At 46.9% G+C, this 115,343-nt stretch carries 126 protein-coding genes, 2 pseudogenes, 1 riboswitch and 1 other annotated feature (1 of these 130 cut by a window edge); of the genes and pseudogenes, 108 read left to right on the forward strand and 20 right to left on the reverse strand.

The window, feature by feature from the left end:
* Positions 1–149: 149 nt before the first annotated feature.
* The 19 genes from C558_RS0105055 (at position 150) to C558_RS33615 (ending at position 17,716) form a co-directional block, all read left to right on the forward strand.
* Complete coding sequence (locus tag C558_RS0105055) at positions 150–818, forward strand: P-loop NTPase family protein (protein ID WP_245583731.1); 669 nt, start codon at positions 150–152, stop codon at positions 816–818.
* Positions 819–1,094: 276 nt separating this feature from the next.
* Positions 1,095–2,453, forward strand: a complete 1,359-nt coding sequence (locus tag C558_RS0105060) for a DnaB-like helicase C-terminal domain-containing protein (RefSeq protein ID WP_018755153.1) — start codon at positions 1,095–1,097, stop codon at positions 2,451–2,453.
* Between the two features lie 78 nt (positions 2,454–2,531).
* Entirely contained in the window at positions 2,532–3,131 is a 600-nt protein-coding gene (locus C558_RS0105065; RefSeq protein ID WP_018755154.1) for a hypothetical protein, read from the forward strand.
* On the forward strand, positions 3,116–4,141 hold the full coding sequence (locus C558_RS30405) for a toprim domain-containing protein (RefSeq protein ID WP_156825996.1): 1,026 nt from the start codon (positions 3,116–3,118) through the stop codon (positions 4,139–4,141). The genes C558_RS0105065 and C558_RS30405 overlap by 16 nt, the downstream gene beginning before the upstream one ends.
* Positions 4,142–4,232: 91 nt before the next feature.
* A complete protein-coding gene (locus tag C558_RS0105075; RefSeq protein WP_018755156.1) occupies positions 4,233–4,862 on the forward strand; it encodes a hypothetical protein in 630 nt (209 codons plus the stop codon).
* Positions 4,863–5,231: 369 nt separating this feature from the next.
* Positions 5,232–5,798 carry a hypothetical protein gene (locus C558_RS0105085; protein ID WP_018755158.1) on the forward strand — a complete coding sequence of 189 codons (567 nt, stop codon included), beginning with the start codon at positions 5,232–5,234 and terminating at the stop codon, positions 5,796–5,798.
* A gap of 197 nt (positions 5,799–5,995) precedes the next feature.
* The gene (locus C558_RS0105090) at positions 5,996–6,760 is read left to right on the forward strand and encodes a hypothetical protein (protein WP_018755159.1); all 765 of its coding nucleotides are present in this window, start codon (positions 5,996–5,998) and stop codon (positions 6,758–6,760) included.
* 173 nt (positions 6,761–6,933) lie between these two features.
* The gene (locus C558_RS0105095; protein WP_018755160.1) at positions 6,934–7,287 is read left to right on the forward strand and encodes a hypothetical protein; all 354 of its coding nucleotides are present in this window, start codon (positions 6,934–6,936) and stop codon (positions 7,285–7,287) included.
* Positions 7,287–7,508: a hypothetical protein gene (locus tag C558_RS0105100; RefSeq protein ID WP_018755161.1), complete on the forward strand. Its 222-nt coding sequence runs from the start codon at positions 7,287–7,289 to the stop codon at positions 7,506–7,508. The genes C558_RS0105095 and C558_RS0105100 overlap by 1 nt, the downstream gene beginning before the upstream one ends.
* Positions 7,509–7,530: 22 nt before the next feature.
* Positions 7,531–8,487: a hypothetical protein gene (locus C558_RS0105105; protein ID WP_018755162.1), complete on the forward strand. Its 957-nt coding sequence runs from the start codon at positions 7,531–7,533 to the stop codon at positions 8,485–8,487.
* Positions 8,488–8,548: 61 nt separating this feature from the next.
* Positions 8,549–9,967 carry a hypothetical protein gene (locus tag C558_RS0105110; protein WP_018755163.1) on the forward strand — a complete coding sequence of 473 codons (1,419 nt, stop codon included), beginning with the start codon at positions 8,549–8,551 and terminating at the stop codon, positions 9,965–9,967.
* Positions 9,967–12,819: a DNA polymerase gene (locus C558_RS0105115; protein ID WP_018755164.1), complete on the forward strand. Its 2,853-nt coding sequence runs from the start codon at positions 9,967–9,969 to the stop codon at positions 12,817–12,819. The genes C558_RS0105110 and C558_RS0105115 overlap by 1 nt, the downstream gene beginning before the upstream one ends.
* A gap of 80 nt (positions 12,820–12,899) precedes the next feature.
* Complete coding sequence (locus tag C558_RS0105120; protein WP_018755165.1) at positions 12,900–13,241, forward strand: hypothetical protein; 342 nt, start codon at positions 12,900–12,902, stop codon at positions 13,239–13,241.
* Positions 13,238–14,287 carry a hypothetical protein gene (locus tag C558_RS0105125; RefSeq protein ID WP_018755166.1) on the forward strand — a complete coding sequence of 350 codons (1,050 nt, stop codon included), beginning with the start codon at positions 13,238–13,240 and terminating at the stop codon, positions 14,285–14,287. Before C558_RS0105120 ends, C558_RS0105125 begins: the two co-directional genes overlap by 4 nt.
* Positions 14,284–14,616: a hypothetical protein gene (locus C558_RS0105130; RefSeq protein WP_018755167.1), complete on the forward strand. Its 333-nt coding sequence runs from the start codon at positions 14,284–14,286 to the stop codon at positions 14,614–14,616. Before C558_RS0105125 ends, C558_RS0105130 begins: the two co-directional genes overlap by 4 nt.
* Positions 14,606–15,121, forward strand: a complete 516-nt coding sequence (locus C558_RS35170; RefSeq protein WP_083927093.1) for a crossover junction endodeoxyribonuclease RuvC — start codon at positions 14,606–14,608, stop codon at positions 15,119–15,121. Before C558_RS0105130 ends, C558_RS35170 begins: the two co-directional genes overlap by 11 nt.
* Positions 15,118–15,315 (forward strand): hypothetical protein, encoded by a 198-nt coding sequence (locus C558_RS0105140; RefSeq protein WP_018755169.1) that lies wholly within the window; start codon positions 15,118–15,120, stop codon positions 15,313–15,315. Before C558_RS35170 ends, C558_RS0105140 begins: the two co-directional genes overlap by 4 nt.
* Entirely contained in the window at positions 15,311–17,554 is a 2,244-nt protein-coding gene (nrdJ, locus tag C558_RS0105145) for a ribonucleoside-triphosphate reductase, adenosylcobalamin-dependent (RefSeq protein WP_026263731.1), read from the forward strand. The genes C558_RS0105140 and nrdJ overlap by 5 nt, the downstream gene beginning before the upstream one ends.
* 18 nt (positions 17,555–17,572) lie before the next feature.
* A complete protein-coding gene (locus C558_RS33615) occupies positions 17,573–17,716 on the forward strand; it encodes a hypothetical protein (protein WP_018755171.1) in 144 nt (47 codons plus the stop codon).
* Positions 17,717–17,843: 127 nt separating this feature from the next.
* Here the strand turns inward: C558_RS33615 and C558_RS0105155 are convergent, their stop codons facing one another.
* On the reverse strand, positions 17,844–18,074 hold the full coding sequence (locus C558_RS0105155; RefSeq protein WP_018755172.1) for a hypothetical protein: 231 nt from the start codon (positions 18,072–18,074) through the stop codon (positions 17,844–17,846).
* Between the two features lie 51 nt (positions 18,075–18,125).
* Here C558_RS0105155 and thyX point away from each other — a divergent pair, with 51 nt between their 5' ends.
* The 4 genes from thyX to C558_RS0105175 all read left to right on the forward strand — a co-directional run bounded on the left by thyX (position 18,126) and on the right by C558_RS0105175 (position 21,367).
* Positions 18,126–18,863: an FAD-dependent thymidylate synthase gene (gene thyX / locus C558_RS0105160; protein WP_018755173.1), complete on the forward strand. Its 738-nt coding sequence runs from the start codon at positions 18,126–18,128 to the stop codon at positions 18,861–18,863.
* 38 nt (positions 18,864–18,901) lie between these two features.
* Positions 18,902–19,258 carry a 3D domain-containing protein gene (locus C558_RS30415; protein ID WP_018755174.1) on the forward strand — a complete coding sequence of 119 codons (357 nt, stop codon included), beginning with the start codon at positions 18,902–18,904 and terminating at the stop codon, positions 19,256–19,258.
* An 82-nt stretch (positions 19,259–19,340) separates the two neighbouring features.
* Positions 19,341–20,816 carry a hypothetical protein gene (locus C558_RS32385; RefSeq protein ID WP_018755175.1) on the forward strand — a complete coding sequence of 492 codons (1,476 nt, stop codon included), beginning with the start codon at positions 19,341–19,343 and terminating at the stop codon, positions 20,814–20,816.
* Complete coding sequence (locus C558_RS0105175; protein ID WP_018755176.1) at positions 20,816–21,367, forward strand: AAA family ATPase; 552 nt, start codon at positions 20,816–20,818, stop codon at positions 21,365–21,367. The genes C558_RS32385 and C558_RS0105175 overlap by 1 nt, the downstream gene beginning before the upstream one ends.
* Positions 21,368–21,531: 164 nt before the next feature.
* On the opposite strand, the gene C558_RS0105185 is transcribed toward C558_RS0105175, so the two are convergent.
* On the reverse strand, positions 21,532–21,909 hold the full coding sequence (locus C558_RS0105185) for a hypothetical protein (protein WP_018755178.1): 378 nt from the start codon (positions 21,907–21,909) through the stop codon (positions 21,532–21,534).
* Positions 21,910–22,043: 134 nt separating this feature from the next.
* Here C558_RS0105185 and C558_RS0105190 point away from each other — a divergent pair, with 134 nt between their 5' ends.
* From C558_RS0105190 to C558_RS0105200, 3 genes are read left to right on the forward strand one after another with little or no spacing between them, the layout of a single operon-like run.
* Positions 22,044–22,979 carry a DNA cytosine methyltransferase gene (locus C558_RS0105190; RefSeq protein ID WP_169445308.1) on the forward strand — a complete coding sequence of 312 codons (936 nt, stop codon included), beginning with the start codon at positions 22,044–22,046 and terminating at the stop codon, positions 22,977–22,979.
* A 3-nt stretch (positions 22,980–22,982) separates the two neighbouring features.
* Complete coding sequence (locus C558_RS0105195; RefSeq protein WP_018755180.1) at positions 22,983–23,378, forward strand: sigma factor-like helix-turn-helix DNA-binding protein; 396 nt, start codon at positions 22,983–22,985, stop codon at positions 23,376–23,378.
* A gap of 46 nt (positions 23,379–23,424) precedes the next feature.
* Entirely contained in the window at positions 23,425–24,018 is a 594-nt protein-coding gene (locus C558_RS0105200) for a hypothetical protein (protein ID WP_018755181.1), read from the forward strand.
* 12 nt (positions 24,019–24,030) lie between these two features.
* Here C558_RS0105200 and C558_RS0105205 read toward each other — a convergent pair whose 3' ends face one another.
* Positions 24,031–24,429: a YhjD family protein gene (locus C558_RS0105205; RefSeq protein WP_018755182.1), complete on the reverse strand. Its 399-nt coding sequence runs from the start codon at positions 24,427–24,429 to the stop codon at positions 24,031–24,033.
* 140 nt (positions 24,430–24,569) lie between these two features.
* On the opposite strand from C558_RS0105205, the gene C558_RS0105210 reads away from it, so the two are divergent.
* Positions 24,570–25,430 carry an ATP-dependent DNA ligase gene (locus C558_RS0105210; RefSeq protein WP_018755183.1) on the forward strand — a complete coding sequence of 287 codons (861 nt, stop codon included), beginning with the start codon at positions 24,570–24,572 and terminating at the stop codon, positions 25,428–25,430.
* Between the two features lie 16 nt (positions 25,431–25,446).
* Here the strand turns inward: C558_RS0105210 and C558_RS0105215 are convergent, their stop codons facing one another.
* From C558_RS0105215 to C558_RS34600, 3 genes are read right to left on the reverse strand one after another with little or no spacing between them, the layout of a single operon-like run.
* Positions 25,447–26,988 (reverse strand): ATP-dependent nuclease, encoded by a 1,542-nt coding sequence (locus C558_RS0105215; RefSeq protein WP_018755184.1) that lies wholly within the window; start codon positions 26,986–26,988, stop codon positions 25,447–25,449.
* 59 nt (positions 26,989–27,047) lie between these two features.
* On the reverse strand, positions 27,048–27,251 hold the full coding sequence (locus tag C558_RS0105220; protein WP_026263732.1) for a hypothetical protein: 204 nt from the start codon (positions 27,249–27,251) through the stop codon (positions 27,048–27,050).
* 3 nt (positions 27,252–27,254) lie between these two features.
* Positions 27,255–27,701 (reverse strand): hypothetical protein, encoded by a 447-nt coding sequence (locus C558_RS34600; RefSeq protein WP_245583733.1) that lies wholly within the window; start codon positions 27,699–27,701, stop codon positions 27,255–27,257.
* On the opposite strand from C558_RS34600, the gene C558_RS0105230 reads away from it, so the two are divergent.
* From C558_RS0105230 to terL, 3 genes are all read left to right on the forward strand, one after another.
* Positions 27,673–28,527, forward strand: coding sequence for a hypothetical protein (locus C558_RS0105230; RefSeq protein WP_026263733.1), 855 nt, complete (start codon positions 27,673–27,675; stop codon positions 28,525–28,527). The two genes, C558_RS34600 and C558_RS0105230, sit on opposite strands and share 29 nt — an antisense overlap.
* 1,200 nt (positions 28,528–29,727) lie before the next feature.
* Positions 29,728–30,171 carry a phBC6A51 family helix-turn-helix protein gene (locus tag C558_RS0105235; RefSeq protein WP_026263734.1) on the forward strand — a complete coding sequence of 148 codons (444 nt, stop codon included), beginning with the start codon at positions 29,728–29,730 and terminating at the stop codon, positions 30,169–30,171.
* Positions 30,172–30,186: 15 nt separating this feature from the next.
* Positions 30,187–31,941, forward strand: a complete 1,755-nt coding sequence (gene terL / locus C558_RS0105240) for a phage terminase large subunit (RefSeq protein ID WP_018755189.1) — start codon at positions 30,187–30,189, stop codon at positions 31,939–31,941.
* Here the strand turns inward: terL and C558_RS0105245 are convergent.
* Entirely contained in the window at positions 31,938–32,246 is a 309-nt protein-coding gene (locus C558_RS0105245) for a DUF4357 domain-containing protein (protein ID WP_018755190.1), read from the reverse strand. The genes terL and C558_RS0105245 overlap by 4 nt on opposite strands.
* Before the next feature lie 270 nt (positions 32,247–32,516).
* On the opposite strand from C558_RS0105245, the gene C558_RS30425 reads away from it, so the two are divergent.
* From C558_RS30425 to C558_RS0105380, 25 genes are all read left to right on the forward strand, one after another.
* Positions 32,517–33,974, forward strand: a complete 1,458-nt coding sequence (locus C558_RS30425) for a phage portal protein (protein WP_245583734.1) — start codon at positions 32,517–32,519, stop codon at positions 33,972–33,974.
* Positions 33,974–35,242 (forward strand): phage minor capsid protein, encoded by a 1,269-nt coding sequence (locus tag C558_RS35085; protein ID WP_018755192.1) that lies wholly within the window; start codon positions 33,974–33,976, stop codon positions 35,240–35,242. The genes C558_RS30425 and C558_RS35085 overlap by 1 nt, the downstream gene beginning before the upstream one ends.
* A gap of 426 nt (positions 35,243–35,668) precedes the next feature.
* Positions 35,669–36,367: a phage scaffolding protein gene (locus C558_RS30435; protein WP_018755194.1), complete on the forward strand. Its 699-nt coding sequence runs from the start codon at positions 35,669–35,671 to the stop codon at positions 36,365–36,367.
* Between the two features lie 64 nt (positions 36,368–36,431).
* A complete protein-coding gene (locus tag C558_RS0105270) occupies positions 36,432–37,523 on the forward strand; it encodes an SU10 major capsid protein (protein WP_018755195.1) in 1,092 nt (363 codons plus the stop codon).
* A 19-nt stretch (positions 37,524–37,542) separates the two neighbouring features.
* Complete coding sequence (locus tag C558_RS0105275) at positions 37,543–37,752, forward strand: hypothetical protein (protein ID WP_018755196.1); 210 nt, start codon at positions 37,543–37,545, stop codon at positions 37,750–37,752.
* Between the two features lie 13 nt (positions 37,753–37,765).
* Positions 37,766–38,152 carry a hypothetical protein gene (locus C558_RS0105280; RefSeq protein ID WP_018755197.1) on the forward strand — a complete coding sequence of 129 codons (387 nt, stop codon included), beginning with the start codon at positions 37,766–37,768 and terminating at the stop codon, positions 38,150–38,152.
* Positions 38,153–38,473 (forward strand): hypothetical protein, encoded by a 321-nt coding sequence (locus tag C558_RS32390; RefSeq protein WP_018755198.1) that lies wholly within the window; start codon positions 38,153–38,155, stop codon positions 38,471–38,473. It abuts the gene before it with no gap.
* 2 nt (positions 38,474–38,475) lie between these two features.
* Entirely contained in the window at positions 38,476–38,874 is a 399-nt protein-coding gene (locus C558_RS0105290) for a hypothetical protein (protein WP_018755199.1), read from the forward strand.
* The gene (locus C558_RS30445) at positions 38,874–39,242 is read left to right on the forward strand and encodes a minor capsid protein (protein WP_018755200.1); all 369 of its coding nucleotides are present in this window, start codon (positions 38,874–38,876) and stop codon (positions 39,240–39,242) included. Before C558_RS0105290 ends, C558_RS30445 begins: the two co-directional genes overlap by 1 nt.
* A 53-nt stretch (positions 39,243–39,295) precedes the next feature.
* Complete coding sequence (locus tag C558_RS0105300; RefSeq protein ID WP_018755201.1) at positions 39,296–39,829, forward strand: hypothetical protein; 534 nt, start codon at positions 39,296–39,298, stop codon at positions 39,827–39,829.
* Positions 39,830–39,881: 52 nt separating this feature from the next.
* On the forward strand, positions 39,882–40,277 hold the full coding sequence (locus tag C558_RS0105305) for a hypothetical protein (RefSeq protein ID WP_018755202.1): 396 nt from the start codon (positions 39,882–39,884) through the stop codon (positions 40,275–40,277).
* Between the two features lie 77 nt (positions 40,278–40,354).
* On the forward strand, positions 40,355–40,573 hold the full coding sequence (locus tag C558_RS0105310) for a hypothetical protein (RefSeq protein WP_018755203.1): 219 nt from the start codon (positions 40,355–40,357) through the stop codon (positions 40,571–40,573).
* A 3-nt stretch (positions 40,574–40,576) separates the two neighbouring features.
* Positions 40,577–44,821 (forward strand): hypothetical protein, encoded by a 4,245-nt coding sequence (locus C558_RS0105315; protein ID WP_018755204.1) that lies wholly within the window; start codon positions 40,577–40,579, stop codon positions 44,819–44,821.
* Positions 44,818–45,372, forward strand: coding sequence for a phage tail domain-containing protein (locus C558_RS0105320; RefSeq protein WP_018755205.1), 555 nt, complete (start codon positions 44,818–44,820; stop codon positions 45,370–45,372). The genes C558_RS0105315 and C558_RS0105320 overlap by 4 nt, the downstream gene beginning before the upstream one ends.
* 3 nt (positions 45,373–45,375) lie before the next feature.
* The gene (locus tag C558_RS0105325; RefSeq protein ID WP_018755206.1) at positions 45,376–45,774 is read left to right on the forward strand and encodes a phage tail fiber protein; all 399 of its coding nucleotides are present in this window, start codon (positions 45,376–45,378) and stop codon (positions 45,772–45,774) included.
* 20 nt (positions 45,775–45,794) lie between these two features.
* On the forward strand, positions 45,795–49,358 hold the full coding sequence (locus tag C558_RS0105330) for a hypothetical protein (RefSeq protein WP_018755207.1): 3,564 nt from the start codon (positions 45,795–45,797) through the stop codon (positions 49,356–49,358).
* A 13-nt stretch (positions 49,359–49,371) separates the two neighbouring features.
* Positions 49,372–49,671 (forward strand): hypothetical protein, encoded by a 300-nt coding sequence (locus tag C558_RS0105335; RefSeq protein ID WP_018755208.1) that lies wholly within the window; start codon positions 49,372–49,374, stop codon positions 49,669–49,671.
* Positions 49,672–49,684: 13 nt separating this feature from the next.
* Entirely contained in the window at positions 49,685–49,810 is a 126-nt protein-coding gene (locus tag C558_RS34935) for a hypothetical protein (RefSeq protein WP_281167103.1), read from the forward strand.
* Positions 49,811–49,893: 83 nt separating this feature from the next.
* The gene (locus tag C558_RS32395) at positions 49,894–50,418 is read left to right on the forward strand and encodes a phage distal tail protein (RefSeq protein WP_018755210.1); all 525 of its coding nucleotides are present in this window, start codon (positions 49,894–49,896) and stop codon (positions 50,416–50,418) included.
* 13 nt (positions 50,419–50,431) lie between these two features.
* Entirely contained in the window at positions 50,432–52,552 is a 2,121-nt protein-coding gene (locus tag C558_RS0105350; protein WP_018755211.1) for a phage tail spike protein, read from the forward strand.
* A gap of 72 nt (positions 52,553–52,624) precedes the next feature.
* Positions 52,625–53,212, forward strand: coding sequence for a coiled-coil domain-containing protein (locus tag C558_RS32400; protein ID WP_018755212.1), 588 nt, complete (start codon positions 52,625–52,627; stop codon positions 53,210–53,212).
* Between the two features lie 447 nt (positions 53,213–53,659).
* Positions 53,660–53,875, forward strand: coding sequence for a hypothetical protein (locus C558_RS0105365; protein ID WP_018755214.1), 216 nt, complete (start codon positions 53,660–53,662; stop codon positions 53,873–53,875).
* Complete coding sequence (locus C558_RS0105370) at positions 53,853–54,059, forward strand: BhlA/UviB family holin-like peptide (protein WP_018755215.1); 207 nt, start codon at positions 53,853–53,855, stop codon at positions 54,057–54,059. Before C558_RS0105365 ends, C558_RS0105370 begins: the two co-directional genes overlap by 23 nt.
* Positions 54,060–54,066: 7 nt before the next feature.
* On the forward strand, positions 54,067–54,834 hold the full coding sequence (locus tag C558_RS0105375; RefSeq protein WP_018755216.1) for a M15 family metallopeptidase: 768 nt from the start codon (positions 54,067–54,069) through the stop codon (positions 54,832–54,834).
* Complete coding sequence (locus C558_RS0105380) at positions 54,835–55,035, forward strand: hypothetical protein (RefSeq protein WP_018755217.1); 201 nt, start codon at positions 54,835–54,837, stop codon at positions 55,033–55,035.
* Between the two features lie 70 nt (positions 55,036–55,105).
* Here C558_RS0105380 and C558_RS0105385 read toward each other — a convergent pair whose 3' ends face one another.
* The 3 genes from C558_RS0105385 to C558_RS0105395 form a co-directional block, all read right to left on the reverse strand.
* Positions 55,106–55,348, reverse strand: a complete 243-nt coding sequence (locus C558_RS0105385) for a hypothetical protein (protein WP_018755218.1) — start codon at positions 55,346–55,348, stop codon at positions 55,106–55,108.
* A gap of 204 nt (positions 55,349–55,552) precedes the next feature.
* The gene (locus C558_RS0105390) at positions 55,553–55,969 is read right to left on the reverse strand and encodes a YhjD family protein (RefSeq protein WP_018755219.1); all 417 of its coding nucleotides are present in this window, start codon (positions 55,967–55,969) and stop codon (positions 55,553–55,555) included.
* A 120-nt stretch (positions 55,970–56,089) separates the two neighbouring features.
* Positions 56,090–57,133 (reverse strand): tyrosine-type recombinase/integrase, encoded by a 1,044-nt coding sequence (locus tag C558_RS0105395; protein ID WP_018755220.1) that lies wholly within the window; start codon positions 57,131–57,133, stop codon positions 56,090–56,092.
* A 161-nt stretch (positions 57,134–57,294) separates the two neighbouring features.
* On the opposite strand from C558_RS0105395, the pseudogene C558_RS33005 reads away from it, so the two are divergent.
* Positions 57,295–57,432, forward strand: a pseudogene (locus C558_RS33005) (sporulation initiation factor Spo0A C-terminal domain-containing protein); the annotation flags it as partial.
* Between the two features lie 182 nt (positions 57,433–57,614).
* A complete protein-coding gene (locus C558_RS0105400; protein WP_018755221.1) occupies positions 57,615–58,043 on the forward strand; it encodes a hypothetical protein in 429 nt (142 codons plus the stop codon).
* A 61-nt stretch (positions 58,044–58,104) separates the two neighbouring features.
* Here the strand turns inward: C558_RS0105400 and C558_RS34195 are convergent, their stop codons facing one another.
* A complete protein-coding gene (locus tag C558_RS34195; protein ID WP_018755222.1) occupies positions 58,105–58,275 on the reverse strand; it encodes a hypothetical protein in 171 nt (56 codons plus the stop codon).
* A gap of 425 nt (positions 58,276–58,700) precedes the next feature.
* Here C558_RS34195 and C558_RS30460 point away from each other — a divergent pair, with 425 nt between their 5' ends.
* Together C558_RS30460 and C558_RS0105415 are read left to right on the forward strand one after the other, a co-directional pair.
* A complete protein-coding gene (locus C558_RS30460) occupies positions 58,701–59,795 on the forward strand; it encodes a C40 family peptidase (protein WP_018755223.1) in 1,095 nt (364 codons plus the stop codon).
* 125 nt (positions 59,796–59,920) lie between these two features.
* Positions 59,921–60,316, forward strand: a complete 396-nt coding sequence (locus C558_RS0105415) for a hypothetical protein (protein ID WP_018755224.1) — start codon at positions 59,921–59,923, stop codon at positions 60,314–60,316.
* Between the two features lie 73 nt (positions 60,317–60,389).
* Here the strand turns inward: C558_RS0105415 and C558_RS0105420 are convergent, their stop codons facing one another.
* Positions 60,390–60,674, reverse strand: a complete 285-nt coding sequence (locus C558_RS0105420; RefSeq protein WP_018755225.1) for a DUF2627 domain-containing protein — start codon at positions 60,672–60,674, stop codon at positions 60,390–60,392.
* A 164-nt stretch (positions 60,675–60,838) separates the two neighbouring features.
* Between C558_RS0105420 and lpdA the strand changes: the two genes are divergently transcribed.
* The 5 genes from lpdA to lipB all read left to right on the forward strand — a co-directional run bounded on the left by lpdA (position 60,839) and on the right by lipB (position 66,881).
* The gene (gene lpdA / locus C558_RS0105425; protein ID WP_018755226.1) at positions 60,839–62,260 is read left to right on the forward strand and encodes a dihydrolipoyl dehydrogenase; all 1,422 of its coding nucleotides are present in this window, start codon (positions 60,839–60,841) and stop codon (positions 62,258–62,260) included.
* 159 nt (positions 62,261–62,419) lie between these two features.
* Positions 62,420–63,406, forward strand: coding sequence for a thiamine pyrophosphate-dependent dehydrogenase E1 component subunit alpha (locus C558_RS0105430; RefSeq protein ID WP_156826024.1), 987 nt, complete (start codon positions 62,420–62,422; stop codon positions 63,404–63,406).
* On the forward strand, positions 63,406–64,389 hold the full coding sequence (locus tag C558_RS0105435; RefSeq protein ID WP_018755228.1) for an alpha-ketoacid dehydrogenase subunit beta: 984 nt from the start codon (positions 63,406–63,408) through the stop codon (positions 64,387–64,389). Before C558_RS0105430 ends, C558_RS0105435 begins: the two co-directional genes overlap by 1 nt.
* Positions 64,390–64,564: 175 nt before the next feature.
* The gene (locus C558_RS0105440) at positions 64,565–65,875 is read left to right on the forward strand and encodes a dihydrolipoamide acetyltransferase family protein (RefSeq protein ID WP_018755229.1); all 1,311 of its coding nucleotides are present in this window, start codon (positions 64,565–64,567) and stop codon (positions 65,873–65,875) included.
* Between the two features lie 328 nt (positions 65,876–66,203).
* Entirely contained in the window at positions 66,204–66,881 is a 678-nt protein-coding gene (gene lipB, locus C558_RS0105445) for a lipoyl(octanoyl) transferase LipB (RefSeq protein WP_018755230.1), read from the forward strand.
* Here lipB and prli42 read toward each other — a convergent pair whose 3' ends face one another.
* Positions 66,882–66,983, reverse strand: coding sequence for a stressosome-associated protein Prli42 (gene prli42 / locus C558_RS33010; RefSeq protein WP_018755231.1), 102 nt, complete (start codon positions 66,981–66,983; stop codon positions 66,882–66,884).
* A 91-nt stretch (positions 66,984–67,074) separates the two neighbouring features.
* Between prli42 and C558_RS0105455 the strand changes: the two genes are divergently transcribed.
* The gene (locus tag C558_RS0105455) at positions 67,075–68,199 is read left to right on the forward strand and encodes a M20/M25/M40 family metallo-hydrolase (protein WP_018755232.1); all 1,125 of its coding nucleotides are present in this window, start codon (positions 67,075–67,077) and stop codon (positions 68,197–68,199) included.
* Between the two features lie 110 nt (positions 68,200–68,309).
* Here the strand turns inward: C558_RS0105455 and mciZ are convergent.
* A pseudogene (mciZ, locus tag C558_RS34605) lies at positions 68,310–68,393 on the reverse strand (Z-ring formation inhibitor MciZ); the annotation flags it as partial.
* Between the two features lie 121 nt (positions 68,394–68,514).
* On the opposite strand from mciZ, the gene C558_RS0105465 reads away from it, so the two are divergent.
* The 4 genes from C558_RS0105465 to fur all read left to right on the forward strand — a co-directional run bounded on the left by C558_RS0105465 (position 68,515) and on the right by fur (position 71,560).
* Complete coding sequence (locus C558_RS0105465; RefSeq protein WP_018755234.1) at positions 68,515–69,081, forward strand: NUDIX domain-containing protein; 567 nt, start codon at positions 68,515–68,517, stop codon at positions 69,079–69,081.
* Positions 69,078–70,283 (forward strand): endonuclease Q family protein, encoded by a 1,206-nt coding sequence (locus tag C558_RS0105470; protein WP_018755235.1) that lies wholly within the window; start codon positions 69,078–69,080, stop codon positions 70,281–70,283. Before C558_RS0105465 ends, C558_RS0105470 begins: the two co-directional genes overlap by 4 nt.
* A 79-nt stretch (positions 70,284–70,362) precedes the next feature.
* A complete protein-coding gene (gene spoIIM / locus C558_RS0105475) occupies positions 70,363–70,998 on the forward strand; it encodes a stage II sporulation protein M (RefSeq protein WP_018755236.1) in 636 nt (211 codons plus the stop codon).
* 97 nt (positions 70,999–71,095) lie between these two features.
* Complete coding sequence (fur, locus tag C558_RS0105480; RefSeq protein WP_018755237.1) at positions 71,096–71,560, forward strand: ferric iron uptake transcriptional regulator; 465 nt, start codon at positions 71,096–71,098, stop codon at positions 71,558–71,560.
* Between the two features lie 202 nt (positions 71,561–71,762).
* On the opposite strand, the gene C558_RS0105485 is transcribed toward fur, so the two are convergent.
* Entirely contained in the window at positions 71,763–72,914 is a 1,152-nt protein-coding gene (locus C558_RS0105485) for a S8 family peptidase (protein WP_018755238.1), read from the reverse strand.
* Between the two features lie 115 nt (positions 72,915–73,029).
* Between C558_RS0105485 and ald the strand changes: the two genes are divergently transcribed.
* The 4 genes from ald (at position 73,030) to deoB (ending at position 76,677) form a co-directional block, all read left to right on the forward strand.
* Complete coding sequence (ald, locus tag C558_RS0105490) at positions 73,030–74,136, forward strand: alanine dehydrogenase (protein WP_018755239.1); 1,107 nt, start codon at positions 73,030–73,032, stop codon at positions 74,134–74,136.
* Between the two features lie 109 nt (positions 74,137–74,245).
* The gene (locus C558_RS0105495) at positions 74,246–74,479 is read left to right on the forward strand and encodes a DUF4227 family protein (protein ID WP_018755240.1); all 234 of its coding nucleotides are present in this window, start codon (positions 74,246–74,248) and stop codon (positions 74,477–74,479) included.
* Between the two features lie 78 nt (positions 74,480–74,557).
* On the forward strand, positions 74,558–75,460 hold the full coding sequence (gene xerD, locus C558_RS0105500; RefSeq protein ID WP_018755241.1) for a site-specific tyrosine recombinase XerD: 903 nt from the start codon (positions 74,558–74,560) through the stop codon (positions 75,458–75,460).
* Positions 75,460–76,677: a phosphopentomutase gene (gene deoB, locus C558_RS0105505; protein WP_018755242.1), complete on the forward strand. Its 1,218-nt coding sequence runs from the start codon at positions 75,460–75,462 to the stop codon at positions 76,675–76,677. The genes xerD and deoB overlap by 1 nt, the downstream gene beginning before the upstream one ends.
* A 176-nt stretch (positions 76,678–76,853) precedes the next feature.
* Here the strand turns inward: deoB and C558_RS33620 are convergent, their stop codons facing one another.
* Positions 76,854–77,015, reverse strand: a complete 162-nt coding sequence (locus tag C558_RS33620; protein WP_018755243.1) for a hypothetical protein — start codon at positions 77,013–77,015, stop codon at positions 76,854–76,856.
* Between the two features lie 128 nt (positions 77,016–77,143).
* Here C558_RS33620 and C558_RS0105515 point away from each other — a divergent pair, with 128 nt between their 5' ends.
* The 9 genes from C558_RS0105515 (at position 77,144) to C558_RS0105560 (ending at position 86,790) form a co-directional block, all read left to right on the forward strand.
* The gene (locus C558_RS0105515) at positions 77,144–78,475 is read left to right on the forward strand and encodes a pyrimidine-nucleoside phosphorylase (protein ID WP_018755244.1); all 1,332 of its coding nucleotides are present in this window, start codon (positions 77,144–77,146) and stop codon (positions 78,473–78,475) included.
* Positions 78,476–78,561: 86 nt separating this feature from the next.
* A complete protein-coding gene (locus C558_RS0105520; protein ID WP_018755245.1) occupies positions 78,562–80,133 on the forward strand; it encodes an MDR family MFS transporter in 1,572 nt (523 codons plus the stop codon).
* Positions 80,087–80,659: a PadR family transcriptional regulator gene (locus C558_RS0105525; RefSeq protein WP_018755246.1), complete on the forward strand. Its 573-nt coding sequence runs from the start codon at positions 80,087–80,089 to the stop codon at positions 80,657–80,659. Before C558_RS0105520 ends, C558_RS0105525 begins: the two co-directional genes overlap by 47 nt.
* Before the next feature lie 516 nt (positions 80,660–81,175).
* Positions 81,176–82,375, forward strand: coding sequence for a D-alanyl-D-alanine carboxypeptidase family protein (locus C558_RS0105535; RefSeq protein ID WP_026263740.1), 1,200 nt, complete (start codon positions 81,176–81,178; stop codon positions 82,373–82,375).
* A 104-nt stretch (positions 82,376–82,479) separates the two neighbouring features.
* Positions 82,480–82,833 (forward strand): anti-sigma F factor antagonist, encoded by a 354-nt coding sequence (gene spoIIAA / locus C558_RS0105540; RefSeq protein ID WP_018755249.1) that lies wholly within the window; start codon positions 82,480–82,482, stop codon positions 82,831–82,833.
* Positions 82,830–83,303, forward strand: coding sequence for an anti-sigma F factor (gene spoIIAB / locus C558_RS0105545; protein WP_018755250.1), 474 nt, complete (start codon positions 82,830–82,832; stop codon positions 83,301–83,303). The genes spoIIAA and spoIIAB overlap by 4 nt, the downstream gene beginning before the upstream one ends.
* 11 nt (positions 83,304–83,314) lie before the next feature.
* Entirely contained in the window at positions 83,315–84,070 is a 756-nt protein-coding gene (gene sigF, locus C558_RS0105550; RefSeq protein ID WP_018755251.1) for an RNA polymerase sporulation sigma factor SigF, read from the forward strand.
* A gap of 163 nt (positions 84,071–84,233) precedes the next feature.
* Positions 84,234–86,009, forward strand: a complete 1,776-nt coding sequence (locus tag C558_RS0105555; protein ID WP_018755252.1) for a methyl-accepting chemotaxis protein — start codon at positions 84,234–84,236, stop codon at positions 86,007–86,009.
* 52 nt (positions 86,010–86,061) lie between these two features.
* The gene (locus tag C558_RS0105560) at positions 86,062–86,790 is read left to right on the forward strand and encodes an NAD-dependent protein deacylase (protein ID WP_018755253.1); all 729 of its coding nucleotides are present in this window, start codon (positions 86,062–86,064) and stop codon (positions 86,788–86,790) included.
* Between the two features lie 93 nt (positions 86,791–86,883).
* On the opposite strand, the gene C558_RS0105565 is transcribed toward C558_RS0105560, so the two are convergent.
* Positions 86,884–89,085, reverse strand: coding sequence for a heavy metal translocating P-type ATPase (locus tag C558_RS0105565; protein WP_018755254.1), 2,202 nt, complete (start codon positions 89,083–89,085; stop codon positions 86,884–86,886).
* Between the two features lie 34 nt (positions 89,086–89,119).
* Positions 89,120–89,452 (reverse strand): ArsR/SmtB family transcription factor, encoded by a 333-nt coding sequence (locus C558_RS0105570; RefSeq protein WP_018755255.1) that lies wholly within the window; start codon positions 89,450–89,452, stop codon positions 89,120–89,122.
* 161 nt (positions 89,453–89,613) lie between these two features.
* Here C558_RS0105570 and C558_RS0105575 point away from each other — a divergent pair, with 161 nt between their 5' ends.
* The 23 genes from C558_RS0105575 to C558_RS0105685 all read left to right on the forward strand — a co-directional run bounded on the left by C558_RS0105575 (position 89,614) and on the right by C558_RS0105685 (position 110,908).
* Positions 89,614–90,249: a stage V sporulation protein AA gene (locus tag C558_RS0105575; RefSeq protein WP_018755256.1), complete on the forward strand. Its 636-nt coding sequence runs from the start codon at positions 89,614–89,616 to the stop codon at positions 90,247–90,249.
* Entirely contained in the window at positions 90,212–90,673 is a 462-nt protein-coding gene (locus tag C558_RS0105580; RefSeq protein WP_018755257.1) for a stage V sporulation protein AB, read from the forward strand. The genes C558_RS0105575 and C558_RS0105580 overlap by 38 nt, the downstream gene beginning before the upstream one ends.
* A gap of 157 nt (positions 90,674–90,830) precedes the next feature.
* Positions 90,831–92,405 (forward strand): spore germination protein, encoded by a 1,575-nt coding sequence (locus tag C558_RS0105585; protein ID WP_245583757.1) that lies wholly within the window; start codon positions 90,831–90,833, stop codon positions 92,403–92,405.
* A 128-nt stretch (positions 92,406–92,533) separates the two neighbouring features.
* On the forward strand, positions 92,534–93,865 hold the full coding sequence (gene lysA / locus C558_RS0105590) for a diaminopimelate decarboxylase (RefSeq protein ID WP_018755259.1): 1,332 nt from the start codon (positions 92,534–92,536) through the stop codon (positions 93,863–93,865).
* A gap of 154 nt (positions 93,866–94,019) precedes the next feature.
* Complete coding sequence (locus tag C558_RS0105595; protein WP_018755260.1) at positions 94,020–94,451, forward strand: peptidylprolyl isomerase; 432 nt, start codon at positions 94,020–94,022, stop codon at positions 94,449–94,451.
* Positions 94,452–94,613: 162 nt separating this feature from the next.
* Positions 94,614–94,774: riboswitch (FMN riboswitch) on the forward strand.
* 216 nt (positions 94,775–94,990) lie between these two features.
* Positions 94,991–96,091, forward strand: a complete 1,101-nt coding sequence (gene ribD / locus C558_RS0105600; RefSeq protein WP_018755261.1) for a bifunctional diaminohydroxyphosphoribosylaminopyrimidine deaminase/5-amino-6-(5-phosphoribosylamino)uracil reductase RibD — start codon at positions 94,991–94,993, stop codon at positions 96,089–96,091.
* 34 nt (positions 96,092–96,125) lie between these two features.
* Positions 96,126–96,794 carry a riboflavin synthase gene (locus tag C558_RS0105605; protein ID WP_018755262.1) on the forward strand — a complete coding sequence of 223 codons (669 nt, stop codon included), beginning with the start codon at positions 96,126–96,128 and terminating at the stop codon, positions 96,792–96,794.
* A gap of 29 nt (positions 96,795–96,823) precedes the next feature.
* Positions 96,824–98,062 (forward strand): bifunctional 3,4-dihydroxy-2-butanone-4-phosphate synthase/GTP cyclohydrolase II, encoded by a 1,239-nt coding sequence (locus tag C558_RS0105610; RefSeq protein WP_018755263.1) that lies wholly within the window; start codon positions 96,824–96,826, stop codon positions 98,060–98,062.
* Between the two features lie 36 nt (positions 98,063–98,098).
* The gene (gene ribH, locus C558_RS0105615; protein WP_018755264.1) at positions 98,099–98,566 is read left to right on the forward strand and encodes a 6,7-dimethyl-8-ribityllumazine synthase; all 468 of its coding nucleotides are present in this window, start codon (positions 98,099–98,101) and stop codon (positions 98,564–98,566) included.
* A 41-nt stretch (positions 98,567–98,607) separates the two neighbouring features.
* Positions 98,608–99,405 (forward strand): segregation and condensation protein A, encoded by a 798-nt coding sequence (locus tag C558_RS0105620; RefSeq protein ID WP_018755265.1) that lies wholly within the window; start codon positions 98,608–98,610, stop codon positions 99,403–99,405.
* Positions 99,374–99,973 (forward strand): SMC-Scp complex subunit ScpB, encoded by a 600-nt coding sequence (gene scpB / locus C558_RS0105625; RefSeq protein ID WP_018755266.1) that lies wholly within the window; start codon positions 99,374–99,376, stop codon positions 99,971–99,973. The genes C558_RS0105620 and scpB overlap by 32 nt, the downstream gene beginning before the upstream one ends.
* A 116-nt stretch (positions 99,974–100,089) precedes the next feature.
* Positions 100,090–100,767 carry a DUF2953 domain-containing protein gene (locus tag C558_RS0105630; protein WP_018755267.1) on the forward strand — a complete coding sequence of 226 codons (678 nt, stop codon included), beginning with the start codon at positions 100,090–100,092 and terminating at the stop codon, positions 100,765–100,767.
* Positions 100,740–101,228 carry a GerW family sporulation protein gene (gene ytfJ / locus C558_RS0105635; protein WP_018755268.1) on the forward strand — a complete coding sequence of 163 codons (489 nt, stop codon included), beginning with the start codon at positions 100,740–100,742 and terminating at the stop codon, positions 101,226–101,228. Before C558_RS0105630 ends, ytfJ begins: the two co-directional genes overlap by 28 nt.
* A gap of 154 nt (positions 101,229–101,382) precedes the next feature.
* Positions 101,383–102,588, forward strand: a complete 1,206-nt coding sequence (locus tag C558_RS0105640) for a D-alanyl-D-alanine carboxypeptidase family protein (protein WP_018755269.1) — start codon at positions 101,383–101,385, stop codon at positions 102,586–102,588.
* A 21-nt stretch (positions 102,589–102,609) separates the two neighbouring features.
* Positions 102,610–103,260 carry a nucleoside recognition domain-containing protein gene (locus C558_RS0105645; RefSeq protein WP_018755270.1) on the forward strand — a complete coding sequence of 217 codons (651 nt, stop codon included), beginning with the start codon at positions 102,610–102,612 and terminating at the stop codon, positions 103,258–103,260.
* A gap of 14 nt (positions 103,261–103,274) precedes the next feature.
* Positions 103,275–103,808, forward strand: a complete 534-nt coding sequence (locus C558_RS0105650) for a spore maturation protein (RefSeq protein WP_018755271.1) — start codon at positions 103,275–103,277, stop codon at positions 103,806–103,808.
* Positions 103,809–103,897: 89 nt separating this feature from the next.
* Positions 103,898–104,236, forward strand: a complete 339-nt coding sequence (locus tag C558_RS0105655) for an N-acetylmuramoyl-L-alanine amidase (protein ID WP_018755272.1) — start codon at positions 103,898–103,900, stop codon at positions 104,234–104,236.
* 20 nt (positions 104,237–104,256) lie between these two features.
* On the forward strand, positions 104,257–105,003 hold the full coding sequence (locus C558_RS0105660; RefSeq protein WP_018755273.1) for a pseudouridine synthase: 747 nt from the start codon (positions 104,257–104,259) through the stop codon (positions 105,001–105,003).
* A gap of 126 nt (positions 105,004–105,129) precedes the next feature.
* Complete coding sequence (gene resA, locus C558_RS0105665; protein WP_018755274.1) at positions 105,130–105,648, forward strand: thiol-disulfide oxidoreductase ResA; 519 nt, start codon at positions 105,130–105,132, stop codon at positions 105,646–105,648.
* Between the two features lie 105 nt (positions 105,649–105,753).
* Positions 105,754–107,430, forward strand: coding sequence for a cytochrome c biogenesis protein ResB (gene resB, locus C558_RS0105670; RefSeq protein ID WP_018755275.1), 1,677 nt, complete (start codon positions 105,754–105,756; stop codon positions 107,428–107,430).
* Positions 107,427–108,689, forward strand: a complete 1,263-nt coding sequence (ccsA, locus tag C558_RS0105675) for a cytochrome c biogenesis protein CcsA (RefSeq protein WP_018755276.1) — start codon at positions 107,427–107,429, stop codon at positions 108,687–108,689. Before resB ends, ccsA begins: the two co-directional genes overlap by 4 nt.
* Before the next feature lie 70 nt (positions 108,690–108,759).
* Positions 108,760–109,476: a response regulator transcription factor gene (locus C558_RS0105680; protein WP_018755277.1), complete on the forward strand. Its 717-nt coding sequence runs from the start codon at positions 108,760–108,762 to the stop codon at positions 109,474–109,476.
* 1 nt (position 109,477) lies between these two features.
* On the forward strand, positions 109,478–110,908 hold the full coding sequence (locus tag C558_RS0105685) for a HAMP domain-containing sensor histidine kinase (protein ID WP_026263742.1): 1,431 nt from the start codon (positions 109,478–109,480) through the stop codon (positions 110,906–110,908).
* A gap of 159 nt (positions 110,909–111,067) precedes the next feature.
* Here C558_RS0105685 and serA read toward each other — a convergent pair whose 3' ends face one another.
* Positions 111,068–112,654, reverse strand: coding sequence for a phosphoglycerate dehydrogenase (gene serA, locus C558_RS0105690; protein WP_018755279.1), 1,587 nt, complete (start codon positions 112,652–112,654; stop codon positions 111,068–111,070).
* A gap of 64 nt (positions 112,655–112,718) precedes the next feature.
* Positions 112,719–112,947 (reverse strand) — a binding site (T-box leader).
* 180 nt (positions 112,948–113,127) lie between these two features.
* On the reverse strand, positions 113,128–114,042 hold the full coding sequence (locus C558_RS0105695) for a hypothetical protein (protein ID WP_018755280.1): 915 nt from the start codon (positions 114,040–114,042) through the stop codon (positions 113,128–113,130).
* A 66-nt stretch (positions 114,043–114,108) separates the two neighbouring features.
* Between C558_RS0105695 and C558_RS0105700 the strand changes: the two genes are divergently transcribed.
* The 3 genes in view from C558_RS0105700 to C558_RS30475 are tightly spaced (at most 25 nt apart) and all read left to right on the forward strand, a layout consistent with a single transcriptional unit that may run on beyond the window.
* On the forward strand, positions 114,109–114,702 hold the full coding sequence (locus C558_RS0105700; protein WP_018755281.1) for a CPBP family intramembrane glutamic endopeptidase: 594 nt from the start codon (positions 114,109–114,111) through the stop codon (positions 114,700–114,702).
* 3 nt (positions 114,703–114,705) lie between these two features.
* Entirely contained in the window at positions 114,706–114,954 is a 249-nt protein-coding gene (locus C558_RS30470; RefSeq protein WP_018755282.1) for a hypothetical protein, read from the forward strand.
* Between the two features lie 25 nt (positions 114,955–114,979).
* Positions 114,980–115,343, forward strand: the start of a protein-coding gene (locus C558_RS30475) for a metallophosphoesterase (RefSeq protein WP_018755283.1). 485 nt of this gene lie beyond the right edge of the window; 364 of the gene's 849 nt are visible here — the first part of the coding sequence; it begins with the start codon at positions 114,980–114,982; its stop codon lies off the right edge, out of view.

Genomic DNA, 115,343 nt, shown 5'->3' on the forward strand with positions numbered 1-115,343 from the left:
ATGTTCCGACAATTCACCTAGTTTTAGCGTAAACTTATTTTAGGAGGTGCAGGGAAATAGTAGCACATTCTCAGAGTTGTATTTTACAAAGCGTGTGTTCCCTCGTTGATACCGAATCCTGCAACGTAATTTGCCCGTCGTACATCGCCATGCACGGTTACAATGGCGCCGGCGGACGGATCGGAGCTACAAAGATACCTGAAGAATATCGCAATGTTACGCTAAAGACGGTATCACCACGGCAAGATCAGCCGGCCGCTTACGCAATATTCGATCAATACGCCAAAACGTTTACACGCCAATTTGAACCGGAAGGAGAGCGTATTAAGTCGCTGTATCTGTACTCACTCGAACCAGGAACGGGGAAGACAACGTCGGCAATCACGCTGCTCCACGAGTACATCATTGTTAATTACGTAGGCTCATTGAGACGGGATAGGCAGCCGCCTCAGACGCCAGCGTACTTCCTCGACGTAAATGCGTGGCAGGAGCTATATACGGAATTCACACGTCCTAACGTTCCTGAAGACATTGCGGAACCGGCATCGCGAGAATATTATCGGCAAATGACGAGCGCCAAATCGTCGCCGTTCGTAGTCTTGGATGACATCGGCGTACGCACAGCAAGCGAGGGATTCCGCGGTGACTTACATTCAATCGTTAACTACCGTACAACCAACGGACTAACAACCATATATACGTCTAACGTATCTATCGAAGGACTGTCGCAGGGTTTCGATCGGAGACTAGCGGATCGAGTGCGGGATATGTGCGCGGTGGTTCCGTTCGTTGGCGAGAGTAAGCGGGGAATTCGTTGAATTAAATAGTGAGAATAAGCGAGTAATCGCGAGATATAAGAAGATCGTATGTATTTTTATACTGGAAATAAATAGTCGGATGCACTCGACATTATGTAAAGTGAACTCCTCTTCGTGTTCAGAATCATATCGAAAACAAATAACAAACAGGCAATTATCTGTATAAAGATGGGAGTGAAATCCATATTTTACATTTCCCGAATTTCGATAATGACACATGCCCAATTTGAAATGATAAATTTGAATAAAATATAATACAGATAGGCGGTGGAATTAGTGCCAAATTACGGAACTTGTATTCACTCGAAAGCTATCGATATCGGTGACGTTTCTATTTACACTCTTTACGGCGTCGAACGAGATCACTTTGCTACGGAAATCGAACGGAGAACATACGACTATATACGTAGATATGCGGAACAGAATAACGGACAAGCTCCTTCGTATGTGACTGTCGTGGCTGAGATGGACGGATTTGATTACGTACCAGGAGTCACGGATTCGTTCGAGTTCCTCGTAGGTAAGCTGAAAGACGCGGCAGGCAAACGGATGTATGCGGAGTTGTTCAATGGCGGGGAGCTTTCGAAGAAGTTCGCTGAAATGACATCGGAAGAATTCGGAAATTTCTTGCTTAAATCGGTAGAACGGATTACAATAGGTTCAAATATACGAACAAATGTTCCTGTTTATGTGAATATCAAGACCGCTCACGAACGATTTCTCGAAGAATTCCGAGCACGGAAGGAAGGCACCTCCTTCCGAATCTGGCGCAGTAAGTTTCCGCTTATAAACGAACAAATAGGCGGTTACCTTTCATCAAACGTCTATACATGGTATGCACGATCCGGTCGCGGTAAATCCGTTGTTACAATGGAAGAAGGGATAGAGGCGGCGTTCCAAGGTGCGAACGTTTTGGTGTGGGCATTGGAGATGTCCGAATTCGAGTGGTGGGCACGGGCTTACTCGTCAATCTCCGCTAGGCTAGGTACGTTTACCGCAAATATAGAAGGCGTAGATTACTCGGCGGGATTCGAAAACAAATCGTTATTAATGGGGCGCCTCACGGGAGAATACGAACAAAGCCTCGAACAATTTGCGCGTTCTCTCAACGAAATAATTCCCGGAAATATCACTTTACGAGCAGCGGATCATACGGACTTCACCGATCGAAGCATTCGCCAACTTGAAACAGATATTATCGAAACTAAGGCGGACGTCGTCGTTATTGATCCGATTTACTATATGGATTTCGAAGCCAACACATCCAAAACCGCTGGCGGTGATGTTGCAGCCACTTCGAAAAAGCTACGCCACCTAGCCGGTCGTACTAAAACGGTGATTCACGTCATTACACAAGCTGACGAAAATGGCAACGAAAAGGATGACGAAGGCAATCGCGAGCTGAAGCCACCAAAACGCGCGGAGATTAAGAAGACGAAAGCGGTACTCGAAGACGCTGCGTGTGTTTTCGGTATTGATACGTTGGCTCACGAGGGTCGCGGCATTATCGAAATCGGGAAGGGACGTAATGGTGGCGAGGACACGCGCGTTGAGCTTCTGTATCTTCCGAATTATGGGATCGTGCGGGAATTGTCGGAAGAAAGCGATTCTAGTAAATTTGTTGGTAATTTTTGATTGACAATATGGCGGAGATAACTTATCTTTTAGATATAGAAGATATCTTATCTAAAAGATAATAGAGGCGGTGATTCGATGATAGTTCTAACACCAGATGATGTAAGAATGTTCGCTCTCAGTATCTTAGCTAAATATCCTAAAGGCATAAGACAAATAGAGCTTTTTCGACAGACAGAAAGGATGATGTCCTACAGCTATCACATAGAAAGTGAGCATACAATAAAAAATGCTTTGTGGAATTTGGAAGACTTAGAACCAAGGTACGTAAAGAAAGTCAAGAAATCTGCAAGACTTGTGTTGTTTTTTCCGACTGAAGAGTTAATACGTAAAGAAGATAAGACGAAATCTGAAGTATCAGCCACAAGTGATAGTTCACTCCATGATATAGAGATTTCTCCGTCCGATATTATTTTTGAAAACCAACATACGTATAGTGTCGAAGAAACTTATCCAAATAGGGTATCAATCGATTTAATAGGCAATAAAGTATTAGAATTATGGGGCTTTATCGAGAGAAGTGGTTTGGAGCAACAATTGAATCTATCTAAAGAAGATTTGATTACATTATCAATGGGAGAGATAGAAGCAATTATGGGTCTCAAGAGTATTTTAGCTCAGCTGAAAAAACATCGAAACATGCTTGTGCATTCAAATAAACTTTGGGATCAGCACTAGGGGGTGACGAAATTTTTAAGACTTCAACTGTCGCAGCAGAACTAGAACAACATCTCCATCGTTTTTCGAAACCATCCGGACTCGACGGACCACGCTTCACTTCATGCAGTCCGTTCCGCGTAGATCACTCGCCAAGCTTCTTCGTTGATCTTCGTGAGGACTCAGAGTATTACGGATGTTGGTACGATAGCGACGCCGATGATCCGGAATGGCGGTCGGGCAATTTTACGAAGCTGCTCGCATTCTTGATGGCAGTGTCATACGAAGAAGCGGCCGCCTATCTGAAGCAAACGTACGGTGAATATGAGACGGACGATCCCGATGATTATCGGCTTAATCCGATTAGATTGCACACCGACAAAGAACGTAGAATAACGCTCGATGAACGCGTTATAGACGTCAATACACGTGATTATACGTATTTGACTGGTCGCGGTATATCAACGGAAGTCCAGCGTCTGATGGGCGTAGGATACTCCGAAAGATCGAAGGCGATAACGCTGCCCTGGCGCCATCCAGACGGCACGCTTGCCAACGTAAAGTACCGTAAGACTAATTCTAAAACGTTCTGGTACGAAAAAGGCGGCAATCCAGTCGGCGACCTCGTATACGGTATCGACGTAATCCATCGAAAAAGCATCCGAAAGGCTGCGCTGATAGAGGCTGAGATAGACAGCATGTCGATTATGTCGGCGAAGTTTCCAGCGATAGCAACCGGTGGATCGGCGTTCACTGACGAAAAGGCTTCGTTAATCATACGTTCGCCTATCGAGGAAATATTGATCGCGCCCGATCACGACAAAGCTGGACAAGCGTTTCTGGCGAGGGCTATCGAATTACTAGCGCCACACATGACGCTGAAGCTCGTTAAGTATCCGGAATGTTATAAGGACGTAAATGAGCTCGTTGTTGCGGAGGGGACTGCGGCATTAGCGAAGTGTATCGAGAGGGCGCGGGCGATTAGCACGTTAAAAGTGGCGTTATTGGAGCCTATTAAACTATCGGCATAAATATTTCAGAATAATTTTTCTGTGAAGTGTGCGAAATGGAATTTAGCGGCAACGTAATTAGTATAACGACAAAAATAGGAGAGTGAATGGTTTGGATTTAACACAACTTAATAGTTTGGCTGCTCGATATAAAGTATCCGGCGACGAGGCACATCTTAGATTGTTGTACGATGAAGCAGCGCCTATCAAAAGGTCAAATCGACTAAAGGTTACAATGTCGAGTTATGGAGATGCGGCCGACGCAGATGAATTGTTTGACGATGCTATCATGGAGTTATTGCAACGAAACGATATTATCAATTTCGGTAAGATGTTAATCGCAGCGCTGAACTTGAAAAGACTTCATTTATTCAGAACAATCAAGCGTCGCAATAACAATATCAAGATTGAAGGATCACTCGACGATACATACATTGATGAACAAGGGTCGCCAAACCCGAAAATCGTCCTCAAGTCAAGCCATATCGTAGAGGATGAGGTTATAAAAAAAGAAACCGACCAGCGCCAACTGATCGATTTCCTCTTGGATCGCGCTAACGATCCTGTAACGACGCTAATCGTTACGAAGTTTAAAAATGATGATTGTAGTACGAAGTCCATGACGGCGCTCGCTAAAGCGCTAGGACTCCACCACGAGACTGCTATGCGGAAGTTACGTTCGTTAGTCAAACATTACGACGCTAATCGGTTTGGAGACTATTACGAATATCTTGCCGTATAACAGTTATAGGAGACGTAAATCGGCGAATAGGCATTGCGTCGATTTACGAGACCTACTTACATTATATCATATGCCTGCTTTTGAGGTAATGAGTTTCATTTCATGACAGTAATGGTAATACAACCCAATATCAGTATCCCCTTACTCGTGCTAATTATACATGAGTCTATTAAAACATGTCAATAGGAGGTTTACGCATATGACACGTAATAATCTACGTAAATATATACGCAATAATGACGCAATGGTTTCGGCTCCAAATAATAGAGTTCTTCGCAGAATCAACGTTATCGACGCACTATATCACGGTGGATTCTTATCATACGAAGATCCCGCCGATCATGTCTCGTTGAAAGGGGGCCGCATCGCATGAGCATCGCTATCGATCCGAAAGCTGGCACACACTTTGTCGGTAAGATATTCGTAAAGCCACACGCTTGTGACCGCGCCGTTGAGCATTTCGGCATTGACCGTGCCGCTGCGCCAATGTTCGTAATGGATATTCTACGTAAATCATCGCTTGTGTCTGAACACGTAATAGATGAAGACGGTAAGCCTGCGCGCATGTTCGCCTATCAACGTACTGTATTGATCGTACATCCAACGGAATCTACCGTATTTACGTTATACCCGCAACACAAGGCGAACGCAGTTATTCGTAATCCGATTGAGAAGCTGATCCAACGCGTCATCAAGTCAGCGGAACGTAACGAAGTCCGCGAAGTCAAGCGAATCAACGTAAATATGGCGGAACTAGCGGTAGAGCGTGCGAATTTAGGATTGCGCCTGGCTAAAACTGATTCAAATCGAGTGATCGCCGATTTGAACGATAAGATTTCGGAGATTGACGGAAGAATTGCGCAATTAAAGCGTGATCTTATCGATGCCCAGCGTGAGAAAACGAACCTAATGAAGAGCATCGCCGCCTACGTATAGAAAAAAGTTTCCGCCGAGTGTGCGAAATGAAATCGAGCGGCAACGTAATAAGTATAAGCCGATCTTACGTCGGCCGGACGGTATTAGAGATAGTACCGTATTGCGGACGTAGGAAATAAGCCGTCCGAAGCGGTAACGGATACCGTACGTAATTAAACGGTAAAAGCCCGCAAATAAAACGAAGGAGTGTTGTGTAGATGTCGATGTTTACTAAGCGTGGGACCGATGCGGTTACCGCTGCCCAAACGGAAAAGGAAACGAAGGAAAGTGCGATTGTGCCGTTTGGATCGGGCACAACGTTGAAAGTCCGAGTAAAGGGCGTTGCCGATTCCGTGGAGTATTACGCGTACAGCATGTTCGGTAAGGTAAATACGTTTGTTCCGAAAGAACCCGCTGAACGGAATGTGAAAGGTTACATTACCACGAACCCTACCGTATGGGATCAAGCGGCGGACCTACTATATGCCGATGCCAACGCAGCTAAAACGGCGGGCGACGAAACGAAAGCGGAGGATCTTCGCAAGCAAGCGTACCTGTACAAAGGTAAACCGAAGTATCTCGTTGGTTTCGGAAACCTCGAAACTGGCGCGGACATCGTCGTAGATTTGACGCCAAAGCAGGCGAATGTAGTATTCGCGGCCATTAAGAAATACGAGAAAAAGATCAGCACGTTAGCGTTCGAACTAACGAAGTCCGGCTCATCTACGAACACAGTCGTCAGCCTATCGCCGATTCTCGATATGGACGAAGATTTGACGGAAGCTGAACGTGCTAATTTCGCAAAGGCTGGCGAGGCTCCGTTCAATTTCGAAACGTTCGAAAGCTGCCTATATGTAGCGGATGAGGCGGAGCAAGTGAAGAATCTCGTAATTGCCGGCTTCGACATCGGACGCTTGGGGCTGACGTATGGAGGATCGAGCGAACAACAGACGCAAGCCACCGAGCCCGACGTAGGATTTTAACGAAAGAAGGTGACGTAATTGCTACGTAGATATTGGCGTAAATTACGATTCGCACTTTGGTTAAGTTTTAACCGAGCAAGATTCGGAATTTAATTAGATGGGGAGTGGTCACAACGGCCCACATATCGGAAGTAGTCGGCAAGTTTTCGGAAATGGCGGCGCGCCTCGCCTTAATGGCTAACGGATGGACGACGCATCGATCCGACACAGACGAAGCATACGACGTTCTAGCGCAAGAGCCGCTCACTGGCGAGTACGTCCGCATCCAGGTCAAAACGATTAGGCAACGGGTTGACCGCGGCAATGAGCTCGTAGTATGCGCGAAGAAAGGGAATGGCGAGATTTACACGAAGTCCGACGCTGATTGTATCGTTGGCGTCTTGGCAACGGAGGGCGAGCTGCCCCGCGTGTGGATCTTCGAGAATCGAGAGATCGGCGAGTATTGGGCAAGCGAGGCTCGTGCGTCCGAACGGTGGATTGAACTGCCCCTAACGTTGAATCGGTCACTATACGTGGAGGCTGCGTAATGGACCGACGTTATTCAATGGCGAGATTTAACGAAGATATACCGGAGCCTTACGTAGTTGCCGAATGCGCTCAGTGCGGCGGCGATATCTACGAAGGTGACGAAGTGAGCCGCATTGATGACGGTGGGGGATACGTACACGATCGGTGTGCGACCACCTACGCAATGGAGCGTGTGTACGATGCGGCGGGCATTATCGGTAAGGACGGAGAAATCAACTAATTCGAAAAGGGGACGGTATTGAATGGCGAAATTAAACGGGGTATTTGTTAGCGAAGATGGTTCGAAGATTCTCGTAGGTGGCGTGGAATATGCTTTGACGGGTGACGATGCAAAGGCGGGCGATATCGTAAAGGTGACTGATATCGTCGTACCTAGCTACGTGGAGAGTGGTGCGTTCTACTTGGTCGACGAGCTGGACTCGTGTGACGATCCGCAGATTACGGACGAAGACGGAGATGAATATGATCTAAGCGGAGATGAGTACAAAGTCTATACGAAAGTTATCGTCGAGTCTGGCGATATCGTTACGGTCGATGGCATGAAGTATCGGAAGGTTGACCGTCCGCATAAAGTCGGCGACTACGTACTAATGTTGACCGACGATGAAGACTTGGAAAAGGGTCAAGTGTACGAGATAGCACAAATTGACAGCGATGGAGACGGTGTATTCGAAGACGAAGCAGGCGACGACCGTTATTTCACGACTAATAACAGCCAACGTCAACTCGTCGAACTGGTGGCAGAATCAACACCGGCACCGAAAGTTGAACGCTTCAAGGTCGGAGAGTATGCACGTGTGTTAACGGACAATCAAGATCTTGACGTAGGAAGTATCGTTAAAATTACGCGTGACGACGAAGACGGCCGTCCGTTCCGGTGTGAGCTACTTGACGGTAGTAACTTCGACTTCTATCGTCAGGACGAGTTGGAACGTATTCCTTCGGAAGAACTCCAATTTGCGAAGTTCGGCCGTAAGTTGAACGAGTTCAAAGTCGGTGATTTCGTCAAATTCAATGAGCACGATAGTATTAATGGTTTGAACGAATACGACGGTATCTTCACGAAAATTGACAAAATTACCGGAGACCTTGCCCTATTAGTTAAACCGCAGTTTGTAATGTCCGATTATGGCACGTACACGTCGTTCAAACACATCGAGTTAATCGCACCAGTTGAGTCGTTGCAGATCGCTAGCTAACGAAGAATAATCCGTAAATCAACGAAAAAATTACGATAATATACGAGGAGGAATTTTGAATATGGCGAAATTAAACGGTGTTAAAACGGTAAGTGCAGCGGAAACGATCGAGTATAGTGGTGCGCAGTACGGGGCATCGGAAGCAAAGGCGGCGGTCGGTGATATCATCCGCTTTGAGGATCGGAGTTCCTACGTAACCCGCGATGCATTTTACGAAATTGTACGTATTGATTCGTGTGATGATCCGCAAATCATTGACGAAGACGGCGACGAGTTTGATTTGGCCGGAGAGGAGTATACGACGTTTAAACGGAAAACGGACGCGTTGCCTGTTACGGAGTACATCGAGGTTAAGCGTATGGCGAACAAAGGCGAGCGGATTAAAATTACCAACCCAGTGGCGGCGATCGGTTACGGCCTTGGTTCGGTTCTAACAGTTACTCACGAAACGGGGCATTGCGGTCTGAAAGATGACGTTGCCGTTAGAGTGGCGGAAGTTGAGCAGGGGATCTTCCACCGTGAGTACGTTGTCCTCGAACCTGCGAATATTGACGTTCTTATCTCGCAGAAGCAGCTGGAGTTGGCGGAACTTGAACGTAAGAAGGCGGAGAGCGAGCGTTTAAAGGTCGGGGAATACGCGAAGGTGGTCAACCCTAAGCCGATGCGTCAAAGTCGTCTAGGAAAAATCGTAGAGATCATTAAGGATACCCATGACCGCCAACCGTTCAGAGGAAAACTACTAGGCACTGATGAAGGCAACTGGTACTATGAATCCGAGCTAGTCCGCGCAACCGACGAAGAAGTCGCAGCAGCGAAGGTGGCGCTAGATCCACGCAGCAAATTTGCGGTTGGCGATAAGGTGCGGTTGATTAGTGGTGGGGAAACTTCGGGACTACGTGATTACAATGATGGAGGAGTTTACACCGTAAGTAATCCGAAATATCACACGGGAAAAATCGAAATTACTGGAGGAGGACAGCCGACTGCGTACGCTTTGGTGGAGCAACTCGAGAAACTGACGGCTGACGAAATACAGGCGCTAGAGTTTTCGGTAGGAGATCATGTCAAGCTAACGATTGCTAACGGTACTTATCCGAAACACGGTTGGGGTGATGCATCGAACGGAGACGTCGGAGTAATCCGAAAGATCGAAGGATCAAAAATTTACGTCAACTTCCCGAAACATGCACATTGGACAGCTGAAGCTTCAGAGCTAACTAAAATCTCGGTCGAGGAAGCCGCAGAGATAGAAAAGTGGGCGAAGATTGGTCGTAAAGTCGGTGAGTTTAGAGATGGAGATGCAGTGCGCTTCACCGAAAGTACCGGCGCAACAAATTACGGAACTGGATCGATTGCTGTTATCCGTGAAGTAAACGGATGTGATTTTACCTTCGGTGTGGGCCATAATTTTTCGGGAGACACTGCTTGGTGTGAACTTATTGCACCAGTCGAAGCGTTTTTCACGAAGGCGGCCGCCTAATGGACGTCAAGCTATCGTTAAATATCCGTCCACTGACGGTAAAGGACGATTCAGCAACGGAACGAGTTAAAGCGGCGGTCCAGCGGAAAGCTGTGAGCCAACCCGAAACCTCAAAGGAAGCATTCGAACGTATCGGCGGCATGGCGTTAAGCTTAACTGAGCGGACCCAGTTCGAAGCGGCGAAAAGCGCGTTTGAGAGCGGAAAGATAGGCAGTTTCCGCTCCGACGGCGCCAAGTGGACGAAGGGTGACGTACTATCGGCAGGGGCGAAAGTATTACGGGAAAAAGCGGATATGTTGCGCCAACAGCGTATCCGCGAAACGTTAAGTGATAAGCCGGATAATTTCCGAATAATTACGAGTGACGAAGACCTTCCGCGGATGATCGAAAGACTCCGCGAGGAGGTACGTCTTCAGCAAAATGACGACTGGTTCCGCCAAGTCTTCGGACTATTCAATAATACGTTGATACGTCGGAAACTGGCAGAGCGCGGTATTGATATTCCCGCGGCGGTCTCGTTAACCGTGTGGGATACGGAGACTTCCGGCCTGGACAAAATGATCGACCTAAGCGGTGGCTATTCGTTATGGCTTCCGTTGCTCAACGAAGGATATTACGTAGCGTACGGACATTTGACCGACGAGAAGCAATGCACACGGTCGAAAGCGCTCGGTGCCGTTTCACAATTTATGGCGTTACCTGCGCATATAAAATCGTTCCATAACGCGGAATATGACTTGGCGATTATGCTGAACGACGGATTTGAACCGCAAGGTATCCGTTATGACTCCGTTGCCGCACAGCGCACACTTAACGATAACGAAGAGACTTACGCGCTGAAACCGCTGATAGCGAAATATAAGACGGTAATCGGCGTTGATTGTCCGGACTATACTTTCGAGGACTTATTCGCAAATGAGTCTCCGATGCTACATCCGATCGAAGTCGTTGGAATCTATGCGATATGGGACGTGCTCAAAGGTTGGTGGCTGACGCGTTGGCAAATAGATAATCTTGTTAAAACGGATAAGCTTGCGGTAGCTTTCTTTGAGATTAACCAGTATCTATCGGAGGTTAACGTTAATATCGAACGGACGGGCTTCGTAATTGATATCGACGGACTTAAAGCGCTAGGCGATGAACTGCGGCCGCGCCTTGAGCAAGCCCAGGCGGATGTAGCCGAAGCGTACGGCGTTACAGATCCGGAGTTTATTCGCAAGATGGACCGCACTATTAACGCGACGAAGATTACGGCTTGGTGTGATGCGCAGCGTAAGAGGGTTGAGCGGAATCAAGAGGCGCAGAAGAAACAACGCGAGATCATCGCAGAGTGTGAAGCCACCGGCAAAACAACGCTCAAGAGGTATACGAACGCAGTCGCTCGCCTTACGGAGTTGGTCGCGGAAGGTCTAACGCCAGCAACCGAAGAACATGCGCCTTTATTCATAACTGAGTTTTCGTTCACAAATGACAACCATCTGCGTTACCTCATCTATGATCATCTCGGTATCGAGGATCGGACGAAGCAAATCGTTAAAGATAAATCGAAGACACGTGCCGTTTCTAAGGACGTACTCGACCGTTACTTCGGGGAGGAAGAAGCGCTCAAGCCGCTCGCGAATGTGTCAGCGTTTGAGAAGTTACTCGGAACGTATATCGATAAGATACCGAACGCACTCGACGTTGACGGACGCCTTCATACGCAACTCGATACCGTGTCGACCGGACGTTATTCTTCGAAAGGCTATTTGGGAAAGCCGAATGAATTGCGCGCAGATAACATAAGCGATGCAAATTATCTCGCGGTTATGCGACGGCTCGTTGATTGTCCGGAGAAATCTGTCGCGAAGGGAACCAACATTCAAAACATACCGGCGCGAACGAAGGAAGGCGAACGCGTACGTAATATGTTCGTACCGCCCCCAGGTTATATATTCTTAGGTAGCGATTTATCGTCTATTGAACCTAGACTTCAGGCTCATAAGATGGCAATCGAGCACGGTGACGAGATATTCGCAGAAATGTACCGGAAAGGTCTCGATCCTTACGTTGAGTTTGCGGCAATTATGTTTGAAGTTGACCGCGAACTATGCTTCGAGTCTGCGTATAAGGCCGGACTGACTTCGATTCCATTCCGTAAGTTGACAAAAGATATGTTCCTCGCAAAAGGGTACGGACAGGCAGAAGACCAATTCGTTAAGACCGCCGTCAAGCGGGGGATTACGGAAGTGTCCGGTAAGAGAGCATACGCCAAGTTCGACGAAATCCTTCCAGGCTTTAGTACGATGGTTAATGCGTCCTTCGAACATCTGCGTGAACATGGATGGACGGCGACGTTGTGGGGGCAGAAACGTAGGTTTCCTGATTATCGTAAGAACTGGCAGCGTCTTTGTACGTTGATGAAGCGCGCCGGCATTCGAGATAAGAACGATCCGGAACTTGGCAAGAAATCGCGTAGGTTGACGCACGATTTGCGATCGGAATTCTGGCAGCTTATTCGCTTAACGGGACGTGACGAGAGGGCTGCGTTTAACCACGAGATTCAAGGATCGGGCGCGAACGTCCTTAAACTGTGCATGATCCGCAGTTATTATGAGCTAACGTTGGCGCGCGGATGGGAATTTACGTTAACGTTGCATGACGAACAGAAGCATGCGGCGCCCGCGGAACAAGTAACGCAGAAAATGGTCGATTTATATACCGACATCATGACTAATACAGCTACGTTTGCATGTCCGTTGGACTGCGATACTGTTTTAGAAACACACTGGATGCGGGAGTACAAAGCGTCTGAGTGGGATTTCGAAAGCGGCCGACCACTACCGGAATTCGCCGATAAATATTCCTCTTAATGTGCGAAATGCTTCTGATCGGCAACGTAATAAGTGGTCGGGTTAGTTGGCCCGAAAATATCAGCGAAGGAGCTGTGTAAATGGCGAGCAAGAAGATTAACGTTCCTCAATGCCCCGTATGTGGCGATGAAGGCGGCGGACATTATTTCCGGCGATGCACGAAATGCCATCGGTATTATACGATGGTTACCCGAGATAAGAAGCAAGTCAGCGGAGATTTCACCGTCGTAGACTGGTTCTCTTCGCGATCGAGCGCCGGTCTAATCCTTGAGGACTCCGCCGGCAAACGTTATCCGATTTACATGTCCGATGTATTCCGCTTCATTAACGGGTTGAATTTCGGCCAGTTGATGTTGGAGGAAACGAAGAAAGGATCGGCGTATGGTTGGTGCGTTGTGAATAATAAGGAGGCGGTTAATTGAATCGAGGAATAAAACTAGTACACGATTTTCTGACGCAAATGGACGCTTACTATTCATCACCTGATACTTCGTTCTATGACAACGCGATTGAGCGTAAGTTCTTCGAACAAAAGCTGCGCCATATTGGATTTAAGCCGTACCCTAACGACGGACTCGTCACGTTTGGCGCGTCAGGTACGAATTTGTGCGATCGTCAACTCGTATTCAAGAACGATAAAGCCACGCGGCCGGAAAAGTCAGCGGACATTCCGTTCAGAGGACGCCAACGACGACAGGGAACCGCGATAGTTGATTATGTACAGCTTGACTTGCTACACATGCCTAAGCGCTTGAAAGGCGCAGAGTCATTTCGTATGGCTGTGCGTGATAACGGCGAATGGGACTTTGAGGAAGCTGCGCAGGAACGGCGAGTATTTTCGCATCCGCATCCAGAAACCGGAGAACTTGTCTCGTTCGCAATCACGGCCAAGCCTGACGGTAAGTTTCAGTATACGCCGGATGGATCGCGCGTAATCTTCGAGTACAAAACGAAGGCAAGCGGTTTGAGGGCCATGAACGGAAAGCTAGACTATAAGGGCGCTCAGGACGATCACCAGCGGCAGGTTATCGCGGAATCGCTTGTATTCGGAATTAACGAAGCACTCATCGTGTATGAGTCTACGCAGAAGCCGTCGTGGTTTTCAGATGAGGAGAGTTCGAGCGTAACGAAAGGGCAAAAGACCTGGAAAGAGGGCGCTCCACTACCGGACATGCGTGCATTTTACGTCAAGATAACGGAACAAATGCAGCGTGAACTCCTCGATGAACTGGCGCGGCAGTCAACGTTGGTCTATGAATCTCGTGAGACTGGCGAGGTTCCAGACGTTTCCGTTGAGATGACCGGTAAATGCGGTTTCTGCCAATTCCGCGGTCACTGTAAAATTACGATGACTGACGGTAATTTGACGAAACTTCAACGTGCGGAAGTGCAAATGGCGAAAGGAAGTATGGCGGGGAAACAAACGCATAGACAAGTCAAGGCTTTCATTGAGGAGGTGGCTGCGTGAATATCCCACAAACGGTAAAAGTGGGCGGAATGACTTACACCGTCCACCGCGTTAATCATCCGTTAACCGTCGGCGAACATGAATGTTACGGAAGAATTATGTACAGTCAACAATCAATTGAGATTCGCGACGTGCCGTTTCATTCAGAGCAGAACATGCAACGTACGTTCTTTCACGAATTGATTCACGCTTTCACTCATGAGCGAGGAATTGATTGGGGAGAAAAAGACGAGCTATACACGGAGGAATTAGCGAAAGCACTACACGCGTTTTGCGTTGATAACGACTTTGGCTTCCACTCAAGTGAGGTGACGTCTTCTGGCGCCTAAACCCGAAACCAAACGCTACGGCGGTCTCGATCTCTCGTTAACTTCGCCAGGCTTCGCGGTAGTCGACGTTAAAAATCGCCGCCCCTCGTTAGTCGCTCTATCACACGTCAAGACGGATTCCGACGAGGCTCAGCCGTTACGGTACGAATTGATCGAGGCGCACGCGTTGCTTTTCTTCCGCCAATATCGGCCGGACGGCGGCATTGCTCGCGAGATTTGGCCGCCTTCGCGAAATTACGAGTTGAACGATAAGGTGCACGGTGCGTGGTCGGCAGTTGATCGCGCGCTGGCCCGCCTTGACCTCGTAGTGGCTGCGAACCTAACGCCATCCAACGTTAAGAAAAGGGTGACCGGAAATGGGACGGCCAAGAAACCGGAAGTGGCGGCGGCGGTCCGGCGGATCTTACGCTTATCTGACGACTATAAGTTCGCGACCGATGACGAAAGCGACGCAGCGGCCGTTGTGCTGGCTTACCTTATAGCGGAAGGACTGATCGACGTATGATTCGGTCGGATACGAACTTAGAACGACTACGTAAGTCACGCGACGATTATCGTGCTCAAGTTGAGGGCTACCGCCATTCGGTCGAAGTATTCACGGGATTGGCGGCGGATTATGAGGCGAAGTTGGTGCTCGCCGAACGCTCCCTTGCGAGTGTTGAACGTACATTAGACGAGATGGGAGAGATTTGCAATTAACCAGCTATTATCTGACGGATTTATCGCAAAGTATCCGGAATTCCCCGATCATATGAACGCACTCGGCCAGTTTGTATATTACCGTACATATTCTCGTTGGCTGCCGAATGAGGGGCGCCGTGAAACGTGGAAAGAGACGTGCCGGCGTGCGGTCGAGTACAACGTTCAGCTCGGCGTTAGGCATACGGAGAAGATCGGCTTTCCGGTTGATTACGAGTGGCACCGTAACGAGGCGGAGTTGCTATTCGATAATATGTTCAACCTGCGCCAATTCCTATCGGGGCGGACGTTGTGGGTCGGCGGTGCGGAGAACGGTGTTGCCGAGAAATATCCGCTCTCTAACTTCAATTGCTCATTTGTCAATATACGTTCGTGGTCGGACTTAGGCGACTTGTTCTACCTTCTTATGGTCGGAACAGGCGTTGGCTTCAAGGTCACGAAAGCATTCGCAGCCGGTCTGGAACCAATCCGTACAAACACGACGCTATTGCACTCCGAATACGAGCCTGTGCCGGAATCCGCACGTTACGAACACTCGGTACTTCGTGATATGGAGAACGGATACGCGAAGATCTATGTCGGCGATTCGAAGGAAGGCTGGGTCGAGTCGTTACGTATCTACCTCGAAATCTTAACGGAATCGCGTTACGAACATATCCATACCGTTAAGATTTCGTACAACTCCGTACGTCCTAACGGCGCGCGTTTGAATACGTTTGGCGGGACTGCGTCCGGTCCGGAACCGCTTCGTGAGATGTTCGAAGGCATCGACAACGTATTGAAGAATCGGATTGATCCGTCGCTCCGTGATATGGTCCACGTATGGGATGATTACGGTCACCCGACGGAATATGCCTACGCCCGTCCGATTCATATCCTTGATATCGCAAATCTTATCGGAAATAACGTTGTGGTTGGAGGCGTGCGACGTACCGCCGAAATTGCGCTATTCGACGCGGATGATTACGAGTGTATCTTCGCCAAGTACGGAATTAACGGAATTTGGGATGCGGAAAAGCACGCCAAGGTTATCGCTAAGACTCGCGCGCTCGGTCTCGAAAAGGAAGCGCAGTTCCTCGAAAGTCTTCCGTTGAACGATCCGAATGCCAGACCGTTACATCACCGCCGAATGTCAAATAACTCGATCGCGTTTGAGTCGAAGCCATCGCGTGAAATGTTGAACCTTATTTTCGAGATGATGCAGGGAGAAGGCGAGCCAGGCTTCGTAAATCTCGAAGAAGCGCGGAGACGGCGTCCGAACGCCGAAGGACTTAATCCATGCGCCGAGATTTTGCTCGATTCGTATGGTGTATGTAACCTGACGACGGTAAACATGATGGCCTTTGTTGAAGAGGACGAGCCAGGCTACGACGAGTTGTTGGAGGCGCAACGCCTATCTGCACGTGCCGGTCTACGAATGACGCTTGCAGAACTAGAGTTGCCACACTGGAATGCGGTTCAGCAACGTGACAGGCTGTTGGGTACTTCATTGACCGGTGTAAAGGATGCGCTCGCTGCGTGCGGCATAAAAGAGTGGCAGGAAGCGTCTCTACTTGAGGAATTAGGTAAGGCTGCGCGAGAAGAAGCGGACAATTACGCAAAGAAACTCCGTGTATCATCGCCACTACTCGTCACAACGGTCAAGCCCGAAGGGACGCTGTCACAAGTGGCCGGCGGAGTTTCATCTGGTCTTCATTGGTCGCATTCTCCGTACTATATCCGTCGTATTCGCATTAACGCAGCCGATCCGTTGGCACGCGCTGTTATCGATCTTAGATGGACGGTAAACCCCGAAGTTGGCACGCAAGGTGGAACGTACGAAGAACGAATGACCAACGCAAGAACCCACGTCATCGATTTCCCCGTCGCTAGTGGCGCGACTAGAACGAAAGAGGACGTCTCGGCTGCGGAACAACTCGATACGTACTTCGCATTCCAACGTCATTACACCGAACATAATTCGTCGAATACGATCACGGTGCGGCCGCATGAGTGGAGCGAGGTTGAACGTATTGTTTATGAAAAGTGGAACGAGTTTACAGCGGTATCGTTCTTGGCGTTGGATGGCGGTACATATGCATTGGCGCCTTACGAGGCGATTACGAAAGAGAAATACGAAGAGTTGGCGGCAGCACTGAAGCCGTTCGATCCGGCGGTGCTTCATCGTTACGAGACGGACGGGACGAGCGACTTGGATGGTGCAGATAGTTGCGAGGGCGGGGCGTGCCCAATACGGTAATTAACGGAGGGCTTACGTATGGCATCGATAATCATGTACGAGATACTAACGACGATCCGTAAGCATCCGATTCTCCTGACGGCGGCCGAGGTTCAACGGCTGCCTGAAGAGGAGGCACGTGAAGTTGCTGATAGGTTTGCGGAGATGTCGAATAGATATTGATGAACTGCGGCCGCCATCCTAATTCATCGATCTTATTTTTTCACTATACATCACCTCAATAGCAATTATATTAAGGAGGACTTTTATCCATGCAAACTAAGCTCAATTGCATGTCGTCAAGGTGATTTTATTCTTTGCTTCTTTTTGCAGATAAACCTAATCCTATTGCATTATGGATTGCTTCGAGAACTGAAACTAGCACAACTAGTTTACCCAGCAGTCCAGATAAGGCATTTCTTATAAACTCTAATGTAGGTAGGTCGGGTTTGAGACTGAATTGAATGATAGTGTAACCAGCAATGGCAAAATAGACAGGTATCTTCACTCCGTATAAAAATCTATTTACAGAATTCAACATATAATCCCTCTTTCCTTTTTAAGGAATATATCGGTTAAGGAGGATTTAAATTTGAACATTAAATTATTAGGTCACACACAACTATCCGAAGGTTTTTTAGACAGTATTTACACGGAAGACCTATCGGATATTTCCGCTAGTCAAATTGTAGCCCTCACCGCAGTCCGAACATGTTACTCTCCGCTAAAGCCGTCCGAAATCGTCTCGACGGAAGGCGCTAAATACTTCGGCCAATCCGCGTCAGACGGCGAGGGAGGATCGGAAGCCGACCGTTTGATCCGCCACATCATCGCAAGCAAACACACATCAACGTTGGAGCACATCACGTATACGTTCGCCATCGAAGGCGTCAGCCGGTCGTTACTCGCGCAGCTCACGCGCCATCGCGTCGGCTTCTCGTATTCCGTGCAGAGTCAACGATATGTGCGTTTCGGCAGCGGTGACAAGTCGGGTGGCTTCGGGTACGTGACGCCTCCGAGCGTTTCGGAAAAGGCGACAATGTGCGGCGGCAGGACTGGGGACGAAGTATTCTCCGGAATGATGCAAACAATACAGGCGTACTATAACCATCTTCGTGGAATGGGCGTCCCAGCCGAAGACGCACGTATGGTCCTGCCAAACGCCGCTACGTGCAATCTCGTTCTGACGGTCAACCTTCGTGCGCTGCTCGATTTTTACGCAAAGAGACGTCCAGGTAACGGTGCTCAATGGGAAATAGCGGACCTGGCGGAGAAACTGCGCGAAGAAGTCGTCAAAGTCGATCCGTGGACAGCGAAGTTCTTCAAATAATACGAACAGGAGGCGGTCATATTCCCGTTTATATCGCGTTGATACTTATAGCGCTACTCAACGTAAATTCAACGCAAGTAGACGTATCTAATGCGGTATCGATCGAGCCTGCATGGGAAACGTGGGAGTTGACGGCATATACGGACGCGCCCGAAGAAAACGGTGGCTGGACGATTACCGCAAGTGGCGCGCCATTTACGGACGATCAAACGCTGGCTTGCCCGAAGTCTATTCCGTTCGGCACGGAGATTGAAATTGACGGCGTCGGCGTCAGAACTTGCCACGATCGAGGCGGCGCCATCAAAGGCAAGCGCATCGACGTATTTATCCGTGATACTGATGAGGCGCAACGTTTCGGGCGCCAGAAGCGAAAAATACGAATTTTAGGCGAGTGAGTGTGCGAAAGCCATCCGACCGGCAACGTAATAAGTAGATGGGGCGCAAAGCTCCGTAATTATCCGATAAGGGAGCGATTATATGGTTATTGACGGCAGAAAAGCGGAGATTGTTGACAAGGGAAACCAGTATACGACGTACCGAGATTTTGCGCAAAAGTACGGCTATCCCGAGGCCGCGGCAGAGTCGGACTGGAACGATAAGCGGACTTCTTTACGAAACGGCGTCATCGTTACATTGCTGGTAAGCGGACCGCACCAACGATCTTGCGAGGGAACGTTATGGATCATCGAAGCAGCGAATGGTGAACGTCATATTATCGGGGAAAAGGGGCTGAAGATTTTGGCGGACGAGAAGATTACGGTGCTGGCGGATGAAAAGTTGGGTGGTGTTCAACGGGAATATCGCGAAATTAAGCGTGATGCTAAAGTAGGTGAATTCGTGAAGATGTACGATTATATTCACGGTAATGCGGGTGATATTCTAAAGGTGCGAAAAGTAGAATACGGCATCGCTCAGTTTGAAGGGAAACGAGACGGTCACGGTAGCAGACAGTATATGGAGGGCCGAAGAAACGGCGGACATGTTTATCTTGTTCTCGAACCGACCGATATCGTACGAATCAATGGCGAACGTTTCCGGATGGTTGAACGGAAGGCTTCGGTGGGTGAACGGGTTATCGTAACGGAAAACCGTACGTATTTCAGGGCAGGAGAATCTTTTGTAGTCGAAAAAACCGAGTTCGCCAGAGAGGCAGTCGGAATACTGAATGGTGATAATGTACTTCGTAAATATTATCGGGTGCTCGAGTCACTTGAAGCCGTAACGGAACCTGTCGCTCTTACACTATCCGAACTCACACGCAAGTTCAACGAGCAATTTACGCAAATTAATGGACTTACCGAAACAGTCGCTAACCTTGCACGTCGACTTGCCGAAGCTGAAACGCAATTAAAGGTAGCACGCGAAGATATCGTACTAATCGAAGAAGGCGTTAGTGAGGATTTAACTATGGTTTCCGGACCATCTCGCGATGAGATCGTTGAACGTACGAAAGGGGACGTTGCTTCACTACAAGCGCGTATGTCCTCGCATGCGAAAAATGAGGAAGGAAATTATATGTTTAGGCATCGCGTTACTACTGTTAAATTCCACGTGAATCGTAAGAAACGAGTAGTGACAGCGCTTGTTTACGGACACGGTAACGGAACAGTACTCGAAAAGGGTATCGCAAAATGCGCACCTGACGATTGTTTCAACGTTCATATCGGTAAGGCGATCGCACTCCGCCGCGCTCTCGGTTTAGAGATTCCGGAAGAGTACGTAACGGCGCCGCAGCCGACTGAGCCGCACGTTGGTGACATTGTGTGTGGAAGTAGCCCGAATGAACAAGCACCTTATTCACAAGATAAAAGATTCACTTTAATAGGGCGCCGTACCGACGGTTCGTTTAGATACGCAGAGTCTCGTACGGACTGGATTTATATTCGTCAAATCGGACTTATAATCGATGATTCCCGCGATACCGACGTCATCCGATCGGAGGTGGCTGCCTAATGATCGCCCTGTGCGGAACGTTGCGATCCGGCAAGGATACGGTCGCCGAGTACTTATCGTCAAAGTACGAATACACACGGTTCGCGTTCGGTGACGAGTTGAAGCGATATGCACACGAATTGTTTGGCGAAACTGACGGTAAACAACGTGAGCTGTACCAATGGTTCGGTCAGGTGATGCGTGAGCGCGATCCTAACATATGGATACGAAAGTGCTTCGACGCAATGGATTTAGCAGAGATTAATATGCCGAGCAAGTATGATGTAGATTTCCGTGCAGTGGTTTCAGACCTACGTCAACCAAACGAATTTTCAGCACTGAAGGCGGCCGGCTACGTAATCATCCGCGTCACGGCTCCGGAGGGCATCCGCATTAATCGCGCAGTCGAGTCGGGCGACCGTTTCAACTACGCCGACCTTCGCCACGATACGGAATCACACGTCACTGGCTTCGAAGTCGACTATGAAATCGAGAACAACGGCAGTCTAACGGATCTATATACGCAAGTTGACGAGATTATGACGCAAATTCATCGGAAAGGGGCCGCCTAAGTGTGGGAGATACTTCGGGTTATGATATCGGTTATCGCGCAGGGTACTTTTGGGGACGCCATGCCGAACTCCACGACGAACCGTACGACGACCGAACGCAGTTAGAGCAGCGGCGGGCGGAAGAAGGCGAATTTGGCGAAGAAAAAGACGCGTAAAATAGGCAATTACGCGTCCGGTTGGTCTGGTGCTTCGTACCCTTCGAGGCGGAACGTTAGCCAACCGTTTTCTTTTCCGTCATATTCGTATCGATACGCGGTGTCGTGCTGGATCTGGTTCGCTTTTAGGAAGTTGCGCGCCATCGTATAACCACGCGGTCCGTCGAACTTGTACGGGATGACGTCGGTTAGACGCACAACGGTGGGTTTCGCGATGCCGATCCGTTTGTTGACTTTGTCATACGAGACGTATAGGCTGATCGGTTTCCCGTCAGTATCGAGCTCGCGACGTAGTGAAGACGATAGGCACAGGCGGCCCATTTTATCGACGGTAATCGTAAGGGAGCCGTTGCGGTTCGTTTTGTTCGAAAAAGGAACGAGTGACATACGTTAGTACCTCCGTTTAAACGAGTTATGACTTAATTATACGCAAAATGTACGCAAGATCAAACGAATAGTACGAAGATGGAATTGGAGGCTGAATAGTTATCGCAAATTATAACGTAACTCCCCAATTATCAGTGAACGGTCTAACTGCGGTTGAGTTCTACGCTGGTGGCGGACTGCAATCAGTCGGTGTTAAGGCAGCCGGGTTTAAGATTGTTAGAGCCTATGAATGGAATAAAACTGCCAGTAAGGTATATCGACATAATCATGGAGACGGGTACTTGCAGGAATCTGATATATCGAAGTTAAGAGGGGAAGAAATACCCTACGCAGATACCTATATAATGTCACCACCTTGCCAAACCTGGTCTGTGTCCGGTGATCAGGCAGGACTAAGCGACCCGCGAGGTAAACATATGTTGCGCTCAATTGCAATCATTACAGTTAAACAACCGCGTACTTTTTGGATAGAAAATGTGAAAGGCATGCTTAATAAAAAGTTCAGCAAGGTTTTTCGGCGGTTTATCAAAAGATTATCAAGGTATTACAACATCTCGTATCAACTTATAAATGCGTGGGATTACGGCGTGGCCCAAATCAGAGAACGTGTATTTATCGTAGGGGTACGAAAAGATTTAGGGTTTACATTTAAGTTTCCAACACCGCTACCAGACGAGTACCGGAGTAAAACAATAAGAGACGCAATCTCCGATCTTCCTGATCCGCAGAACCAGGTTAACGGGGATTATTATATGCCGAAAAAGAAGTACAACTACGACCAATCTAACAGAGTTATGAGGTGGGGAGGCCCGTCTAATACGATTCCAGCTCACCATAACACGGGACAACCAATTCATCCGGATAGAAATCCTGGTAGATTCACAATAAGGGAGTGTTTGCGACTTCAATCGGTACCAGACTGGTACTCTATGCCCGAAGGAATGGCGTTAGGTCCACAGTACAGAATTGTCGGTAACGGAGTCGCATCCCGCGTCTCTTACATTATCGGAGTCGCGCTAGCGGAGCAGTTACGGAAATATACGCAAGCAACACTAAAGGAGGCAGCATAAACGATGGGCCACGTTAAAAAAATAGATATTCACGCAAAGGAACGGAGTTATACGCAAAAATACGCACTGAATACGGCGGGTGGCGTTAAGGCGCTGCTCCGAGACCGTCACCAGATCGCAAACCGACGTTTCAAAGGGGATACGGCTGCGTCCGATATCCTCATCGATTTACATAGCGCTATTGAATCGGCGGAGCTAACCGAACGCCAAGCGGAGGTCATTGCGTGGGTGTACGGTGTTGACGCCACACAGACGGAGGCTGCCCGAATTATGGGAATAACGCAGCAAACGGTAGGCGAGAGTTTGGCCGCTGCTGAAGAACGGATCGCGGCGGTGTTTTCACGTTGGGATTACGGCGAGATTTCGGTCGAGTTGGAGGCTCCGCAACTATCCGCATAGATGCTCCGACAACTATAGAGTAAGGACAAACGAAGGGGGAAAAGAGATGAATAAAGTAAGATTTGCGGAGAAAGTAGCGGAGTTAGTGGCGGTGAAATCGGTAGGCCAACAGGAACGTACGGCGGCGGTTAACGACTTAATTGAAGCGTACGTATCGGCGACGGGAGAACGACCGGACTCAACGCAACTCGAACGTTTGACAGATTATATTCTACTTGAGGATCTGACTGATCCTAACCCGCACAAAGTCTCACAAACTGAGTACCCAATACTAAGTAATGTTCAAATGGATAGACGTCGTTTCGGTAGTAGGGGGTCCCAGCAAACTAATATGAGCGGAGAAACAGCGTTCGAAACATACGATGAGGGCTCAGATAAGTATCACAGCGGTCAAGGTGCTCAGATAGGCGCTGATGGACGAAGTTATCGGCGTCCAATTCGTAGAACGCGGAGTATACGTGAACTCATCACCTCCGATGAATCTGCAAAAATACGTAATAAGGAGCGCGCCGACCAGTATCGAAAGGATACGTCGCCTGGACGAGTCGTACCGTACAACTTGCGAGAGAATGGTGGCGAGTTGACGGAACCTTTCGTACAATGCCACGGGCTCGGCGAGAGGTGGCGACTCATATCATAGCGAAAGAAGGCGTCACCAGAGGGTGGCGCTTTTTACGTTTACGAGGTCCTCAATATACCTCGCGATCCTTGTGCTAATCTCCGCCTTGGCCTTATCACGTGTTATTTCGAATTCGGCTTCGAAACCGCGGCAGGAGTACCGATACTTGACGATGCCTTCCGATTGAGGACCGGATTGCACAACGATGTCCTGACGTGATAGTATCCGCTTTGCATCGGTTATATCACGAGCGATCTGCGCTAGGAGCAGGTCCGTTGATGTGACGAAGAGCTTCGTTAAGGCGTGTTTATTGCGGGCGATGCTCGTTCTATTGCGTTGGACTATCGGTTGGATCATCGGTAATATGCATGAATCGTAAATGGCGGTAATTTCTTCGGCAGTTGGCGGTTGGTTAACGGCGATTTCGTTCATATATAACACTCCGTTCAAGAACGTTTGTTCTTATTATATACGAATGGGTGTTCGATTATCAAGTGGAGACTTTTTCGTTGCCAACACTTACCGCCCATTTGAGCCGGCCAGCGCGCTATAATCGTATAGAGGTGGTCAACGTGTTTATTTCACCAATGTTACTCGAAACGGCGGAGGCACCGTTCTCTGACGATAACTATATATTCGAACCGAAAATCGACGGTCATCGCGCCGTCTTATCGCATTCAAACGGAACGACGCGCCTATTCACACGCCATAACAACGACTGCACACGTCAGTATCCCGAATTGAGCTCCGGCTCTTTTAATGGCAACGTTATTCTTGACGGCGAGATCGCTTGTACCGATCCGAAGTCTGGCGCCATAGACTTCGAGTCAGTAATGACACGGTTCCAGGCGTCGCGCTCCGATAAGATTCGTCGGCTAGCGGACCAGTTACCTGCCAATTTCGTTGCTTTCGACATTCTCCGATATAATGGTGTGGACTTACGGAGTCGTCCGTTAATGGAACGCAAAGCTGTACTAGACGAACTTGCGCTACCCGGCGCCCATTTCGGTAAGATTCCGTTCGTTGACGGCAAAGGCGAGGCACTATTTTCACAAATCCGCGCTAAAAAATTGGAAGGCACCGTCGCCAAACGTAAGGATAGTATCTACGAAAGCCGGCGCTCCAATTCGTGGTTGAAGCTGATTAATTGGACGTATGTGAACGTTTATATTACGGGATACCGGAAAGGTGATTTCGGATGGCTTGCGGGCGTTGAGACGAAGGCTGGCGGAGTGCGGCCTGCGGGGATTATCGAGTACGGCGTTTCTCCGACGCAGAAGATGGCATTTTACGGAGTGTGTCAGCAGATTGTTATCGGTGAGGATGCGGAGTATGTTTACGTCCAGCCCCGTATTAAGGCGCGTGTGAAAATACGGAACTGGACGAAGGCGGGGATGCTGCGGACGCCGGTGTTCGTAGAATTCTTAGTATAATTTACTAATCGTAAAACTAAAAGAATGTTAGCTGCTCCTCTTTATGCTGCTCCTCTTTATTAGGAATAGTAGTTTGTTCCAATGGTAGTAATCCTTTGATAGGTTCAATGATTTTAGCTACTTCATCTGGAAAAGAGAGACCCCAAATGTGGAAAAATGCACTTCTAACTACGTTCTCAGGGAGGAGCCCTAATCTTCTACCTACTTGTGAGTATAAAAGATGACCGTCTCTAGTTAGGCGACGCACTTCCCTTACAATAAAAGCAATTTTTTCGTGATCTTCATATTTCTTATGTAGTGCAACAGCAAGTATACCGGCAATATCATTGTTATCCAGCGCATCTAATATTTTATCATAAATGTAAGTTTCCGGCTGTTCACCTGGTAGTCTGAATACCTTATCTTGATTATTTTCTAACTGCCTTGAGTCGCCGTCAAGGAAACATACAGAGGGATATTTACAACTTGGGTCAATGTTATGCATTCTATTTACACTAACGGCAGTTCCGTCACCAGCCATAGGGTGAACTTCCACACTATCGACTGCAATATTTCCATAGGCATTGAGAATAGATTTTAACCAGTCAGTCGTAAAGGAATCTTCCGTAAAAATAACTAAACTAGCTTGGATTTGCCCTGTAATCGCCCGAAGAGAATGAACATCTAACTTACCTTGGACAGTCTTGCCATTAAAAGTTGCCCATATTGCTTTTGATGGCAGTGGAGATATTGCGTCATTTGAGTGGGTTGTAAAGATAATTTGAGATTTTTTTCTTTCCGCAACTTCAATTAGATATTCAACCATTCGTCTAGTTGCAACTGGGTGCAGACCATTCTCAATCTCTTCTATTAAGATAAGTGAATTATCATCTAGTGATTCAATTTTCATAACCATTCTTATGATGCTTGATTCTCCTGCTCCAAAATGGAATTCAGAGTATTTAATTCCGAAATCAGTAAGGCCTGTTAAGAATTGCAAAGTACCATCTTTGTTGACGTTAATATAATTATATCCAGACACGTCCTTACCTAATATTTTTTCGATCGCATTGGAGATGTTCTCGTCTAGTTGAACCGCAGCGCCATCAAATACAAAAGATTTTGATGCAATTCTTAATAATTCCAGTCTTTCAAGTGCGGGTACTGTTCTAGAAACACCAAAAGTAGCAACTTGGCGGTCCAATGCATCGCGTGACCATTTTTTTGAGCCGAAAGTTGCGCTCCTTCTTAGAGTTTCGCTTTTGTTTAGAGACTTATCGATTACTTCATATTCTATCTTCCACTGGTTCATATTTTGATCCAATTGACCACTTCTTGCAAAATATTGTCTGGGTTTTATATTCTTATATATTATTCCTGCAGCGCCGAGTATGGTTGTTTTTCCTCCGCCATTAGGGCCGATTAGCGCCGTGACTGGAAAGTCAAATTTTATTATTTGGCCTTCAAATCCTCTTACTTTATGTAATCGTAATCTCTGAAGATACTTACCATAATTTTGATTTGTTACTTTCTCAAGAAGTCTTTGGATTTGCGAATTTCTTATTTCTCCTTGATACACCGATTCCATCTCCTTATCCGTATCTTGTAGTAAATATGTAAAAATTTACACCTTAGTTGTTATGATTCAGGCATAAATTTACTGCCAAAAAACTCACAGCTTTCCCGCAAATACCACGTTCCACCGATCCTCACGTAATCCTGCGTATACTCCTCGACGATCCCACCATAATCTACGATCTTACTGTCAGCGACGATATACACGCGAACTCCCGCAAGCGCCGCCGCAAATAGTTCCATATCGGACTTCAACGTTACACTCATCGATCATTTAGCGTAAGCAAACGTATTATTAGCGCGAAGATACCGCTCACCGTTAATATGGACGGCATTCTCTGTGATTTTTTCGATTTTACCGCTACCTACGAGCTCACCGCCAGCGAATACGAGGATCGGCCGTTCTTCGAGTGCTGCCGTGTGCAAATGGATAGCGGATGTTAACGGCATGAATCCGTCATGTCCGTATTTATAACGCATTCGTATCACCTCAACGGTAAAATTCGACATTAATGGTGAAGTTTCCTTCAAGACACCCTGTAATTCATTCAATTTAACGACTAAGAAGGTATAGAGCGTTACAGCGTCAGTCTCTTTCGGGAGATTGGCGCTTATTTGCGTTGGTGAACGAATGATTCGGGCATACTCCGAACGTCCGACGCTATTAATTAGCGAAGGGAGCAACGCAATGTTAAACGGTAGTACAGCAGAACACATCGCATTTACAGGTACAGGGACGGCTTACGATCCAGAAACGGGTGAGGCGTTAATCTACGCGCCAGCTGCCACACATAGAGTCGTGAGTTTATCGCAATATACCGCGCACCGCGAACGCAAATCTTTCCGAGGCAGGCAGGATAATTTTACTTTCTCCGTATTAGAGACGTTACACGAAGTCACTAGCGTACTAACTCGTGCGCAACGTGGTTTTTTATTTTTGTTACAGTGTTATATCAACTACGACGACGGTCGCCTCATCAGCGCGAACAAGAGTCCGATGACAACTGAAGACATGCGCAAGGCGCTGAAGATGGATGGACGACGTAAGAAGTCGTCGTTTTACGATTTCCTCAACAGATGCGTAGAACATGGCATTATCCTGGCGAACGAGGACGGTTCTTACTCCGTTAACGAACGCTATCACTTCCGAGGAACATCACAGACCGGGTTATCTGTAATCAAATCGTACACAGCAAAAATTAAACGTATGTACGGAACGACTCGCCCAGAAGACCTCGGCCTGATCTATACAATGCTTCAGCTAACGCACTACGGATCGAATACGCTATGTGCGAATCCGAGCGAACAAGTGCCGGAGAAAGTACGCTCGCTTAATCGGAAAGAGTTGGCGTCGGTTCTCGGTATTTCAGTTGGCGAGATTAGCCGGAGATTTCCGACGTTTACGGTAGACGGCGAATATGTCATCGCTAAAGTATCGGTAGGCGGTGTTGATTCGTACATGTTCAATCCGTGGATTTTCTATCGTAAGATGACGCAGCCGGACGAGACACTACGGACAATTTTTCGTGTGAAAGCGAAGTGAGTGTGCGCTGATTCGGACACTTTTGCGAAATGTGTGCGCTCTGTCGGACACCTAAAAACGGCGATTCGCCTTAGTGCCACAACGGATTTCAGCGTTTGAGGTGCGAAATTATTTCTTAGTCTTCTACGTTAGCGGACAATTTACGGAAATAGGTGCAGTTTTTTGCACGTTGAATTATCGCAATCTAGTACGAGAATAACGGACAAGACGAAAAGGATATCGGCTTACGCCGAACACTTCGGGGCGGCTCCGCCTTCCTCGTGTACATATCCTACCTGTAACGTTGGTCTTTATTCTTGTTCAACGTTATCAATATAGTCGCTAGGAACGTAGTGACGAAGCGGACAAGGGGCGAGCGCACCGAAGTCACGCTCTTTAGTTCCCGATGTGTCTTAGACACGCCGTGAACATCCGTTACTCTCCCGTACCTTCCCGTCCATTACAACGTCATGCCTAACCGTTGTAACCGTAATTCGTTAGCGTCCTTATATCGACGCACCTATTGAAGCGATTATCGAGTGGATGGGAACGTAGGGGTTACGAGTAGTGACGAGCATAGCGGATATTAACGATAGTATCTACGGCTGGATGGCTCCGACCGGACGCCCTCCGAAAACTCACGGAGTCGATGGCGCTGACCACAGAAATGCTACGATCCGGCACATTCTGACGTTAATCGAAGACTTTACGTTATGCAACGATTATACGAAGACATATGTACAAAACACCTGCTTTTATGAACATGTCCGTTTTCGGTACTCCGCGTCACTAAGCGGTTTATCGGCGATAAGCAGAGAACGTCAGGATTTCGATTATACATCGTTTATGCAACAAGGGCGGAGAAGGCGCGTGGTTGTGCGGATTAGGACGTTTGACGTTGTCTGACGTTTGGATGGTCGGCAGGGGCGTCTGGCGGCGTTTATACATCGATTATGCAGGTAGATTTTCGATACGGTTAGTACCGTTTCGTGCAGTACTACGGTAAAGAGCGAATCCCCCAAGGGGGTCCGATTTTGGCCCGCAACAAGCGCTCAGAATTTGCGCACAAAATTTTAAACTCGGGGCCTTACGAAATCACACGTAAAATCTCCGTAAATGGCGGCATCATACCAGCGGTAATATAAATCTTCATCAAACGTACGAAAGCCGCTAAATCCACGGTAATCCTACGTCAAAATCAAGCGAAAGGAGGCGGAGATTATTTCAACGCTAAAACAGAAAGCGTTAGAGGCGAAGCTAGACGGACGACAACGGAAGGCTGCGCTGCTATGTGTCGAGCGCGATTTTGCTTCGGAAGAGGAGCGTAGGACATTCGACAGTATTGCGGAGGAAATCGGAGTCTCGCGGAAGACGCTGCACCAATGGCGAACGCAAAATAAGACGTTTATCGAATACGTCAATCTGCTGGCGGACGATTTCCTGGCGTCAGAGCGAGCGTTCGTTTATCGGCAGCTCATGAAGACGATTAGCGGACCACAACCGTCAATCAAAGGGATCGATTTATTCTTCAAACGTCACGGACTTATCACGCAACATACCGTTGTCGAAACAGTGGACGGTGCCGGCGGCCGCAGTACCGAAGACATCACGAAGGATATTGCGGAATTGGACGAGCTATTGGCAGACGTAAAAATCGAAGAATAACGGAGGTGATTTCGCTTGGCATACGTTGATTCGCGTTGGCTTGACCGTAATGAACGGGCCGAGCGCATTGCCGTCGTAACCGAAAGAGCTACGAAGTTGAAGGCGCTAATCGAAACGGGGCGATCTACCGACTACCATGCGGAAGTCCTTCGTGGAGACATCGCGGAACTGAAGCGTCTCCGACGTATTCATCGAGCGGAAGAAGACGTCGCTTACTTTACGTACGAATACCTGTCCGACGCCGGCAATCCGGAAAACGAGGATAACATCGTTCGTAACGCGGAAGATGGTACTCTGCACGATTCGATCGAAGATATCGCGCCGATCCACCGAGAGTTCTTCGACTTATGTGATTACGTCGACCATACGGAGAGGAACGCACGTCTGGCGATCGCGGCGGCGCGGGGACATTCGAAGTCGGGGATGTTCTCGAACTCATTTCCACTGCATCAAACGGTTTTTCGGAAGCGCCGCTATATTCTCGAAATCTCCGAGACGGATACGTTGTCGAAGAAGCTAATAGGATGGATCAATAAGCAGCTCAAATATAACGATAAACTACGAGAGGACTTCGGTCCTCTTTTGTTTGAGCGGAATAACTTGAACGAGAAGGACAATGAAGAGGCGTTCATCACGACAACCGGCACGTTAATCGAAGCGTCGTCGTCCGGCAAGCAACTACGCGGTAAGCGACACGGTTCATATCGTCCGGATCTCGTTATCGTGGACGATCCTTCCTCGACAAATAACGAAGGAACGAAAGAGGCGCGAGAGAAGCTCGTTCACTGGTTCAATTCCGTCGTGGTGCCGATCGGGACGAAGTCGACAGCGATTATCCTCGTTGGTACGATGGTCAGCGCGACTGGCTTGCTAAATCACGTTCTGAAACGTAAGGACTTCCGTTCATCGTTTCATGGCGCGGTTATCCAGGAGCCGAGCAACCCGAAATTGTGGGATCAGTACTGCGAAGTTTACGCGAGGGCCGAGGACATATCCGAAGTGAATGCGTTCTACGACGAGAACCGAGACGCCCTCGAAACAGGTGTCATACTTGCGTGGCCTTGGCGCTGGACGTATCGGGCGTTAATGCACGAAAAGGTCAATATGGGAACGCGGGCGTACAATTCCGAGTACCGCAACCTAGCATTTAGTGAAGATGAGCAGTTCTTCTTCCCAGACAATTACGGTTATTATCGATTCGAGTACGATCATGGACGTAACTACGTTGTCTACGAGGACCTGCGAATCCCCGTAAGTGACCTAACGATAAGTGGTGCATGGGATATCGCGCAAGGCAAGAACTCGCGCTCGTGTTATAACGCAGTGCTTACGGTTGGGCGCTACGAAAAGACCGGTCATATCTTCGTATTGGACGAGTATGCATCGAAAGAGCAACCGCACGTTTACATCGACCTTATCGTCGCGAAGATCAAAGAATGGCGCCACAACGTATTCAGCGTCGAGACAATTAACGCACAGCACGAATTCTACCGTCAGCTTCAGGAAGCATTACGGAAAGCAGGCGTAACAAAAACGCGGCTCAATGATATCAAAGCGCACAAATCCTCGAAGGAGGAGCGAATTGAATCGTTGGAGCCGCTTTTTCATAACAAAACGTTGGTACTAAACCGATCGCATACGATGCTTATCGATCAGATGGCGCAGTACCCATTTGGCGATTACGTTGATTCCGTGGATGCGCTACAACTTGCGGTAGAGAACGTTGCGAAGGGGAAAAAGAAGATAAGACGAAAACCTAGCTGGATTTAACGATATTTGTCTAAGTATTCTCCGAGTGAATTTTTCCATCGAAAATAACCACTGCCAGGGTGCTTACCCATGGCTAGCGCTGCTCCACCACTCGGGCTGCAAGGAATGTCTGAGACCACGAGGTACTTATTATTTTGCAGTATGATATCACCTTTATTTAGCAAGTATGCAAGTGTTCTTGTTATAAAGTTTGATTTCTTTGAATTGCACATTGGTAGATAAGAGCCTTTATGAATCGTAAATCTTTTATGAATGTCTACGCTCTTCCCATGATAATCACCAGTGACTCCGTTCGTTGTATACATGACAAATAACCTCCATTGATTTGATGTCATGATTATAAAACATGTGATGACATCGTGTCAAGAGGTTAGAGATACCCCATTATTATGTTATATCTTTATTATACTCAAGGAAATTAATTTGTAAACTGTTTTTTTAAAAAAGTGAGGTGAATTAATACGAACTCAGCCAAACCCATATCTGTTGGTAAGCAATTCCCACCCACCGGCTCTATCGAACGTCTTGCGAAGTACCAACGCGGCTCAGCGATATTCGACGGTAAGCTATTCGAAGTGTACGAACGAGCCGCGGCATTGCTTCGAGATACGCCGGCGGCCCCTCAACTCAAGAAACTGTATATCGCGTGCAATATTGTCGACGTACTTTTAACGAAGCCGTCCGATCTACTTGTAGGCGAACCGCCAACGTACGAATCCGGTAAGCCCGATGATTCACCCGAACAACAAGCGCTTAATCGGATCGTTGAAGAGAACGATTTGACCGCACGAATTCACGAGACGGTAATCGGGGCAGGCTATCGCGGGGACTCATTCGTCAAGGTGCGCTACGATTACGCGCAGGACTTTTCCGCACTTCCCGAAGGATTCGAATTACCCGCGGATATTAAACCGGAGGCAATTGTCGAACCGGTCGATCCATCAACGGTATTTCCGGAATTGGCACGTGGAAGCAAGAAGCGATTCCGTGCGATTAATATCGCTTGGGTCGAATGGGTAGAGTCGCGGAATGGCGCCATCATCGCAACGTTGACTGGCGAGAAATACGAAGCGGTTCCGTACCTTAACGTTGAGCGTCATTTGCCGGGATATATCTTATATGAACGTTATGAATTGCATGAGCGCGGGGTCGATACGACTTACGGTGTACCGATCCAGACGTTCACTATCGGTAATAAGGTCGTTACCGGTCGAGATTTGGACATTGTCGAAACGGGGGTTGCGCGGCCGCTCGTATTCCACATTCCGTACAAATCGTTAGATGACCGATGGGAAGGCGTTAGCGGTATCGAGAAAATCGAATCGTTGCTTGCCGCGATTAACGATCGGCTCGTGCAGATCGACTATATACTGTGGAAGCACTCGGACCCGACCGCATATGGACCGGATGACATCGAGGAGGCAGATGGTTCTTCCGTTAGGTTCGGCGGTAAGTATATTCCGGTAGGTAAAGACGACGCGACTCCGGGCTATATGGTGTGGAATTCGCAGCTTGAGGGTGCATTTAAGGAACTCGACTATCTCCTCGGCATGGTTTTCCAGATGTCGGAGACGCCGCAATGGCTGTTCGGTACAACGTTGGCTGGCGATTCTGGCGGCGGAACTGGCACGTCGCATACGGATGGTGGTGCAATTAAAGCACGCTTCATGCCGATCTTAGCGAAGGTCAACCGTATTCGTGTTCACGTAGATAGAGCGTTCCGTGACGCGCTATGGACAGCGATGGAACTCGAAAACTTTGCGAATAAAGACGTTGACAGTTTTGAGCCGTACGAAGCGATATATCCGAAGATCGCTTGGCGCGACGGAATTCCGGTCGACGAGAAAGAGCAGGCGGAGATAGCGCAAATCCGCACGGGCGGCAAGTCTACACTTGACGTTCACTCCGCGATTAAACGGTTAGATAGCGTTGATGATTCACACGCATCCGCAATCATGACTCGGATAGCGCAGGACGAAAAGGACGCGATGGGGACTGTTGACTCGTCGGTATTTAATGGCGGTGGCGGTTAATGCCGAATATTCCTAATCCGAAATACGATTACAATACGGAGAAACTCGTCAAGGTGTACAAGAAGGCGATAAACGATATTCTCACAACGTTAGATCGCATCGATATATCGAATATGACGCGAGCAAACACTGCCGCCATTCTTACGGAAGTTGCGAAGATATTAGCGTCAATCAACGAAGAGTCTGCGCAATGGGTGGCGGAGAACATTCCGATCGCGGCGCGTGACGGCGTACTTTCCGCTCTCGTTTCGCTGGACGTTAAGGATGCGGAGAAAGTGGCGTCGTTTAACAAGATGAATCACGGAATGGTGGACGCAGTTATTGCGGATACTCAATCGGATCTCTTGGCGGTCACTCAAAACGTCGAACGGCGTGTCCGATCCGCAGTCCGTACGGTAACGGCCGAATCGATGCGGGCGAACATGGCGCGAGGGGTTAACGGTCGAAAAACAATTAGTCGCGATATCCTCGATGGGCTGCGAAAGAAGCTCGGGGACTCCGTTAATACGGGCATCATTGACGCTGCGGGACGACGTTGGAAGCCAGAAGTATACGTCGATATGATTACGCGAACAAAGACGTTAGCAGCGCATAAGGAAGCGACGATCAACGAAGCGGTAGGCAGAAAAGCATATTATGGCGTTATATCTCGGCATGGGGCGAAAGATGATTGTCGTAAATGGGAAGGTCGAGTCGTGAAGTTAGTTCCGGATGCTTCCGGCGATTATCCGTATATCGGTGATATTCCTAGGAACGAAATATTTCATCCTTGTTGCCGCCATGTTGTTACGCCTATACGTGATCCGAAATCAGTCGAGGATAAAAAATACGAAGCCCAGCCAACCGAAGAGACACTAGAGCATGCGGTCATCGGTAATTTCACACGGAACCCACGGACCGGAGCTTTGCAGAATATGAAAGGTGGAGGCCATGGGCAAGGCAACATCGATTTCCTTGAAGAGCAGGGCTTAGAGTATAACATCGTCAAGACTTACTCTAATGGGGTAAGGATTGGGAACGTTCCAAAGCATAAAGAGAAGCTAAAAAAGACCGGTACAGGACAATCTTGGTTTCCTAAAGATTGGGATTCTGATAGAATTAAGGAAGCAGGAGAGTTTGTTGCTAACCTACCTAATCCTAGACGTGGTCAATATGGTGCGTTGTATGGAACGTACATGAACGTCGACGTTGGTGTTTATGTTGAAGGTAAGGTAGTTACTACGATATTCCCCGACGGTAGGCAATCTCATTTGAAAGGAGAAGATTAAGATAGAGAGAGCTGATAAGATTCGAAATATTATTAAAGAAAGGTCTGAACTTGGAGAAAATGATCCAAGAGTTCAGAAATATTGGGAATCACTGGCCGACGAACTTTCTATCGACGAGCAGTTCACCATTTCCTTTCTAAATGGGTGTAGCGAGGTGGATATTTATTGGATCAGTGAAGTTTTCGAAGACATTTCAGCAAAGTTGAATAGTTCAAAATACATCCACTGTCTATTGCAGCTCGACAAGAAGTTTCCAGAACTAAACCTTGCCGATGATATTCAAGAGGCAATAGATTTTATGGGTTAGCGTCAATCACGCAATAATGGTTGGCGCTATTTTTATGCTCATTTTCGGACTTACGAAATGTCGGTAAACTTTCGGGTAATAATCGATAGTCGACACGGACTTTAAACGGAGGTAAAACGATGAATAACGAAACTAACCGATTTAGACATAAGCTTAATCTCCAATTATTCGCGGAAGATCCGACACCGACCGATGATCCGCAAGATCCACCGGCTGACCCAACCGATCCGCCTAAGACATTTACGCAAGCCGAACTCGATGATGTTGTCACCAAGCGGCTCGAACGTGAACGTAAGAAATACGTTGACTACGACGATCTCAAAACGAAATTGGCGGAACTTGAAGCCGCTGAGGACGAACGCAAGCGCGGTGAGCTTTCAGAGGTCGAACGAGTTAAAGCGGACTTGGAGCGTGAATCTGGTGCTAAACAAACGCTAGAATCCGAATTGACTTCGTTGCGGGAATCCGTAAAACAAGAACGTATTCGGAACGCGTTTACCTCGGCGGCGACTGCCGCAAAGATTGCGTACATTGACGATGCTTGGTCACTTGCGGATAAGACGGGAATCAATGTTGGCGATGACGGAAGTGTTACAGGAGTAGATGACGTAATCAAATCGCTTGTCGAAACAAAACCGTTCCTAGTCGAGCAGAAGCCGACGCAACCGAGGACGATCGGAGGTCCGACGGATAATCCGCCGCCGGCGCAGAAGACAGCGGAACAATTGCTGAAGGAAGCTGCGGATAAGGCACGCGTGAGTGGGAAATTAGAAGATCAGGCGGCATATGCCAAATTGAAAAGAGAACTAGGTTTATAGCCAAGGCGGTCCCCAATGGATCGTCTTTTTTAATACCCAAAAACCAATATACGGAGGAATCTAAATGTCTAAAATTTTGTCAGGTGAACTAATTGGTAAACGCGAGTCTATTACGGATCAAATCTTGCTTTTGAATGCTTATCAAACACCGCTACTATCTATGTTGGGCTTCAGTACGCCAACAACTCAGGTCGAGCATGTGTGGTTTGAGGACTCTATGTTTGCGGAAGAAAGCATCGTAACTACGGCGACTGCGGTCGATGTAACGTCACTAACTGTAGCGGACGTAGAACCATTCCGCGCCAATCAAGTCGTTAAAGTCAGCGAAGAATTAATCCTCGTTACTGGCGTCGATAAGGTTGCGAAGAAACTTGCGGTAATGCGCGGATATGCCGGGACAACTGCGGCGGCTATCACAGCAAACGCAAAGATCGAAGTCCAATTCGTAGAAGGCGCAGAAGGTGCAGACGCTCGCCAAGGACGCTTCAAGCCGCGCGAACGTAAGTCGAACATTACACAGATTTTCGACGAGACCGTAGAAATTTCCGGCACAGCGGCAGCGGTCGCTCAATACGGGATCGACGATCTTTACGAGTACGAGAAAGCGAAGAAGTTGCTTGAATTGGCGTTACAAGCGGAGAAAGCGTTTATTGGTGGCGTTAAGTATGAAAACGGAACTGTTCGCCAAATGAACGGTGTACGCAACATGATTAAGACTAACGTGACGGACTTGAAGGGCTCCGATTTGACGATCGACGTAATTAACGACTCGTTGCAGTCGATCTATACGAAAGGCGGATTCAAGAACGGGGGTATGTACGAGATTACCGTTCCTGCGAAACAAAAGCGCGTCATCGGTAAATTCGATAAGAGCCTCGTATCTATTCCGCAAGCGGATAATACGCGCGGAACAGTCGTTAATCGTCTTGTGACGGATTTCGGTGAGTTCAACGTATCGATCAACGATAACCTTAACGCTGATGAAACGTTGATTGTCGATAAGAACCGTATGTTCATCCGTCCGCTACAAGGTCGCGATTTCGGACACGAGTACCTCGGCAAGAAAGGCGACTACTTCCAAGGTCAAATCGTCGGCGAATTCACGCTAGAGTTCCAGCAAGAAGCGGCTCACGCACGTATCAAAGGCGCGAAGTAATCGGAGGGAGGACGAGTAAATGGCGGTATTTCATTCGAAGTACCGCGAACTCTCTTTCTACGTCGCTGGCGTGAAGCATTCGTTTTCTAGCGGAAGTTTCTCGACCGATGACGATGAGATTATCGCGGTACTGGATACGATGTTAGATGTCAAGCGAATTGACGAAGAGGTTAACGTAGTAGTATCGGAGGAAAAGCCGACCACTAGGCGTAAGGCCTCCGCTAAATAAGGGAGGTGATCGAGTGGCGGTTAATATAACGGACGCAGATACGTACATCGCTGCGAACTGTATCGATATTGAGGACTGGACAGACTGTGATGAGGCGAAAAAACAACGGATAATCAACGTCGCCCACCGCACATTAACGACCAAGTATCCGAAATTAACGATACCGGATGCGGCTGTGTACGAGTTTTCGAACGAGTTGGCTATTGCGTTTAACGACTCGAACCGGTTGCAGATGCAAGGCATTGCGTCATACTCCGTCACAGGGGTCGCGAGCTTTACGTTTAAGGACTGGGCGAAGTCGGGGGTCGAGGCTTGGATACCGCAATCAGCGCTCGACATTATCGGTGGCGAAAACGGAGTAAAGATAGGCGCGCGCCAGGCGAAATGGACGGTGTTGTAGATGGCGATTATTCCATTGAAGCAAGCGGTAGTCGTCGAACCATTCGCCGGCACCGATCCGGACTGGAACGAACTGGTTTACGGTACTCCTTACTACGAGGATTGTCGTTTTCAAGAGGCTGCAAAGCTCGTACGAAATCAGCGGGGGGACGAGGTAGTAAGCGTAGGAACGTTTATCTTCGACAAGTTGCCGATCATCTCCATAAACGACCGACTTACGTACACAAACGAGAACGGTACGGTGAGAACGTATACGCCAATCGCAATAAGCGTTAGAAGGGCGCTCAACGGTAAGCCGCTATTAACGGAGGTGGACGTTTGATAATGGACTTTAATTTTGACGAGTTCTTCAAGTCGCTGGACTGGTCGAAAGATGCGGTAAGGCAGGGCGCGGAGGAAGGTATGCACGACGCTGCGGACGATTTGCTTCGTATCTCTCGCGACCTGGCTCCGTTAAGAGGCGGAACGTTGCGGCAGACGTCGGGCAAGAACGTAGACGTCGACGATTCGAACGTTACCGGCGAAGTCTATTTTAGCGCTACGGAGGAAAGTACGTCTGGTGAGCGCATCAACTACGCGCTAATCACGCATGAACTCGGAGAATCGTTTAAGAACCCATCGACGCCAGGCACGCAGCCGAAGTATCTCGAACTGCCGCTGAAAGAAAATGCCGAACGGTATAAGCAGATGGTTGTGGACGGCATACGAAGGGAGCTGACGTAATGTTATCGATTACGGATATTACGGACTACCTACGTCGATCTGTTCCGTACACATACGTCGCCAACGAGTTTGGCGCTACCGATACGGACGATTGCGCATATGTGCGGTTGACTGGCGGATATGCCCCGTCACAATGGACGTCGAAACGTAAGCCGTCGTTCCAAATCGTACTCCGCGCGAAGTCGGCGAAAACGGCAGATGCGAGGGCTAACGAGATATACGAGGAGCTTAACGGTAAGACGGAGTTTAGCTTCGGGACTAACCGGATTATCAAATGTATGGCGGACCAATCTAGTCCGATTTATCTCGGTAAAGATGCGAATGGGCGACCGCTATATTCGATTAATTTCACAGTAACAACGATTTAAGGCGATTCCTCACAGGGTCGTCTTTTTATTAACTAATACGGGGGAATGCTTAAATGGCAAGTAACGTTAAGAAAATCGAACTTGGGCCAGCTATCGTCGAATACGGAGACGCTGCGGACAAGGTGCTATTTGAAACTACGATCGGCGGCGTCGTACTAACGGTTGAAACGTCTTATCGTGAACAGAAGATCGACCAGAAAGGCGAGACAGTCGTTTCGAAACGTATTACCGGTCGAAATGCGAAAGTTACCGTACCGTTTGCGGAGTACGAGTTGTCGACAATTCCGAAGATTATGGTAGGTGCAGAGTTGGTTAAAGGTGCTGCTGGAGAAAAAGTGTTGATTAAGACGGGAGTAGGTCAGGACTTAATTACGAAAGTGAAGAAAGTCGTAATCAAACCAGTTGCCGCCAAGGACGATCCGTCGAAATGGGCTACACTACCACTCGCATATCCGGAAACCGACTTGCAATACAACTACGACAACGATAAAGAACGTATCACCAACATCACGTTATCTTCCACGCCTGACGATGCAGACATTATTTTGATTTTAGGCGACGAAAAAGTGACTGCAACAACACCATAACTTAAGGGCGGCGGAAACGTCGCCTTATTTCTTTAATTGGGGGCGAAAATAAATGCTTTTTAAGCGTTCAAATAAATCAGAGACGTTATCCATCGGAGGAAGGCCGGTCCACATCCGAAAAGTTACGATTGCGCAATGGCGCGAACTGTTCGACTCGATTCAAGCGATTCCGCAACTGATAATTTCCGTCATGGCGGCGCCAGCGTCCGAACGTGCCGGATTTTTTGTTTTGGCCTTACGTGAATCATTCGATGATATTGTTCGCGTGACGTCGGTTCTTACGGGGCTAGACGAAGAATTTATCGATGAAAATGCGTCGATTGACGAACTGGTGGCGTACTATACCGCTATGGCAAAGGCGAATAATTTCGGCGAACTATTAAAAAACGCGCAGAGCGTCTTGGGAACGTTGATTCCGCAAGTAGTACGGACTCAAGACGCAACTTAACGTTAGATAAATTTTTTATTGAGTGTGCGGCACGGCTCGGCAAAACGCAGATCGAGTTTGAAAACGGATATTACGTTATGGACTTGTTTGACGTACTCGAATCACAACGTAAGATAGACGCGACAAATTGGCTACAGCAAATTAGCGTCAACTCTGCGCCAAATATGCAGGAAGAGGATTTCCGTAAGTTTATCGGGGATCTGCGAAAAGAGGCTGGATTAGGTGTCGTAACTAAATCGAAGTTTGACGAGGCTGGTTTCGAGGCACTCAAGATGCAGTTAAAAATGGGAATCTAGGGGGTGAATATAATTAGCGGCGCAGTTGATGTAGGCGGGATTAGGGCAAGTTTAGAGGTGGATATTTCTGGCTACAACGTGGGGATCGACAAAGCGAAGCAAAAAGTACAAGAGTTGGGCGCGCAAGGTAAGAAGGCCGCTGACGATTTTAAAGAGATAGAGACCGCGCTTAATGATGTTGGATCAGCCAAAGATAAGATTGGAAAACTAACGTCTACTTTAGATAACGTAAACGCAAAGATAGAGTTGCAACGGGCTAAGCTGGCCGCGCTCAAACAATCGTACGATAGTGCGTTTAATGACGATAGGAAAACGAAGCTCCAAGGTCAAATTTTGAGTACGGAGGCCTCCTTAAACCATCTCATTGATACGTCAGATAAAATAGCGAAAAAGATATGGGATATCGATGAGAGCGCGGTTATCACCGGTGGCGATCTAAAAAAGCTTACAACGCAACTTAAAGAGCTAGGTCTTAGTGACGCCGAAGTCGCGAAAGTAGATCATGCGTTAAAAAACGCAAATCCGGAAATACTACGCGGCCAAATAGCCGAAGTAACTGCGGAAATGAAGCGTCTCGGACTATCCTCGCATGAGATCGATAAGGTAACGCAAGAGTTGACGCAAGTTCAGCGCGAAGGCGAGAAGACTAAAACGTCAATCAGCGGTATGGAATCCGCACTCATGGCGTTGGGCGGAACTGCCGCAATTAAATCGTTGATCTCCGAAATGCGCGAACTAGTTGCGGAGTCTGAACGTATGTATAACGCAACAAAGGGCCTCATCGAGGTATCGAAGAATCTCGGCTATAACGTTGGCGAAGCGACATCGGCCGTCCAGGATATGACGAAGAAAGGCTTTATGAACGCGACCGAGGCGGCCCAGGCGTATAAGACGGCGTTGGCGATGGGTCTCGATATCAAGCAGACTACCGAACTCATCAACGCAATGGGTGATGCGGCGGCATATAACCGTCAAGCTCATTACGGGTGGGGCGAGTCGATCGTTGTTGCGATGGAGGGTATCAAGAACGGTAATAGTACCCTAACCGATTCCGTCGGCGTTACGAAAAACCTCTCCGTCATGCAAGAAGAGTACGCGAAGTCAATCGGAACGACATCCGGAAAGCTGACTGACGCACAAAAGGTACAAGCGGCATATAACGGATTCTTGAAAGAGTCGCAAATATTCGCAGGCAACGCGTCGGCGGCAATGGCGGATTACGCCGGAACGGTTGCGAAATATGACGTCGCTATGCAAACGTTAGAGGCTGGCGTAGGCGACGCGATTAAGCCGATATTTGCGGAGTTGCTCGAAACGATAACGCCGATTATCCAAGCTATTGCGGAATGGGTCGTCGAAAATAAAACGTTAGTATCCGGATTAGTTGGCGCGGCCGCTACGGTTGCGGGACTTGTCGGTGCATTTACGGTACTAGTTGGCGTACTCGGAACGATTAACACGATATTGCCGATACTTAAAGTCGGATTTACTGCACTCGGTTTATCGATGGGTCCGGTAGGTATCGCAATAGGCGTACTTGGCGCAATCGTCGGTGGGCTGGCGGCATATACCGCTCACGCACGTAATGCAGTGAAAGCAGCCGAGGAAATGTCGGATGCTCAACGCAAGCTTAACGATCAATTAGATAAATCGCCGACTCTGCGTAATGCTAACGATTTGAAACAGCTACAATCGCAGGAGAAAGAATTAACGGGAATCCTCGAAGAACGTGCCAAAGTGCAGGAACGACTTAACGAGATTGACGCGATGGGTAAGAGCGGTGAGAGTAGTCCGCATTTAATGGTGGAGGCCGTCAAGCTGAACGATCAACTCAAAGAGATTGATAAACAGCTTAAAACGTTAGGACACGGCAGTTCTGACGAAGCGGCCGTTAATTTACGTAAGATGCGTGAGGAGATCGAAAAGTCATCCGTAGCAATGTTCGAGATGAACAAGGAAGAATACGATGCGCTCGCGGCAAAACGAAGTCACTCAGCCGAGATTGATACGTTAATGGATCGTTATAAGAAGCTAAACGCCGAGAGTAAGTTGACGAACGAACAAAACAACCAGCTTAAAGAGACGATCAACGATCTCAAGAAAGAGTATCCAGACTTAACTTGGGAGATCGACGCACAGGGACGTGCTCGGATAACAAACATCGGTGTAATAGATGATCAGATCGGCGCGGAGAAGAAGTTGCTAGATGCTTCGACTAATTCAGCAACCTCGCAAATAAATAACCTCATTGCAGTAACGGCGGCCAATAAGAAGGCAATTGAAGCGCAGATCAACAACTATATGCAATTAATAAAGGTTATGAGCGCTGCAGCATCACAGTCGACCCAATTCGGACCATTAGCAGATCCTGCTGCTCAAGGATTTACGGATAAATTGGCTAATAAAGCGACGGAACGTTTCGAAAAGGAACTCCAAGCAAAGAAAGATGAACAAGCTGTACTCATCGAAAAAGAGAAAGAAATGCAGCGTAGTCTTCAAAACCTCAAGTCCGGTGAGTTTATCAACGTAGATAAAGGCGGCGGAGGTGGTGGTAAATCTAAGGGCGCTAAGAAGTCCGGTAAATCTGCCGCTGAAATCGCGAAAGACCTCCGTAAGAAGGCATATGACGCCGATATCGCAACGATTAACTATCAAGCGGAAATGTACGATTGGTCTGCGGAACAGCAAATCGCCGCTTACGAAAAGGTTCGCGCCAATCATAAGCAACATTTGAAGGAAACGTTGGATGACGAACGGACGTTAAACTTGCAGATTAAACGGTTAAACGAAGATACCGCCAAGTCACGTTATGACTTTTCTTCCGAATGGATTGCGAAAGAACAGCGCCGGCTCGAAGACGCAGGCAAGTCGGAAGAGGACGTTGCCAAGACGAAACTTGACGCATGGACGCGCCTCCGCGACCGCTATGGTAAGGATACGGAGTTTTATAAGAAAGCGGACGAACAAGTGTACCAGGCGCGCAAGCAACTCGTTAAAGCGCAATTCGACGGTTCATCTTCGTGGGTTGATGCGGAATCTCGTCGAATGGAAGAGGCCGGCAAGTCCGAAGCCGAAATCGAGCGGATGAAATTCGAAGCATGGGCGCGCATCCGCAATCGTTACGACAAAGATACGGAATACTACGTTAAAGCCGACGAAAAACTGTATCAGTCGAAGAAGCGCCTAATCGCTTTAGAGACGAAACTAGCCGACGAATTGACGAAGAAGCAAAAGGTTAACGTTGACGAGGCCAAGAAAGCGGAACTGGCCGCGATCGAAGAACGTAAGAAGGCGTACGAAGCCGACTATAAATCGCGTATTGACGCAATCGACCGATTGATGGCGAAAGAAGCGGAATTGAACTCTGATGCCGATTACGAAACGAAGCTTGCCGAAAAACGTGCGCGGCTTGCGTTGCTCCAATCTGCGGTCGGACCTGACGGGATTAAGGAACGCGAAGACATAGAGAAAGAAATCGAACGCATGCAACTCGAACATGACCGAGATATACGCAAGCGCGAATTGGAATCGCAGAAGCAAGCGATCCAAGACGAGAAGTCTCAGCGTGACGACGCATTTGCTCGCGAAAAGTCCGACGTCGAAGCGAAGTATGATGCGTTAAAGTCCGCATTCGATTCGTTCAGTGGCGACGTCAAATCGATCGAATCCGCAATTGCTGACTTCCGCGTTAAGTCTAACGTTGAAACTAACGCGCAAATTCTCTCCGACCTTGATTCATTCGTTGCGCAGTATAACGCTAAAATGTCATCGATCCAATCGGTAGGTGCCGGAGTTAATCCTGACCTCACGGAATACAACGCTAATAAGGACGCTTGGGCATCGGCAAAAGCGCGCGGAGATAAGACGGAAATGGCGAGGCTAAACGCACGAAACGAAGAACTGCGTAAGCTTTATGGGATCTCGTCGGATACTGGCAAACTTCCGTCGTTCGACGTTGGTGGCGTTGTTCCAGGTGCTGTCGGTCAACCGATGCAGGCGATCATCCACGGTGGGGAAGCGATCTTTAATCAGCGGCAATTAGCGAGTCTCTTCGCGTTACTCGACGCACCAATTACAGGTTCGTCGGGTCGGTTCGAGCGATCGGTGCCAGTTACGGAAATTACGAATCATATCGATATGTCCGTTAATGACGTGGTGCTCGAAGATCGTGCGGACATTGAGACGATGTACTCCGAGCGCGAACGAGTGGCGACAAGGCTGCGATCAACGGGGGTGAAGACGGCTTGAAGTATGACGTAAAAATCAACGGAATATGGTTATCAACGTTAGGCGCTGCTCTCTTTGAGCGGCGTCTTCCTATTTTACCGGAAGTTAGCGAATCGACCGTGAAAATTGCGGGACAGGACGGTGAGCTTTCGTTCGGTTCAACGTACGATCCGCGACGAATTGACTTGACGTTGTATATCGAAGCTCCGGCTAATCAATTTCACACAGCGCTCGCGAAGTTGGCGCGCCTATTTAACGGAAATCGGAAAGAGATGACGCTAGAGTTTTCGGACTTACCTAACCGGATATACCGCGTTGTCAATAACGGGACCCTTGCGTTGGACGGACAGGTCGGTAGTCGAATGGTCAACGTATCGCTCAAAGCTAACGATCCGTGGCCGGAGAGTTCCGAGCGAGTATACGAGACAACTATTACGAAATCACCGGAATTCGTGACGATAGAATCCATCGGAGACGTACGTGCTCAACCGATTCTAGTGCTGACTAATACAGGGGCAACTACAATACGCGGCTTCAAGATAAAGAACGAATATACGATTCAGGAGGCGTAATATATGAATATTTCAAATTGGTTATCAGCGGCGATGTTGAATGCAGCTTTACGCAATACGACGTTTACTCCGCCAAGTACGATATATCTAGCGCTTTATACGTCGGACCCTACGCAAGCGGACACAGGGACGGAAGTGTCGGGCGGCTCTTATAAACGATTGCCTATCACGTTTAGTGTGCCTGCGTTGGAGAACGGAAACCAGACGGTGAAAAATATGGCTGACGTTGAGTTTCCGATTGCTACGTCTGATTGGGGACTGATTACTCACGTTGGATTACGGACGGCGTTAACAGGTGGGAATCTTTTGTGGACGAAGGCGATTGATAACGCGCGGACAATTATGAACGGAGACAAAGTGAAATTTTTAAAAGATAGTACAATTGTTCGATTCATCCAATAGAGAGAAGGGAGGTCATACATTTGACGACTAAAGCAATGTATTCAGCTATGATAAATAGTCCAGGAACCGAATTAACGAGCAATATAACGGCGGCTGCTACGAGTATTACGGTTGTAAATGGATCTACATTGCCACCGGCGCCAAACTTGGCAACGATCGGCACAGATGAAACGGCTGAAACGATTCGGTACACTGCGATTAACGGGAACGTTCTGACAGTTGAACGTGGATTCCAAGGTGCGGCGAAGTCATGGAGCGCAGGGGCGAAAGTAGCGCGGTACTATACCGCATACGACCACGATACGTTCAAAGGAAACATCGAAGAGATATCGAAACAATTGGACACGGTGCAGCTCACTAAAACCATCGGCCCCGGTGCTAACCTAATCAATGCAGATCAAGCATCAGCATTAGATATGACGGTATATGGGGCGTCACGGACAAACCTGTTAGGGGACAATGGCACATTAAAAGATAGCAATAGTGACGGGTTAGCAGATGGATTCAATAAAGGCAGCACTCTTATCAATTACAGTTTTGTGAATGGTTATCAGAGACTAACATCGTTGACTACTTCAACAGCAGCAGACAGATATGTCGCGAAATTTGGTATTAGTGTTAAAGCCGGAAAGAAATATGTTTTCATTGCTGATATTGTTACTGATGGCGTAGCTCCAGCCAATTTGCTTGTCTCGATGGGGACAGGAAATATTAATGGTGCGGCGAGTTCACAGTCCACAGAGAATAAGACGCATTTTGTAAAGGTGTATGCAACTGTCGATGCGGATAATGCTAATGTAGCCTGCTACAATCGTATTACTGCTGGGCAAGATGGATGGGTACAATTCAAGGACGTGGATTTCTACGAGGTTGATGATGCAATTTACAACGCCATCGGCACCACAATCACAGAGAGCAACATCCGAGACTATTTCCCGCATGTTGATGGACGTAAGCATGTACAGGGTGTAGTGATCACTAATCGTGGTAAAAACAACTTTGACGGCGAAATAGTTCAAGTCAATAAGGCGTCTTTTTCGAAACTAGGCGTAAATAGCCTTGAAGTCACGTCTGAGACGACAACGTTTTGCCGTGCTGATTCAAGCCGTATACCTGTATTGCCAAACACAAACTATACAATTAGTGCAGTGTTAACGAATGTGAGTGGAGCTGATATTCCACGGCTAAGCATAAGAAAAGGAAGCAATCCGGGTGTCTCTATTTTTAACAACCTGGAGGGTGAAGGTCTAACTTCGTTGACTTTCAACACTGCCAACGAGACTGAGGTAGTTCTCTATTTCTATGGTAATCTCTCAACAGGTACAGTCCAGAAAAAGCGATTTGAAAAAGTGCAATTGGAGCTTGGAAGTGTTGCAACACCATTCGAACCACGTGAAGACCAACGAATCCTATTGCCTGTCACTCTCGGAGAGGTCGGCGGAGTACGTGATTCGGTCGATGTAAGAGGGACAGAAGCGACGTTGACGAAGCGTGTAGAAAAGGATTATTTAGTCGATGGTTCTTTGTCACCATACTTCCAGTCTAATCATACTGGGTATAAACGTGTCAAATTGTCACTTCCAACTAGTTACGCTAACGATAACGGGCGCTTAGTGAAATATAACGGTGTATCAATGAAACAAGATAACGTCAACAATGCCAGCAATGAGCCTGATACATTTCGGGTGAATTCAGCTTATAACGGTCTTGTATTCTCTATAGCTGGTTCGGAATCAGGATGGGTTGACACAATAGAGCCGACTTCCAGTGCGATGAAGGCTCTATTAAATGGATGGAAAGCTAATGCTAATAATGGATCAGCATATACTTCATGGACTTCTATACTTGATGGAAGTGTGCCGACTACGAATACAGTTGCATGGGTCGCTGCAAACAAAGCGCCAAACTGGATTGGATTTGCTGCCCTTGATTATGCACTTGCTACACCAGTAATAAGTAAAGTAACCGATGCAGACGGGGCGATTTCGCTTCATCCGGGTGGTAACATGATCACGGTTGAATCTGGCGTCGTTATCCGGGAGAAGGCAAATCCCGTCGCGGGAACAAATTTCTATAACATTAACTATACAGGAACAACACCACCATCAAATTTAAAGTACAAGAATAGTCGGATTCTAGCCGTGTACAAAGGGGCGTCGCTAGATCCATCCTGGAGTATTATTAACGATACGTTTTATGCTTACGGTAAACAAATCGCCCAAATGCCGAAAGAAAAATATGACTCAACTAAAGAGTATTTTGTGACTTACTTGCTACTGGACAAGTACGCTTTATCCGCAAACGTTACGCAAGTGGACGTACAGTATAAGGCTGGGCTTAACGGTACAGTGTCAGATAACGTCAACAACATTGCACGATTGATCACTGAGAACGACGCGCAGAATTACGCTGAAATGTACATCCAAGCCATGGCAGAGAATAATGCAAAGGACCTCAAGGATCACAAAGCGAGTTTAAGCGCGCATGATACGACTGCCATCACAAACAGCGACACGGCTAACTTTCCTGCCATGCCAAAGCTTTCGGATGTTCTCGCCTATTTAAAGTCGCTTGCCAATAACCTTAAATCCAAGGTTGCAGGGGCTATTGGCGCACCATTAACTGCAACCGATACAGCGGATCAGATGGAGACGAAGATTAATACGATCAAGACGACCGCAGCGACAAACTTGACCGCGAAAGGCGTGACTGCATCTGCGTCAGAGACTATGACATCATTGGTAAATAAGATTGCACAGATTATACGCGGTCAAGGTAACGCAACGGCTGCGGATGTATTGAGTCCTAAGTCATTTACCGGTGATAGCGGAGTTGTTCAGACTGGCACAATGCCTAACTTGACAGGCATACGAATCGCTACTGGAGCCAGTAGGTGGCCCGATGGGGCATTGGCAGTTTACCCAGAGCAGGGGTATCAAAAAGGCGGACCTGGTGATGGGGAAATAAAGGTTAACACTGCACAGCTACAACAGGCCGAAGGAACATTTGCGGCGAGGAATATCGTAGTAGGGACGACTATTTTTGGCTTGGCTGGAACCGCAAAACAGGGTCCAGAATATAGTACACTGCTTGAGTCAAGTCAGAGCCAAACAAGTAATAAAAATATTAACCCAATACCCTTCACGATAGTCCGTCAAGTAGCACCTATCGGTAACGTATCCATTAACGGCTATGGCGAGGTTGAGATTATTGCAACCGTCAATAGTACAACGACGCCGAGTCAACTTGACGTTACTCTTACTAGGGCTATAGACTTCACTAACGTAAGATATATTGTGTTCAGTTTTTCAACGGGGTACAGCGGGGTTTCAGATGGCAATGCAACCTTTCAATTTGGATTGAAGAGTAGCATGACTGCGGGTCATGGTAATATGGTTAAAAAATACTCTAGCTATTTGAACAGCTCCAAAACGAATGACTATGCGAACTTTGTATACTTCAATGTCAGTGATATTATTGGGATGCACTATGTGGCTTGTGATAATGATTTGGTTATAAATGTAGCAGGCTATACAAATCAAATGACAACTAAGCTTAAAACTATTTACCTAATATGTGAATAAGGGAGAGTGTGCTATGTACGTGTACGCATTAATTAATGAACGTAATGAAGTGCTGGAGATCAAAGAGACTGAGATTCAAAACAGCAATGAGAGCATGAGGGTTGTCCAAGTGACTGGGTTCAAAGAGGGTGATGAAATTAACTTCTATCTTATCATCAACGATATCAACGAAGACGGCATCGTAACCTCATACTCTGGAGTTAAACAGAACCCATACGTAAAAGAGCTGCTTACAAAGAATGCGGAGTTAAGAGCTAAGCAGGACCTTATGCAGACAGCTATGGATGATCTAATTCTTGGGGGTGTTCTATAATATGGCGGCATACATGGCACAGCGTATCATTGATAAGGCTCAGGATTACGATTATGTAATCAGCAAGCGTCCTGACCTAAAGGTAGGAATTGATGCGTATTTAACGAGTAAGGATAGACAAGATTTAATCACAGCTTAAGCGCCGCCAATATGGTAGGCGCTATTTTTATGCCGATAAACGGAGGTAAAGATTAATGAATAAACTCAAAACGGTAATACCGCATGTTTAATCTAAGTCCGTTCAATCTCTCGCCATACAATCGTCCGTCCTACGTTCAGATTTACTTTAACGTCACAGTAGGTTCCGCAACGGACGCCTCCTCACGGTTAAGCATCGATATGCCGGCATATGTCACGATCGACTCGAAATCGGACTTTTTCGCGAATTATACTCGCGAGATATCGCTAGCGCCCGGTGTATTCGGTACTGCGACCCAGTTGCTGACCGCGTTTGTACTCGAACGGTTAGCCGGAGTAAGCGTAGATTCATCAACGGAATTTGACGTAAAAATAACGCACTCCCACGTCGATACGATTTCGTTTACTGGCGACTTTAAGCCCGGCGATCGACTCGTTATTGATACGAAGAAAATGACGGTGACGCTCAACGGACAAAACGCGATGCACCTCGTTGATGGCGACTTTTTCTCACTCGTCCTCGGTACGAACTTAATTACGTATTCTGACGGCGAGATGGCCCGCGACATTCTAACGCGCATCACGCATCGCGACAAATTCTTATACTAACGGAGGTGGTTCGTTGTATCTCGAATCATACGATAAAAATAGACGGCGTACCGGCGTGCTTGTTGACGCAACGGATATCCAACGAAAGAGACGGCTCAATTCCGATTATGAGCTGTCTTTTTTAGTTCCGATGACGTCCGCCGACTTCCGCGATAAGCTTCAACTCAAGGGCCACGTTAAGGACGAGCGCGGTCAGTATTACGTTATTAATTCGCGCCAGCGGGTGCGAGATGGGCGAAAGTTAACCGCATCCGTATCGTGTTCGCACGTTATGTTTAAGCTGACGGATTATAAGATTCCGTATGCATCATATATATCCGAAGCGTACGGCGTCCATATCACAACGTTGCTTAACGTGATTTCGGCGGCGACCGGCGGCAAGTTTACGTTCAGTGTCGACGATACTTTCACGCTACATGACGTCAAAGATTGGGGGCGTGGCAATGCACTCCAAGCGCTCAACGACGTAATCAAGATGTATGAGTGCGAAGTCGAGCCGGACAATTTTACGATCCATATTCGTAAGAAGATCGGCACGGATAACGGTTTACAATATCGGCTCGGCAAGAACGTCGTGTCGACGAATTTTAAGGACGATGCCGGTTCGCTAGTCACGCGCATGTTTGCGCAGATGAAGGACGGCCGAACGTGGATCGGACAGCCTGCGTCGATATTGACGGACGAAGAACGCGGTCTATTATCGCAAGTGCCTGGCGCCGTAGTCGACGGCAAGTTAGCGGTAAACTACTTGATATCACCATATCAGTCGACGTGGGCCAACGATACCAATCCGTTTTTCGACGGTGAGATTATCGAGCAGGATATCGAGAACCCCGTCCAATTGCTTGATGCGGCGCGTACGGCTTTGCGTAAGAACGAAATTCCTGCGTTAGAAGTTTCCGTATCGGCGGCGGATCTATTTAAACTCGATAAGACGGAACCGCGACCGAGCCTCGGCGATATTGTTACGTTGATAGACCCGGAGTTGGGCGTCGTCGACGTTAGCGCTCGTATAACTGAGATAACGGAATACCCGTACACAACAGAGAAGCACGCACAGGTGACGGTATCCAATGCTATGATACGGGACTTTACGGATATCATCGCTGACCTTGAAAAGTCGAAGAATATCGTCGATAACCTGTTCAGCGGCGGCAAGATACGGACGGAGGCATTCGAGGCGTTCGCGAATCAAGCGATCAAGGACATTAACGCATCCAAGACGGAAATCAAATACGATGAGCGCGGAATTATATTGATAAGCAAATTAGACAATCGGAATCAAGTTGCGCTTACCTCCAACGGTATAGTTGTATCGACTGACGGCATGAAGACCGCTAGAGCAGCTATTACTGACGGGAAGATTGTCGCGGAACTTATCGTCGGTCAAATCGGTAACTTTGCGTCATTGCTCATAGGTTCTGGAAACAACGTCACGCAGATTAATACGAAAGGCATCGCGGCGGGCCACACAGATTTCAACTCGGCTCCTGCCCGTATTGACATGCAAGGTAACGCTGTATTCAATAAGTTGACGGCCAACTCTGCACAAATCAATACGTCGAACGTGAACGGGTCAACCTGGAAAGATGGATACTTCACGGGTAATGTTACGGCGCAGGGAGAGATAACAGGTGGTACGATTACCGGCGCATTAATCCGTACGGCGGCGAGTGGGCAGCGTATTGAATTGGATGCAAGCGGACTTTACGCGAAAGACAGTTCCAATAGAATACGCGTATCTATCGCACAATCCGGTAAATATGGCGTGGCTGGCGTTGAGTTGAGCGATGAGAGCGGTTCGTTTAGGGGCGGTGTCTACGGCGTATATGAAGGCCTTTACCTTGAGGCGCCTAAGATGATGAATCTATATAGTCCGCGAATTGCAATGAACGGCTTTGTAGATTTTGGAAACGCAAGTGTAAGTGGTATTTCTAAAAGCTCAATAACTGGATTAGACACGGAGCTTACCTCGATACGCCTTCAGATTGACGGAAAAGCATCAAAAGGGTCGCAGACAGATTCGGCTGGTCCTTATAATTGTGGAATTCCAATAGGAACTCAGTTCAAATCTACCGATGGCGCAGTATATACTTGGGCTGGCGTTCCCTCTCACTCACATAATCAGAGGTAATATATTTCATCCCGTTGGTTGGGTTATGTTGTATAATGAGAGAAATACTTCAATCAAGGGGATGGTACTTTTATGAAGAAATTTTTAGCAGGATTGATTGTCGGACTATGTATATTTGCTAGTACAACTGTTTTTGCTGATTCTATTAAAAGTTTGGTAGGGAGTAAGGTAGACGGTACTTTTGAGGTATATTACCAAGGAAAGAAAATAGGTGATGCACCTTCTATCGATAGCGCTACGTACCTTCCTGTACGTAAAATGAGTAATATTGCAGGGATGAATGTTAACGTCGAAGGGAAGCGGATATATTTGACTGACACAACAACTCAAGGATTAACAGACGCTGAAGTTGACGCTATTAACCAAAAAAGAGGAAAGATACAAGGACAGATCGACATCCTATCGGCAAACATAAAAACGTATGAACAAAATATTGAAGCTAAAAAGGGTGAGATTTCTGATTATGAGAAAAGGATTCCCGAAGCTAAAGCTATGATACCAAAAGGTCGCGAAGATGATCCTATCTATCAACTTGGAGTAAACGCGCTTAACGAAAAAATAGCAAAAGCTAACGAGGATATCAAAACAAACGAAGCAAAAATCACCGCCGCTCAAGCAGAAATCGAAACGTTGAACAGCGAGTTAAGTAAGTTGAAATAATAGCATATAAATAAAATAATTGCTTGAGTAGGTGGTTTTAGTGGAATCTCAAGAAAATTACGGTAGGATTGTTGAGTTAGAAGGTAAAGAAAAACGTAGAGACGAATCTAATAGTAAGTACGTCGGTTGCTTTTTGGGAATTACTCTGATCTCGACTGGTATTATTATCTCGTTTACAGGAATCGGCGCTCTATTGGGTATTCCATTAATTCTTGCGGGCATTATATCGCCATTTGTTACAAAGAAGAAGGACCTTACTAACTATAGAGTTATCTGTCCGACGTGTGGTTTCGAGGTCTTAACAACTAAGAAGCCAGGGATAACATGTAAAGCGTGCAAGAAAAGGATGGTCTTAAAAGGAGATAGATACATAAAAATAGATTGAATTATTTAGAAGTCCGCAAATAGCTTGCGGGCTTTTTATTTTTTGCTGAGGGGAGCACACATATGAAATTACGCCAATTACTAGAATGTACGATAGACGTGACGAAGCCAGTTTCGGAATTGTCCGCAGTAATCACCGCAGTATTATCCGCAATCCCTAACGTCGACCAGCGCGCGGATGTCCTGCGCCAAATTGACGACGAAATAGTTACGGCATTACTTGCGCTAGAAGAATCAAAAACGGAGGAGACCGCCGATGACGGAAATGGACATATTTAAGTACTTCCTCTCGCAGGGACCGTTCGCCGTGATGTTCGTGTGGCTGCTAGTCTACGTTATGCGTGCGAATAAGGATCGTGAAGGCCGCCTACAAGATTTGCTCGATAAATTTAGCGATAAGTATGACGTGATTATATCGGAGATTCGCGATATTAAAGAGCGATTCCCTCACGGAAAGGAGTGACGCTATAATGACGCTCGCAATTGAATATGTACGTTCCAGGTCCGCGTCTAGATTGGTCGGACTTTTTCCCGTAGTTAAGGCGGCCACAGAAGCGCTTATTGATCGGTGCTTCAATCGTGGTATACCGATCGTCATTACGCAAGGCCTCCGGACGATTGCGGAACAGGACTCGCTATACGCACAGGGGCGCACCAAGCCCGGCCAGATCGTAACAAACGCTCGCGGTGGCTACTCGAAGCACAACTTCGGTATGGCGATCGATTTCGCGCTATTGATGCCGGACGGAAAATCGGTGTCATGGGATATAAAGCGCGACGGCAACTGCGACGGTATAGAGGACTGGGGCGATGTCGTATCGGAAGCGAAGGCACTCGGCTTTGAGTGGGGTGGCGATTGGCGTTCGTTTAAGGATTATCCGCACTTCGAGATGACGTTCAGCCTATCTACCGCTGATCTTCGCGCAGGCAAGCTTCCTACTCAGGCTCAGATTAACGCAGCATATACGAAAGTAAAAGGAGATGATTGCGAAATGACAGTGGAAGAGAGAGCAGCATTCAAGTCGTTACAAGAAACGGTAGAGGCGCAAGCCAAACGGATCGCAACGTTGGAGGGCAACGCTAAAATGGCGGAGATTCCGACGTGGGCTGTTGATGCGTGCGTGGCCGCTAAACGTGCAGGCGTACTCGATACGACGGCTGGTGGTTCGTACGATTTCTACCGGCTAATCACAGTTATGCATCGGCAAGGATCTTTCAACGTCAAGGGGGCGGTATAGATGGATTGGAAACGTAAATTGGCGAGTCGGAAATTTTGGGCGTTGGTGGCGGCGTTAGGTACTAGCGTATTGGTGGCCGGTGGTGCAGGTGCGGAAACAGTGACGCAGGTTGTCGGCATTATTGGCGCAGTCGGTGCGGTTGTGGCGTACATTTTCGCTGAAGCGTATGTTGACGGGAAGAGAACGAACAAAACTGAATAACGTTAGAATAGCGCCCACTGGCGGAGTTGAACGTATGACTTCGTTGATGGGCGCTTTTTCTGTTTTAAATTTACCTTTTTTGTTTCTTAAGTAAAACGTAAAAGTTTTTAAGAATTTCTAAAAAGAGACTAAATAACGAGAGCTTTCGAGCAATAAACATGATAAGCAAGATAACAGATAAATAAACGATCCTCATTGGAGCAAGATCAGTTGCTAAGTATTGCAGTTCTAATTTTACCATCCACCCAAATACGAATGATAATCCACACGCCGTCATAAGACGTACAACTAAAAATAAGAAATCTGAGTTCATTTCGTGCTTCCTCCTAAGAAATTGATGAACTTGCTTTGATTCTAAATACATATCACCTTCTTTCAAAGAAAAAGAAAAAAAGCACCAACAAAACCCAAAGATAGGATTTTATCGGTGCTTCCGATTTAATGGTTATTATTCAATTAATTCAAAGTATAACGAAGTGGTAGAAAGAATTCAACAATTCCTTAGAGCATTTTATTATCAATGTATAATCACTTGCTCATGTTCCTCTAAATCATGGCGTACAAATTCGGATATGTCAAGCCCCATATACAAACGCATTCGCACCGAAACGTCCGCCTGCACTAGCGACCAAAGCATCGAAAATTCACTGTGATAGCCGCGACATTGATACTTGGCCTCGATCCCTTTTGCCGTCCGGACCACCTCGTAAACTTTGATTCCGCTGTTACGCATATTTCGTCGCACCTCCGCCAGCACAGTTGTCGCCCTCTGCATGCCGCATTGGATTACGTCGACATACGGATCGGGCGTTTTTAGCATGCTGAACTTACCGATGATATTTGCGTCGCGTTCGAATACCGATAGGACAACCGGAATTATCAAGAAGCTTTTAATTAGTGAGTAGTCTTCGTTGCTCATCCTTGGTGCTGCCATAGACGTAGATACCTCCTAAATAACACGAACATATATTCGTATAATAACATTTAATAATTGCAAGGTCAAATTTTTGCTTCATTATATAGAAAGAAAGCCCCAGGATCGGGGCGTTGTGAATTATTTGAATTTAGCTTTCCCTCGCTTTTTCTCGTTGCCTTTGTCTATTAGGCTCATAACTGGACTCGCGTTGATATGTTGTTCACTCAGATCCATTTTCGTGTAACGTACATATTTCTCCGTCATCGCTAAGTCGGTGTGGCCTAATATTCTCATTAAAGCAATTGGATCGCCGCCGTTTCTCAAAAATTTAACTGCGAAGTAATGACGAAAAGTATGAGGGGATACGCGCGGCCCTTTTAATTTTGCTCGCTTTGCATACAGCTTTAACATCTTACCAAATGTATCACCAAAATAACGCTCACCGAATTGAGTAAGCCATAGGTAATCATTATCCTCGACGTTCATATATGAGATCAGCTTCTCTAACTCCTTTGCAGTAATTTTAGAAATCGGAGCAACGCGAGTCATCTTTGTTTTTGCTATCTCGGCCCTTACCACGATTTGATTCAGTTTGAAGTCTATGTCGGATATTAACAATCCCGTCAGCTCTTTTATTCGCAACCCTGTATCCACTAATACCAACATCATTACATAGTCGCGCAGTCCAGTATATACCCGTCGATTTGGCGCATTAAGTAGCGTTATTACGTCTTGGTCCGTAAAAACTTCGAACGTGTCTTTTTCTTCAAGTTGGTATTTTACGGAATCCATCGGTGAATTAAGAATAATCCTCTCACTAACAAGATAGTTGAAGAATATTTTTAAGTTTCGAATAACGTTGTTAATTGTACGAGTAGATAAGCCTTTAACACCGGTAGGACTCGTAGGATGGTCATCCCAACGTTTCTTCTCGAAGGAAAGGTAATGAATGTACTCACGCATAACTTCCGAATTAATTTCGGAATGTTCGGATTCAGCGTACCATTTCGTAAATTGATCGAGTACTTGACGGTATGCATCGATTGTCTTCGGCGCCCGTTTTTCGATCCGTTTTGTGTATAAATATTTTTCTTTCTCCGCAAATAAATCGATATTAACGGATGCTTCCCGTTTAGTTATAAACGTAAATTTCGGGTCCGATCGTTGGATTTTCGTAGACATTTAAACAACCTCCATAGCGATAAACTTAGCGGTCATCGTTCCGATAAAGTGGCTAAATATTTGTTACGGAGTTTATCGCAATTGACAAAACGTAATACGTCGTTCCCGAAAACTTATCGGCATCCGTTCGCATACATACGAACACCTTCAGCCCTTGGTACGCATGGACGCGTGGCAACATCGACAGCATCTCGTACTTGTTCGGCTACACAATCAATATCTCGAAGTCGAAGCCTACCAATTCAGAATTCATTGCGATGGTGGCGGATAAGCTGCGGATTGAGCATAAGGTGAGCTGAAAGTGAAATAATAGAAAATAAAAAGGCTGCAATTCGCAGCCTTTTTTGCGTTATCAGAAGCGTGTACATATAATGTTCAATAACATGATGTTTGTTGGATTTTCCGTTGAATATCATGTATCATGGCAGTTAAACTAGCATTTACATGCTCCATCATAATGTACATAGGGAGAGTATTTGATATGGAACATCATGAACCGAACATTGATCAGAGACTAACGAATCTCACTCGTCAAATAAATGCGTTAGATGAGAAATTAAATGTGATCTTGGAGTTTTGTTTGAAACAAAATGGTTATTCGCAGGAATTAAAAACGGATTTAAATGATCTTAGGGAAGAGATGAAATCCATGAAGATGCTCTCAATCATGAATCATGAACCTAGAGCAGCTCATTCAAGTGTTGTATCTGTCGGTGGATTGACAGCAGAACCGATGATACTACAGCCTACAGCAGCAGTTCCCTCGCAGCGTAAAGTATGTCCGGAATGCGGGGCTGTCGATCAAATGGAACAAATTAAGGACACCATCTACGATGAGCATGGGAATGTACTACGTGCAGATGCTCCTGCGCTGGAATGCCAAATTTGTGGAGAGATAGTTCATCTATAATGAATTGTATTTTCAAGTAGAAACCGTCCAGTACATGTACTAGACGGTTTTTGTTTTGTACTTATTGTTGGTCTTCAGCAGATTGCGCAGCAGCCGAGGATTGATTTGTAAAAGCTTCAGCCGCTTCTTCCGCAGAGAACTCTGTATCGGATGTATTCGCAGCAGGCATTTTATTGAGTTCTGTGGATTGAACCTCCGCTTTTGAAGCTTGATTGTGAGAATTATTGTTCATGTTGACACCTCCTTCATTCCATAACAGCCATAGGTTTCCACGATTTGTGATTTTCATGCACGATAAGTGGAATTTTTATTACAACTTGTTACTAGATAGAGATTCCTATTTCGATCTTTTATTTACAATAATGTAATTTTTCATTTCTTCATGGAATCCAGTATCTAACTTTTATTTACAAAAACAAGTGGTTTTAGAGACTAAAGTCCTAATTTAATAGTTACAAAAACGTAACTTATATGAATTTGGTCCGATAGTAGGTTTAGAAGACTACTGGTATAGTAAATAGAGTAATTGGAATTGAACTCAACAACTCAATAGTAAAAGTCAATGTTGCAATATTTTTACAGTTTAATTACAAACACATCACATTCATAAGCGGTACTGTAAATCGCAGTATCGGACATCAGGGAGGATACTTAATCATGAAAAAGATGTTACTAGGCCTTATTATGTGCACTATGGCATTCCAAATGGGTGCAACGACAATCAGTGCAGCGAGCGCACCTGTCGCAAATCAGACAAGCTCGAATTTGGGACAAGGTTCAAACACAGCGAACTTGCTAGTTGATGAAAGCGATCCGGATCTGCCTAACTTGGAAGAGGTATCGACATTTGCGGCGGCGTCATCTAGAGCAGTTCAGACAGCTGCCGGCGCCAAACTTGCAACAGTGAAAAATAATGTGAATTTGCGAGTAGGACCTTCTACAGCAACAAGGGTACTGCGCAATCTGCCAACAGGTGAGAAAATAACAATTCTGGGTCAAGCGAATGCAAGCTGGTACCATGCACAAGACAGTTCAGGTAATATCGGATACTTGAGCACCGCAGCGAAATATCTTAATATTACGGGAAACGCAGAGTCAGGCCGAATTGTCGCAAGAGTAAATTTAAGAACCCAACCATCAACGAATGGATCAATTATTAAGAAATTAGAATCTGGCCATGTCGTAGGCATACTGAAGAAAGCCGATGCTAATTGGTTGCAAGTATGGGATGGAGAAGGTCAGGTTGGTTACATAAGCTCTAGCAGTAAATATATAGCAATTGGCGGTACGGTTGCTCCAACGCCGTCTTCGTCTCAAGTCGAGAAAGTCATAACTACAGGAAAGAAATATTTAGGTGTCCCTTACGAGTTCGGATCCGATCGTAATACGACTAAAACCTTTGATTGCTCTGATTTTGTCAGACAAGCCTATAAGGAAGCGTTAGGTATTGTATTACCATCGGATTCTCGCAAGCAGGGTGCTTGGGTGAAGAGCAATTCAACAGCGAAGAAAAGTATTGGCTCATTGAAACGCGGAGATCTGATGTTCTTTATGTCCTATAAAGGTTCCAAAGCTTCCGATTACAATGGTGTGAATAAGAACACGGAACGGATTACTCATGTGGGAATCTACCTTGGAAATAATCAAATTTTGCACACGTATTCTACCAAATCAGGCGGTGTTCGGATCGATTCAATCCAGAATACAGCTTGGGAACATCGTTTCTTATACGGCGGTAGTGTCGTTCAATAGAAGTGTATTGTGGAGAGCCCTCTGAACCAGAAATGGAATCAGAGGGCTTTTTATAGCTGGGAACCTCCTGTTGGAGGCAGAATACAATAGATGGAAGAAATGAACCGGAGGAGGTGAGGTGTACGATGGCATCAAGTCAACATCCCGATACGCAGAGAAATGATTTATTTAATCGAGATCATAATCACTTGCATGCCAATCAACGTCACCCTTATCTCGATTTATCGATACAGCAGTGGGCTGTGATCATTGCATTATTCTCAAATGCCCTGTTCATCGAATCTGTCATTGTCAACCGGAATAAAACGATTCAAGTAATTCTGGCAGGAGATTTCAGTAAAATGACGGGCGCATTCTCGCCGAATAATCTGACAGATGGTTCATTAGCGTTGTTCGAAGCATTAGAAGCGGCGGAAGAGGCAACACATTCTCACATACAACACCACCATCTGCCGCACCGAGACGCGGTTGAAAAGAAAGATGTGGTCAAGTCGAAGAAAAAGAAAAAACGAAGAATATGACGAACAGGCCCCTTGCTTCTTTCGCATCGCAGGTGACGATGGAAATGTAACAAGGGGTCTGATTGATAATAAATTATCCCTGCGGTCTCGCCCGCTTCTTCTTAAATCGTGGTGCCACATAATTCCGTTTACGATCGCGATAGAATGTCCATCCTCCAATGAAGATGATGCCGAAGGCGAAGAGGACAAGCCCACCAAGGAATGGGAGCCATGTAAAGTCCGGCGATATTCCCGTATTGCCATGTTCTGAGAAATAGCCGAATAAGGCATCTTTCATAAGAAGAAATCCGTAGGTCGCAGCAAGACCGGGGATTACGAGCAGCAGAATTGCGATAAATCTGGAGATCATTAGTTTCATAACTTGCCCTCACCCTGAATTTGAATATATTTCTATCATACAATGGTTGGGAAAGGTTGTCTAATGAAAGAAGCTTGCTTGGTAAACATCTCAAAACAAGGTACAATAGTCACAGGAAAACGAAGATGAAATGAATGTGTACATATCGGGAGGTTCGAGAAACGATGGCATTGAACTATGATGTAGCAGTACTTGGTGGCGGGATCGGCGGCTATACGGCGGCGATACGCGCAGCCCAACTCGGTAAGAAAGTGGCGATTATTGAGCAAGATTTACTTGGGGGCACTTGTCTTCATCGAGGCTGTATCCCGAGTAAGACATTCCTGCGGAGTGCAGAGGTGTACGCAACACTTCAGGAACGTGAGCAATTTGGTATCTTTGCAGACAACATTTCCGTACAATTTGATAAAATACAGCAGCGCAAAGCAGGTATTATAAATCAGCTTCATCGCGGCGTTATTTACTTGATGCAAAAAAATAAGATCGATGTTATCCAAGGAAAAGGGCGCGTAATCGGACCCTCGATCTTCTCACCAAAGAGCGGTGCAGTCGCTGTCGAGTTGCAGGATGGGGAGATGGAGACGATTGTTTCCACGAATCTGATTATTGCGACGGGTTCACGTCCGCGCACACTACCCGGCATCGAGATTGATGGACAATATGCAATGACAAGTGATGAAGCGCTAGACATGAAGGAATTGCCTACATCGATCATCATCGTCGGTGGCGGCGTGATCGGGGCTGAATGGGCATCCCTTCTAAGCGATTTTGGTGTCGAGGTGACTGTCGTAGAAATGGCTGCCCATTTATTGCCGACGGAAGACCAAGAGTTAGGCAGTGAATTGCAGCGGTTACTGAAAAAACGTGGTGTGCGTGTGCTTACCGGAGCAACGCTTCATTCAGAGAGCTACAGCACAGAGAATGGACACGTCCATATTCAGGTGACAGTAAAAGGATCGCAAGAGACGCTCCAGGCTGAGAAGCTGCTCTTATCTGTCGGCAGACAAGCCAATGTTCATCAAATCGGTCTGGAAAATACAGATATTAAAGTGGATCGCGGCGTCATCGTCGTGAATGAATACATGCAGACGACAGAACCACATATCTATGCCATTGGCGATGTCATTGGCGGGCTTCAACTCGCTCATGCCGCAGCGCACGAAGGGATTGTTGCAGCGGAACGCATCGCAGGTCTCCATCCGCACATGGCAGAACCGCATCTTGTACCGCGTTGTATCTATACACGTCCTGAAGTGGCGAGTGTAGGGTGGACGGAGAAGCAGGCGACAGAGCAAGGAAGACAAGTGAAGGTGGCGAAAGTCTCCTATAAATCCATCGGTAAGGCGCTTGTCTATGGAGATAATAATGGATTCGTGAAAGTGATTGCGGATCAAGAAACGAATGATATTCTGGGTGTCCATATGATTGGTCCTCATGTAACCGATCAAATCTCGGAAGCTGTACTCGCGCAGATTCTCGATGCAACACCGTGGGAAGTGGGGCAATCCATCCATCCGCATCCGACTTTATCAGAAATTATGGGTGAAGCCATGCTTGCAATTGATGGAAAAGCGACAGGGATCTAGGCATGTCTGGATTAAAGAACATTTTCTTTTTTTCTGAAAAGGGATTATAATATGTTTATCTCCTAGTCTTAGTACCAGGTTATAAAACCAAACGGGAAGAAAAAGGATGGTGTTTACGTGAATTCAGAAACTTCCGTACAACAACAATCGAAGCATGAAATGCTCGGACTTAGTCATCAACAAGTCATTGACATGTACAAATATATGCGTATGGCCAGGATGTACGATGAACGCTGTCTCGTACTGCAACGTGCGGGGAAAATTAATTTCCACGTGTCAGGGATCGGTCAAGAAGCAGCGCAAGTGGCTGCAGCCTTCGCCTTGGATCGCGAGAAAGATTATTTCCTTCCGTACTACCGGGATTATGGATTCGTACTCGCCGTTGGCATGACCTTGAGAGAATTGATGCTCTCGCTCTTCGCCAAAGCGGAAGATCCGAATAGCGGCGGCCGTCAAATGCCAGGACATTTTGGAAGCAAACGTCTTCGTATTGTTACGGGTTCAAGTCCAGTAACAACGCAAGTGCCGCATGCGGTAGGTATTGCACTCGCAGCGAAGATGAAGAAGAAAGATCATGTCTCATTCGTTACATTCGGTGAGGGATCCAGCAACCAAGGGGATTTCCATGAAGGTTGTAACTTCGCGGGTGTTCATAAATTACCTGTCATTTTTATGTGTGAGAACAATCAATATGCCATTTCGGTGCCGGTACATAAACAGTTGGCTGGCAAAGTGAGTGACCGTGCGCTTGGTTATGGGTTTCCAGGTATTCAAGTTGACGGGAATGATGTACTTGAAGTCTATCGTGTCATGAAGAAAGCTCGTGAACGTGCCATTGCCGGTGAGGGTCCAACGTTAATTGAAGCGATGATGTATCGTTTGTCTCCGCACTCTACGTCAGACAATGATCTTGCTTATCGTACGAAAGAAGAAGTCGATGAGAACTGGAAAAAAGACGGTGTCGTCCAATTCCAAAAATATTTGATGGCATGCGGAATCTGGTCTGAAGAGCAAGAAGTAGAGCTGGTAGCGTCGATTGCCAAGCAGATCAAAGAAGCAACGGAATATGCCGATCAAGCACCATTCCCGAAACCGGAAGATACGCTGCTTCACGTGTATGCTGAAGATGGAGAGGTGAATGCATAATGCCGGTCATAGAATATATTGATGCGATTCGTCTAGCGATGCGAGAAGAGATGGAGCGCGATGAAGATGTGTTCGTTCTTGGGGAAGACGTGGGTACGAAAGGCGGCGTGTTCACGACGACGAAAGGTTTGATGGAACAGTTCGGGGAAGCTAGAGCACTTGATACACCGCTAGCCGAATCTGCGATCGCGGGTGTTGCGATTGGAGCGGCGATGGTCGGCTTGAAGCCGATTGCTGAGATGCAATACTCTGATTTCATGTTCCCTGCAACCAATCAGATTATTAGTGAAGCAGCAAAAATCCGCTACCGCTCGAATAACGATTGGACATGTCCTGTCGTGATTCGTGCGCCAATTGGCGGGGGGATTTTTGGCGGTCTATACCATTCGCAATGTCCTGAATCGGTATTCTTAGGAACCCCAGGTCTGAAGATCGTTGCGCCATACTCCGCGTATGATGCGAAAGGTCTGCTCAAAGCAGCGGTTCGTGACCCGGATCCAGTTATTTTCTTCGAGAATAAGAAATGCTATAAGCTGATTACGGGCGATGTTCCTGCGGACGATTATGTGGTGCCGATTGGCAAAGCAAATGTACTTCGTGAAGGAACAGACATTACAGTCATCAGCTACAGTCTTCCGCTTCATTTTGCCATGCAGGCTGCTGAAGAGCTTGCGAAGGAAGGCATTAGCGCTCATATTCTAGATCTGCGTACGATCCAACCGCTGGATAAGGAAGCGATTCTAGAAGCCGCGAGGAAGACAGGCAAAGTGCTCATTATTCACGAGGATAACAAAACAGGCGGAGTCGGGGCCGAGGTGTCCGCGATTATTGCCGAGGAAATGCTCTTCGAGCTTGATGCGCCAATTATGCGCCTATGCGGGCCAGATGTACCTGCGATGCCAATTAGTCCGCCAATGGAACGGTTCTTCATGCTCAATAAAGATAAAGTTCAAGAGGCAATGCGTAAGCTGGCATTATTCTAACCACAAATAAAATTGATTCGTTTCGCAGCAAACGGAACATTCAAATTCTATTTGGCGATAAAACCTACCTCTAACGCGGTCGCTCATCCTTGGAGTGCCCCGAATTGGAGGTTTTCTCATGGTTCAATCGTTGCCTCTGGGTGACGTATATTGAAAAAGTTCAGGAGATGAGAGTATGTCAAAACCTACTACATTCGTGGAGATCACGATGCCGCAGTTCGCTGAATCGCTCGTATCAGCGACGATTGGAAAGTGGTTGAAGCAGCCTGGAGATCCGGTGGAGCAATATGAGCCCCTCTGTGATGTCATTACCGATAAAGTAAACGCTGAACTGCCATCGACGGTTGAAGGGGTTCTGCGTGAAATTCTCGTGGAAGCTGGAGAGACTGTCGATGTCGGCACAGTGATTGCATATGTTGAAGTTGCAGGTACAGGAGCCAATACAGCACCGGAAGTTTCTAGCAGTACGGTGGCAAGTGAGGAGCCTGTATTACAAGGCGATCAGAGCATGAGACACCGCTACTCGCCAGCTGTACAACAGCTTGCAGGAGAACATGGTGTAGATCTGAATCAAGTGATCGGCACAGGTTTAGGCGGGCGCATTACACGCAAAGATGTACTGCAGTTCGTGGAACAAGGCCAATCGGCGGGCAAAAATACAGCGTCGGAGCAAGCCGCACCTTCGAATCAAGGGGGATCATTCAACCCGGTCCGTCACTCCGGATTGCATTTGTCTGAATCGCCGCGTATTCCGAAGATTGAAGTGGAGAAACAGCAGACGGTCGGAAGTAACGAATATTTCATCGATGTTACGCCGATTCGTAATACGATTGCGCGCAATATGCGCCAAAGCGTAACAGAGATCCCACATGCTTGGACGACGATTGAGGTCGATGTGACGAATCTTGTGGTACTTCGTAACAAGTACAAAGATGAGTTCATGCGTCGTGAAGGCATTAACCTGACGTATCTCGCGTTCTTACTCAAAGCTGTCGTCAATGCGATCAAAGACTATCCAATCATTAACTCCGTTTGGGCCGTTGACAAAATTATTGTGAAAAAGGATATTAACTTATCCCTTGCCGTCGGAACGGAAGATTCAGTACTTACGCCGGTAATTAAAAAAGCCGATACGCTGAATATCGCCGGACTTGCTCGTGAAGCTGATCGCCTTGCGAAGGCAACGCGTGCAGGTACGTTGAAATTGGATGATTTGCAAGGCGGTACCTTTACCATTAACAATACCGGGTCCTTTGGCTCGATTCTCTCTTATCCGATCATTAACTATCCACAAGCGGCGATTCTTACGTTCGAGTCGATCGTTAAACGTCCTGTCGTCATTAATGACATGATTGCTATACGTTCGATGGCGAACCTCTGCTTGTCTCTAGACCATCGGATTCTAGACGGCGTCATCTGCGGTCGCTTCTTGCAGCGCGTCAAAGAGAACATGGAAAGTTATGATCTCGATACTAAATTGTACTAAGTTTTCGTGTTCAAAAAGTCGGCTTTTCAGCACCTGAAAGTTTTCAAAGAAAACTTACATCGTAAGAATATGCTCAGGTTGCGTGAACGCGAAGAGCCTATGCTTCCGTTGCGAGTTTTTCTTCGATAAACTTTAGAGGAACGGAGTTTAGGCAAAACCTAAATGAGTACCTGTAATGTTTCCAGAGGAAACATACTTCGTAAGCGTAGGCTCTTCGAGGGTGAGGGCAAGATTCGATGTCGATTGGCTACATGAAATACTTCGTGATCAAAAGATGACTTTTTGAACAACCTATAAGTGTACTTTGGAAAGCGTGTGAAACAATAACATGAGTCAGACACTACAAGTCAATTACTATCCGATGATGGAATACGGCCAGGCTTGGGATATGCAGAAATCACTCGTCAAGCAAATCGATCGAGAAGAGGCTTCCTCTTCTCTGATCCTGCTCGAGCACCCACCGACCTATACCATTGGTTCACAGCGACATCCAGAACATCTGCTCTTGAATGAGGCTGAATTGCAGGAGAAGGGTATCTCGGTATTCGAAATTGATCGCGGCGGCGATATTACGTACCATGGCCCGGGTCAATTGGTGGGATATCCACTTGTCATTCTGGATGGGGAAAAACTAGATTTGCGCGGGTATTTAAGACACCTGGAGCAAGTCATCATTAATTATTTAGCGAAATATAATATTGAGGGCAGTCGTAAGCCCGATTATACAGGCGTGTGGGTTGGAGATACGAAAATAGCCGCGATCGGAGTCAAGTTCAATAAACGTAGACACCGGCGCGGCTTCGTGACGAGCCATGGATTTGCATTTAACATTAAATCGGGAATCCAGTATGAAGGATTCACCGGAATCGTTCCTTGCGGCATTCAGCAGTTCGGCGTGACCTCGCTTGAAGATATCACGAATTTGCCTTTTACCGTGGAGCAAGTGGCTTCCGAGATCATTCCATACTTCTTGGAAGAGTTCGGATTTGAGCTTGTCCAGCAATAATTAGGAGTATAAGAACGGCTCAATGACCATGAAGAGGGTTGATCCCACCATGGCTGCCAGCATGAGATAAACAACAACGCGAAACCATTTTTTTTGATTCATTAGGATGTATTCTCCTTTAACTAGAATTGATTGTGTAAGTGTTCGGGGTTGAGTTCTATTTTAACGCATGATGACACGGGAGGGAAGTCCGATGGTACAACAAGATCGATTAGTACAGCAATTTATTAGCTTGGTTCAAGTTGATAGCGAGACGAAATACGAGCAGGAAATCTCCAAAGTGTTAAAACAAAAATTTACGGATCTCGGATTATCGTGGACGGAAGATGATGCAGCTGAGAAAACTGGTCATGGCGCAGGCAATTTGTTCGTGATGCTTCCGGCTACGGCAGGGCAAGAACATCTCCCAACGATTTTCTTCACATCGCACATGGATACCGTAACACCCGGCAAAGGGATTAAGCCAAGCATCGGAGAAGACGGCTACATACGCAGTGATGGTACAACCATTCTTGGGGCAGATGACAAAGCAGGTCTTGCTGCGATGTTCGAAGCGATTCATGTGATGCAGGAGAACAACATTCCTCATGGACCAATCCAATTCGTGATTACAGTCGGTGAGGAGTCCGGTTTATTCGGGGCTCGTTCGATGGATGCGAAGCATATGGTAGCGCAATACGGCTATGCACTTGATTCGAACGGTGAAATCGGCGGCATAGCAGTTGCTGCACCGACGCAAGCAAAGATTTTTATGAAAATCTACGGCAAGTCCGCACATGCGGGTGTGAACCCAGAGGATGGCGTAAGTGCGATCCAAGTGGCAAGCAAGGCAATTTCACGTATGAAATTAGGCCGAATTGATCATGAGACGACAGCGAATATCGGAAAGTTCGAAGGCGGCGGTGCAACGAATGTCGTGTGTGACTTCGTGCAGATTGACGCAGAAGCGCGCAGTATTGTCCAAGACAAAGTGGAGGCTCAAGTCGCTTCGATGAAAGAGGCTCTGGAATCGGCTGCGGCAGATATGGGAGCACGCGCGGAATTTGAGCATGTCATTCTATACCCGGCGTACAAATACACGGAGCAAGATGAGGTTGTACAGCTTGCGATGAAGGCGATTCGGAATATTGGCAAGACGCCTCGAACATTCCATACTGGCGGTGGGAGCGATGCGAATATCTTTAATGGCTTCGGCATTCCGACCGTGAACTTGTCCGTTGGTTATGAAGATATTCATACAACCAAGGAACGGATCAAGGTGGAAGATATGGTGGGCTTGACTAAGCTCGTCATCGAAATCGTCAAACTCGTTGATTAAATTTGTAAACTCCTTAGCGATGATGCTCATCGTTAAGGAGTTTTTGGATTTTTAGGCGATGAGGTACGGGATTGAAGAACGGCATGTAACGATGGCTGACCGGATTGCCCCTTTCCCAGCTGGCGTAGATGATGACGAATTTCCCATGCTTTACCAACCATTTGCAATTGTTCTTGAGCGATATAAATTTTCATCCGATCGTCCTCCTAAGGTTTAGGTCTTGGGCTTACAATTTGATATAATTCAGTCATATGAACACATGGGACAAGTTATGCAGCCCAATCCAAAAATCAATGAAAAAATAAGGAGAGTTGAATGGCCATGACCGATCAGAAGGAGAAGTTCGAAGAGATTACACTTAGCACGGAGCCTATTTTTCAAGGGAGAGTCATTTCATTACAAGTGGATACCGTTCGACTACCCGATGGGAACACGGCTAAGAGAGAAATCGTAAAGCATCCTGGCGCTGTCGGCGTACTTGCATTGCTTCCGGAAGGGATGCTGGTCGTCGAGCAATACCGTAAGCCTCTAGGCCGCTCACTGGTTGAGATTCCTGCTGGGAAGCTGGATGCCGGCGAAGATCCGATGGATGCGGCTCGAAGAGAGTTAGAAGAGGAGACGGGGTATCGCTGCGGTCAAATTCGGCATCATAGCTCGTTCTATACTTCACCAGGGTTTGCTGATGAGATGATCCATCTCTATATTGCTGAGGAACTAGGGCAAGGTGAACGTAACCTCGACGAAGATGAATTCGTGGACGCGAAGGTGATCACATTGGCTCAAGCTGAGCAATATATCGTTGATGGACGTATTCAGGATGCGAAGACCATGATGGCAGTATACGCGTGGAAGCTCTACACATTAACAGGGCAAATCGGATGATGCAGCACAGTAAGGATCCAACGGCACTTCGACATTACTTTGCTGACCTGCACATTCATATTGGCCGAACCGAGCAGGGGAATGCGGTGAAGATTAGTGGGAGTCGGGATTTGACGTTTGCCAATATTGCACATGAAGCGGCCAATCGGAAAGGCATTGAATTGATTGGTATTATAGACAGCCATGCGCCTTCCGTTCAGACGGATATTATGCGTTGTCTGGATCGAGGAGAGATGGAAGAAATAGATGGCGGAGGGATTCGCTATAAGGATACGACGATCTTGCTTGGCAGTGAGATTGAGGTTCGTGATCCTGGCATGGGTGCAGCGCATTTACTTATTTACTTGCCCACATTGACCCACATGCAGGAGTTCACCTCCTGGATGTCACGTCATATGAAGAATGTAGAGCTCAGTTCGCAGCGTATTTATGTGACAGCACGAGAACTGCAATCTGAGGTCGTAAGTCGGGGTGGATTGTTTGTACCTGCTCATATTTTTACGCCGCATAAGAGTGTCTACGGTAGCTGTTCTGCGCGGATGGCGGACTTGCTGGATCTGGATCAGATTCATGGGGTTGAATTGGGGTTAAGCGCGGATTCGGAGATGGCTGGACTCATCTCTGAACTAGACCGATATTCTTTCTTGACGAATTCCGATGCGCATTCCCTGGCGAAGATCGGAAGAGAATACAATGTGCTGCAGATGGCAGCGCCGAACTTTGAGGAGTTTGCTCGGGTATTGAACCGAGATGCGGATCGGCATGTGGCGGCGAATTACGGGCTGAACCCGCGGCTTGGCAAATATCATCGGACTTACTGTAAAAAATGCGAATCCATTATTGATGAAGGCACGTCGACAGCGGCTAGATGTCCTTATTGCGGTGCAGCGAAGTTCGTACGTGGCGTAATGGATCGCATTTGCGATATTGCAGATCGTGAGGAGCCTATCCTTCCTGCTTACCGCCCTCCGTATCACTATCAGGTACCGCTCGAATTTTTACCTGGATTTGGTCCGAAGAAACGGGAGGCACTTCTTGCTCGCTTCGGTACGGAGATGCATATTCTGCATCGAGCAACTGCACAGGAGTTGGCTGAGGTTGTGGGAGAAGTGCTCGCGGATGATATTATTCAAGCAAGAACAGGAAAACTAGGCATTGTAGCAGGCGGTGGGGGAACCTACGGCAAAATTACGAAAATATGAAAAGGTTCAGACAACTTTAATCATACTCTATCGTTCCCTCTCATAATCTAGTAATAGATGTACAAGGGAGGGAACAACGATGGTGCAGTTAATTCGCCAGACATTTCGCGATCAGATGAGTTTATATGTTTTTGTGGCCGTTTTATTTATTGTAGGGGTCGTATTCGGGGCGCTGATGGTCAATGCGCTCTCGCTTGAGCAGCAGCAGGAACTTAGCGGATATGTCGGTAATTTCATTCATACAATGGATGGGAAGAATACGCAGTATGCCTCGCAGACGTTCTGGACGAGCGCATTTGATAATATGAAATGGGTACTGCTGATCTGGGTTCTAGGGTTGTCTGTGGTCGGTTTGCCTTTTATTCTTGTACTGGACTTCGTGAAAGGGGTCTTAATCGGATTTTCGGTAGGGCTGCTCGCAGGGCAATTTGCTTGGAAAGGGGTCCTATTCGCACTCGTCTCCATTGCACCGCAGAATATGATTGCGATTCCCGTGCTCTTCATCGTCAGTGTAGCCGCGATTTCTTTCTCCCTGTATATGATCCGGAGTCGTGTGATGATGCGTCGGAATTTCATGATTAAACAACCATTTCTTACGTACGTGACCTTAACAGCGACAATGGCTGTCACATTGCTCGGTATTTCGGCATTCGAGACTTGGGTCTCTCCGACCTTGATGCAGTGGGTTGCTCCAATGTTATTAGAGGCCGCCTAAGGGGTCGAATCTAGTAAATGAATTGACTTTATTCGCCCTAACACCCTATAATGAAAACAATGAAAAGGCATGCGGAAAGGTGTAAAGGGGGGTCATGATGGAAGAGCGGATCGATAAAATTAAACAGCAGCTTCAATCGCAAGGTTATAAGCTAACCCCGCAACGTGAAGCAACAGTCCGGGTATTGCTCGAAAATGAAGACGATCACCTCAGTGCGGAAGATGTCTTTATGCTCGTCAAAGACAAAGCGCCTGAAATCGGATTGGCTACTGTATACCGAACCCTTGAGCTGCTCAGTGAACTGCATGTTGTTGAGAAATTAAATTTCGGCGATGGAGTTGCCCGTTACGACCTTCGTACGGATAGTAACAAACACCACCATCATCATTTAATTTGCGTACAATGTGGAGCTATGGATGAGATTCGTGAAGACTGGCTTGGACCGCTTGAAGAACGTCTCGAGGCCGAGTTCAACTTTACAGTGCTTGACCATCGGCTTGACTTTCAAGGCATATGCAGCAGATGCAAGGAAAAGGAAAAGAATAAAGGGATGGATTCCTAACACGAAAGCTCTTCAGTCTCGTCATGAGACCCGAAGAGCTTTTTTTGTTACCACATAGGAAAATTTAACACTATTAAACCGATAAAGCGTGTTAAAAAAAATTTCTATTGGTGATAAAAACTACCTTTAAACGCGGTCGCTCATCTTTGAATGGAACTCGATAGAGTATTTCTCATCCCTTTGGCAATAGAGAATATGCTAACTAACGCTTGCGCTTCTTGCTGGCGCTAATGAGATTCAGTGCTGAGCGATTCACTTGTAGCTGGCCGGCGCCTTGAGCAAGTCTGGAATAGCCTTTCAACTTAACGGCAGTCGATGTCATCAATTTGTTGATTTGATTCGGGGATAATCGTCGATTAAGACGCAGGAGAAGGGCTGAGCTGCCCGTGACATGCGGAGCAGAGAATGAAGTGCCTGAGCCAGTGGTCGTTCCCTTGCCGATCCGCAGTGATACGATATCTGCGCCTGGTGCGGTTAGGTCGATCCCTTTGCCTCGGCTGCTGAAATCTGCAATTTGATTGCGTTTATTGGACGCAGCGACGGCGATGACCTCGGGATATTTCGCTGGCTCATCGATTCCTCCTGAATTTTTACCGCTGTTCCCTGCGGAAGCGACGATAACAATTCCCTTTCGATGGGCTTTGCGAACAACGCGACGAAGGGACGCGCTATGTTGGTTGAGTCCGAGACTCATATTAATGATTTGGATACGATGCTGGATGCACCACTCGATCCCTTCAATAATATCGGAGACGAACCCATTGCCAGAAGCATCCAGCGCCTTCACCGAATATAATTTAGCAAAAGGTGCAGCGCCTGTAATCATATTGCGATTCCCTCGGGCAGCTGTGACCCCAGCGACGAAAGTTCCATGGCCGTTATTGTCACGAAAGGATTGTTTCGGATTGATCGTGTTAATGCCGCCGAAGACGAACAGATCTGTACTCGGTCCGATTCCTGTATCGATGATGCCGATCCGGATGCCTTGACCTCGTGAAATGGGCCATATTTGTGGTGCCTTTATACGCTGTATTCCCCAAGGAATTTTGAAGGAACGAGCTAATAACCGTTTTCCAGCTTTGACGCTGCCGTGTGCTTTGACGGGAATATCGGTCTCGATACTGTGAATTTTGGGATGCTTAGAAAGGTCATGCAATTGTTTCGGATTTCGAACATGACAGCAGACCATACGTGCTGTCTTTACTTGTTTGAGCGGAATGATGTTATTGTTTTTCAAAAAACGCACACACTGATGATAGCTTTTGTTGTCTTTAAAAATAATGATTTTCCGCTGACTGTGCTTTGTAGCCTTTGATTCAATCGCAGCAGCAAGCATTGAGTGCAGTTTCCCCATGAGGCTTAAATCCCACCTTTTCAACGAATGAATTACCACTAGCGTATGTGGACGAAAGCCATGGGGTGCTACAAGGATAGAGTCTGATTATTATGATAACAGTGGAGGCGTTCAAATGATTATTGGCGTACCGAAGGAAATCAAAAACAATGAATACCGTGTAGCGCTTATTCCGGGCGGTGCAGTGCAATTGATCAGCAGCGGTCATCAGGTGCTCGTAGAGCAAGGCTGCGGCATTGGGAGCGGCTTCACGGATGCTGAATATGAAGCGGCGGGGGCCGTTGTATGTTCTGTCGAACAAGTATGGCAGCAAGCAGAGATGATCATGAAGGTGAAGGAACCATTGCCAGAGGAGTATGATCGATTTCAAGAAAATCAGATTCTGTTCACCTATTTGCATCTCGCGGCGGCAGGCGGGTTAACCGATGCACTGCTCGCGAAGAACGTTGCAGGTATTGCTTACGAGACCATCCAGCTGCCTAATGGCAGCTTGCCGCTTCTAACACCGATGAGTGAAGTCGCAGGCCGAATGTCCGTACAAGTTGGCGCCCACTTCTTAGAGGCATATTTTGGCGGACGTGGTGTTCTCCTTGGTGGTGTTCCAGGGGTACCTGTGGGTGAGGTCGTTATTCTAGGTGGAGGGATCGTCGGAACGAATGCGGCGAAGATGGCGATTGGGCTTGGGGCGAGTGTAACAATCATTGAGCGAAACGCCGATCGAATGCGTTATTTGGATGATTTGTTTGGTGGTCGATTACGAACGTTAATGTCGAATCAGCATAATATTAGCGAAGCCGTGAAGACAGCCGACTTATTAATTGGATCGGTCCTGATTCCAGGTGCACGTGCCCCTCGGCTTGTGACGGATGCGATGGTTCGTACGATGAAGAAAGGCGCTGTTATTGTGGATGTAGCTGTGGATCAAGGCGGTTCAATTGAGACGATTGATCGCGTTACAACCCATGATAATCCTGTATATGAGAAGCACGGCATTATTCACTACGCTGTTGCGAACATGCCTGGCGCTGTGCCTCGTACATCAACTTTTGCACTTACGAATGTGACGTTTCCCTATGCCCTAGAAATCGCGAACAAAGGGATTGTAGCTGCCTTGCAAGGGAATCCTGCATTATCTCTTGGCGTGAACACATATAAGGGTCAAGTGACGTACCGTGCCGTTGCCGAGGCGGTTGGCAAACCATATGCACCGCTGAATATTTAAGATGTGGGAGCTGCTTCATCTTCGTCTAAGCGTCTGAGTAAAATCATAAATCCGTAGGACTTGTCATACGATGTGGTAAATAACTCTGTCGTAAAGCAGGTGGATTGAAATGATCTTCTCCGTACGCAAATGGTTGGAGCGGCTCCGGTTTTTAATTCTATTCCTCGCGTTCACTTATTTCATGGTCCAAGTTCTGAGTATTGTGTCCGCATGGATTACGCCAGTCGATCGTTATCGTGAGCCGCAAGGCAAAGCGATGAAGGTATTTCATCAGGATATGTCTGAAGCCCCACATGAATCGATGAAGGAAAGATTGAAACTTTTTTATTGGTATGGCGAGTGAATCCCCTTCCGGTGCAGGAGATTAAAGGCTCGATGTTGAAATGAATTAGAGATGATAATGATAAGGGAGCTTGATTGAATGGACAAACATCTGCGAGCCTTTATACATTTTCTCTCGGAGGAGAAAAGATTATCTCGGAATACGCTTGAATCTTATGAACGCGACCTCACACAGTTTATTTCCTATATGAATCAGAAGCCGCATATTGACGATATTGGGGCGATTAAGAAGACGGATGTTGCACAGTACATCATGCACCTTAAGCATCTGGGACGCGCACCGTCGACTTTGTCGCGCAGTATTGTATCGATACGGTCTTTTTTTCATTACTTGTTAAGTAATCAGCGAATTGTGATAGATCCTTCGATTGAGATGGAAGCGCCCCGACTGGAGAAGAAGGCGCCTAACGTATTAACAGTTGAGGAAATTGAGAGACTGTTAAATGCGCCTCCAAGCGGGACACTGCAAGGCATCCGAGACAAGGCGATGCTAGAAGTTCTCTATGCGACGGGAATCCGGGTCTCTGAGCTGATCTCGCTGGATTTAGATCATGTACATTTGGATCTCGGCTTTATTCGGTGTACCGCAGGAAATGGCCGAGAACGGATTATTCCACTCGGGCGAATTGCAGCAGTGCAATTAGCAGAGTATATTCATGAAGCGCGTGAGAAGTTGTTGAAGGGAAATGGGGAGGAGCAAGCATTGTTCGTCAATCAGCTCTCGACAAGGCTCACACGGCAAGGGTTCTGGAAAATTATTAAGAAGTATGCGAAGGAAGCGGAGATTGAACATGAAATAACGCCGCATACACTGAGGCATTCTTTTGCTGCACATTTGATTGAGAATGGTGCAGATTTGCGTTCGGTGCAGGAGATGCTCGGGCACGCAGATATTTCCACAACCCAAATGTATATGCTGCCGTCCAAGCGAAGCATGAAGGATGTATACGAACATGCGCATCCAAGAGCGCGATTGACTTGATGACAAGACTGAAAGGAAGTTGGACAGCGATGAGTCAGAAGAAATCATTCAAGCGAATATGTGTCATTGTGCTCGATAGTGTCGGGATTGGAGAACTGCCTGATGCCGATAAATTCGGGGATCGAGGTTCCCATACCTTAGGGCATATTATTGAGCGGATGCCGAATATTAAGCTGCCGCACATGGCTGCATTAGGATTAGGGAACATTGCTCCGCTGGGATCAGTCAAGCCTGCAGCCAGCCCTACAGGATATTACGGGAAAATGGCTGAGGTCTCTGTCGGCAAAGATACGATGACTGGACACTGGGAGCTCATGGGGCTGAAGATCAATAAACCATTCAATACATATCCGAATGGGTTCCCCCCCGAGTTGATCGCGAAATTTGAGGAAGAGACAGGGCGCAAAGTACTCGCAAATAAGCCGGCTTCAGGTACAGAGATTCTGGATGAATTTGGTGAGGAGCAGATGCGAACAGGCGCATGGATTGTCTACACCTCAGCTGATAGTGTATTCCAATTGGCTGCTCATGAAGATGTTATTCCACTCGATGAATTGTATCGTGCCTGTGAAATTGCCCGCCGCCTGACGATGGCGCCTGAATTCTCTGTAGGTCGCGTCATCGCACGTCCTTATGTAGGGCAGCCTGGATCCTTCAAGCGGACGCCGAACCGTCATGATTATGCCGTGAAGCCGCCGGAGCCGACAGTCATGAATGCGGTTCAAGCATCCGGCCGAGATGTTATTGCGGTTGGCAAGATCAATGATATTTTTACGGGAGAAGGGGTTACCGCAACGCATCCAACGAAGAGCAATGATGACGGTATTCAGAAGACGATTGATGCGCTGGATCAACCTTTTCAAGGGCTGCTGTTCACCAATTTAGTGGACTTTGATTCGTTATACGGCCATCGTAGGGATCCTGAGGGTTATGGACACGCATTGGAGGCCTTCGATCTGCGGCTGCCTGAAATCATGCAGCGGATTGGTGAGGAGGATATGCTCGTCCTCACAGCCGACCATGGAAATGATCCGATTCATGCGGGAACAGATCATACGCGCGAATATGTACCGGTTCTGGTCTATAGTCCAGCGCTTAAGCATCCAGAATCACTTGGTGTAAGATCGACCTACGCTGATCTGGCCGCGACGATCGCTGAGAACTTCGACGTGAACCCGCCATACCATGGCACGAGCTTCCTGCAACAGCTGAAGTGATCGTCGCTCGTCGCGTGAAAGATAACTTTCTGCGGCTCGTCGTTGCCCTCATTCCACGCATTTAGTACGAGAACTGTCACAACAAAGAACCGACAGGTTCCGCTTGAAGCAGGACCTGCCGGTTCTTTCAACTTCCTATGTGAAGCGTCTGGGCTGGGTTAGATAGCTGTCGGAATTTACTGAATGCCTGTTTTCTGTAAGGCATGATCCCAACTGGGATAGTAGTAGAGTGCATTTTGCATCAGCTCGGGATGAGACTTTTTGATACTTTTCTTATTCAAAGATTCTCCATTTTGGTGTAATCTTCGAATCTGGTCAATGACATCATCAGCGTTCATATGAGCTTCGATCGGTATCACTCCTAGATATTTGATATTTATCATTTTATCCAGATTCTAGCAGCTATAATCCTTTATTTAATCGTTCACAATTTTGTCACATTATAACATTTCAGGAGGCTGAAACAATGCGAGCAGTAGACATCATTCAGAAGAAAAGAGACGGCGAAGAATTAACACGGGAAGAAATTTCATTTCTGATCCAAGGATATAGCGATGGGAGCGTCCCGGATTATCAGATGTCTGCGTGGGCCATGGCTGTTTTTTATAAAGGCATGACGGCTCGTGAGACAGCAGATTTGACACTAGAAATGGCTCATTCAGGAGATGTGATTGACTTAAGCCCAGTGCACGGGGTGAAAGTAGACAAGCACTCCACAGGCGGTGTTGGAGATAAGACGACCATCGCACTCGCACCGCTCGTTGCGGCTGCAGGCGTTCCCGTTGCGAAAATGTCAGGTCGTGGCCTAGGGCATACGGGTGGCACGATTGACAAGCTCGAATCCATCTCGGGATTCTCCGTTGAATTAACACGTGAACAGTTCTTTGCCCAAGTGAACCGAATTGGTGCAGCCGTGATCAGTCAGAGCGGCAATATTACGCCAGCGGATAAGAAGCTCTACGGTCTGCGAGACGTGACAGCGACAGTAGAAAGTATTCCTCTCATTGCAAGCTCCGTCATGAGCAAGAAGATCGCTGCAGGCGCGGATGCGATTGTCCTCGATGTGAAGACAGGGAGCGGGGCATTCATGAAGTCTCTGGATGATTCGATTGCGCTTGCGCAGGCGATGGTTGATATCGGTACGGAAGTTGGACGGAACACGATTGCACTGATTAGTGATATGGACCAACCGTTAGGCTTCGGTATCGGGAATGCGCTTGAAGTGAAGGAAGCGGTGGAGACGCTGCGTGGCGAAGGACCAAAAGATCTAGAGGAGCTGACGCTGATCTTAGGAGCGTATATGGTGATGCTCGGCGGACAAGCTGCAACGGTTGAGGAAGCAAGAGCGAAGCTCGAAGGGCTGATTCAAGACGGTACAGCATTGTCGAAATTGAAAGAAATGGTCGAAGCGCAGCAAGGTGACAGTTCGCAAATTGAAGATACATCGAAACTTCCTACGGCTGCAGAACTTATCGATGTCACGGCTACAGCTGATGGGTATGTAACGGCCATTCAGGCAGAGGAAATTGGTCTTGCGGCGATGACGTTAGGTGCGGGGCGTGAGACGAAGGATTCTCAGATTGACCTCGCTGTAGGTATCGTACTTCGCAAGAAGATTGGGGATGCCGTGAAGGTCGGTGAGACGCTTGCAACGCTGCATGTGAATGGTAAAAATGCAGCACAGCGCGAGACGGCCATCGCACGTGTGCGTGAAGCTTATCAGATCGCGGAGCAGCGCGGAGAAATGAAGCCGCTAGTATACGCTATAGTCACGAAAGATGGCGTTCAGCGCTTCTAATCACATGAGAAAACGCTTGTATGTTACTCAAATTTGAGTATACTAATAAAGTGGTTGATTTTGTGAGAAGAAGTGAGGAATGAAGGATGTCTACAGAAGTTAAAAAGGGGAATCAGACGCTGATCGTAACTGGCTTGCTGCTGGCACTGCTTCTTGCAGCGCTGGACCAGACGATTGTATCCACTGCGATGCCGACGATCGTGAAAGAACTCGGCGGTTTGGATAAATTCGTATGGGTGTTCTCAGCCTATATGATCGCGAGTGTGGCAGGGATGCCGATTTTTGGTAAGCTGTCTGATATGTTCGGTCGAAAGCGGTTTTTCATGTTCGGGTTGATTGTCTTCATGGCAGGTTCCGCATTATGTGGTATGGCACAGGACATGAACCAGCTTATCATTTACCGCGCGATTCAGGGGATCGGCGGCGGTGCATTGATGCCGGTTATTTTTACGATTATATTTGATATTTTTCCACCGGAGAAACGTGGGAAGATGCAAGGGTTATTTGGTGCCGTATTTGGTATTTCCGGGGTAATGGGTCCTCTCGCGGGTTCATTCTTCACGGATTATGTAAATTGGACGTGGATCTTCTACATCAACTTACCGCTCGGTGTCATTTCATTCTTTATTATCCTGTCTGCGTATCATGAATCGAAGGATAATAAGAAACAGCAGATCAATTGGATCGGAACGATTCTCATGATTGCGACGATTCTCTGCTTAATGTTCGCGCTTGAACTTGGCGGTAAGGATGGTTATGGTTGGGATTCATGGCCGATCATCGGTATGTTTGCTGGATTTGTCGTGTTATTAGCACTCTTCCTCTGGCAGCAGACGATTGCGAAGGAACCAATTATTCCACTGGGGCTATTCAAGAACAAATTGTTCAGATCTTGTATGGCAGTCGGTTTCTTCTACGGCGCATTGATGATAGCGGGTGCAACGTATATTCCGTTGTTCATTCAAGGGGTATTCGAAGGCTCGGCGACGAGTGCGGGGTTGGTACTCATGCCGCTGATGTTCTCCAATGTCATCAGTAGTATTGTAGGCGGCCGATTGATTAACAAGTTTTCGTATCGTGCCATCTTGAGTGTATCCGTTGCACTCGTACTTCTATCCGTGATTTTGCTGAGTACGATTACGATTGACACAAGCAAATCAATGATTACGATGTATATGGTCATTATGGGTCTTGGTATCGGGGCGTCGTTCTCGACCATTCCGATTGCAGCCTTAACGAATATTCCGTTCCATCAACGCGGTACGGTGAATTCCTTGAATACGTTCTTCCGGACGATTGGTTCAGCGATTGGCGTTACGATTTACGGAACGCTCCAATCCCGTCATCTGCAAGATGCGATTCAATCCAAAATTGATCCCGCTTTTGCTGCGAAATTGGGTGATGGTCGCGGGCTATTGCAACCGGAAGTTAGAGAGATGATTCCAGCGAATGCATTGCATCAGCTGTTGTCTGGACTTGCCGATTCGATCGCTTATGTATTCCAATGGTCTATTGTTATTGCAGCACTCGCGGCGATATTCATTTTCTTGATGGGGAATGCAAGGCTCGAAGTACCAGGCAAGACCAAGGACGGCAAAGAAGGTGACAATCATGTCGATCAAGCTGGCCATCCTCGGACTGCTGATGGAGTCAGATAGCCACCCCTATGAGCTCAAGCAACGCATGAAAGAGCGTTCCATGGCGTATTATATGAAGATCCAAGAAGGTTCTCTATACTATGCTATTGATCAATTGCGTAAGGATGGGCATATCGAGGTGTGTGAGGTTCAGAAGGGATGTAACCGACCAGACAAGACAATCTATCGGATTACTGCCTCTGGGATCGAATTGCTGAAGCGATCCATTCATAAAGAAATGGAGATGCCGATATCCATTTCGAAGCCGATCTGCGGCGTATTGACCTTCTCGGAATATGCCGATTCGGATAAGTTTCAAGAGAAGCTTAAGACGCACTTGATCCAGACGGAGCAGCGGATGAAGGAGATGAAGCAGTTGTATAACGATGCGTTATCCACCGCTCCATTGTCGCAGCTTTATGTCTATCGAAGTTCCTACGAGCATTGCTTGGTCGAGTTGAATTGGATTCGAGAGGTGTATGAAGAAGCTGTGAGAGGTCATCTCGGCGTCAAGGGGAACCCGTATCAATGGGAGCCTATTCCATAAAAGAGCTGCATATAATAGACAAGATCCGAAGCGTTGCAAGTGTCCCTTGCGCGTATCGGATCTTTTTTTTGTTCGAAGATACGCTTAACGTCCAATTGGAGGACAACGAAGTCGTTTCTTCTTATTTGCGTATGTTGTTGTTCCTTTGTTTGAAATACATGCCTAACTAAAACAATGAAAGCCCTACCTCTCTTCCATCCTTGCGGCTCCGAAGACCGCGCCAGTGAGAATTAGTACGAATACAACCATGAAATTCATTTTGAGAAAAGATGATACGAAAATCTGAAGTGGGTTTGTGTTACATCGTGATCTAACTTTCCAGAGGAACTTCTAGAGGAAATAAATATTTTATTGCGGTGAATCTATATAGAATAACAGAAAAATTGAACATTTGCAATGGAATATTTTCCAATCAAATAGCCAACACTGAGGAGAAGCAGCAAAATGGCCATACAAGTCTGTCTAAGACTGCACTTATATTTTTTGTGGCCATATTATTTTAGGAGGGGAATTCTTGTGAGAAAAAGGTTAATGATATGGAGCTGTATCCTTATGATCAGTTCGATTGCGGTACCTTGGTCTGTCTATGCAGAACCTGCGAAGAAACCTGCAGCAGAGCCTTCCGCTGCTTCTTCAGAGCTAGCAGCCAACGCAAAATCTGCCGTGCTCATGGATTCGGATACGGGTACAGTCATCTTCGAGAAGAACAGTCACGATCGCTTGCCACCAGCAAGTATAACAAAGATTATGACCATGGTATTGGTGATGGAAGCCATCGATCAAGGGAAGCTGAAGCTGACAGATCGCGTACAGACTAGTGAATATGCGGCTTCTATGGGAGGATCACAGATTTTCCTCGAACAAGGTGAAGAAATGACAGTGGATGAGATGCTCAAAGGGATTGCCATGGCATCCGGTAATGATGCATCGGTGGCCGTGGCAGAGAAAATAGCCGGAACAGAAGAAGCCTTCGTTCAAATGATGAATGCAAAAGCGAAAGAACTCGGCATGAAGGATACGCAGTTTAAGAATTGCAACGGATTGCCTGTAGCGGATCATTATACATCAGCTCATGATATCGCTCTAATGTCACAGGCGCTCTTGAAATATAACGGGATTACGAAGTATACCGGCGTATACCAGGATTATCTTCGCAAAGATTCAGCCAAGCCGTTCTGGCTGGTGAACACGAACAAGCTCGTTCGTTTCTACTCAGGGGCTGACGGCTTGAAGACAGGCTTCACATCGGAAGCGAAATACTGCTTGTCGGGCACAGCGAAGCGTGATTCACTGCGAATAATCGCAGTCGTGATGGGTGAACCGAACACGAAGACTCGGAATCAAGAAGTGACGCAAATGTTCGATTACGCGTTCTCGCAATATACGAATCATCCGATTTTTAAAGTCGGTGATACCATTGGTTCTGTGAAAATTGAGAAGGGCAGCGTAGAGTCCCTTTCGATCGTTGCAAAGCAGCAATATAGTATTCTACTTCGCAAAGGAAAACAGTCTTCCGATAATATTCGGCATGAACTGGTCGTTCCGAACGAGCTCAAAGCACCGATAGCAGCGGGAGATCCGATCGGAAAGCTCGTCGTCTATCAAGGGGATGAGGTCGTGAAGGAATTCTCTCTTGAAGCACCTGCAGTAGTAAGTAAAGCCAGCTACTGGACACTGTTCAAGCGGACCTGTGAGAAGTTGTTTTTTGTAGATTAATAGCGCGTTTCTTCTAGTTTTGTCGGGAGGCAGGAATTGGTTTTTCCGTTGTAGAAATGTAAGCGGAGTAACCAACCATGCAATCGGAGAGGAGAATGAGCTACATGAATCTACAATTGGAGCTTGAGCAGCGCCGCCAAGTGCTCATCGTGCGACTTCGCGGGGAATTGGATCATCATACCGCAGAGACGGTTCGTACACGTATGGATGAGGCGATACAGAGGGGTAGAGTGGAGCATTTAGTATTAAGCTTGGAAGACTTGACCTTTATGGATAGCTCCGGTCTTGGTGTCATTCTTGGACGATATAAAGTAATTAAGAATTTAGGCGGTAAAATGGTGGTCTGTCATGTGAACCCTTCGGTTCACCGTCTATTCGAACTATCTGGGCTTTTCAAAATATTGGCCATCTACGAAAACGAGCGTTCGGCGCTCACAGAATTGGAGGTCGTATCATGAGCGAAAAGCTAGAGGATGTAACACAAAACGGCGGAAACTTCATGACACTGCAATTTGCCAGCCGTTCGGAGAACGAAGCATTTGCGAGGGTGGCTGTAGCAGCCTTTGTTACGCAGCTTGATCCAACCATGGACGAGCTGACGGATTTGAAGACGGTCGTCTCAGAAGCCGTAACCAACTGTATCATTCATGGTTATGACAATGATCCGAACGGGATCGTGAAGATCTCCGCGCAAATCATAGAGGAGACGATTTCGATTACGATTGAAGATAACGGCCATGGCATTGAGGATTTAGAGCTTGCGAAGCAGCCGCTCTATACCTCGAAGCCTGAGCTTGAACGGTCAGGGATGGGGTTCACCATAATGGAGAATTTCATGGATGAATTCGAAGTGATTAGTGAGCTCGGCTCAGGCACACGGATCCGCATGAAGAAACGGATTGAATCTAAGAAAGCTCTATACAATTAGGGGTTGGACGAATGGATGTCGATTTGAAGAAAACTTCGCAAAGTTATCTCGACGATACGGAAGTCAAACGTCTGATCGCGCTGAGCCAAAGCGGTGATTCGATCGCACGAGATACACTTGTTAATTGCAATATCCGGCTCGTCTGGTCAGTTGTACAGCGATTTATGAACCGGGGCTATGAGACGGATGATTTGTTTCAAATCGGTTGTATTGGACTACTGAAATCAGTCGACAAGTTCGATCTGTCGTATGATGTGAAGTTCTCCACTTACGCAGTGCCGATGATTATCGGCGAAATTCAGCGGTTCCTGCGTGATGATGGTACCCTCAAGGTGAGCCGATCACTCAAGGAGCTCGCGAATAAAGTCCGTAAGATGAAGGATGAGCTGTCGAAGACGCTGAATCGACTGCCGACGGTCAAGGAAGTTGCTGAAGCGCTTGGCATTGAACCGGAGGATGTGGTCTTCGCACAAGAGGCGAACAAACCTCCGACGTCGATTCATGAGACCGTATTCGAGAATGACGGTGACCCAATCACCCTCATGGATCAGATTGCGGATGAATCGCAAGAGAAGTGGTTCGATAAGCTTGCGCTGAGTGATGCGATTGAAGGATTGTCCGAACGCGAGAGGCTTATTGTCTACCTTCGATATTATCGAGATCAGACACAGTCTGAGGTGGCAGGACGCCTCGGCATTTCTCAGGTACAGGTCTCAAGGCTAGAGAAGAAAATATTGCAGCTCATCAAAGAGCAGATCGCCCAATAATAGGGAAAGAGAAGTCATGGCTGGAATCCAGTCATGGCTTTTTATCATTTAAATTTTCAGGAAATCGCAATATTCAAATGATGTACTTTCATGTAATATATAGGAATCTGACTGTCATTATTTACTATTCGCAGCAGGACATTGGATTTGGAGGTATAGAGAGATGAGAACACCCATATTCCGTTACAAGGGGCTAACGATTCGCAGCAAGCTATTAACCGTCGGGTTATGCCTGCTTATTCTTCCGATTATTACCTTAGGGATCGTAAGCTATCAGTCATCGAAGCAAGAGAGTAATGCATTGATTGAGCGGGACATTAAGAATAATGTGCATTTTGCCATGGAGCTGATGGGTTCCCTCCAGGATGGGGTAGAGCGCGGTGATATGACCGAGCTGGAGGCACAGGAGAAATTCAAGAAGATTATTCTAGGGAAGAAGGATCGTGAGGGACATCGTCCCATTAACAAAGAAATTGATCTTGGAGAGAACGGCTATTTCTATGTATTAGACGCCAAAGGTAGCCTTCTCGCGCATCCGCTGTTAGAAGGTCAGAATATATGGGACAAGCAGACATCGGATGGTCAATTCTATATTCAGGAATTAATTGCGAAGGCACAGGACGGAGGTGGGTCCGTATTCTATAACTGGCCTTTGCCGAAGACAGACGATAAGGGGAATGCGCAGAAGGAAGCGTTAAAGATCGTCTATGCAGATCAAGACCCCAAGTGGGGGTGGGTCATCGCTGCCGGCTCCTACATGCAGGATTTCAATCAAGGCCAAATCCATATCCTGAAGATGATTATGATTACACTGGTGATCTGCCTCCTCGTGGGTACAGGGATTCTAACGATTTTCGCAAGACATGTATCTAGACCGATTCGTAGTGTAACGCTTGCAGCGGAACGGATTGCGCGGGGAGATCTTACCGGAGAGTCCCTGTATTGCGAGAATCGGGATGAGAGTGGGCGGCTTGTGCAGTCATTTAACCAATTGCAGACGAGCCTGCATGAGTTGATCACGAGCATATCTGTGAATGCGGATACATTATCTCATGAGTCCGATCGCCAAGCTCAAGTGTTGAAGGAGTCCATTCAAGGCGCAGGACATACCGCAGATTCGATCATTGAAATTGCGTCAATGAACGAAAATCAAGCGCGGAATTTGCACGGTGCGACGCGAGCAATCGGACAAGCTTCAGAGGGCATCGTACAGCTCGCCGCAACATCAACACAATCCTACGACGCATCGGAAGAATCCATGAAGGAAGCGGAACAAGGGAATGAGCATCTGCATCAGTCCCTTACGCAAATGAATCAAATTGCTAGCACGGTGGAGGGTCTAAGTACAACGATTTCTGCGCTGCACGGACAATCTTCGGAGATTGATGAGATTGTACAAATGATTCGTGAAATTGCTGATCAGACCCATTTGCTCGCGCTGAATGCGTCCATTGAAGCGGCGCGTGCTGGCGATTACGGACAAGGATTTGCAGTTGTTGCGGCAGAAATTCGCAAGCTCGCAGAACGTTCCAATCAATCTGCAGCACAGATTAGCGAAGTCATTATTCAAGTTCAGCAAGAGGTTGAGCTGGCGAAGTCATCCATGGATCAAGGCAAGCGAGAATTCGGAGTAGCCGTCAGTGCCATTCAAGAGACAAGTCATGTCTTCGTTCGTATTCTGGAAGCGGGTCAACGTGTCGTGGAACAATGTCAAGAAGCAGCGACGGTGTCGGAACAGATCTCAGGCAGCAGTAGAGAGGTTGCCATATCGATGCAGGAGATGGAGAGAATGTCTCAGCAGACGGCGAAGGCTTCCCAGACCGTCTCGGCAACAACGGAGGAACAGCTCGCATCCATGGAGGAAATATCGCAATCTTCCGAGCGCCTGCACCAGATGGCAGAAGAGCTTCGAGAGATGGCCGGGCAATTTAAGATCTAGTCGAGGTCTGATACAATAGAAGGATCGAAGAAAAGAGTAAAGCAGGTGTCGTATGCAGTTGAATGAATGGAAGAAGCTCGTCAGCGAGAGTCGGAACATCGTGTTTTTCGGCGGCGCGGGGACCTCGACGGAAAGCGGAATTCCTGATTTCCGATCGGCGAGTGGTCTATATAACACAGGGACGAATGAGAAATATGCACCGGAAGACATATTAAGCCGGGACTTCTTCTGGGAACGGCGAGAGGATTTCTATACGTTCTATAAGTCCAAAATGGTCTATACCGATGCGATGCCGAACCAAGCGCATGAAGCGTTGGTCAGGCTCGAGCAGAGAGGCCAGCTCAAGTCGATTATAACCCAAAATATTGACGGTCTTCATCAAAAAGCGGATAGCCAAAACGTGCTTGAATTGCATGGCTCGATCCACAGGAACCGGTGCACGGATTGCGGATCGCGTTATGGACTGGATGCGGTGATGGCATCGGAAGGAATCGTGCCTTATTGTAAGAATTGCGGAGGGCTGATCAAACCAGAAGTCGTATTATATCAAGAAAGTCTTGATATGGAGCTGCTTGGTCGCGCGGCCCATGATATTCAGCAAGCCGATATGCTGATCGTTGCCGGCACTTCGCTGACCGTTCAACCCGCAGCCGGTCTAGTCCGGTTGTATCGGGGCAACAAGTTCATCCTCATTAATAAAAGTTCAACCCCGATGGATCGTATGGCGGACCTCGTCATTTCGGATAGCATTGGTAGCGTCTTAAGTGAACTCGTTGAATAATGATCAGGCGAAAGAGGCTGTTCCTTAAAGGGACAGCCTCTTTATCATTAGAATGTTAATCATTCGAAGGTTCTTCATGTGTTCTATTCCATGTTATCGTTTCTTCTGGATTAAGATCGTCAAGCTGAGCAAAGTGACGATAATCGTCGCCCCCATATCGGAGAGAATGGCGAACCATAACGTCAACCAACCTGGAATGGTGAGGAGGAGTGCGATAATTTTCAGTCCGAGCGCGAAGATAATATTCGTGCGGATTACGTGATTGACGCGGCGAGCAATGCGCACGGCTTCTGGTAATTTGCCGAGATGATCCTGCATGAGGACGAGGTCAGCCACCTCAATGGCGCTGTCTGTCCCTTTACCCATCGCAATACCGAGCTGAGCGGATGCGAGAGCTGGCGCATCATTGATTCCATCCCCAATCATGGCAACCGTCCCTTGTGCAGCAAGGGTTCGAACTTGTGCCACTTTATCTTCAGGCATCAGCCCGCTGTAAACTTCACGCACACCAACCGCGGTTGCAACTTTGCTCGCTGTTCGCTCATGGTCTCCTGTCAGCATTACGGTACGGCGAATGCCTAGACGATGCAATTCATCAATTACTTGTGCACTTTCGGGACGGATTTCATCCGCAATCCCGAACATTCCTAGAATGTGATCGTCATCCGCGATTAGGACTAGCGTGAGCCCTTCCTGTTTTAACAATTCAATATCTTTCTGAGCGATAGAAGGGATAACGAAATCCGTTAAGCTTCGTTCATTACCTACACGGTATCTTGTTCCTTCGATCATTGCGACGATCCCTTGCCCAGGTACAGTCTGAATAGAGTCCGGTTCCTGCATTTCAATATCCGTATCCGCGATTTTTTTCATAATCGCTTTCGCGAGCGGATGGGAGGATGATTTCTCAATCGCCGCGGCAACAGGGTAGAACCGATCATGATTATAGGTGATGGTTCTCTCCACATGCGGTTCGCCCTTCGTGAGTGTTCCCGTCTTATCAAATGCAAGGGTATCGACCTTGCCTAACTGCTCCAGATGAACGCCGCCCTTAATCAAAATACCGTTACGTGCATTGCGTGTAATCCCGGACACAATGGCAATCGGAGATGAGAGAATAAGTGCACATGGACAACCGACAATGAGTACGGCAAGACCTTGATAGAACCATGCTCCCCAGCTCGCACCGAGGAATAGCGGAGGTACCAGCATAACGAGTATGGCGATGACAATGACTGCTGGCGTGTAATAGGTTGAAAATCGATTAATGAACAGTTCGGTCGGCGTCTTCGTCTCTTGCGCTTCCTCAACGAGGTGCAGAATGCGAGAGAGAGAGGAATCCGCATAAGCTTTGTCGATTCGAACTTTCAAGACCCCTTCATTGTTAATGCTTCCGCCAAATACTGATTCGCCGACACGCTTATCAACTGGCAGCGACTCACCGGTGATGGCTGCTTCATTCACGGAACTGTGACCTTCCATGATCGTTCCGTCCGAGGGGATCTTCTCACCAGAGCGGACGAGAACGATATCTGAGACCTGAAGAGCTGCGATCGGAATGATGGATTCCACACCATCACGAATGCGTGTGGCTTGCTTCGGCGCGACTTGAAGCAGCGCCTCCATCGATCTACGAGCTTTCTCCATTCCGAGTCCTTCAAGCCACTCATTCAGACCGAATAGGATTGCAACGAGCGTCGCTTCTTTCCATTCCCCAATCGCAATAGCCCCGATTAACGCAATAGTCATTAATGTATCAATATTGAACTTCAAACGAAGGACGTTGCGAGCACCTTGCATGAAGGTGCTGTATCCGCTAAGTACGATGGCAATCAGGTACATTCCGATGGATACGGCATTTCCCATGGCGCTGCCCCAAATTGCGCTGATACCAAATAACAACGTAGAAGTAATGAGAATTATCGGTAAGCGTTGTCCGCCCGCATGCGAATGATCATGACTATGTGCGTGGTGGTCGTGCCCGTGATCATGGGCATGGCCTGGATGTTGATTGTCTTCTCCATCTTCGTGAGCATGGTGCTGATGATGTTCATGTTCATTATGTTCCGTTGGATCGATATGATTCGATGAATGGAGCGGCTCCATTCGTGCACCGTCACGACGTAGAATCTGCTCAACTTGATCGAGCGCTATATTCGAATTGACGGTTAATTTACCTGTGTTATAGCTTAGTGTCGCTTCAGCGCCATGCTCGAGCGTGCGTATTTCTTCTTCCATTTCACGTGTGCAATTCGCACAGCTAAGTCCACGTATGCGAAATTGTTGTTGTTCCATAACAGCTCACCTCTCATGCTATTCTTGGTTCTAGCTAGTCATGACATGCATGGTGTATCGCTTCAGATAGTAAATCCATGACGTGCTGATCATCATGCGAGTAGTATAGGGTTGTTCCGGCTCGGCGAAATTTGACGAGTCTTAGATTTTTGAGAAATCTTAATTGATGGGACACAGTTGATTGAAGTAAGGATAATTCTTCAGCGATTTCATTGACTGAGCATTCGCGCTGTGAGAGTAAATGGAGAATGCGAATTCGTGTCGTATCGGACAGCGCTTTGAATGTCTGTGACACCATGAATAGCGTTTCCTCATCCAAGGTCGTGCAGGGAAGGGATTCTTCGGAACGTTGATTAGGATCATGCATGGGTATGTACACCACCTTAATGAATATATGAGTATCTATACATATAATGTAATACATCTTGTCGATGGATGCAAGAGATTTATGTGACTAGATTTCAACAACAATTCCCATACTAAGGGTACACTTGGAACGAAATCCGAAAAAAGGAGGATCATTTTTGGATGGAACTTCGATCCCCCCCTACACTATATTTACGTCTTCGAAGACGTGTTTCACTTCAGCGAGGAAAATCGATAACCCTTGGCCATATTGCAGAGCTGCTCATCGATCCCACTTGGTACGACAGGCTGTCAGGGCTCGTGTTATATCATCCTCGGAAAGAAGATGGCAATATCATTATGATTGATATGATGCGCATTGTGAGCGCCGTGCATCAGATAGAGCCAGGAATGAAAATTGAGTATTTTGGCGAGCCTCATGTGTTGATCGATATTGTAACCCAACCGAAGAAGCCAAGCGTTCTGCTGTTCATTCTAGTGTGGTTATTGCTATTCTTCGGCTCTGGACTCGCTATAATGAATTTCCATGCGGATGTGAGTATGCTCGAAGTTCAACAACGCATTGTCGAGCTGATTTCGGGACAGAAGACGCAGCGGCCTATCTTGTTCCAGATTGCCTATTCGATTGGAATAGGTTTTGGTATGGTTGTGTTTTTTAATCATGTATTTAAGAAGAAATTTAATGAGGAGCCGACACCGCTTGAGCTTGAGATATTTCTGTATCAAGAGAATTTGAATCATTTTGTTGTGACGGGAGAATATGATCGGCTTCAGAAGCAAGGTGATTCGCGTGATTGATGCGCTTGTGATATTCAGTAATCTATTCATCGGATTGGCTGGAGGTATCGCAGTGGGAGGTGGGCTTGTTGCGTTATTTATCGTGCTGGATATTATACCGAGGCTAGCCCAACTAACGCGCTCTTACGATAAAGTACATTGGTTCGAAGGGGCGATGGTCTGCGGTTCATTATATTGGACAGTCGCTGACTTCTGGGATTTCAAATTCGGAATTGCGTGGCTCACACCGATATTGTCTGGATCGATAGGCCTTCTCCATGGATTATTTATCGGATTGCTCGCTGCAGCTCTAACAGAGGTACTGAATGTACTCCCGATTCTAGCCAAAAGACTAGGTATCGTACGTTACATGTTCGGATTATTAATGGCAATGGTACTTGGTAAAGTAACTGGGTCATTATTTGATTGGTTAATTTATCACTAAACAAGATTGAGATGAGGATAAAGGGAGATTTAGCATGCAGACGAATAACAACACACCCCATGAAAATGATGTTCCGAATGAAGCCATGAATCTCATGGGGAATGATGCAGACCCGATTCCAGAACATTTGCATTCCGACCTCCACCGTAGCCAGGATATGCAAGGTCATGATCAAGGGAACCAGGACCAGAATAATGATCAGACTCATCATCGGAATAGCGAGAAATCGGATACCATTGAGGAAGCGATTATTTATTGGCAATCGGATGATCAAGTTGCAAAGAGGCTTGATCAAGTAAAGAAGACATTGCAGCATGTCGTTGGCCTTAATAAAAGCTTTGATGTCATATTTCGGGAGATGACCTTCGGAGATCGTCGAACGGGGCTATTCTATTTGAATGGATTTGCTAAAGACGAAGTGATGACCTTGGTATTGGAACGATTAACGTATCTTAAGCCCGAACAATTGACCGCGAATGCGGTAAAAGCAATTTTTGAACGCTATATCCCTCACATTCAAGTAGAGAAAGTGCATAAGATGAGTGAAACCATTAACAAAGTGCTTGCGGGTGGGAGTGCACTGTTCATCGAGCATGAATCGATTGCAATAGTGATGGATGTAAAGAACTTCCCCGGCAGAGGGCCGGAAGAGGCGTCACTGGAGCGGGTCGTACGCGGTGCGCGTGACGGGTTTACAGAGACGCTGCTAACCAATGTCACGCTCGTGCGTCGCAGACTTCGGGATCCAGGACTTCATTACGAGCTTATTCAAGTGGGCCGAAGAACACGGACGGATGTTGCTATTGCCTTTATCGATGATATTGCCAGTTCCAGAGATGTGGAATCGATACGCAACAAGATAAAAGAGCTTGACATTGACGGTCTGCCGCTAGCTGATAAACAGCTGGAGGAAGCGATTATTAACAAGAGCTGGAATCCCTTCCCCCTCGCAAGATATTCGGAGCGACCCGATGTTGTTGCAGCTCAACTATTAGAAGGCAACATCGTCTTATTCGTGGATACTTCCCCTTCTGTGATGATCCTACCAACGACCTTTTTCGATTTGTGTCAGCATGCGGAAGAGAACCGGCAGACGCCATTTATGGGGACCTATTTGAGGTTGGTGCGATTCATTGGTATATTCGCATCACTTTTCGTGCTGCCGATGTGGTTGTTGCTGGCCACGCATCCTGAATTTAAACCAGCTGTGTTTAATTTTATTGGAGCGCAAAAAGTGAGTAAGCTGCCTTTAATAGTCCAGTTTCTCATTGGAGAAATCGGGGTAGACCTGATGCGGATGGCTGCCGTTCACACGCCGACACCGCTTTCGACAGCGATGGGGTTAATGGCGGCGATTCTCCTCGGTGATGTCGCGGTGAAGGCAGGGTTATTCGTTCCCGAAGTTATCTTATACATGGCCGTCGCCGCCATCGGGATGTTCGCGACACCGAGCTATGAATTGTCCCTTGCCAACCGGATTGTTCGATTGCTACTGTTGATCGCAGTGGCTATTTTTGGAGGAGCTGGATTCATTGTCGGATCAACAATCGTCATCTTGTTTCTTGCAGTGCATCGGTCTTACAACTCATCGTACCTGTGGCCGTTCATACCATTTAATGCAAAGGCGATGCTCAATATTATCATCCGTAAGCCTGTGCTAAATATGAAAAAACGCCCGAGTTACAACCAAACTGTCGATAGTACGAAAATGAGAAAGCAAAAATCCGAATAAATAAAAATACAAATGATCTGCAAATTAGTCCATTCTTCTTCTACAGATTATTTGCTATAATGTTGTAAAATTTGGAACGTAAACATTTCCAATCCGACATATAGATGAAAAAGTAGAGGAGATATGATATGTACTTACATGGCACAAGTCAGATTAATTCCCAAGGACATTTAGAGATCGGAGGATGCGACGTCACGGAATTGAAAGCGCAATTTGGAACCCCCTTATATATTGTGGATGAGGAATTAGTTCGCAAACGTTGCCGTGAGTATATTGCAGCTTTCCGTGAATCCGGATTGAATTTTCAGGTTGCATATGCATCCAAGGCGTTCTGTGTCATGGCGATGTGCCGTCTAGCTGATGAAGAGGGCTTGTCACTTGATGTTGTATCTGATGGTGAACTCTATACAGCGCTTCAAGCGGGTTTCCCAGCACACCGTATTCATTTCCATGGAAATAATAAGACGATCGAAGAGATCGAGATGGCGATTGATGCACGTATCGGTTGCTTCGTCGTCGATAACTTCATCGAATTGCATTTGCTCAATTCCATCGCAGCTGAGAAGGCTCAGCGTGTGAACGTTCTCTTGCGTGTAACACCTGGCGTTGAAGCACATACCCACGAATATATCTCGACTGGCCAGACGGATTCGAAGTTCGGATTTGATATTGGTAACGGGTCTGCGTTTGTTGCTGTACGTGAAGCTTCAAGCCTAACGAATCTTGATTTGTTGGGCGTTCATTCGCATATTGGTTCCCAGATTTTTGAGGTGGAAGGATTCCAGATGGCGGTTGAACGTGTTGCGCAGTTCGCGCTTCGAGTGCGTGATGAACTGAATGTGATATTTAAAGTGGTGAACCTCGGCGGAGGTTTTGGGATTCGTTATGTGGAAGGCGATACGCCTCTTCAAGTTGCGCAATATGTTAAAGCCATCACGGATGGCGTGAAGATGCATTTCGCTGCATTAGGCGATACGCTTCCTGAGATCTGGGTCGAACCAGGCCGCAGTATCGTCGGGGATGCAGGGACGACGTTGTACACCGTGGGTACGAGCAAAGAGATCCCTGGTGTACGTAAATATGTCGCTGTTGATGGCGGCATGACGGACAACCCGCGCCCAGCGCTGTATGAATCCAAATATGAAGCGATTCTAGCGAATCGTGCTAATGAAGAGACGGTTGAGACCGTATCAATCGCTGGGAAATGCTGCGAGAGCGGTGATATGTTGATCTGGGATTTAGACCTGCCAAAAGTGAACAGCGGGGATCTGCTTGCTGTTGCTTGTACAGGAGCGTATAACTATGCGATGGCGAGCAATTACAACCGGATTCGTCGCCCATCTGTTGTGTTCGCGAAGGATGGGCAAGCGGACATCGTGGTTGCACGTGAATCGTTCGATAATATCGTCGGGAATGACATGATTCCTGAGCGGATGAAGAAAGTTGCAGTAACGAAGTAATCGTAATTGAGAGCTTGCAGGGGCCTCCCTTCGGTAGAAGGGGGGCCGTTTTATGTTTTTCAATGGAACTCTCATAGAAGTTTTGCTTATCCAGCCTATTCATAGTAAACTAAGGTGTAGATTTTTACATAACAAATAAGGAGTGTTCTATACAATGGCTAAACAAGCAAACATCAAAATGGCGAATGGCGCAGAAGTTGTAATTGAATTATTCGAAAAGGATGCACCGAATACAGTAGCGAACTTCGAAAAATTAGCGAATGAAGGGTTCTATAACGGACTTACTTTCCACCGTGTTATTCCTGGATTTGTCGCGCAAGGCGGATGCCCAAAAGGAACAGGAACAGGCGGCCCTGGATACACAATCAATTGCGAAATTAATCCGAACAAGCACGAGCGCGGTGCACTTGCTATGGCCCATGCAGGCCGTAACACAGGCGGCAGCCAATTCTATATCGTGTATCAACCACAACCGCATTTGGATGGACAACATACTGTATTTGGTAAAGTTGTATCAGGTATGGAGCATGTCGATACATTCAAAGGCCAAGACCGTATGGAAACGGTTCAAGTGACTGAAGTCTAAATTTTACGCATACATGAGATCCCGTAGGCATTGGCCTGCGGGGTTTTTGTTTTATGTGGCGGCTTGAGGATCATCTCTCTATAACATGATTCAGGCCTTCTTGCAGTGATGGATGTGCTTGCTTTTTGTAAGCGCAGATGATAAGCTGTGTGAGAAAATGTGATGTTCCTTCGGGGTAGGGTGAAATTCCCAACCGGCGGTGATACGAGCGTAAAACTCGTGAAGTCCGTGACCCGGATCCATGTCTTGGCAGCAAGACGGGTGAAGGCTGACTCGGTGTAAATCCGAGACCGACAGTAAAGTCTGGATGGGAGAAGGAAACGAAAGACACAGAATCGAATCTGCGGGAGTTCACGCGCTTTTTTTATAAAAGGCGATTGCGTTGACTCTATTTGGTGACGTCTATTTAAAGATGAATCTGGATTCGTTTCATAGGTATGAGTCTGACGTTGAACCGAACTTCTAACCCCTTGGGCATGCACCAAGGGGTTTTTTGCCATGCTAAGAAGAGAACTGGAGAGAGAAAGGTGGGGATGAGGGTGGAAGTCATGAATGATGCATTTTATATGCGACTTGCACTTCAAATGGCTGAGAGAGCCGTTGGCCAGACGGGAATTAATCCGGTTGTTGGATGTGTTGTTGTCAAGGACGGGCGTGTTGTCGGGCTCGGTACACATCTGCAGCGTGGCACGGGGCATGCTGAAGTCCATGCACTGAATATGGCGGGAGCAGAAGCTGTAGGAAGTACCGCATATGTGACGCTGGAGCCTTGTAGTCACTATGGGAAAACGCCGCCTTGCAGTGTACGGTTGATCCGTGAAGGCGTGAAACGCGTCGTTGTCGCTTGTCTAGATCCGAATCCACAAGTTGCGGGGACAGGGATCGAAATGCTACGTTCGCAAGGAATCGAAGTTGTAGTAGGTATCTTGGAAGCTGAAGCGATCAAACTCAATGAGAAATTTATTAAATATATAACGACAAGACGTCCATTCGTAACGCTGAAGACAGCGAGCACATTAGATGGCAAAGTTGCATCAAAGACTGGCGATAGCAAGTGGATCTCGAACGAGATGGCTCGCGAAATCGTACATACACTCCGCCATCAGCATCAAGGCATTATGGTCGGGATCGGAACCCTACTCGCGGACGATCCAAGTCTAACGACTCGACTGCCCGTACCAGGTCTGCATCCAACACGAATCGTTGTGGATTCGAAGCTTCGTATTCCGAAGGATGCTAAAGTCCTTCAGGATGGGGTTGCGCCAACGATTATTATTACAACGGATCAGGCAAATCCGGAACGTGTGCGAGAGATTGAAGCGCAAGGGGCTACAGTGCTTCGCTGCGGCATTGGAGACCATGTCGATGTGGCACTAGCGATGGATCGATTGGGCGAGCTGGAGATCAGCTCGATATTGCTCGAAGGCGGCGGACGCTTAAATGGCTCGATGCTTGAGGCAGGTTGTGTTGATAAGGTCATGCTCTTTTTTGCACCGAAGATTATTGGGGGCTTCACAGCACCTGGAAATATCGTCTTCGATGGATTTGAGAAGATGAGTGAGGCCATCACATTAAAGGAAATAACGGTGGAACAGCTCGGGGATAATGTATGTATTACAGGATACCCTGCCCGCGGTTAGTCTAACGAATTGAATGGAAGGGAGGGAGAATACGATGTTTACAGGATTGGTCGAAGAGATTGGAACTATGCGGCGCATCTATCGCAAAGGAGAAGCCATGATTCTACACATTGAGGCATCTAAGATTATGGATGACGTGCAGCTCGGGGACAGTATTGCTGTAAATGGGGTTTGCCTGACGGTGATCGCTTATGATCAGGCGTCCTTCTCCGTGGATGTTATGCCACAGACATTCCGACATACGAATTTGAGTCAGCTGAAACCAGGGAGTCGGGTTAATCTAGAACGAGCGATGAAGGCGAATGGCAGATTCGGCGGCCATATCGTTCAAGGACATGCGGACGGAACGGGAATGATTATCGGTCGGTCCGAAGATGCGAATGCGGTCGTATTCGAGATCAAGCCGGATGAAGATGCGATGTTCAAATTTATTATCCCGCAAGGCTCCGTTACATTGGATGGCATTAGTCTAACGGTGGTCAAGGCTGACCCAGCGGATAGTGTCTTCTCCGTATCAATCATTCCTCATACCTTGGCAGAGACTGTGCTGCAAGAGAAGAATTCTGGGTCAACCATCAATATCGAATGCGATGTGCTCGGCAAATATGTCGATCATTTGCTGCACTACCGTTCAAGTGGAGAACAGACTAAACCTGGTAGCCGAGTGACCGAACAATTTCTAGCAGAGAATGGGTTCATATAAATCTGGAAGAAAGCGAAGGTGATTGGAAGATGAGTGAAGAACGCTATCGGTTCGATCCGATTGAGGAAGCTATATATGATCTGATGATGGGTAAGGTCGTTATTGTCGTAGATGATGAAGACCGTGAGAATGAAGGGGACTTCATTGCGCTTGCGGAGAAGGCGACCCCTGATGTGATTAACTTTATGATTACGGAAGGGCGTGGTCTTGTCTGTGTGCCGATCACGGAAGAGCGTGCAGAGGAACTAGACTTGGCACCGATGGTATCTCATAATACGGACTACCATGGCACAGCCTTTACGATATCGGTCGATCATATCGATACGACGACAGGGATTTCGGCTTTTGAACGTTCCAGTACGGTGAAAGGTCTGATCAATCCAGCGTCAAAGCCGGGAGATTTCCGCAAGCCTGGTCATATGTTCCCTTTGGTTGCGAAGAAAGGCGGGGTTCTGCGTCGTGCCGGGCATACGGAAGCGGCTGTTGATTTGGCCCGTCTATGTGGATCTTACCCAGCAGGTGTCATCTGCGAAGTGATTAAGGAAGATGGTACGATGGCAAGGCTGCCGGATCTCGTAGAAATCGCGAAGAAGCATGACCTGAAGCTCATAACGATTGAAGAACTGATCCATTATCGGAATGAGAAGGATAAATTGGTTAAACGTGAAGTTGAAGTGAAGCTCCCAACAGATTTCGGTGAGTTCCATGCAGTTGCCTACACGAATGAAGTGGACAGTAAAGAACATGTCGCGCTCGTAAAAGGCGAGATTGATCCCTCGAAACCCGTGCTCGTGCGCGTGCATTCGGAGTGCCTGACCGGCGATGTATTCCATTCCCATCGCTGTGACTGCGGACCGCAATTCGAAGCGGCAATGCGTCAAATCGAACAAGAGGGACAAGGGGTATTGCTCTACATGCGCCAAGAGGGCCGTGGGATCGGGCTCATTAATAAGTTCCGTGCGTATAAACTGCAGGAGCAAGGGCTGGATACCGTGGAGGCGAATCTAAAATTAGGCTTTCCTGCTGACCTTCGTGAGTATGGCATTGGCGCACAAATTCTGAAGGACCTGGGAATCCGCCAAATTCGTCTTCTAACGAATAATCCACGCAAGATTAAAGGTCTGGAAGGGTATGGCCTTGAAGTCATTGAACGCGTCCCTATTCAGATGCAAGAAAACAAAGATAACACTAAATATCTGCATACGAAGCAAGCGAAGCTAGGGCATATGCTCAAGTTCGATGATGTCGAGCAGAATGAAGTGAAATAATATAAAAATCGGAGACAAAGAAAGGAATGTTGGAGCATGGCGAACATTTTCGAAGGACATTTAGTATCTAGTGGATTAAAATACGGGATCGTTGTAGGACGGTTCAATGAATTTATAACGACAAAACTGTTAAGCGGTGCGTTGGACGCACTGAAGCGTCATGGTGCAGAAGAGAATGAAGTTGATGTTGCTTGGGTACCAGGCGCATTCGAGCTTCCATTAATTGCACAGAAAATGGCGGAGAGCGGCAAATATGATGCAGTGATTACCCTAGGTACCGTTATTCGCGGCTCAACACCACATTTTGACTTCGTGTGCAGCGAAGTAGCGAAAGGTGTAAGTGCAATTAACCTGAAAACAGGTGTTCCTACAATCTTTGGTGTCATCACAACAGATAGCATCGAGCAGGCTATTGAGCGTGCAGGTACCAAAGCAGGGAACAAAGGTTGGGAAGCGGCTGTGACTGCGATTGAAATGGCGAACTTGACGAAACAGTTCAAATAATGCTTATCTATTAATAAGAAGATAAGCGGGAGGAAGTCATTTTGACGACGGTAACGTATAAGCTGGAGACATTTGAAGGACCGCTCGATTTGCTGCTGCATCTCATTGATAAAGCGGAAATTGATATCCAGAACGTGTCAATCAGTGAAATTACGGATCAATATATGGAATATTTAAATACGATGCAGGAGCTGGAGCTCGATGTGACGAGCGAATTTCTTGTGATGGCGGCGACGCTCCTCTCCATGAAAAGCAAGCTGCTGCTACCGAAACCTCCGGTTATTGAATGGGATGAAGAGTTTTATATGGATCCTGAGGATGAGCTTGATCCACGTGCGGAATTGATTCAGAAGCTGATTGAGTATCGGAAGTATAAAGGAATTGCGGATCATCTCCGGGAGAAGGAGCTCGAGCGGAGTCTGATCTTCTCGCGTGAACCCGAGGATTTGACGCCTTTTATGCCGACGGTGCAAGAAAATCCAGTCGAAGGTCTTCATACAGCGGATCTGATCAAGGCCTTTCAAAAGGCATTGCGCAAAGCGACGCGCCGAAATACCGTTGCAAGAATCCATCGTGATGAAATTTCGGTGAAAGATCGCATTCGAGATGTCGTTTCTACTTTACATCGGGTAGGCAGAGGCGGTAAAGTATTATTCTCGAAGCTGCTAAATGAAGAGATGGACCGGCATGAAATTGTCGTAACCTTTCTAGCCATCTTAGAGCTGATGAAGATGAAACAGATCCGATGTTATCAAGATCAATTATTTGATGATATTGTGATCGAATGGAAGGGGGACGAGAGCATCGATGGACTTCAAGTTAATGAAATCAATTATTGAAGGACTATTATTTGTGGCAGGCGACGAAGGATTAACAGCAAGGCAAATCGCCGAAGTCGTCGAACAACCGCTTGATTTAGTGCTTGATGTGATTCATGATTTAAAAGGGGATTATAAGCGTTCCAAGCGAGGTATTCAGATTACTGAGATCGCAAATGCCTTTCAATTGACGACAGTACCGGAGCATGCACCTTATTTCGAACGATTGGCCTATTCGCCATCGCGTTCCACATTATCCCAAGCGGCGCTGGAGACGTTATCCATTATTGCGTATAGGCAGCCGATTACACGTGTAGATATTGAAGAGATCCGTGGTGTGAAATCCGATCGTGCACTGCAGACCTTGATGTCTAAAGATCTAATTGAGGAAGTAGGGCGTGCAGAAGCCATTGGCCGTCCAATCCTCTACGGGACGACGAAATCGTTTTTGGATTATTTTGGACTCGATAGTCTCAAAGGGCTGCCGGATTCTTCTCAATTTGAGAGTGATATGGATCTGGATGAAGAGACACAATTGCTCTTCGAGAAGCTCGATGGTCATCAAATGACGATTGATGATATGAAATAGGTTATACACCCAAGACAGTCTATCTCGGTTGAACCGAGATAGGCTGTTTTTGTCATGAAAAGAAGTAATATCAGCCATACTATCCGAAGGGAAAAAGAGTCAGGGGGTTCTTGCTTGTGTGGATTTGGATTGTACTAGGAATAATAGGCTGTATCCTTATCGCCGTGCTGATTGCAGCATGTACGTATGTCGATATTAAAATTTTGTTCAATAAAGTGGAGAGAGACGACTATCTTTCGATTAAAGTACGAATGCTCTTCGGTCTTGTAAAATTCAATTATCAAATTCGACAAATTAAGTTCAAGGGGTTCGATCAAGGATTCCTTATGAAGCGGGAGAAGAAGGATAACGTGTTAGGACACTCCCATGATCATATTCAACTTAATATTGATTTTATTCAGAACATCTACGATCATATTTTGCTAATCATTCGGTTTACGGCAGATTTTAAACGTTGGGTGCAGAAGCTGCTTCGACGTGTGCATTGTGATGTTCTCACCTGGGAGACGCATATCGGGTTTGAGGATGTCGTCGAAACCGGGATGGCTTCAGGGATCACCTGGGCCCTGAAAGGAACGATTATGGGCTGGTTGTCGCATACGATTCGATTAGAGCATATGCCTGGGCTAGAGGTACATACGCATTTCAATGACCCGCAATTTACCACTGAGTTGCGTTGCATAGCGAAAATTCGCTTCGGACACGCTATGATTGCAGGCGTTGTTCTTCTTGTACGCATTGTGAAAGTGAAAGGAGGACTGAAATTATGGCAGAGCATCCTATTCAAGGTTTGATGCAAACTTCGATGGAAAATATTAAGAAAATGGTGGAAGTCAACACCATCGTAGGAGAGCCGGTTCAGACACCGGATGGCAGTATTATTCTTCCGATCAGTAAGGTTGGATTCGGATTTGCTGCAGGCGGTAGTGAGTTTCATACAGAGGATCGTGCAAAGTCCAAATCAAACGATCCAAAACATGATCAAGCCGATGTAGCACTTCCTTTTGGTGGTGGTAGCGGCGGTGGTGTATCCATCACACCAATGGCCTTCCTGGTCGTAGGGACACATGGTGTACGTATCGTATCGCTGGATAACCAGACACATCTTGTTGAACGGGTTATCGATTCAATTCCGCAAGTTATGGAGAAGTATAAGACTATGACGGAGAATAAATCGAACGCGAAGTCGAGTGCGGATTCAACGACGAGTCCACCCGAACCAAGCGGATATATGCCTCCGAATTTCTCGAATTAACAAGAACACCGCTTCGCGGCAAAAGATCGCGGAGCGGTTTTTTTGTACCATGAGCTTCCATTTTTAAGGATACAGTTCTTTTGAATAGGACATACTCTGATGTGGATAAGCATATAGATGAGAAGACAAGGAACCTATAACACGGAGGGTGAAAATGAGAAAGGCCATAAGTTTACCGAAGATGATGATATTCTTCGTATTGTTCTGGGGAATTACGAGTGGCTCTGCTTGGGCGACAGGTAACCGGACAATAGAAACCGAAGTACGGACGAATGCAAAGGCAGCTGCGCTCATTGATGTCACGTCGGGGCGTATTTTATGGAGCAGTCATGGCGACGAATCCATGCGTATTGCAAGTTTAACGAAAATTATGACAGCGATCGTTGCGATTGAACATGGACGATTGTCTGATAAGGTTGAGGTCAGTAAACGCGCATCAGGCAAGGAAGGATCATCGATCTATTTGAGAATCGGTGAGGAAATGTCCCTAGAGAACATGTTGTACGGGCTCATGCTTCGTTCAGGAAATGATGCAGCCACAGCGATCGCCGAGCATATCGGTGGCTCTGAAGAAGGATTTGTACTGATGATGAACCAGAAGGCAGAAATGTTAGGGCTGCATAATAGCCACTTCATGAATCCGCATGGTTTGGATGCGGAGGGTCATTATTCATCTGCGAATGACTTAGCTGTATTAACGGCATATGCGCTTAAAAATCCGATCTTCCGTGATATTGTAAAGACGAAGGTGAAAAAAGCGCCAAATCCGAATGACAATTGGGATTATAGCTGGCTGAATAAGAACAAGATGCTGCAAATGTATGAGGGTGCGGATGGTGTGAAAACAGGGTATACCAAAAAAGCGCTTCGCTGCTTGGTCAGCTCTGCTACCCGCCAAGGACAACAGCTTGTTGCTGTAACACTGAATGATGGTACGGACTGGGTTGACCATAAGCATATGCTCGATTATGGGTTTCAACACTTTCCGCTCAAGGATATTTATCAGAAAGGACAAGGGGTACAGAATTACCCTTATCAAATTGGAAAGTCATTCTCCTATCCTTTTGCAGAAGGGGAACTGGAACAACTTCGGACGAAGCTCGTAGTAACGGTCCGCTCATCGATGGATTACACCCTTGGGGAACGCGGCAAACTGTATGTATTGTTAGGTGATAAACAATTAGGGGTCATTCCACTATATGAGAAGGACAGTACGCTGTTAATGACGAAGGATCGATCTGTGTTCGCGAATGAGCAAGTGAATGCAGCCTATGCAAGCCGTTCATCCCATCAAGCTCGGGGAAGCTTGATTGATGTTGCGAGAGCGGTGTTCAACGCATTGTTCACAGCGTTCGATTGACGGATAGGGGGAGAGGAAAACGTGGTCAATTTCATTTGGTTATTTTTTATATTGGTTGGATTTATAGTTGCCGTACTGCAGGGCCGAGTGGATGATGTGACTAAGGCGCTGTTTACGGGGGCTGAGACCGGTGTAACGGTTTGTTTTGGACTCATTAGTATTCTCGTCTTCTGGCTCGGTATCATGCGCATCGCGGAAGATGCAGGGTTACTGCAGAAGATTGCGAAGTTGTTAGGTCCTATTGTCCGGTTTCTGTTTCCTGATGTCCCGAAGAACCATCCAGCGCTCGGGTATATCATGTCGAATATGAGTGCCAACTTGCTCGGGCTCGGTAATGCGGCGACGCCGATGGGGATCAAAGCGATGCAGGAGCTTCAGAAATTGAATCCGGACAAGGATGCTGCTTCGCCAGCGATGTGTACATTACTTGCCATGAATACGTCAAGTATTACCTTAATTCCGACGACCTTAATCGCGATTCGATTGAAATTCGAGTCTTCGAACCCCGCAGAGATTGTCGGTACAACATTGATTGCCACGATGATTGCGACTTGTGCCGCGATGTTAATTGATCGTTGGTACAGGCATCGATATTATAAATCTAGACCGATCCCACCGCTGCCGAAGACGCCACCACCACCGAATCGGTCTGCCCCGACATCGACGACATGAAAGGGTGATCTGACATGTATTCGATTATTTCAACGATTTCAACGTGGGCCATTCCTGCCATTATTGTGTTTATCCCATTATACGCGTTTTTTCGTAAGGTACCGGTCTATGAGACCTTCGTAGACGGTGCGAAAGATGGATTCGATACAGCGATTCAGATTATTCCGCATTTGGTCGGGATGATGGTGGCAATCAGTGTATTTAGAGCCTCAGGTGCCATGGATTTGATGGTCGGATTCGTCCGTCCCTTATTCGATGCGATCGGTATACCGAGCGAGGTGCTTCCGCTTGGAGTACTTCGACCGATTACAGGTGCGGGCTCTCTCGCTTTTACGACGGATCTTATTCAACAATTCGGACCAGATTCTTTAATTGGGCGTATGGCTTCGACGATCCAAGGAAGCACGGATACGACGATCTATGTCCTTACCGTTTATTTTGGTGCGGTGGGCATTAAGAAAGGACGGTACGCTCTTAAAGTTGGTTTGCTGTCCGATCTAATCGGTTTCGTTGCAGCAATAGTGGTCTGTTTCTTGGTGTTCGCATAGAGCATCAAGAGACTGGACACCAACAGATCATATCAACCATATACTGTAGCAGTTCTACTTCGCGTAACGCGAGAAAAGAGGCGGACTGTATGCAGATTCAAGGATTTATTATTCATCATTCCGTTTGCCCCTCGATTAATGGCAAAGGGTTTGATTTTTTTATTTGTGCGGATGCCACAATTATTCCTGCTACCACCCCCATGGATGAGGAATACATCCATATTTGTTTTGAGGGTGATTATTCCAAGATCGTTGATCTGGCTCCTGCCCATCAGGAGCAGCTTTTTGTTGCCCAGAAACTCCTGGTCACACTTGCTTCATTGTATCAGATTGATCCCAATCAGCTCTTTTCGCATACCGAATTATGCCCCGGATCCATTTTCCCATGGAATGAACTTGTGATTTCGGAGCAGGATAGGTATCATTAGATCGAGGTGAAGGATAAAGCATGGAAAGATTACAGAAAATTTTGGCAGCTGCCGGGGTTGCATCTCGTCGTAAATGCGAAGAATTAATCCTAGAGGGCAAAGTAGAAGTGAATGGCGAGACGGTAAACACACTTGGGGTCAAGGCTGATCCAACGCAAGATGTGATTACTGTGAATGGACGAGCTATTCAATCCGAGAGTAAAGTGTATTTAATGATGAATAAGCCGAAGGGTGTCATTACGAGCGCTACCGATCCGAAAGGACGCAAAGTTGTTACGGATTACGTGACGGGGATCAAAGAGCGGGTATACCCTGTAGGCCGTCTTGATTATGATACGGAAGGTTTGTTATTGCTGACCAACGATGGAGAGTTCGCGAATCTGCTCACCCATCCGAAGCATCATGTACCTAAGACTTATCTCGCAACGGTTGAAGGCATTCCTCATGGCGATAAACTCGAGAAGCTTAAGGAAGGCATTATGCTGGAAGATGGCATGACAGCGCCGGCCGAGCTGGAGTATCAGGATATCAATGTTGAAGAGAAGCAGGCGACGATTCGGATTACGATCTACGAGGGTCGGAACCGTCAGGTTCGCCGGATGTTCGAAGCGATCTCTCATAAAGTCATCAGGCTCAAGCGGATCAAATTCGGTGATTTGTCGCTGATGAATTTGAAGCGCGGTAGAACGCGCCCGTTAACGCCGAATGAAATCAATGAATTGAAGCAATTAGCCTTATCGAAAAAGAATAAAGAACGCCGGAAGTAATCGATCTCGTACACATAAATTTCAAAATTCCCCAGATGTCGATAACCGAATTTTAGCTATAATGTTCATAGGATATCTAATTAATACATCGCAAGGTGTGATGTACATCATTGAAGGGGACGTCAGATGAAGAATTCGAGAAGAATCGTACAGATTGTTATTTTGCTTGGCGTTTTCATATTGGGTGGTTATGCTATCGGGTCTGCCGTATTCAAATCGGATGATAAACCTGGACGTGGCAGTGAACCGCCCGCTTTTTCTTTAGTTGGTCTGGATGGCAAAGTACATAAGCTGGATGAGTACACAGGGAAAGGCCTTGTCATCAATTTCTGGGGCTCTTGGTGTGAACCGTGCGTCAAAGAAATGCCGCTGCTCGAGAAAACGTGGAAAGCTATGAAAGATAAGAACGTTGAGATTATCGGTGTAAATGTTGGTGAAGATGAGCTCACGGTCAAAAATTTCGTTGGGCAATTCGGTGTAGATTTTCCGATCCTATTAGATAAGGATAAGCTCGCTACGAAGAAATATGCGATCGGTCCAATGCCGACGACGTATTTTGTAAACAGCAAAGGGAAGATCACGGATATCTATGTCGGGATGCTGGACGAAGACACGCTTGAAGAGCGACTGAAACAGTTAAACTAAGAGGTAATTCCAATTTTTGAACTCTGGATTTAACTGTTTCTTTGGCATGTTTTGAAAGGGTGTACATCATTAGTTCGAGTTATGGATCAGTAGGAGGTCTTCACAGTGTTTCAAAATACGAAATGTGAGTGCGGGCATCAGAATCATGTTGGCACGGTGCTCTGCGAATATTGCGGTAAACCGCTGAATGATGCGGAGGATGCGAATGAACCGCTGGAAATGCGATATGACGGCGTCGCACGGAAATCTCAGAAAGCTAACCCGTCGCTTATCGACAAGGTTTGGAATTTCTTCTCATCGGTTAAGATTGCGGTCTATTTAATTATTACTACGCTGCTTGGTGCGACGCTCGGAACGATTTTCCCTCAAGAGAGCACCTTCATTAATGGGGATCCGTCGACGTATTACGAGAAAACCTACGGGACGATCGGGAAAATATATTACACGCTCGGTCTATCACATACGTATACGTCCTGGTGGTTTGTTACGTTGCTGGTAATGATTGGGACTTCACTTGTGATCTGTAGTCTGGATCGCGTTCTACCACTTTATCGTGCACTTAGCAAGCAGCAGATTCGCAAACATATGCGATTCTTAACGAGACAGAAGGTCGTCTATCAACAAGAGATCGCACTAACAGGGTCCGCTGAGGAATGGGTTGCACAGGCGGTGAAGCCGCTTCGCAGAAGACACTATCGCGTACATACAGACGGCTCTGCGCTGCTCGCAGAGAAGTATCGTTTTAGCCGTTGGGGTCCTTATATCAATCATATTGGACTGATTATTTTCTTATTAGCGGTGCTTGCACGAGGAATTCCAGGCTGGTATATGGATCAATATATCGCTTTTCCAGAAGGGGAAGTGAAGCGGATTCCGGATACGAACTATTATCTGAAGAATGAGAAATTCACGGTCAAGTATTATAAGGATTCCGAACTTCCGAAAGAAATGCAGGGCGAGAATCGGTTGATCGCCGAATTGTATGAGACGAATGCAGTGCTCTACGAATGTGTGGAGCAATGTGACGATCCGTCGAAGAAGCCGGTGCTTAAGGAAGTGACTCGTCATAATATCGAAGTGAATAAACCGCTGGATTACAATGGGTTTATGGCGTATCAGACGGATTATGATCCGACACTGCGCCTGCGATCGGTCAAACCGGAATTCCGCAATAAAGAGACCGGTGAGGTCTATGGCGAATTCCAATTGGAAATGCGTGACTCCGCGCTGTCCTATGACGTGGGGCCATATCATTTGGAGCTGAAAGAGAAATATCTCGATTTCGGATTAAATGAGGAAGGACAACCAGTGACCAAATCGCAGGAACCAAATGCGCCAGCCTTCTTGTTCCTCATTACTGGACCTGATCTCGCGAAGGAAGGTGAATTGTATTTCTATTTCCCGCTTCAGATTGACAAGGAACGGTTCGATCAAGAGGCTCTCAATGCCAAGTTAAGCGGAGACTTCGCGAAGAAATTCGAGATCAAAGTCAATGGTATGAAAAATGTTGGACTAAGCACGACGTCGTTCTTAACGATCCGCGTGGATAGTGCGATGCCTTTTATTTGGGTGGGTGCTGCGATCTCTATGCTCGGTCTCGTGATGGGCTTCTACTGGAATCATCGTAGAATTTGGCTGCGTTTTGACGGGAAGCAGTTAACACTCGGAGGACATACGAATAAGAACTGGTATGGCATGCGAAGCGATGTGGCGAATTTGCTGAAGCAAATGAATATCGAAGTGGATGCAAAATCGCTAGATAACGGAGGGGAAAATCGATGAAATCTTTATTAGACTTTAGTGGTGATGCTTTTTTAGCGGCATTTTTCTTATATTGCTTGGCCTTCGTATTCTACGTGATTGCAATCTCCGGGAAGATGTGGAAGAAATCCGACCCGGCAGCACATTTGAAGCGCTGGAAAGTGATATCGTTTACAACTTCAACGCTTGGTACGATCGCGCAAATTACATATTTCTTTACGCGTTGGATTGGCGGAGGCCATATTCCGACCAGTAACATGTATGAATTCATGTCATTTCTCTCCATGATGATCATGGTTGCATTTACGATTGTGTATTTAATTTACAGAACTGCGGTATTAGGCGTGTTCGCAGTACCTGTTGCGATTATCGTCATGGCTTATGCGTCGGTGTTCCCGCAAGAAGTACAGCCGTTAATTCCAGCGCTCAATAGTATCTGGCTCAAAATTCACGTGACGACAGCTGCAACGGGGGAAGCTTTCTTCGCGGTTGGTTTTGCTGCAGGACTGATGTATCTTCTACGTACAGTTGACTTTGCTTCGAAGACCAAAAAAGCGGTTAGAGCGCAGCGCTGGGTAGAGATCACATTGTTGTCAGTACTCATTATTATAGGTTTTATCGCCTCTGTATTTACGTTCAGAGCGATGGGTTATGAAGCTGTCTTCAAACAAACGATTGTAACAGTTGACAGCCAGCAGCAGGAAAGTAGTAAAATAGAAGAGGTCAAATACAAGCTGCCTGCCATTGTAGCCCCTTATGATAGCGAAACCGTGAAATTCGACTCCTTCCTGGGGATGAGCAAACCTCTATTCGAAGCTCCATCTTGGATGAATGGAGCAAATGCGGGACGGAAGCTTAACACAGTCGTTTGGGCCGTAATCTCAGGTCTCATCCTCTATGGTCTGCTGCGACTTATTGTACGCAAATCGCTTGGTGCAGCGATTCATCCTGCGATGGACGGCATTGATCCGGAAGATTTGGATGAGATCAGCTACCGTGCCATTGCGATTGGATTCCCGCTCTTTACCTTAGGAGCACTTATCTTCGCTATGATCTGGGCGCAAATCGCTTGGTCGCGCTTCTGGGGATGGGATCCGAAGGAAGTATGGGCGCTTATTACTTGGTTGTTCTACAGTGCATATTTACATTTGCGTTTATCGCGCGGCTGGCAAGGAACGAAATCATCATGGCTTGCCGTCATAGGTTTCTTAGTCGTCATGTTCACACTTGTCGGCGTCAATCTTGTTATTGCTGGTTTACATTCTTACGCAGGAGTATAGAGGGGATAGGTCGAATATACTCCAATGCAGATAAATAGAGTTCTACATAAATTGTTGGAGGAGTGCCTACATGACGGATCAATTGAATCGGATTTTGGTAGTCGATGATGAAGAGCGGATTCGCCGCTTGTTGAAGATGTATCTGGAGAAGGAAGGTTATATTATCGAGGAAGCCGAGGATGGCGAGACGGCATTGCAGAAATCGCTCGACTCTGACTTTGATCTTATCTTGCTCGATGTTATGCTCCCAGGGATCGATGGGGTAGAGGTGTGCACACGTCTGCGTCAATCCAAAGCGACTCCGGTCATCATGTTAACTGCTAAAGGAGAAGAAATTAACCGTGTGCAGGGGTTTGAAGTGGGGGCAGATGATTATGTCGTCAAGCCTTTCAGCCCGCGAGAGGTCATCTATCGTGTGAAGGCCATTCTGCGCCGTTCTTCCGCAACTGCATTCTTATCGAAAGAAGCGAATTCAAGCAACAATATCGTATTCCCGCATTTGCTCATTGAGCATGATGCGCATCGTGTAACGGCAGGCGGACAAGAGGTCGGCCTTACACCGAAAGAATATGAGCTTCTGCATTACTTGGCGGTTTCCCCGGATAAGGTATTCTCACGGGAAGAGCTGCTTAAGGATGTATGGAATTATGAGTTCTTCGGCGACTTACGGACAGTGGATACCCATGTCAAACGGTTGCGTGAGAAATTGAATAAAGTCTCTCCTGAATCTGCAGCAATGATTACAACAGTCTGGGGCGTCGGTTACAAGCTTGAGGTGCCGAAATAACGTGATGTTGTGGAAAAGTGTCGTAGGTAAGCTATGGATGACCATCATTGGTCTTGTTGCACTGATTCTTATGATTTTGGGTGTCTTTCTGTTACCTTATATCGATGTGTATCACTTTAAGAATTCCTATGATGTTAAGCGGCTATTTATTTTTACAGGGATCGTCGGGTTTTCACTCACGACGGTCTTTGCTTTTTTCTTGTTCTATAAAATTACGCAGCCTCTACGGATGCTTAAGAAAGCTGCGGATCGGATTCGAAAAGGTGAGTATAACACCGATGGTCTGAATATCCGTTCTACCGATGAAATCGGGGAGCTGGCACATACGTTCAGTCATATGGCGAAAGAAATGCAAGTCACCATCCAGGACTTGAACCATGAGAAGGAGCATTTGTCGAGCATTCTACGGAGTATGACTGATGCAGTTATTACCTTCGATGCCGAAGGCAAAGTCGTATTAGCAAATCCGAGGGGCGAAGATATTCTTCGCGCTTGGAACGACTTATCTTGGGATGGAGACATGGCTGAACGGGAAGTTGATTCATTCCATATTCCTGAACCGTTGTTAGCCTTATTCCAAGCCGTACTTGAGACGCGTAGTGATCTGACCGACAAGCTCCATGTGCAGCAAGGCGTGTTCTCCGTTGTTATGGCGCCACTTCATTCGCAGGAAAGTGTTCGTGGAGCCGTTGCTGTGCTCCGTGATGTAACAGAGGAAGTGAAGCTTGAGAAGTTACGTAAAGATTTCGTGGCGAATGTCTCTCACGAGATTCGTACACCGCTCTCTATGCTTCAAGGCTATAGTGAGGCATTGATGGATGACATTGCTGCATCGCCGGAGGAGCGCCAAGAGCTGGTCCAAGTGATTCACGATGAGTCGCTGCGGATGGGAAGACTGGTGAAGGATCTACTCGATCTAGCGCGTATGGAAGCAGGACATATCGAGATGCAGCACGAGAGCGTCCAAGTGGATCAATTGATCCAGCGCGTATACCGCAAGTTCGCGGTACTCGCGAAGGAGCGTGACATCCATTTGCTGCTTGAAGCGCCATCGGAGCCGATGATCTTGGAAGCTGCTGACGAGGATCGATTAGAGCAGGTGCTGACGAACTTACTAGACAATGCATTTCGTCATACGAATGCAGGGCTTCAGATACTTCTTTCCGCGGGTTATACGGAGACGTCGAAGGGCAGAATGTTGGTGCTTAAGATAGCTGACCAGGGACAAGGGATTCCTTCGGAGGATGTGCCGTTTATATTCGAGCGTTTCTATAAGGCTGACAAGGCTCGTACGCGCGGAGCGAACGGGGGAACAGGGCTTGGACTTGCAATTGTCAAAAATATCGTGGATGCACATCGTGCTACGATTGCGGTTCAGAGCACCGTTGGTCAAGGCACGACATTCACAATTACGTTTCCTGTCGAAATCTAATTTGAAATGACAAACACTCTCGTTATGAGGGTGTTTTTTGTGTTTTTTGGTGAAGGAGGCAATAAAATCTTGTTGTTCGTGGAACATCGCGATAATAAGAAATGCCCTCCGACACCAGGGAGTGGTGCGTGGAGGGCATTGTATTAAGAACCTATTTCATTAGAGTGTAATTTCTTTGGCTTTCAGAATGCCGTCAATTTGAAGCAATTGTCCGATCACGTCTTTTGGTAATCTGCGATCAACAGACAGCGCCATAATTGCATTACCGCCAGCCTCAGAACGACCTACTTGCATGGTTGCGATGTTGACATCGTTATTTCCTAAGGTTGTACCAACGCTGCCGATCATACCCGGTTTATCGGTGTGAGAAATCAGGATGAGCGTTCCTTCAGGAGCAACGTCTACGGTAAAGCGGTCAATTTGAACAATGCGCTCACCATAACCGTTCAGTAACGTTCCGGCAACGAGACGTTCTTCCGTAGAAGACTTCAACGTAACTTGAAGCAGGTTCGTAAAGCCTTTTGTTGCTGCAGACTTCTGCACCACGACGTTTACATCACGGACTTTGGCAAGATGCATGGAGTTGATGATATTCACATCCGAACCGAGATGGAAAGATAGTACACCTTTAATAATATGACGTGTGATTGGTTGTGTATCGAAATCTGCCAAATCGCCGGAGTATTTCACGTGAATTTCTTGTACTGGACCATGGATCATTTGAGCAACGAATACGCCTAGCTGTTCACCAAGCTTGAAGTAAGGCTGCAACTTATTGAGCACGTTCGCAGGAACTTGCGGCATATTTACGGCGTTCTTGTACGGCTCATTGCGTAGAATATGGAGTACTTGCTCCGATACATCGATGGCCACGTTCTCTTGCGCTTCGATTGTCGATGCACCCAAATGCGGCGTAACAACGATTTTCGGATGCTTCAAGAATGGATGATCAGCACGAGGAGGTTCTTCCTCGAATACGTCGAATGCGGCACCAGCGACAATTCCTTGATCGATCGCTTCAACGAGTGCGAGTTCGTCAACTACGCCGCCACGAGCACAGTTGATGATACGCATTCCTTTTTTCATAACCTCAAATTGAGGTCCCGAGATCATATGGCGTGTCTCTGGTGTCAATGGTGTATGCACCGTCATGAAGTCTGCATAACGGATGATGTCATCCACTGTTGCAAGAGTCACTTGTAATTTCTCTGCACGCTCTTCCGTGAGGAACGGATCGTAAGCGAGGATCTCCATCCCGAAGGCTTTAGCGCGTTTGGCAACTTCACTACCGATGCGACCCATTCCAAGGACGCCGAGTGTCTTGTTACGAAGCTCAACGCCGAGGAAGGACTTACGGTCCCATTCGCCTTGAACAGTCTTCATGTAAGCTTGCGGAATATGGCGGGACAAAGCCATCATCATCGCGAAAGTGTGTTCACAAGTTGTAATCGTGTTGCCGTCTGGTGCATTGATGACGATAATTCCTTGTTTGGTTGCTGCTTCGAGGTCGATATTATCGACGCCGACGCCTGCGCGACCAACCACTTTTAAATTTTTGCCTGCTTCCATAATGCGAGCAGTGACCCGAGTTTGGCTGCGAACAAGTAGGGCGTCATATTCCCCAATAATCGCGACGAGCTCATCTTCGCTGAGTCCTGTCTTCTTCTCAACCGAAATGTCGGCGGCGTCAACCAATTGCTGAATACCCATGTCACTGATCGGATCCGATACTAATACTTTGTACATTGTGTAAACCTCCCTTTATTGGTTAAAAAAAATAAAAACTCTCAATCCGCATACTACTACCGTAGTAAGGGACGAGAGTTCAATTCGTGGTGCCACCCTAATTCGCTGCTAAACCATCTAGCAACCTCAATCGGTCCAAAGACCATGAACGATAACGGATTCTGCCGACTGCACCTACTTCGATTCAATGCAATAACTCAGGACTGCTGAACTGACTGTTGCATACCGCCGATTTCCACCAACCATCGGCTCTCTGTAGGCTGCCCTAGCGTTCGTTCCATCAATGCTTTTCACAATTTATTTCCAATAATGTATCATCGGAACTGAATAGTGTCAATAGGAACTTGCCGAACTGTGATGTTTGTCACACAATCTTCGATATTGGTAATGATATGCCATGTGAAGCCTTGATTCGAAGCGAACTTGAATAGTGATTCCTAGGTTTGTTATGATGCTATTACTGTGTTTCCCACTTATTCGTAGAAGAATGGGAGCTGTGGCAGCAATTCATCTTTATAGTACCGGTTTTTATTTTTCTTAAACTCATTGGCTTTTATCGCATCGGTACGAAGTAGTAAATCGACGAATTGATGAATGTATTGGACGTTCAACTCGCCACTTTGTCCATTTTGAATCATTTGATCGATTTTCGTCGTAATATCTTGTGGGTAGTAAGGTTGATACATATTCTTCTCTAGCAGTATATTGGTGATGAGAAGATTCTTGACCGCAATCGGATAACTCTTCCACTCTGTAATCGAGACTTTCGGCTGGAATACAACTTGCTTAGGAATTTCCGAATTCATGGTAGAACTCCATTTTAATATGGCAAAATACATTTGTTCTTGGGCTCGTAAGGTGTAATTCATAGCGCTTTTGATATATTCGTCCTTCGCGAGTTGCTCTACTACAAGTGACCCGGGTATGGAGTTCGCCTTGCTAATGTATTTTGATGTACCCGTACTGAATAATTTTAATGATTTGAGATAGTTGGTCTGGGCATCTTGAAGTAATGGAGAAGTGCCATTGATCGCGCTTTGATTCGCTTGTTTATATTGTTCGTCGGCAAGTTTGCCAAGTGCGCGAACGATCGAGGCATTATCCGTTGTTGGATCGCCTGCATTTAATTGGTCCATGTCCTCGAACCACGTATTCTGAAATTCTCGATACGGCAGTAGAACTGTGTGATAGAATGATACTAGATCTTGCTGCGGATACGTTCCGACTCGCTTTATTTGCTTGGTGGCAGCCGTCTTCGCGTCAAATGTGGCTTCCGTCCGATCGGTCCCAACTTTCAAGCCATAAAAGAAGGATCCAACCGCACAAATGAGCATGAAGATGAATCCGAGACTGAAAAAGAGATAAATTCTAGAGGGTCTTTTTTCCATGTGAAGCGCTCCTTCGATTACTTTGAGTTTAATTAGAATACAATACTTAGAACAGGCAGGACAATGATGAAAAAAATCAACTTTAAACGCTTCAAGCTCAGACAAGTGACGGTGAATGATCTCAATGACCGCTTATTATTGATTAATTTGTATATCACGCAAGCTCTTACTCTTATTATCGGTATTATATGGCTCATTTTTCAGAGAAGAAATCCGTTATCTCTATTATCATGGCCAGAGGGCATCGAATTTCTATATTGGGGTGTCGGTCTCTCTGTTCTTGTCTTGGCTGCAGATCTTCTGGCGGGGCGATTTGTCCCGGAGGAGGCCATGAATGATGGCGGGATTAATGACATGCTCTTCAAGAAGCGGCCGCTCTGGCATATTTTCATCATTGCGGCGGTCGTATCGATCTGTGAAGAATTGTTATTTCGTGGTGCGATTCAGCATACCTTAGGTCCTTATTGGACGAGTATTCTATTCGCTGTGATACATGTACGTTACTTGAGACATTGGATTCCGACAGGGCTCGTGTTCGCGATCAGTTACGGAATGGGGTACATTTACATCCAAGCAGGGACCTTATGGGCACCCATCATCACACATTTCATCGTCGATTTCGTATTAGGACTGATCATTCGTTACCGGAGGGATTCATGATTCATGAGCAAGCAGTTAAGTCGAATTGAAAAGTACGGGCGTCGTAGTGCGCGCAAAGATAATAGTGGGCGGAAAAAAACAAAAACAGAGCGTCCGTTAGATTCGGAACAATCCGCAGAAGTTGGATCGAGACGGGAACTTCATCCCTCGTATCGCGGGAGACTAACGCGGCTCTTCTATCACTCGCTTATCGTACTTTTTATTCTATTGTTAATTGGTTTACTATATTGGGGACGCAAGATGATGGCATAATCAAGAGCGAGGGGAAGAAGTTATTGTGTTCTGGGTAATCATTGCGATATTCATCTTATTGATCGTGTTCGTTCTGATTCGAATGATTTATGAAGCAACACATACGGTGATTCAACAGGAACATATTGCGCTGTCCGAACTACCGGAACATTGGACCGATACGACGTTCATGTTCATCAGCGATATTCATCGACGTAAAATCTCGGAGGAATGGGTAGAAGCTTTGATTGTGAAGCATCCACAGATTGAACTGGTGCTGATCGGAGGCGATTTGACCGAGCGTGGGGTGCCGCTTGAACGAGTGAGGCATAATATGCAGTTACTACGGAAGATCGCACCTATGTATGCAGTGCATGGCAATCATGATTACAATGCCGATTACAGACAAT

The sequence above is a fragment of the Paenibacillus terrigena DSM 21567 genome (assembly GCF_000374845.1).
GTDB classification, from domain to species: Bacteria; Bacillota; Bacilli; order Paenibacillales; family Paenibacillaceae; genus Paenibacillus_K; species Paenibacillus_K terrigena.

Bases quoted from the DNA above. Each gene is read 5' to 3' on its own strand.
- C558_RS0105055 (WP_245583731.1), top strand. From the start codon at position 150: ATGCACGGTTACAATGGCGCCGGCGGACGGATCGGAGCTACAAAGATA.
- C558_RS0105065 (WP_018755154.1), top strand. From the start codon at position 2,532: ATGATAGTTCTAACACCAGATGATGTAAGAATGTTCGCTCTCAGTATC.
- C558_RS0105085 (WP_018755158.1), top strand. From the start codon at position 5,232: ATGAGCATCGCTATCGATCCGAAAGCTGGCACACACTTTGTCGGTAAG.
- C558_RS0105090 (WP_018755159.1), top strand. From the start codon at position 5,996: ATGTCGATGTTTACTAAGCGTGGGACCGATGCGGTTACCGCTGCCCAA.
- C558_RS0105095 (WP_018755160.1), top strand. From the start codon at position 6,934: ATGGCTAACGGATGGACGACGCATCGATCCGACACAGACGAAGCATAC.
- C558_RS0105100 (WP_018755161.1), top strand. From the start codon at position 7,287: ATGGACCGACGTTATTCAATGGCGAGATTTAACGAAGATATACCGGAG.
- C558_RS0105105 (WP_018755162.1), top strand. From the start codon at position 7,531: ATGGCGAAATTAAACGGGGTATTTGTTAGCGAAGATGGTTCGAAGATT.
- C558_RS0105110 (WP_018755163.1), top strand. From the start codon at position 8,549: ATGGCGAAATTAAACGGTGTTAAAACGGTAAGTGCAGCGGAAACGATC.
- C558_RS0105115 (WP_018755164.1), top strand. From the start codon at position 9,967: ATGGACGTCAAGCTATCGTTAAATATCCGTCCACTGACGGTAAAGGAC.
- C558_RS0105120 (WP_018755165.1), top strand. From the start codon at position 12,900: ATGGCGAGCAAGAAGATTAACGTTCCTCAATGCCCCGTATGTGGCGAT.
- C558_RS0105140 (WP_018755169.1), top strand. From the start codon at position 15,118: ATGATTCGGTCGGATACGAACTTAGAACGACTACGTAAGTCACGCGAC.
- C558_RS33615 (WP_018755171.1), top strand. From the start codon at position 17,573: ATGGCATCGATAATCATGTACGAGATACTAACGACGATCCGTAAGCAT.
- C558_RS0105155 (WP_018755172.1), bottom strand. From the start codon at position 18,074: ATGTTGAATTCTGTAAATAGATTTTTATACGGAGTGAAGATACCTGTC.
- C558_RS32385 (WP_018755175.1), top strand. From the start codon at position 19,341: ATGGTTATTGACGGCAGAAAAGCGGAGATTGTTGACAAGGGAAACCAG.
- C558_RS0105175 (WP_018755176.1), top strand. From the start codon at position 20,816: ATGATCGCCCTGTGCGGAACGTTGCGATCCGGCAAGGATACGGTCGCC.
- C558_RS0105185 (WP_018755178.1), bottom strand. From the start codon at position 21,909: ATGTCACTCGTTCCTTTTTCGAACAAAACGAACCGCAACGGCTCCCTT.
- C558_RS0105195 (WP_018755180.1), top strand. From the start codon at position 22,983: ATGGGCCACGTTAAAAAAATAGATATTCACGCAAAGGAACGGAGTTAT.
- C558_RS0105200 (WP_018755181.1), top strand. From the start codon at position 23,425: ATGAATAAAGTAAGATTTGCGGAGAAAGTAGCGGAGTTAGTGGCGGTG.
- C558_RS0105205 (WP_018755182.1), bottom strand. From the start codon at position 24,429: ATGAACGAAATCGCCGTTAACCAACCGCCAACTGCCGAAGAAATTACC.
- C558_RS0105220 (WP_026263732.1), bottom strand. From the start codon at position 27,251: ATGAGTGTAACGTTGAAGTCCGATATGGAACTATTTGCGGCGGCGCTT.
- C558_RS0105230 (WP_026263733.1), top strand. From the start codon at position 27,673: ATGTTAAACGGTAGTACAGCAGAACACATCGCATTTACAGGTACAGGG.
- C558_RS34600 (WP_245583733.1), bottom strand. From the start codon at position 27,701: ATGTGTTCTGCTGTACTACCGTTTAACATTGCGTTGCTCCCTTCGCTA.
- C558_RS0105245 (WP_018755190.1), bottom strand. From the start codon at position 32,246: ATGTATACAACGAACGGAGTCACTGGTGATTATCATGGGAAGAGCGTA.
- C558_RS35085 (WP_018755192.1), top strand. From the start codon at position 33,974: ATGCCGAATATTCCTAATCCGAAATACGATTACAATACGGAGAAACTC.
- C558_RS30435 (WP_018755194.1), top strand. From the start codon at position 35,669: ATGAATAACGAAACTAACCGATTTAGACATAAGCTTAATCTCCAATTA.
- C558_RS0105270 (WP_018755195.1), top strand. From the start codon at position 36,432: ATGTCTAAAATTTTGTCAGGTGAACTAATTGGTAAACGCGAGTCTATT.
- C558_RS0105275 (WP_018755196.1), top strand. From the start codon at position 37,543: ATGGCGGTATTTCATTCGAAGTACCGCGAACTCTCTTTCTACGTCGCT.
- C558_RS32390 (WP_018755198.1), top strand. From the start codon at position 38,153: ATGGCGATTATTCCATTGAAGCAAGCGGTAGTCGTCGAACCATTCGCC.
- C558_RS0105290 (WP_018755199.1), top strand. From the start codon at position 38,476: ATGGACTTTAATTTTGACGAGTTCTTCAAGTCGCTGGACTGGTCGAAA.
- C558_RS30445 (WP_018755200.1), top strand. From the start codon at position 38,874: ATGTTATCGATTACGGATATTACGGACTACCTACGTCGATCTGTTCCG.
- C558_RS0105300 (WP_018755201.1), top strand. From the start codon at position 39,296: ATGGCAAGTAACGTTAAGAAAATCGAACTTGGGCCAGCTATCGTCGAA.
- C558_RS0105305 (WP_018755202.1), top strand. From the start codon at position 39,882: ATGCTTTTTAAGCGTTCAAATAAATCAGAGACGTTATCCATCGGAGGA.
- C558_RS0105310 (WP_018755203.1), top strand. From the start codon at position 40,355: ATGGACTTGTTTGACGTACTCGAATCACAACGTAAGATAGACGCGACA.
- C558_RS0105325 (WP_018755206.1), top strand. From the start codon at position 45,376: ATGAATATTTCAAATTGGTTATCAGCGGCGATGTTGAATGCAGCTTTA.
- C558_RS0105335 (WP_018755208.1), top strand. From the start codon at position 49,372: ATGTACGTGTACGCATTAATTAATGAACGTAATGAAGTGCTGGAGATC.
- C558_RS34935 (WP_281167103.1), top strand. From the start codon at position 49,685: ATGGCACAGCGTATCATTGATAAGGCTCAGGATTACGATTATGTAATC.
- C558_RS32395 (WP_018755210.1), top strand. From the start codon at position 49,894: ATGTTTAATCTAAGTCCGTTCAATCTCTCGCCATACAATCGTCCGTCC.
- C558_RS32400 (WP_018755212.1), top strand. From the start codon at position 52,625: ATGAAGAAATTTTTAGCAGGATTGATTGTCGGACTATGTATATTTGCT.
- C558_RS0105365 (WP_018755214.1), top strand. From the start codon at position 53,660: ATGAAATTACGCCAATTACTAGAATGTACGATAGACGTGACGAAGCCA.
- C558_RS0105370 (WP_018755215.1), top strand. From the start codon at position 53,853: ATGACGGAAATGGACATATTTAAGTACTTCCTCTCGCAGGGACCGTTC.
- C558_RS0105375 (WP_018755216.1), top strand. From the start codon at position 54,067: ATGACGCTCGCAATTGAATATGTACGTTCCAGGTCCGCGTCTAGATTG.
- C558_RS0105380 (WP_018755217.1), top strand. From the start codon at position 54,835: ATGGATTGGAAACGTAAATTGGCGAGTCGGAAATTTTGGGCGTTGGTG.
- C558_RS0105385 (WP_018755218.1), bottom strand. From the start codon at position 55,348: ATGAACTCAGATTTCTTATTTTTAGTTGTACGTCTTATGACGGCGTGT.
- C558_RS0105390 (WP_018755219.1), bottom strand. From the start codon at position 55,969: ATGGCAGCACCAAGGATGAGCAACGAAGACTACTCACTAATTAAAAGC.
- C558_RS0105395 (WP_018755220.1), bottom strand. From the start codon at position 57,133: ATGTCTACGAAAATCCAACGATCGGACCCGAAATTTACGTTTATAACT.
- C558_RS0105400 (WP_018755221.1), top strand. From the start codon at position 57,615: ATGGAACATCATGAACCGAACATTGATCAGAGACTAACGAATCTCACT.
- C558_RS34195 (WP_018755222.1), bottom strand. From the start codon at position 58,275: ATGAACAATAATTCTCACAATCAAGCTTCAAAAGCGGAGGTTCAATCC.
- C558_RS30460 (WP_018755223.1), top strand. From the start codon at position 58,701: ATGAAAAAGATGTTACTAGGCCTTATTATGTGCACTATGGCATTCCAA.
- C558_RS0105415 (WP_018755224.1), top strand. From the start codon at position 59,921: ATGGCATCAAGTCAACATCCCGATACGCAGAGAAATGATTTATTTAAT.
- C558_RS0105420 (WP_018755225.1), bottom strand. From the start codon at position 60,674: ATGAAACTAATGATCTCCAGATTTATCGCAATTCTGCTGCTCGTAATC.
- lpdA (WP_018755226.1), top strand. From the start codon at position 60,839: ATGGCATTGAACTATGATGTAGCAGTACTTGGTGGCGGGATCGGCGGC.
- C558_RS0105430 (WP_156826024.1), top strand. From the start codon at position 62,420: ATGCTCGGACTTAGTCATCAACAAGTCATTGACATGTACAAATATATG.
- C558_RS0105435 (WP_018755228.1), top strand. From the start codon at position 63,406: ATGCCGGTCATAGAATATATTGATGCGATTCGTCTAGCGATGCGAGAA.
- C558_RS0105440 (WP_018755229.1), top strand. From the start codon at position 64,565: ATGTCAAAACCTACTACATTCGTGGAGATCACGATGCCGCAGTTCGCT.
- lipB (WP_018755230.1), top strand. From the start codon at position 66,204: ATGAGTCAGACACTACAAGTCAATTACTATCCGATGATGGAATACGGC.
- prli42 (WP_018755231.1), bottom strand. From the start codon at position 66,983: ATGAATCAAAAAAAATGGTTTCGCGTTGTTGTTTATCTCATGCTGGCA.
- C558_RS0105455 (WP_018755232.1), top strand. From the start codon at position 67,075: ATGGTACAACAAGATCGATTAGTACAGCAATTTATTAGCTTGGTTCAA.
- C558_RS0105465 (WP_018755234.1), top strand. From the start codon at position 68,515: ATGGCCATGACCGATCAGAAGGAGAAGTTCGAAGAGATTACACTTAGC.
- C558_RS0105470 (WP_018755235.1), top strand. From the start codon at position 69,078: ATGATGCAGCACAGTAAGGATCCAACGGCACTTCGACATTACTTTGCT.
- spoIIM (WP_018755236.1), top strand. From the start codon at position 70,363: ATGGTGCAGTTAATTCGCCAGACATTTCGCGATCAGATGAGTTTATAT.
- fur (WP_018755237.1), top strand. From the start codon at position 71,096: ATGGAAGAGCGGATCGATAAAATTAAACAGCAGCTTCAATCGCAAGGT.
- C558_RS0105485 (WP_018755238.1), bottom strand. From the start codon at position 72,914: ATGGGGAAACTGCACTCAATGCTTGCTGCTGCGATTGAATCAAAGGCT.
- ald (WP_018755239.1), top strand. From the start codon at position 73,030: ATGATTATTGGCGTACCGAAGGAAATCAAAAACAATGAATACCGTGTA.
- C558_RS0105495 (WP_018755240.1), top strand. From the start codon at position 74,246: ATGATCTTCTCCGTACGCAAATGGTTGGAGCGGCTCCGGTTTTTAATT.
- xerD (WP_018755241.1), top strand. From the start codon at position 74,558: ATGGACAAACATCTGCGAGCCTTTATACATTTTCTCTCGGAGGAGAAA.
- deoB (WP_018755242.1), top strand. From the start codon at position 75,460: ATGACAAGACTGAAAGGAAGTTGGACAGCGATGAGTCAGAAGAAATCA.
- C558_RS33620 (WP_018755243.1), bottom strand. From the start codon at position 77,015: ATGAACGCTGATGATGTCATTGACCAGATTCGAAGATTACACCAAAAT.
- C558_RS0105515 (WP_018755244.1), top strand. From the start codon at position 77,144: ATGCGAGCAGTAGACATCATTCAGAAGAAAAGAGACGGCGAAGAATTA.
- C558_RS0105520 (WP_018755245.1), top strand. From the start codon at position 78,562: ATGTCTACAGAAGTTAAAAAGGGGAATCAGACGCTGATCGTAACTGGC.
- C558_RS0105525 (WP_018755246.1), top strand. From the start codon at position 80,087: ATGTCGATCAAGCTGGCCATCCTCGGACTGCTGATGGAGTCAGATAGC.
- spoIIAA (WP_018755249.1), top strand. From the start codon at position 82,480: ATGAATCTACAATTGGAGCTTGAGCAGCGCCGCCAAGTGCTCATCGTG.
- spoIIAB (WP_018755250.1), top strand. From the start codon at position 82,830: ATGAGCGAAAAGCTAGAGGATGTAACACAAAACGGCGGAAACTTCATG.
- sigF (WP_018755251.1), top strand. From the start codon at position 83,315: ATGGATGTCGATTTGAAGAAAACTTCGCAAAGTTATCTCGACGATACG.
- C558_RS0105555 (WP_018755252.1), top strand. From the start codon at position 84,234: ATGAGAACACCCATATTCCGTTACAAGGGGCTAACGATTCGCAGCAAG.
- C558_RS0105560 (WP_018755253.1), top strand. From the start codon at position 86,062: ATGCAGTTGAATGAATGGAAGAAGCTCGTCAGCGAGAGTCGGAACATC.
- C558_RS0105565 (WP_018755254.1), bottom strand. From the start codon at position 89,085: ATGGAACAACAACAATTTCGCATACGTGGACTTAGCTGTGCGAATTGC.
- C558_RS0105570 (WP_018755255.1), bottom strand. From the start codon at position 89,452: ATGCATGATCCTAATCAACGTTCCGAAGAATCCCTTCCCTGCACGACC.
- C558_RS0105575 (WP_018755256.1), top strand. From the start codon at position 89,614: ATGGAACTTCGATCCCCCCCTACACTATATTTACGTCTTCGAAGACGT.
- C558_RS0105580 (WP_018755257.1), top strand. From the start codon at position 90,212: ATGATCGGCTTCAGAAGCAAGGTGATTCGCGTGATTGATGCGCTTGTG.
- C558_RS0105585 (WP_245583757.1), top strand. From the start codon at position 90,831: ATGCAAGGTCATGATCAAGGGAACCAGGACCAGAATAATGATCAGACT.
- lysA (WP_018755259.1), top strand. From the start codon at position 92,534: ATGTACTTACATGGCACAAGTCAGATTAATTCCCAAGGACATTTAGAG.
- C558_RS0105595 (WP_018755260.1), top strand. From the start codon at position 94,020: ATGGCTAAACAAGCAAACATCAAAATGGCGAATGGCGCAGAAGTTGTA.
- C558_RS0105605 (WP_018755262.1), top strand. From the start codon at position 96,126: ATGTTTACAGGATTGGTCGAAGAGATTGGAACTATGCGGCGCATCTAT.
- C558_RS0105610 (WP_018755263.1), top strand. From the start codon at position 96,824: ATGAGTGAAGAACGCTATCGGTTCGATCCGATTGAGGAAGCTATATAT.
- ribH (WP_018755264.1), top strand. From the start codon at position 98,099: ATGGCGAACATTTTCGAAGGACATTTAGTATCTAGTGGATTAAAATAC.
- scpB (WP_018755266.1), top strand. From the start codon at position 99,374: ATGGACTTCAAGTTAATGAAATCAATTATTGAAGGACTATTATTTGTG.
- ytfJ (WP_018755268.1), top strand. From the start codon at position 100,740: ATGGCAGAGCATCCTATTCAAGGTTTGATGCAAACTTCGATGGAAAAT.
- C558_RS0105640 (WP_018755269.1), top strand. From the start codon at position 101,383: ATGAGAAAGGCCATAAGTTTACCGAAGATGATGATATTCTTCGTATTG.
- C558_RS0105650 (WP_018755271.1), top strand. From the start codon at position 103,275: ATGTATTCGATTATTTCAACGATTTCAACGTGGGCCATTCCTGCCATT.
- C558_RS0105655 (WP_018755272.1), top strand. From the start codon at position 103,898: ATGCAGATTCAAGGATTTATTATTCATCATTCCGTTTGCCCCTCGATT.
- C558_RS0105660 (WP_018755273.1), top strand. From the start codon at position 104,257: ATGGAAAGATTACAGAAAATTTTGGCAGCTGCCGGGGTTGCATCTCGT.
- resA (WP_018755274.1), top strand. From the start codon at position 105,130: ATGAAGAATTCGAGAAGAATCGTACAGATTGTTATTTTGCTTGGCGTT.
- ccsA (WP_018755276.1), top strand. From the start codon at position 107,427: ATGAAATCTTTATTAGACTTTAGTGGTGATGCTTTTTTAGCGGCATTT.
- C558_RS0105680 (WP_018755277.1), top strand. From the start codon at position 108,760: ATGACGGATCAATTGAATCGGATTTTGGTAGTCGATGATGAAGAGCGG.
- serA (WP_018755279.1), bottom strand. From the start codon at position 112,654: ATGTACAAAGTATTAGTATCGGATCCGATCAGTGACATGGGTATTCAG.
- C558_RS0105695 (WP_018755280.1), bottom strand. From the start codon at position 114,042: ATGGAAAAAAGACCCTCTAGAATTTATCTCTTTTTCAGTCTCGGATTC.
- C558_RS0105700 (WP_018755281.1), top strand. From the start codon at position 114,109: ATGAAAAAAATCAACTTTAAACGCTTCAAGCTCAGACAAGTGACGGTG.
- C558_RS30470 (WP_018755282.1), top strand. From the start codon at position 114,706: ATGAGCAAGCAGTTAAGTCGAATTGAAAAGTACGGGCGTCGTAGTGCG.